Source organism: Evansella halocellulosilytica, assembly GCF_002335745.1.
Lineage (GTDB): Bacteria > Bacillota > Bacilli > Bacillales > Salisediminibacteriaceae > Bacillus_CA > Bacillus_CA halocellulosilytica.
Genome location: NZ_NIST01000001.1, coordinates 3,698,709 through 3,814,051 on the forward strand (window position 1 = coordinate 3,698,709; position 115,343 = coordinate 3,814,051).

103 protein-coding genes, 1 tRNA gene, 3 pseudogenes and 1 riboswitch (1 of these 108 only partly in view) are annotated in these 115,343 nt (G+C 38.2%); of the genes and pseudogenes, 23 read left to right on the plus strand and 84 right to left on the minus strand.

Features of this window, described 5'->3' with window-relative positions; genetic code table 11:
- Positions 1 to 131: 131 nt before the first annotated feature.
- The 5 genes and pseudogenes from CD001_RS17625 to CD001_RS17645 all read right to left on the minus strand — a co-directional run bounded on the left by CD001_RS17625 (position 132) and on the right by CD001_RS17645 (position 6,135).
- Positions 132 to 805: pseudogene (locus CD001_RS17625) on the minus strand (ribonuclease H family protein).
- Positions 806 to 1,016: 211 nt separating this feature from the next.
- Entirely contained in the window at positions 1,017 to 1,826 is an 810-nt protein-coding gene (locus CD001_RS17630) for a carbon-nitrogen family hydrolase (RefSeq protein ID WP_096188922.1), read from the minus strand.
- Positions 1,827 to 1,842: 16 nt separating this feature from the next.
- Positions 1,843 to 3,015 carry a pyridoxal phosphate-dependent aminotransferase gene (locus tag CD001_RS17635; RefSeq protein ID WP_096188923.1) on the minus strand — a complete coding sequence of 391 codons (1,173 nt, stop codon included), beginning with the start codon at positions 3,013 to 3,015 and terminating at the stop codon, positions 1,843 to 1,845.
- 620 nt (positions 3,016 to 3,635) lie between these two features.
- Positions 3,636 to 4,766, minus strand: a complete 1,131-nt coding sequence (ald, locus tag CD001_RS17640; RefSeq protein WP_096188924.1) for an alanine dehydrogenase — start codon at positions 4,764 to 4,766, stop codon at positions 3,636 to 3,638.
- Positions 4,767 to 4,881: 115 nt separating this feature from the next.
- A complete protein-coding gene (locus CD001_RS17645; RefSeq protein WP_096188925.1) occupies positions 4,882 to 6,135 on the minus strand; it encodes a PucR family transcriptional regulator in 1,254 nt (417 codons plus the stop codon).
- A 277-nt stretch (positions 6,136 to 6,412) separates the two neighbouring features.
- Here CD001_RS17645 and CD001_RS17650 point away from each other — a divergent pair, with 277 nt between their 5' ends.
- Positions 6,413 to 7,828, plus strand: coding sequence for an alanine/glycine:cation symporter family protein (locus tag CD001_RS17650; protein ID WP_096188926.1), 1,416 nt, complete (start codon positions 6,413 to 6,415; stop codon positions 7,826 to 7,828).
- 107 nt (positions 7,829 to 7,935) lie between these two features.
- Here the strand turns inward: CD001_RS17650 and CD001_RS17655 are convergent, their stop codons facing one another.
- A complete protein-coding gene (locus CD001_RS17655) occupies positions 7,936 to 9,609 on the minus strand; it encodes a ribonuclease J (protein ID WP_096188927.1) in 1,674 nt (557 codons plus the stop codon).
- A 178-nt stretch (positions 9,610 to 9,787) separates the two neighbouring features.
- Here CD001_RS17655 and CD001_RS17660 point away from each other — a divergent pair, with 178 nt between their 5' ends.
- Positions 9,788 to 11,986, plus strand: a complete 2,199-nt coding sequence (locus CD001_RS17660) for a DNA topoisomerase III (protein WP_096188928.1) — start codon at positions 9,788 to 9,790, stop codon at positions 11,984 to 11,986.
- A 93-nt stretch (positions 11,987 to 12,079) separates the two neighbouring features.
- Here the strand turns inward: CD001_RS17660 and CD001_RS26525 are convergent, their stop codons facing one another.
- From CD001_RS26525 to CD001_RS17670, 3 genes and pseudogenes are all read right to left on the minus strand, one after another.
- Positions 12,080 to 12,238: a hypothetical protein gene (locus CD001_RS26525; protein WP_179298803.1), complete on the minus strand. Its 159-nt coding sequence runs from the start codon at positions 12,236 to 12,238 to the stop codon at positions 12,080 to 12,082.
- Between the two features lie 511 nt (positions 12,239 to 12,749).
- Positions 12,750 to 13,866 (minus strand): annotated as a pseudogene (locus CD001_RS17665) (IS1182 family transposase); the annotation flags it as partial.
- A gap of 636 nt (positions 13,867 to 14,502) precedes the next feature.
- A complete protein-coding gene (locus CD001_RS17670) occupies positions 14,503 to 14,832 on the minus strand; it encodes a toprim domain-containing protein (protein WP_096188929.1) in 330 nt (109 codons plus the stop codon).
- A 358-nt stretch (positions 14,833 to 15,190) separates the two neighbouring features.
- Between CD001_RS17670 and CD001_RS17675 the strand changes: the two genes are divergently transcribed.
- Positions 15,191 to 15,463, plus strand: coding sequence for an HPr family phosphocarrier protein (locus CD001_RS17675; protein WP_096188930.1), 273 nt, complete (start codon positions 15,191 to 15,193; stop codon positions 15,461 to 15,463).
- Between the two features lie 73 nt (positions 15,464 to 15,536).
- Here the strand turns inward: CD001_RS17675 and CD001_RS26980 are convergent, their stop codons facing one another.
- From CD001_RS26980 to CD001_RS17695, 5 genes are all read right to left on the minus strand, one after another.
- Complete coding sequence (locus tag CD001_RS26980) at positions 15,537 to 15,671, minus strand: hypothetical protein (protein ID WP_257009849.1); 135 nt, start codon at positions 15,669 to 15,671, stop codon at positions 15,537 to 15,539.
- A gap of 12 nt (positions 15,672 to 15,683) precedes the next feature.
- The gene (locus CD001_RS17680; RefSeq protein WP_096188931.1) at positions 15,684 to 15,923 is read right to left on the minus strand and encodes a heavy-metal-associated domain-containing protein; all 240 of its coding nucleotides are present in this window, start codon (positions 15,921 to 15,923) and stop codon (positions 15,684 to 15,686) included.
- Positions 15,924 to 15,986: 63 nt separating this feature from the next.
- Positions 15,987 to 16,484, minus strand: a complete 498-nt coding sequence (locus CD001_RS17685; protein WP_179298804.1) for a DUF1641 domain-containing protein — start codon at positions 16,482 to 16,484, stop codon at positions 15,987 to 15,989.
- Positions 16,459 to 19,449, minus strand: coding sequence for a formate dehydrogenase subunit alpha (gene fdhF / locus CD001_RS17690; protein WP_096188933.1), 2,991 nt, complete (start codon positions 19,447 to 19,449; stop codon positions 16,459 to 16,461). Before fdhF ends, CD001_RS17685 begins: the two co-directional genes overlap by 26 nt.
- Before the next feature lie 116 nt (positions 19,450 to 19,565).
- On the minus strand, positions 19,566 to 20,819 hold the full coding sequence (locus CD001_RS17695; RefSeq protein ID WP_096188934.1) for an L-lactate MFS transporter: 1,254 nt from the start codon (positions 20,817 to 20,819) through the stop codon (positions 19,566 to 19,568).
- 275 nt (positions 20,820 to 21,094) lie between these two features.
- On the opposite strand from CD001_RS17695, the gene CD001_RS17700 reads away from it, so the two are divergent.
- A complete protein-coding gene (locus CD001_RS17700; RefSeq protein WP_096188935.1) occupies positions 21,095 to 21,508 on the plus strand; it encodes a universal stress protein in 414 nt (137 codons plus the stop codon).
- A 119-nt stretch (positions 21,509 to 21,627) separates the two neighbouring features.
- Here CD001_RS17700 and CD001_RS17705 read toward each other — a convergent pair whose 3' ends face one another.
- Both CD001_RS17705 and CD001_RS17710 read right to left on the minus strand, forming a co-directional pair.
- Complete coding sequence (locus CD001_RS17705; RefSeq protein WP_096188936.1) at positions 21,628 to 22,596, minus strand: ribose-phosphate diphosphokinase; 969 nt, start codon at positions 22,594 to 22,596, stop codon at positions 21,628 to 21,630.
- A gap of 181 nt (positions 22,597 to 22,777) precedes the next feature.
- Positions 22,778 to 23,497, minus strand: coding sequence for an AAA family ATPase (locus CD001_RS17710; protein ID WP_096188937.1), 720 nt, complete (start codon positions 23,495 to 23,497; stop codon positions 22,778 to 22,780).
- A 244-nt stretch (positions 23,498 to 23,741) separates the two neighbouring features.
- On the opposite strand from CD001_RS17710, the gene CD001_RS17715 reads away from it, so the two are divergent.
- Both CD001_RS17715 and CD001_RS17720 read left to right on the plus strand, forming a co-directional pair.
- Positions 23,742 to 24,605 carry a polysaccharide deacetylase family protein gene (locus tag CD001_RS17715; RefSeq protein ID WP_096188938.1) on the plus strand — a complete coding sequence of 288 codons (864 nt, stop codon included), beginning with the start codon at positions 23,742 to 23,744 and terminating at the stop codon, positions 24,603 to 24,605.
- Positions 24,606 to 24,742: 137 nt separating this feature from the next.
- Positions 24,743 to 25,360: a DUF6944 family repetitive protein gene (locus CD001_RS17720; protein WP_096188939.1), complete on the plus strand. Its 618-nt coding sequence runs from the start codon at positions 24,743 to 24,745 to the stop codon at positions 25,358 to 25,360.
- Here CD001_RS17720 and CD001_RS17725 read toward each other — a convergent pair.
- Together CD001_RS17725 and CD001_RS17730 are read right to left on the minus strand one after the other, a co-directional pair.
- Positions 25,332 to 26,279, minus strand: a complete 948-nt coding sequence (locus CD001_RS17725; RefSeq protein WP_096188940.1) for an alpha/beta fold hydrolase — start codon at positions 26,277 to 26,279, stop codon at positions 25,332 to 25,334. The genes CD001_RS17720 and CD001_RS17725 overlap by 29 nt on opposite strands.
- A gap of 136 nt (positions 26,280 to 26,415) precedes the next feature.
- On the minus strand, positions 26,416 to 26,943 hold the full coding sequence (locus CD001_RS17730) for a type 1 glutamine amidotransferase domain-containing protein (RefSeq protein ID WP_096188941.1): 528 nt from the start codon (positions 26,941 to 26,943) through the stop codon (positions 26,416 to 26,418).
- A gap of 319 nt (positions 26,944 to 27,262) precedes the next feature.
- Here CD001_RS17730 and CD001_RS17735 point away from each other — a divergent pair, with 319 nt between their 5' ends.
- Positions 27,263 to 28,651, plus strand: coding sequence for a C40 family peptidase (locus CD001_RS17735; protein ID WP_096188942.1), 1,389 nt, complete (start codon positions 27,263 to 27,265; stop codon positions 28,649 to 28,651).
- A 173-nt stretch (positions 28,652 to 28,824) separates the two neighbouring features.
- On the opposite strand, the gene CD001_RS17740 is transcribed toward CD001_RS17735, so the two are convergent.
- The 5 genes from CD001_RS17740 to CD001_RS17760 form a co-directional block, all read right to left on the minus strand.
- Complete coding sequence (locus CD001_RS17740; protein WP_096188943.1) at positions 28,825 to 29,466, minus strand: HD domain-containing protein; 642 nt, start codon at positions 29,464 to 29,466, stop codon at positions 28,825 to 28,827.
- Between the two features lie 272 nt (positions 29,467 to 29,738).
- Entirely contained in the window at positions 29,739 to 30,512 is a 774-nt protein-coding gene (locus CD001_RS17745; RefSeq protein ID WP_096188944.1) for a DUF3891 family protein, read from the minus strand.
- A gap of 110 nt (positions 30,513 to 30,622) precedes the next feature.
- Positions 30,623 to 30,931: a hypothetical protein gene (locus CD001_RS17750; protein WP_096188945.1), complete on the minus strand. Its 309-nt coding sequence runs from the start codon at positions 30,929 to 30,931 to the stop codon at positions 30,623 to 30,625.
- A gap of 120 nt (positions 30,932 to 31,051) precedes the next feature.
- Positions 31,052 to 31,267 (minus strand): protein YhfH, encoded by a 216-nt coding sequence (yhfH, locus tag CD001_RS27370; protein WP_407081113.1) that lies wholly within the window; start codon positions 31,265 to 31,267, stop codon positions 31,052 to 31,054.
- Between the two features lie 184 nt (positions 31,268 to 31,451).
- A complete protein-coding gene (locus CD001_RS17760; protein WP_096188947.1) occupies positions 31,452 to 32,348 on the minus strand; it encodes a chemotaxis protein in 897 nt (298 codons plus the stop codon).
- Between the two features lie 427 nt (positions 32,349 to 32,775).
- Between CD001_RS17760 and CD001_RS17765 the strand changes: the two genes are divergently transcribed.
- The gene (locus tag CD001_RS17765; RefSeq protein ID WP_096188948.1) at positions 32,776 to 32,958 is read left to right on the plus strand and encodes a hypothetical protein; all 183 of its coding nucleotides are present in this window, start codon (positions 32,776 to 32,778) and stop codon (positions 32,956 to 32,958) included.
- 111 nt (positions 32,959 to 33,069) lie between these two features.
- Here CD001_RS17765 and CD001_RS17770 read toward each other — a convergent pair whose 3' ends face one another.
- Positions 33,070 to 33,771: a peptidylprolyl isomerase gene (locus CD001_RS17770; protein WP_096188949.1), complete on the minus strand. Its 702-nt coding sequence runs from the start codon at positions 33,769 to 33,771 to the stop codon at positions 33,070 to 33,072.
- Positions 33,772 to 34,307: 536 nt separating this feature from the next.
- Here CD001_RS17770 and CD001_RS17775 point away from each other — a divergent pair.
- A complete protein-coding gene (locus tag CD001_RS17775) occupies positions 34,308 to 34,688 on the plus strand; it encodes a hypothetical protein (protein ID WP_096188950.1) in 381 nt (126 codons plus the stop codon).
- Between the two features lie 44 nt (positions 34,689 to 34,732).
- On the opposite strand, the gene CD001_RS17780 is transcribed toward CD001_RS17775, so the two are convergent.
- From CD001_RS17780 to CD001_RS17790, 3 genes are all read right to left on the minus strand, one after another.
- Entirely contained in the window at positions 34,733 to 35,593 is an 861-nt protein-coding gene (locus CD001_RS17780) for an amidohydrolase family protein (protein WP_096188951.1), read from the minus strand.
- A complete protein-coding gene (locus CD001_RS17785; protein WP_096188952.1) occupies positions 35,580 to 38,720 on the minus strand; it encodes a GNAT family N-acetyltransferase in 3,141 nt (1,046 codons plus the stop codon). The genes CD001_RS17780 and CD001_RS17785 overlap by 14 nt, the downstream gene beginning before the upstream one ends.
- 361 nt (positions 38,721 to 39,081) lie before the next feature.
- The gene (locus CD001_RS17790) at positions 39,082 to 39,591 is read right to left on the minus strand and encodes a YwpF-like family protein (RefSeq protein WP_096188953.1); all 510 of its coding nucleotides are present in this window, start codon (positions 39,589 to 39,591) and stop codon (positions 39,082 to 39,084) included.
- Between the two features lie 252 nt (positions 39,592 to 39,843).
- On the opposite strand from CD001_RS17790, the gene CD001_RS17795 reads away from it, so the two are divergent.
- Complete coding sequence (locus CD001_RS17795) at positions 39,844 to 40,665, plus strand: hypothetical protein (RefSeq protein ID WP_096188954.1); 822 nt, start codon at positions 39,844 to 39,846, stop codon at positions 40,663 to 40,665.
- A gap of 6 nt (positions 40,666 to 40,671) precedes the next feature.
- On the opposite strand, the gene CD001_RS17800 is transcribed toward CD001_RS17795, so the two are convergent.
- The 5 genes from CD001_RS17800 to CD001_RS17820 all read right to left on the minus strand — a co-directional run bounded on the left by CD001_RS17800 (position 40,672) and on the right by CD001_RS17820 (position 46,583).
- Positions 40,672 to 41,670 (minus strand): DUF2207 family protein, encoded by a 999-nt coding sequence (locus CD001_RS17800; RefSeq protein ID WP_179298805.1) that lies wholly within the window; start codon positions 41,668 to 41,670, stop codon positions 40,672 to 40,674.
- Between the two features lie 72 nt (positions 41,671 to 41,742).
- Complete coding sequence (locus CD001_RS17805; RefSeq protein ID WP_096188956.1) at positions 41,743 to 42,417, minus strand: TVP38/TMEM64 family protein; 675 nt, start codon at positions 42,415 to 42,417, stop codon at positions 41,743 to 41,745.
- Positions 42,418 to 42,556: 139 nt separating this feature from the next.
- Positions 42,557 to 43,741 carry an MFS transporter gene (locus CD001_RS17810; protein WP_096188957.1) on the minus strand — a complete coding sequence of 395 codons (1,185 nt, stop codon included), beginning with the start codon at positions 43,739 to 43,741 and terminating at the stop codon, positions 42,557 to 42,559.
- 34 nt (positions 43,742 to 43,775) lie between these two features.
- A complete protein-coding gene (locus CD001_RS17815) occupies positions 43,776 to 44,987 on the minus strand; it encodes an EAL domain-containing protein (protein ID WP_096188958.1) in 1,212 nt (403 codons plus the stop codon).
- A 507-nt stretch (positions 44,988 to 45,494) separates the two neighbouring features.
- Positions 45,495 to 46,583, minus strand: coding sequence for a hypothetical protein (locus CD001_RS17820; protein WP_096188959.1), 1,089 nt, complete (start codon positions 46,581 to 46,583; stop codon positions 45,495 to 45,497).
- Positions 46,584 to 46,827: 244 nt separating this feature from the next.
- On the opposite strand from CD001_RS17820, the gene CD001_RS17825 reads away from it, so the two are divergent.
- On the plus strand, positions 46,828 to 47,283 hold the full coding sequence (locus CD001_RS17825; protein ID WP_096188960.1) for a GNAT family N-acetyltransferase: 456 nt from the start codon (positions 46,828 to 46,830) through the stop codon (positions 47,281 to 47,283).
- Between the two features lie 162 nt (positions 47,284 to 47,445).
- Here the strand turns inward: CD001_RS17825 and CD001_RS17830 are convergent, their stop codons facing one another.
- The 6 genes from CD001_RS17830 to CD001_RS17855 all read right to left on the minus strand — a co-directional run bounded on the left by CD001_RS17830 (position 47,446) and on the right by CD001_RS17855 (position 52,793).
- A complete protein-coding gene (locus CD001_RS17830; RefSeq protein WP_096188961.1) occupies positions 47,446 to 48,309 on the minus strand; it encodes a PHP domain-containing protein in 864 nt (287 codons plus the stop codon).
- A 15-nt stretch (positions 48,310 to 48,324) separates the two neighbouring features.
- Entirely contained in the window at positions 48,325 to 49,152 is an 828-nt protein-coding gene (nadE, locus tag CD001_RS17835) for an ammonia-dependent NAD(+) synthetase (RefSeq protein WP_096188962.1), read from the minus strand.
- Positions 49,153 to 49,165: 13 nt separating this feature from the next.
- Positions 49,166 to 49,468, minus strand: a complete 303-nt coding sequence (locus CD001_RS17840) for a hypothetical protein (RefSeq protein WP_096188963.1) — start codon at positions 49,466 to 49,468, stop codon at positions 49,166 to 49,168.
- A 187-nt stretch (positions 49,469 to 49,655) separates the two neighbouring features.
- A complete protein-coding gene (gene tlp, locus CD001_RS17845; protein WP_096188964.1) occupies positions 49,656 to 49,883 on the minus strand; it encodes a small acid-soluble spore protein Tlp in 228 nt (75 codons plus the stop codon).
- Positions 49,884 to 50,022: 139 nt separating this feature from the next.
- Entirely contained in the window at positions 50,023 to 50,439 is a 417-nt protein-coding gene (locus CD001_RS17850; protein WP_096188965.1) for an acyl-CoA thioesterase, read from the minus strand.
- Positions 50,436 to 52,793: an AAA family ATPase gene (locus CD001_RS17855; protein ID WP_179298806.1), complete on the minus strand. Its 2,358-nt coding sequence runs from the start codon at positions 52,791 to 52,793 to the stop codon at positions 50,436 to 50,438. The genes CD001_RS17850 and CD001_RS17855 overlap by 4 nt, the downstream gene beginning before the upstream one ends.
- A gap of 147 nt (positions 52,794 to 52,940) precedes the next feature.
- On the opposite strand from CD001_RS17855, the gene CD001_RS17860 reads away from it, so the two are divergent.
- A complete protein-coding gene (locus CD001_RS17860) occupies positions 52,941 to 53,138 on the plus strand; it encodes a hypothetical protein (RefSeq protein WP_096188967.1) in 198 nt (65 codons plus the stop codon).
- Positions 53,139 to 53,219: 81 nt separating this feature from the next.
- Here the strand turns inward: CD001_RS17860 and CD001_RS17865 are convergent, their stop codons facing one another.
- Both CD001_RS17865 and CD001_RS17870 read right to left on the minus strand, forming a co-directional pair.
- Entirely contained in the window at positions 53,220 to 53,432 is a 213-nt protein-coding gene (locus CD001_RS17865) for a hypothetical protein (RefSeq protein ID WP_096188968.1), read from the minus strand.
- A gap of 92 nt (positions 53,433 to 53,524) precedes the next feature.
- Positions 53,525 to 54,451, minus strand: coding sequence for a DMT family transporter (locus CD001_RS17870; protein ID WP_306454079.1), 927 nt, complete (start codon positions 54,449 to 54,451; stop codon positions 53,525 to 53,527).
- Positions 54,452 to 54,634: 183 nt separating this feature from the next.
- Between CD001_RS17870 and CD001_RS17875 the strand changes: the two genes are divergently transcribed.
- On the plus strand, positions 54,635 to 55,024 hold the full coding sequence (locus tag CD001_RS17875) for a YidH family protein (protein ID WP_096188969.1): 390 nt from the start codon (positions 54,635 to 54,637) through the stop codon (positions 55,022 to 55,024).
- 242 nt (positions 55,025 to 55,266) lie between these two features.
- Here the strand turns inward: CD001_RS17875 and CD001_RS17880 are convergent, their stop codons facing one another.
- On the minus strand, positions 55,267 to 55,689 hold the full coding sequence (locus tag CD001_RS17880; RefSeq protein WP_096188970.1) for a carboxymuconolactone decarboxylase family protein: 423 nt from the start codon (positions 55,687 to 55,689) through the stop codon (positions 55,267 to 55,269).
- A gap of 121 nt (positions 55,690 to 55,810) precedes the next feature.
- Here CD001_RS17880 and CD001_RS17885 point away from each other — a divergent pair, with 121 nt between their 5' ends.
- Positions 55,811 to 56,251, plus strand: coding sequence for an Lrp/AsnC family transcriptional regulator (locus CD001_RS17885; RefSeq protein ID WP_096188971.1), 441 nt, complete (start codon positions 55,811 to 55,813; stop codon positions 56,249 to 56,251).
- A gap of 111 nt (positions 56,252 to 56,362) precedes the next feature.
- Here the strand turns inward: CD001_RS17885 and CD001_RS17890 are convergent, their stop codons facing one another.
- The 7 genes from CD001_RS17890 to CD001_RS17920 form a co-directional block, all read right to left on the minus strand.
- Positions 56,363 to 56,866, minus strand: coding sequence for a GNAT family N-acetyltransferase (locus CD001_RS17890; RefSeq protein ID WP_096188972.1), 504 nt, complete (start codon positions 56,864 to 56,866; stop codon positions 56,363 to 56,365).
- A 194-nt stretch (positions 56,867 to 57,060) separates the two neighbouring features.
- On the minus strand, positions 57,061 to 57,459 hold the full coding sequence (locus CD001_RS17895; protein ID WP_096188973.1) for a hypothetical protein: 399 nt from the start codon (positions 57,457 to 57,459) through the stop codon (positions 57,061 to 57,063).
- A gap of 22 nt (positions 57,460 to 57,481) precedes the next feature.
- Positions 57,482 to 58,318: a GNAT family N-acetyltransferase gene (locus CD001_RS17900; protein ID WP_096188974.1), complete on the minus strand. Its 837-nt coding sequence runs from the start codon at positions 58,316 to 58,318 to the stop codon at positions 57,482 to 57,484.
- Complete coding sequence (locus CD001_RS17905; RefSeq protein WP_096188975.1) at positions 58,284 to 59,198, minus strand: alpha/beta fold hydrolase; 915 nt, start codon at positions 59,196 to 59,198, stop codon at positions 58,284 to 58,286. The genes CD001_RS17900 and CD001_RS17905 overlap by 35 nt, the downstream gene beginning before the upstream one ends.
- Positions 59,199 to 59,506: 308 nt before the next feature.
- Entirely contained in the window at positions 59,507 to 60,982 is a 1,476-nt protein-coding gene (locus CD001_RS17910; protein WP_096188976.1) for a protein adenylyltransferase SelO, read from the minus strand.
- Positions 60,983 to 61,165: 183 nt separating this feature from the next.
- Complete coding sequence (gene ribB / locus CD001_RS17915) at positions 61,166 to 61,798, minus strand: 3,4-dihydroxy-2-butanone-4-phosphate synthase (RefSeq protein ID WP_096188977.1); 633 nt, start codon at positions 61,796 to 61,798, stop codon at positions 61,166 to 61,168.
- 116 nt (positions 61,799 to 61,914) lie between these two features.
- Positions 61,915 to 62,055, minus strand: a riboswitch (FMN riboswitch).
- Positions 62,056 to 62,224: 169 nt separating this feature from the next.
- Positions 62,225 to 63,517 carry a LysM peptidoglycan-binding domain-containing protein gene (locus tag CD001_RS17920; RefSeq protein ID WP_096188978.1) on the minus strand — a complete coding sequence of 431 codons (1,293 nt, stop codon included), beginning with the start codon at positions 63,515 to 63,517 and terminating at the stop codon, positions 62,225 to 62,227.
- Positions 63,518 to 63,731: 214 nt separating this feature from the next.
- On the opposite strand from CD001_RS17920, the gene CD001_RS17925 reads away from it, so the two are divergent.
- A complete protein-coding gene (locus CD001_RS17925; protein ID WP_306454080.1) occupies positions 63,732 to 64,397 on the plus strand; it encodes a TVP38/TMEM64 family protein in 666 nt (221 codons plus the stop codon).
- A gap of 38 nt (positions 64,398 to 64,435) precedes the next feature.
- Here the strand turns inward: CD001_RS17925 and CD001_RS17930 are convergent, their stop codons facing one another.
- From CD001_RS17930 to acnA, 6 genes are all read right to left on the minus strand, one after another.
- On the minus strand, positions 64,436 to 64,864 hold the full coding sequence (locus CD001_RS17930; protein ID WP_096190667.1) for a VanZ family protein: 429 nt from the start codon (positions 64,862 to 64,864) through the stop codon (positions 64,436 to 64,438).
- Positions 64,865 to 65,105: 241 nt separating this feature from the next.
- Positions 65,106 to 65,249 (minus strand): acid-soluble spore protein N, encoded by a 144-nt coding sequence (locus CD001_RS17935; protein ID WP_096188980.1) that lies wholly within the window; start codon positions 65,247 to 65,249, stop codon positions 65,106 to 65,108.
- Between the two features lie 72 nt (positions 65,250 to 65,321).
- Positions 65,322 to 65,456: an FbpB family small basic protein gene (locus tag CD001_RS17940; protein ID WP_096188981.1), complete on the minus strand. Its 135-nt coding sequence runs from the start codon at positions 65,454 to 65,456 to the stop codon at positions 65,322 to 65,324.
- Between the two features lie 68 nt (positions 65,457 to 65,524).
- Positions 65,525 to 66,253 carry a DUF421 domain-containing protein gene (locus tag CD001_RS17945; protein WP_096188982.1) on the minus strand — a complete coding sequence of 243 codons (729 nt, stop codon included), beginning with the start codon at positions 66,251 to 66,253 and terminating at the stop codon, positions 65,525 to 65,527.
- 28 nt (positions 66,254 to 66,281) lie between these two features.
- The gene (locus CD001_RS26530; RefSeq protein ID WP_179298807.1) at positions 66,282 to 66,422 is read right to left on the minus strand and encodes a hypothetical protein; all 141 of its coding nucleotides are present in this window, start codon (positions 66,420 to 66,422) and stop codon (positions 66,282 to 66,284) included.
- Positions 66,423 to 66,609: 187 nt separating this feature from the next.
- Positions 66,610 to 69,336, minus strand: coding sequence for an aconitate hydratase AcnA (gene acnA, locus CD001_RS17950; protein ID WP_096188983.1), 2,727 nt, complete (start codon positions 69,334 to 69,336; stop codon positions 66,610 to 66,612).
- Between the two features lie 196 nt (positions 69,337 to 69,532).
- On the opposite strand from acnA, the gene sspO reads away from it, so the two are divergent.
- On the plus strand, positions 69,533 to 69,682 hold the full coding sequence (sspO, locus tag CD001_RS17955) for a small acid-soluble spore protein O (RefSeq protein WP_096188984.1): 150 nt from the start codon (positions 69,533 to 69,535) through the stop codon (positions 69,680 to 69,682).
- 90 nt (positions 69,683 to 69,772) lie between these two features.
- On the opposite strand, the gene CD001_RS17960 is transcribed toward sspO, so the two are convergent.
- Entirely contained in the window at positions 69,773 to 70,027 is a 255-nt protein-coding gene (locus CD001_RS17960; RefSeq protein ID WP_096188985.1) for a hypothetical protein, read from the minus strand.
- A 148-nt stretch (positions 70,028 to 70,175) separates the two neighbouring features.
- Here CD001_RS17960 and CD001_RS17965 point away from each other — a divergent pair, with 148 nt between their 5' ends.
- Positions 70,176 to 70,313: a small acid-soluble spore protein P gene (locus tag CD001_RS17965; RefSeq protein ID WP_096188986.1), complete on the plus strand. Its 138-nt coding sequence runs from the start codon at positions 70,176 to 70,178 to the stop codon at positions 70,311 to 70,313.
- Positions 70,314 to 70,430: 117 nt separating this feature from the next.
- Here the strand turns inward: CD001_RS17965 and selA are convergent, their stop codons facing one another.
- Together selA and CD001_RS27375 are read right to left on the minus strand one after the other, a co-directional pair.
- The gene (gene selA, locus CD001_RS17970) at positions 70,431 to 71,852 is read right to left on the minus strand and encodes an L-seryl-tRNA(Sec) selenium transferase (protein WP_096188987.1); all 1,422 of its coding nucleotides are present in this window, start codon (positions 71,850 to 71,852) and stop codon (positions 70,431 to 70,433) included.
- 512 nt (positions 71,853 to 72,364) lie between these two features.
- Positions 72,365 to 72,601 carry an Rdx family protein gene (locus tag CD001_RS27375; protein ID WP_407081114.1) on the minus strand — a complete coding sequence of 79 codons (237 nt, stop codon included), beginning with the start codon at positions 72,599 to 72,601 and terminating at the stop codon, positions 72,365 to 72,367.
- 106 nt (positions 72,602 to 72,707) lie between these two features.
- Between CD001_RS27375 and CD001_RS26705 the strand changes: the two genes are divergently transcribed.
- Together CD001_RS26705 and selD are read left to right on the plus strand one after the other, a co-directional pair.
- Complete coding sequence (locus CD001_RS26705) at positions 72,708 to 72,935, plus strand: hypothetical protein (protein WP_218839279.1); 228 nt, start codon at positions 72,708 to 72,710, stop codon at positions 72,933 to 72,935.
- A complete protein-coding gene (gene selD, locus CD001_RS17985) occupies positions 72,843 to 73,934 on the plus strand; it encodes a selenide, water dikinase SelD (protein ID WP_407081148.1) in 1,092 nt (363 codons plus the stop codon). The genes CD001_RS26705 and selD overlap by 93 nt, the downstream gene beginning before the upstream one ends.
- Positions 73,935 to 74,054: 120 nt before the next feature.
- Here selD and selB read toward each other — a convergent pair whose 3' ends face one another.
- From selB to CD001_RS18015, 6 genes are all read right to left on the minus strand, one after another.
- Entirely contained in the window at positions 74,055 to 76,046 is a 1,992-nt protein-coding gene (selB, locus tag CD001_RS17990; protein WP_306454082.1) for a selenocysteine-specific translation elongation factor, read from the minus strand.
- 223 nt (positions 76,047 to 76,269) lie between these two features.
- Positions 76,270 to 76,890, minus strand: coding sequence for a response regulator transcription factor (locus CD001_RS17995; protein WP_096188991.1), 621 nt, complete (start codon positions 76,888 to 76,890; stop codon positions 76,270 to 76,272).
- The gene (locus CD001_RS18000; protein WP_096188992.1) at positions 76,887 to 77,942 is read right to left on the minus strand and encodes a sensor histidine kinase; all 1,056 of its coding nucleotides are present in this window, start codon (positions 77,940 to 77,942) and stop codon (positions 76,887 to 76,889) included. Before CD001_RS18000 ends, CD001_RS17995 begins: the two co-directional genes overlap by 4 nt.
- Before the next feature lie 124 nt (positions 77,943 to 78,066).
- A complete protein-coding gene (locus CD001_RS18005) occupies positions 78,067 to 78,753 on the minus strand; it encodes an ABC transporter permease (RefSeq protein ID WP_096188993.1) in 687 nt (228 codons plus the stop codon).
- Entirely contained in the window at positions 78,750 to 79,481 is a 732-nt protein-coding gene (locus CD001_RS18010) for an ABC transporter permease (RefSeq protein WP_096188994.1), read from the minus strand. Before CD001_RS18010 ends, CD001_RS18005 begins: the two co-directional genes overlap by 4 nt.
- Positions 79,478 to 80,428, minus strand: coding sequence for an ABC transporter ATP-binding protein (locus CD001_RS18015; RefSeq protein WP_096188995.1), 951 nt, complete (start codon positions 80,426 to 80,428; stop codon positions 79,478 to 79,480). The genes CD001_RS18010 and CD001_RS18015 overlap by 4 nt, the downstream gene beginning before the upstream one ends.
- 474 nt (positions 80,429 to 80,902) lie before the next feature.
- Here CD001_RS18015 and CD001_RS18020 point away from each other — a divergent pair, with 474 nt between their 5' ends.
- Together CD001_RS18020 and CD001_RS26535 are read left to right on the plus strand one after the other, a co-directional pair.
- Entirely contained in the window at positions 80,903 to 81,364 is a 462-nt protein-coding gene (locus tag CD001_RS18020; protein WP_096188996.1) for a hypothetical protein, read from the plus strand.
- 100 nt (positions 81,365 to 81,464) lie between these two features.
- Positions 81,465 to 81,561 (plus strand) — tRNA-Sec (locus CD001_RS26535).
- A gap of 533 nt (positions 81,562 to 82,094) precedes the next feature.
- Here CD001_RS26535 and CD001_RS18025 read toward each other — a convergent pair.
- From CD001_RS18025 to CD001_RS18100, 16 genes and pseudogenes are all read right to left on the minus strand, one after another.
- Positions 82,095 to 83,159 (minus strand): glycoside hydrolase family 3 C-terminal domain-containing protein, encoded by a 1,065-nt coding sequence (locus CD001_RS18025; RefSeq protein WP_096188997.1) that lies wholly within the window; start codon positions 83,157 to 83,159, stop codon positions 82,095 to 82,097.
- A gap of 38 nt (positions 83,160 to 83,197) precedes the next feature.
- Positions 83,198 to 84,223: a Gfo/Idh/MocA family protein gene (locus CD001_RS18030; RefSeq protein ID WP_096188998.1), complete on the minus strand. Its 1,026-nt coding sequence runs from the start codon at positions 84,221 to 84,223 to the stop codon at positions 83,198 to 83,200.
- On the minus strand, positions 84,216 to 84,953 hold the full coding sequence (locus CD001_RS18035; RefSeq protein WP_257009851.1) for a ThuA domain-containing protein: 738 nt from the start codon (positions 84,951 to 84,953) through the stop codon (positions 84,216 to 84,218). The genes CD001_RS18030 and CD001_RS18035 overlap by 8 nt, the downstream gene beginning before the upstream one ends.
- Positions 84,954 to 84,978: 25 nt before the next feature.
- Positions 84,979 to 85,868 (minus strand): annotated as a pseudogene (locus CD001_RS18040) (ROK family protein).
- 113 nt (positions 85,869 to 85,981) lie between these two features.
- On the minus strand, positions 85,982 to 87,472 hold the full coding sequence (locus tag CD001_RS18045) for an ABC transporter substrate-binding protein (RefSeq protein WP_096188999.1): 1,491 nt from the start codon (positions 87,470 to 87,472) through the stop codon (positions 85,982 to 85,984).
- Positions 87,473 to 87,556: 84 nt separating this feature from the next.
- Positions 87,557 to 88,411: a carbohydrate ABC transporter permease gene (locus CD001_RS18050; RefSeq protein ID WP_096190670.1), complete on the minus strand. Its 855-nt coding sequence runs from the start codon at positions 88,409 to 88,411 to the stop codon at positions 87,557 to 87,559.
- A gap of 142 nt (positions 88,412 to 88,553) precedes the next feature.
- Positions 88,554 to 89,492, minus strand: coding sequence for an ABC transporter permease (locus tag CD001_RS18055; RefSeq protein ID WP_096189000.1), 939 nt, complete (start codon positions 89,490 to 89,492; stop codon positions 88,554 to 88,556).
- Positions 89,493 to 89,673: 181 nt separating this feature from the next.
- Positions 89,674 to 91,188, minus strand: a complete 1,515-nt coding sequence (locus CD001_RS18060) for a response regulator transcription factor (RefSeq protein ID WP_096189001.1) — start codon at positions 91,186 to 91,188, stop codon at positions 89,674 to 89,676.
- A 6-nt stretch (positions 91,189 to 91,194) separates the two neighbouring features.
- Positions 91,195 to 92,940 carry a sensor histidine kinase gene (locus CD001_RS18065; RefSeq protein WP_179298808.1) on the minus strand — a complete coding sequence of 582 codons (1,746 nt, stop codon included), beginning with the start codon at positions 92,938 to 92,940 and terminating at the stop codon, positions 91,195 to 91,197.
- Positions 92,941 to 93,017: 77 nt separating this feature from the next.
- Entirely contained in the window at positions 93,018 to 96,155 is a 3,138-nt protein-coding gene (locus tag CD001_RS18070; protein ID WP_096189003.1) for an alpha-mannosidase, read from the minus strand.
- Positions 96,156 to 96,157: 2 nt separating this feature from the next.
- Positions 96,158 to 97,483, minus strand: a complete 1,326-nt coding sequence (locus tag CD001_RS18075) for a glycoside hydrolase family 125 protein (RefSeq protein WP_096189004.1) — start codon at positions 97,481 to 97,483, stop codon at positions 96,158 to 96,160.
- Between the two features lie 44 nt (positions 97,484 to 97,527).
- The gene (locus CD001_RS18080; protein ID WP_096189005.1) at positions 97,528 to 100,227 is read right to left on the minus strand and encodes an alpha-mannosidase; all 2,700 of its coding nucleotides are present in this window, start codon (positions 100,225 to 100,227) and stop codon (positions 97,528 to 97,530) included.
- Positions 100,227 to 100,901 (minus strand): YesL family protein, encoded by a 675-nt coding sequence (locus CD001_RS18085; RefSeq protein WP_257009852.1) that lies wholly within the window; start codon positions 100,899 to 100,901, stop codon positions 100,227 to 100,229. Before CD001_RS18085 ends, CD001_RS18080 begins: the two co-directional genes overlap by 1 nt.
- A complete protein-coding gene (locus CD001_RS18090) occupies positions 100,858 to 101,763 on the minus strand; it encodes an ROK family protein (protein WP_179298810.1) in 906 nt (301 codons plus the stop codon). The genes CD001_RS18085 and CD001_RS18090 overlap by 44 nt, the downstream gene beginning before the upstream one ends.
- A 5-nt stretch (positions 101,764 to 101,768) precedes the next feature.
- Positions 101,769 to 103,148, minus strand: a complete 1,380-nt coding sequence (locus CD001_RS18095; RefSeq protein ID WP_096189008.1) for a glycoside hydrolase family 1 protein — start codon at positions 103,146 to 103,148, stop codon at positions 101,769 to 101,771.
- A gap of 192 nt (positions 103,149 to 103,340) precedes the next feature.
- On the minus strand, positions 103,341 to 106,001 hold the full coding sequence (locus tag CD001_RS18100; protein ID WP_096189009.1) for an endo-beta-N-acetylglucosaminidase: 2,661 nt from the start codon (positions 105,999 to 106,001) through the stop codon (positions 103,341 to 103,343).
- Between the two features lie 500 nt (positions 106,002 to 106,501).
- Here CD001_RS18100 and CD001_RS18105 point away from each other — a divergent pair, with 500 nt between their 5' ends.
- Entirely contained in the window at positions 106,502 to 107,902 is a 1,401-nt protein-coding gene (locus CD001_RS18105) for an NAD-dependent malic enzyme (protein WP_257009853.1), read from the plus strand.
- Between the two features lie 132 nt (positions 107,903 to 108,034).
- Here the strand turns inward: CD001_RS18105 and CD001_RS18110 are convergent, their stop codons facing one another.
- The 3 genes from CD001_RS18110 to tkt are packed head-to-tail and all read right to left on the minus strand — an operon-like array spanning position 108,035 to position 111,820.
- Positions 108,035 to 108,274 carry a DUF6171 family protein gene (locus tag CD001_RS18110; protein ID WP_096189010.1) on the minus strand — a complete coding sequence of 80 codons (240 nt, stop codon included), beginning with the start codon at positions 108,272 to 108,274 and terminating at the stop codon, positions 108,035 to 108,037.
- Positions 108,275 to 108,293: 19 nt separating this feature from the next.
- Positions 108,294 to 109,781, minus strand: a complete 1,488-nt coding sequence (locus CD001_RS18115) for an alpha-N-arabinofuranosidase (protein ID WP_096189011.1) — start codon at positions 109,779 to 109,781, stop codon at positions 108,294 to 108,296.
- 38 nt (positions 109,782 to 109,819) lie between these two features.
- The gene (gene tkt, locus CD001_RS18120) at positions 109,820 to 111,820 is read right to left on the minus strand and encodes a transketolase (protein ID WP_096189012.1); all 2,001 of its coding nucleotides are present in this window, start codon (positions 111,818 to 111,820) and stop codon (positions 109,820 to 109,822) included.
- Positions 111,821 to 112,190: 370 nt separating this feature from the next.
- Between tkt and CD001_RS18125 the strand changes: the two genes are divergently transcribed.
- Positions 112,191 to 112,406 (plus strand): hypothetical protein, encoded by a 216-nt coding sequence (locus tag CD001_RS18125; RefSeq protein ID WP_096189013.1) that lies wholly within the window; start codon positions 112,191 to 112,193, stop codon positions 112,404 to 112,406.
- A gap of 387 nt (positions 112,407 to 112,793) precedes the next feature.
- On the opposite strand, the gene CD001_RS18130 is transcribed toward CD001_RS18125, so the two are convergent.
- On the minus strand, positions 112,794 to 113,912 hold the full coding sequence (locus CD001_RS18130) for a GntR family transcriptional regulator (RefSeq protein WP_096189014.1): 1,119 nt from the start codon (positions 113,910 to 113,912) through the stop codon (positions 112,794 to 112,796).
- Positions 113,913 to 114,097: 185 nt separating this feature from the next.
- Positions 114,098 to 115,343 carry the 3' portion of an L-arabinose isomerase gene (gene araA / locus CD001_RS18135; RefSeq protein WP_096189015.1) on the minus strand. The gene runs 242 nt beyond the window's last position, so 1,246 of the gene's 1,488 nt are visible here — the last part of the coding sequence; the start codon falls outside the window, past its right edge; the stop codon is at positions 114,098 to 114,100.

Genomic DNA, 115,343 nt, shown 5'->3' on the forward strand with positions numbered 1-115,343 from the left:
CTTTATCGACCTAACTATTTGATTAGCCCTCTCCCTACCCGCTCCTTCCTGATAAACAGGCGAGCCAAAACGTTATTTTATATGATTGGACTAAAATCTGTCAACAGATCTAAACTGATCAATAATTGGAATTATGATAATCCTTCTTTATGTGGAAGCTCAACAGTGCTCGTTATTTCTACTTCTCTTAACGCTTGGGAGGCTAATTGATCAGCTTCCTCATTCTTTTTCCGTGAAATCGCTGAATATTCAGGACGAATTCCTAAATGATGAAGCTTATCCTCAATCCGATCCGCCCATCTATTAAGTTGTTGTTCCAGACATGGCCACTCCCCGAGTAGCTGATTAATCACAACTTGAGAGTCACCGGAGAAATGAACTTGTAAATGGTGGACACCTAAAACTCTAATTGTTCGATACTGAAAGATAAAGCAGCATATTCTGCTTCATTGTTCGAGTCAAGTTCCTCCACTACACGATTTTTTCGAAGGCGAAATGATTTTCCATTTTGCTCGTAATAAATCACGCAACCTAATCCGGACCTTTTTGTGTTATGGTCAAAACCGCCATCGAAATAAACAGTAATATTGTGCGGTTCCGTTTCAACCTCCTTCAAATATTTCACGATTTCTTTAAAGCTCCAAGTCGTGTTTTGTTCATCATAGAAAACGATATGTTTAATCCTCCCTGTTTTTTGGAGGTCTTCAGCTACTAGGACCGCTTTTTCGTCACTCATTTCTTCAGTACTCATCGTTGCTTCTGTTCCTTTTTTTGTTTTATAAGTAAAATGAATAGTAACCTTCACGTTAAAACCACCTTAAATGTTCTAAAATAAATGAGTGAGAAGAAGGTAAATAGAGCATTTTAGCTCTTAAAATTGATAATTATGTTCATTGTACCCTTCAATTATATGAATTATTTTCCCTTATAAAAAATCCGCCCAAAGCGGATTTTTACTACAAACTACAGAGTATAGCCTAAAGTCTCCAGTTAATGTCTGAACATTATTTTTCACCTTAACGATGATCCTTTTTGCTCTTTGTATATAATGATGGCACGCGACACTTAAAAACTGGTACGTCTTTCCTCACCGCTTTCACCTTTTCTGTTTCGATGGATGCAAGCAGTGTTTCCTCTTGATCATCACTTCCTTGGATAATGACTTCTCCCCATGGGTCGACTATCATTGAGTTTCCGGCAAATTCAACATTGTTGTATGATCCGATTCGATTAGATGAAATGACATACATTTGATTTTCTATCGCCCTTGCTTTTAGGAGCGTTGTCCAATGATCTTTCCTAGCTGCCGGCCATTCACCTAAGACGAAAAGGACTTCCACTCCTTCAAGTGCCAATTGACGAGTGATTTCTGGAAAACGTAAGTCGAAACAAATAATGACACCCATTTTCACACCATTTAATTCAAAGCTTTGAACTTGTTTTTTTCCACCTGTCAAATAACGTGGTTCGTCAAGCATTGGAACGAGATGAATTTTGTCATAATGATAAATAAGCTTGCCTTTGTCGTTAATGACATAAGCACGATTAAAAATATCGTCATTCACTTTTGTCGCTATTGACCCTGCAACAAGATGAACATCATGTTTTAGTGCTAATGTTTTTAAAAAAGTTAACGTTACTTCTTCTTCATTTTCTGCTAAATGTTCTAACTCGGTAAGAGTGTAAGCAGTCGTCCACATTTCAGGCAAGACAAGGATGTCAGCCTTACCTTTTGCTCTAACATCAGCTATCCATCTCTCTACTTTCTTCCGGTTTTTTGCTGGCTCTCCATTCATAATATCCATCTGATAAGCTGCTATATTCATCTACAGTCCCCCCTCTTTAAAAGAGCTTTAATTTGTCGATACGTTCAACTGCCTCATACAACCTTTCCGATTCTTCTAAAAGCCCTACGCGAACAAAACCTTCACCTTTTTCACCAAAGCCTCTTCCTGGAGCAACAGCTACATGAGCATCATATAGTAGTTTTTCAGCAAATTCATCTGAACTCATCCCTTTTGGACAAGGAAACCATGCAAAAAATGATCCTTTAGGTGCAGTTACTTCCCAGCCAATCGATTGCAAGCCTTCAACTAATAGATCTCGTCGCTCTTCATATAGATTGACAAGGTCTGTAACACATTGTTGTGATTCAAGCAAAGCAGTGGCTGCTGCCTGTTGAACAGCGCCAAATATACTTACATACATATGATCTTGGTATACATTAAGCATTTCGATAACAGACGGATTCCCAACGGCAAAGCCAATACGCCATCCTGCCATATTGTATGTTTTTGATAATGTATTAATTTCAATCCCGACGTCTTTTGCACCATCTGCTTGTAGAAAACTCGTCGGCTTCTGTTGATCGTAGCCAATCGCACCGTAGGCAAAATCATGAACGACACAAATGTTGTGCTCCTTTGCTAAGGTAACCGTTTCTTCAAAGAACTGCTTATTAGCCATCGCACCGGTTGGGTTGTTTGGATAGTTCAAAAACATGAGTTTACTCTCATCTAGTTTCTCTTTTGTTAACATGCGATAATCAGGGAGGAACTCATGTTCTTTATGTAAAGGCATCATGTTCATCTTCGCTTTCGCTAACGCGATCCCAGACCAATAATCTGGATAACCTGGATCTGGTACGAGCGCTGCATCACCTTCATTCAACATACACTGACTTATTTCAACAAGACCTCCTTTACCGCCAAATAATATACACACTTCACTTTCTGGATCTACATTTACTCCATACTCTCTTTCATAATAGGTTGCTATAGCTTCTTTTAAAAAAGAAAAGCCTCGAAAAGGCGGATATTTATGAAATTGAGGATTGTTCGCACCCTCTTTTAATCGATTAACAATATGTTTAGGTGTCGGCTGATCTGGATTGCCCTGCCCTAATAAAATGACATCTTTCCCTTCATCCTTTAATTTACCAATTTTTTTCGTTAGTTCCGCAAAATATTGTTTCGGTAAGTTTTGCATCACGTTTGCCATTTGAAATTTCTGCATCTCTCCATCCCCTTGTTTTCAGTCAGTTGTACAACTCACGCAAATCAGAAAATTCCCTCTTTTATTCGATTATCCCTATGTTATGGGGAGTGGAATCTTTCTGTCAAGTGGGATTAAGACTAAATGAGGCCGGGGAAAACCTAGTTATAAAAATGACTCTCGTTTGTGAGAGACTTTTCTTATTTAACAGGAATGATATATTAAGGTTGGCTGTTCAAAGACATTCGCTGTTACGCAAGGTCGTCCACAGCTAACCGGGGAAAATCGTCCCGGTGGATCTCTTCTCCTGCGGTTACTCGTCGCAAACTCCGTGCTTCTTACCTCTCTTCTATTATACTCGAGCAAGTGAATGCTCCTAGAGAATTAAGTGAAGATTCGCTCGTTGCTCCTGAAATGAAGCCTCGAACAAAATTAAGCTCTTGATTTTTCTATAGGCCTCTTGTGATTTTTGTCAATTTTCAAGGAAAAAACGTCAGACTGTAAATTGTGTACACAAAAAGGATACCTCTGATTCTGGGTATCCTCCTGCTTACGAAACGTTATTCTCAAGAGCATTAGTGCCTCTTATATTTTTTCATAGTCTCGGATTTATGAGTTCTCCTTTTAGAACATGCTCTCTATTAGATCGAAGATGCTGTTTTTTCAAGAGCCTGCTCTACTGAAACATACTCATAGCCTAAGTCTTTCGCTACTGCTTCATATGTGATGCTGCCAGCTGCAACATTAACACCTAGTTTAAGGGCAGCATTGTCAGCAACAGCTTTGTTTACACCTTTATTTGCAATTTGCAGTGCAAAAGGTACTGTTACGTTTGTTAAAGCAATTGTTGACGTTCTCGGTACAGCTCCTGGCATATTTGCAACCGCATAATGTACGACTCCGTGTTTTTCATACGTTGGGTTATCATGAGTTGTAATGCGATCAACTGTTTCGAAAATGCCACCTTGATCAATCGCAACGTCTACGATCACTGACCCTGGAGTCATTGCTGCGATCATGTCATCCTTCACAAGCTTCGGAGCTTTAGCACCAGGAATTAATACTGCACCGATTACTAAATCGGACTCAGCGACAGCATGAGCAATATTTAATGGATTAGACATTAATGTTTGAATGTCATTTCCAAAAATATCATCTAATTCACGTAGTCTTTCTGGATTTAAGTCAATAATCGTAACTTCTGCGCCGAGGCCAATCGCCATTTTGGCGGCGTTTGTACCGACAACTCCTCCACCGATAATCGTTACTTTACCACGCTTTACTCCAGGTACACCCGCTAATAAAACGCCTTTTCCGCCATTATATTTTTGTAAAAATTGTGCTCCAATTTGCGTCGACATACGTCCTGCAACTTCACTCATTGGTGTAAGAAGTGGTAATGTACGATTTTGTTCAACCGTTTCATACGCAATTGCCGTCACACCTTTTTCTGTTAATGCACGCGCAAGCTCAGGCTCAGCCGCAAGGTGTAAATACGTGAATAGGATCAAACCTTCTCTAAAGTAATCATACTCTGAAGCTAATGGTTCTTTTACTTTCATTACCATTTCCGCAGACCAAGCTTCTTTTGCCGTTTCTACGATTGTCGCTCCTTCTTGGACATAATCTTCATCCGCGAAACCGCTTCCAATTCCAGCATTTGTTTCAATGATGACTTCATGACCAGATTTTATTAATGCATCAACCCCTGATGGTGTAATTGCGACTCTGTTTTCGTTATTTTTAATTTCTTTAGGTACTCCAATTAACATAATAAAATGTCCTCCTCATCCTAATTTGTAACTTGTGATACTCAGAGTATAAATTCTCATCTTTCTTTTTTCATTATGAAAAACAGAGAAAAAAAGCACCCGCATTTGTTTAATTTTACAAATGGGGGTGCTTCTTCAATTTATTCAGTTTCATGTCTAGAAATAAAGCAATCTTTTGATTAGGACTTTTTAAGTCTATTCCGCTGATTTCTGATATCCTTTTTAAACGATAATTCAATGTGTTTGTATGAACATGCAAACTTTTTGCAGCTTCATTTACGTTACTATCATGATTTAGAAAAACTTCTAGTGACTCCAAAAGATGGGTGTTATGAGCATTATCGTAGTTTTTAAGTTTTTCAAGAGCTACATTTTCGTAATAATCTTCTTGATTCCTTTGAAGCAAGAACTCAAGATAACGATAAATACCAAGTTCTTGGAACGTATGTGCGTTTCCAACGTCGTCAGGGAATGAATTTTTTAAGCGTAAGATCGTTAAGGCTTGCTGATAACTTGCTTCAATTTTCCCGTAGCTTTCATAACTATTTCCGCATGCTCCTTTTATTTGATTCACTTGAAAACGTTTATTCATTTGAGAAATAAAGTCGTTAATAAATGGTTCTGCCTCTATTTTTTCTCCTTGAGATGAATGAGACGAACACAATAATATGAGATCATTACGGTCTATGACATAAAAAATGACGCGCACCTGTTGAGTCGTCGTAAGCATGTAAGAAATATATGGTTCAATGTTTTCTGTTATTTCTTCATCAAACTGAAAAACGAAAACAGCTATTGGAGATGGAGGGATCATATTAAACTGTTCTAAGTGATGAATAATTTCATCATGGTTTTTTAAATGACCCGTTAATAATTGCCAAAAAAATTCTTTATACCCTTCTTCTTTCTTTTTTTTCCGCACCTTTAATTGTAATAATTGATTTTTGGCCGATTGCGCAGCGTATTTTAACAGAATCATATCTTTCTCTGAGAGCTTATGATCGATTTCAACTACCCATATATAACCTAAAACTTCCTCTTTTGATCGAATCGCTACCGCAACTCGGTTACCAAGTCCAACTCCGGTAATTTCAGAAATCCGCACAGGATCATCACTATAATTAAGCTTCGGAATAATTCCTTCTCTCCATAAACTGTTGATGACTTTTTCAGGTACTCTCCGCCCCATGATTGTTGCAATTCTTGCTGAGTCAGTACGATCATCATGTAAACTGTATGCTAAAAGCCGGTGATTCCCGTCTTCAATCGTAACAGGACATTCCAAAACTTCACTAATTTTATCTACTAAATTTTCTAAACTACCAAATGACCCTTTAAATGGATCGTAATCAAACTGGTTTTTACTCATCATTAAACTCCTCAATATAAGCAAATTAAAACGAATCGTTTCTTATAAAATATACTTAGTCATATTGTAACCTAGATCTATCTATCTTTTCTATCTTCCTCTTAATATTCAGGGCAAAAAATAGGAAGCTATGAATTTACCAATATTTCCGATTGTTATATTAAACAAATAAATGATATGATATTTTAGTAATTCCACAAAACGAATCGTTCACAAAAATGATAAAATTGTAGAACACTTTTTCTGAAAGCGTTAACATCAGTGAGGAGGACATCAAGTGGATTTACTCGCAATTTTAGACAGAATTAATGGCGTTTTATGGGGAACGCCTAGTTTAGTTTTATTATTTGGAACGGGTCTTCTGTTAACATTTATGCTGAGAGGATTACAATTCAGGCGATTATTGTATGCCTTCAAACTTGCGTTTACGAAAGAAGGACAAGCTAGTTCCAAAGATGAAGGAGATGTAAGTAACTTTAAAGCGTTAATGACCGCACTAGCCGGAACGATCGGTAACGGGAATATTGCCGGTGTTGCAACTGCAATCACTCTCGGTGGTCCTGGTGCAATCTTTTGGATGTGGATTGTCGGTCTTTTAGGAATGGCAACAAAATATGCTGAAGCTTTATTAGCGATGAAATATCGTGTAAAAAATGAGAATGGTGAATATTCAAGTGGCCCGATGTATTATGTCGAGAGAGGTTTAGGGAAGAAGTTTAAATGGTTAGCGATTGCCTTTGCATTATTTGGTGCATTTGCTGCTTTAGGTATTGGAAATAGCGTTCAGTCAAACACAATTGCTGATGTGATGGAAACGTCTTTCGGTGTAAGTAATGTCGTAACAGGGTTTTTATTAGCTGGACTTGCTGCTTTAATTATTTTTGGTGGCTTGCAGCGTATAAGTAAAGTTGCAGGATTTTTCGTTCCAATTATGGCAGTCTTTTATATTACGGGTGCAGTGATTATCTTATTATTAAATTTTGATCAAATCATTCCCGCATTTCAAACGATTTTTTACTATGCATTCAATCCAGTTGCCGCAGCTGGCGGATTCGTAGGTGTCGTTGTATCTGAAGCAATTCGAAATGGTGTTGCACGAGGAATTTTCTCAAATGAAGCAGGTCTAGGTACAGCAGCACTTATTGCCGGTAATGCAAAAACAGATCATCCTGTTAAACAGGCCCTCGTTGCTATGACTGGAACGTTTATCGTGACGATTATCGTCTGTACGATGACTGGTTTAGTCCTTGTCATTTCTGGTTTTTGGGATCCAACTGGCGGACAGATTTCAGGTGTTGCTCACGAGGCAGGACTGGATGGCGGTGCCTTGACGAGTGCAGCGTTTGCATCTGTTCTTGGGGCAGTCGGCGAATATATTGTCGCTTTCTCGATCATTTTCTTCGGCTTTTCAACCATTGTCGGCTGGTATGTTTATGGAGAAAAATGTTTTGAATATATTGCGGGTACAAAAGGGATTAGCAGCTATCGTGCTGTATACATTCTCGCTTGTGGTATCGGTGCAGTTGCGAACTTAACAACCGTTTGGGCATTTGCTGATATGGCAAACGCACTCATGATGATTCCGAACTTAATTGCACTTATTTTATTAAGTAAAGTTGTTGTGCGTGAGACGAATGATTACTTTAATAATCACTTTAAAGCTGCATCCACAAATATGAAAAAAGTAAGTTAATTGAATGGGCTGCCCTAGAAGTCTCCACTTTTAGGACAGCCCATTTTTTGGCTAAGTGCCAGTCACTTCCCGAATAATCTTGTTTCACACACACAATGACTACAAAGTTATACTTCAATAATAATTGGAAGGATCATCGGCTTTTTCTTCGTTTGTTTAAATAAATATTGTCCAACCGACTTTTTCACGTGTTGTTTAATCATGCCCCACTCTTTTTTATCCTCATCCTCTAGTTCGTTCACCGTATTTGTAATGAGCTCATTCACATTCTGAATCAATTCTTCAGCTTCCCTAACATAAACGAACCCACGTGAAACCGTGTCTGGATTGGATACGAGCTGCTTTTCGGTTTTACTCATCGTTAAGATGATGACGAGCATGCCATCTTCAGAAAGCTGTTTGCGGTCTCTTAAGACGATTTCGCCGGTATCACCAACACCGATGCCATCAACGAATGTATTCCCTGCTCGTATTTTTCTCGTTTGTCTAGCAACACCGCCATTCACATCGACGACATCACCATTTTTCATAATAAATGTATTACCCTCTTTTACACCGACAGATTCAGCTAACAGCTGATGATGGTGCAGCATTCTATATTCCCCATGAATCGGAATAAAATATCTCGGTTTCATGAGAGTGAGCATCAATTTTAAATCTTCTTGATAGCCATGTCCGGATACGTGCATGCCAGACGAGCTACCTGTTCCATAAATTACTTTCGCACCAAGTGTAAATAAGTTGTCTACAATTCTCGTAACAGCTCGTTCATTTCCCGGTATCGGTCCTGCTGCTAAAATAACCGTATCTCCTGCTAAAACTTCTACACCTCGGAAACTTCCAGTCGAAAGTCTTGACAGAGCAGCTAACGGCTCCCCTTGACTGCCGGTACATAAAATCGCAACCTCTTCGGGAACGAAATCATTAATTTCCTTTTGATCGATTAGCATTTGATCCGGAACGTCTAAGTAGCCCCGCTCCATCGCAACGTTTACGACATTGACCATACTTCGTCCTAGTAATGCAAGCTTTCGATTCGTTTTCCTTGCGGCATCTACCGCTTGCTGTACGCGGCTAACATTTGAAGCAAAAGTTGAGAGAATGACTTTTCCTTCTGCTTTCTTAAAAGCCTCTTCGACATGATCACCGACCATTTGTTCCGACGGTGTTAAACCTGGACGTTCAGCGTTCGTACTTTCTGACAATAAAAGCAATACTCCGCCTTTTCCGATTTCAGCCATTTTATGGATGTCTGAGTGTTCGTTCATTGCAGGTGTTAAATCAAACTTAAAGTCCCCTGTATGAACGATATTTCCTTCAGGTGTTTGAAATACAATCCCTAAGCAGTCTGGGATACTATGAGTCACTTTAAAAAAGCTTACACCTATTTGTTCAAACGACACGTGTGAAAGTGCATCTATTTCAATTAATGTCGTTTCCCTCCTCAACTTATGTTCTTTTAGTTTCAATTCAATTAATCCTAGAGTGAAACGTGTTGCGTACACAGGAACATTCAGTTTTTTCAGGAAAAATGGAATGCCGCCAATATGATCTTCATGCCCGTGAGTTACGATTAACCCTTTAACCTTTTCTTTATTTTCAAGTAAATATGTAATGTCAGGAATAATTAAATCAATGCCTAATAAACTTTCATCCGGAAACTTATTACCACAGTCGATGATGATGATTTCATCATCATATTGTATGGCGTACATATTTTTGCCGATTTCATTTAATCCACCTAATGCAAAAATTGATAAACCGTTCACTTCTGTCTTCATCTATATCCCTCCATCCCTATTATGTGCCTGTCACTTCCCGAATAATCTTGTTTCTCAAAATGTTCCACGGCAAAATAACACAAGTTCACATACTTTATTCTTTTCTCTCGTTCTGCAATTTATGAGATTGTATGCTATATTTAAGCTGATTGTTTTATCTGAAAGGATGTATATATAAATGAAAAAAAGTGTTGTAATCGCAGAAAAACCGTCTGTCGCTCGTGATATTGCCCGAGTCTTGAATTGCCACAAAAAAGGAAATGGTTTTATAGAAGGAGACAAATATATTATTACGTGGGCATTAGGACACCTGGTAACTTTAGCTGATCCTGAGGCCTATGACGATAAGTATAAAGCGTGGAAAATTGAAGATTTACCGATGATCCCAAAGCAGCTAAAGCTTGTCGTCATCAAAAAAACTGGCAAACAATTTCACGCGGTAAAAAGCCAGCTGCATCGTTCTGATGTTGGAGAGATCATCATTGCAACAGATGCTGCTCGTGAAGGTGAGCTTGTTGCACGGTGGATCATCAAAAAAGCGAAGGTGAACAAACCGATTAAACGCCTTTGGATTTCTTCTGTTACAGACAAAGCGATCAAAGAAGGTTTCAAAAACTTAAAGAACGGCAAAGATTATGAAAATCTCTACGATTCAGCAGTTGCCCGCTCTGAGGCAGACTGGTATATTGGTTTGAATGCAACGAGAGCACTGACGTGCAAGTTTAATGCTCAACTCTCATGTGGACGAGTACAAACCCCTACAGTTGCGATGATCGCCAAACGCGAAGAAGAAATACGCAACTTCAAATCAAAACCGTTTTACGGTATCAAGTCAGAAACAGATAACAACTTAACATTCACTTGGCAAGACAAAAATACGAAGGATATCCGAACGTTTTCAAAAGAAAAAGCGGATCAATTATTAACGAAAACGACACAGAAGCAGGCAAAAATCATTTCAATTGATAAGAAGCAGAAAAAAAGCTTTGCACCACAGCTATATGATTTAACCGAGCTCCAACGTGAAGCAAATAAAGCATTTCACTTCTCGGCAAAAGAAACACTATCCATCTTGCAAAAGCTCTATGAACACCATAAAGTCGTCACTTATCCTCGGACAGATTCAAGATATTTATCTACTGATATGATCGATACGTTAAAAGAACGAATTAAAGCATGCAAAAATAATCGCCCGTATACGAAGTTAGCTCATAAACTGTTACAAAAACCGATCAAAACGAACAAATCCTTCGTTGATAATCAAAAAGTGTCTGATCACCATGCCATTATTCCAACAGAAGAAACTGCCATTCTTGCTAAATTATCGGATAAAGAACAAAAAATTTATGATTTAGTTGTGAAACGCTTTTTAGCAGTCATGTTTCCACCATTTGAATATGAACAAACAACGATAAAAGCGGATATTGCAAATGAATCATTTGTTGCTAAAGGAAAAACAGTCGTGTCAATAGGATGGAAAGAAGTATATGAAAATCAATTCGAAGATGAGGGTAGCACAAGTGAAATGAAAGAACAACTACTTCCGCAACTTACTGAAGGAGATACACTGAAGCTCGTATCAGTCAAACAAACATCTGGGGAAACAAAACCTCCTGCACGATTTAACGAAGCAACGTTATTATCAGCAATGGAAGACCCATCTAAATTTATGTCTGAGGAAACGAAGGGTTTAGCGAAAACTTTACAAAAATCCGGCGGACTTGGTACCGTTGCGACTCGAGCCGATATCATTGAAAAACTATTTAACTCATTCCTGATTGAGAAAAAAGAAAAGGATATTCATTTAACGTCTAAAGGAAAACAGCTTCTTGATCTCGTTCCAGTAGACTTACGATCCCCGGCTTTGACAGCTGAGTGGGAGCAAAAGCTTGAGGCGATTGCAAAAGGAAAGTTAAATAAACAGACGTTTATTCATGATATGCAAAATTATGCAAGCACAGTCGTTCATGAAATAAAAAATAGTACAAAGAAATATAAACATACGAACCTGACAGGTACGAAATGTCCGGAATGCGGCAAGAATATGCTTGAAGTAAACAATAAAAAAGGGAAAATGTACGTTTGTCAGGATCACGAATGCGGTCATCGTAAAAACATTTCTAAAGCCACGAACGCGCGTTGCCCAAAATGTAAGAAAAAGTTAGAACTCAGAGGCCAAGGTGAAGGACAAATATTCGTTTGTAAATGCGGCCATAAAGAAAAACTCTCTACGTTTAACGAAAGGAAAAAGAAAGAGAAAAACTCAAAAGTATCGAAACGAGAAGTTTCTAAATATATGAAGCAGCAAAATAAGCAAGATGACGAACCATTTAATCCAGCACTAGCCGATGCATTAGCGAAGCTGAAACTTAAGTAAGACTACTTCATTTCTTAATTAAAAATTGCAAAACGTCATCTATAAAAAAAAGTGCCTGCCAATAGTAAAATGCGGGCACTTTTATAACGATTTTTATTGCTCGTCTTCCGTTATACGGTTTTTAAATGCTTCATTAGTAACCAAGTATTCCTTTTCATTTGAATTGTGTTTCTCTCTTCTCCTTTCACTCTCTTTCGGAAAATCACCTGGATGACTTTTTCTTTTATGGTTTAAGCTTTTCCCGCGCCCCATGACGTTACCTCCTTAAAATTGGCTCATCATTAGTTTTTCAATCATTGTTTTGTATATGCATCCGAAACGTTTTTCTGTCCATTTTGCGTCAGTTAATCTTCCATAAACAGGCGTGCATAATAAAGGGATTCTTCATCCAACTTATTTTCATCTTTCACTTTCTTTACTTCTTTTTGCTGTTTCCCACTTGTCACTTGAAAGCTTCCAGATATGTTTGGTGTCGTGTTTCTACCTTTTTTTTTTTCAACATCTTTTCCTCCCTTCTCTTTAAATTGTTTACCCTTTATTTTACGCTTTTATGTAGGACCTTTCGATAAAGACATATTGCCAATGCCGATCATATAAATAGAAGCTGGGACAAAACCCAGTTAATAAGAGTGGCACTCACCATCGGTGAGTGCCATCAGATTGTCGAGAAACCCACACTTTTTGAGAAGTGCGGGTTTCTCCTTATTATTTTCGTCAGAAGAAATTTGCTCACCCTACGGTGAAAAATCGCCGAAACCACCTCTTAGATCGCTGAGAGGTGGTTTGCGACCTTCTTTATGTTCTGTGCTGCCGCTGTCATCAACGCTTGTTCTGATGCGCCCTTTAAGCTGCGTAACCGGCAGTAGCGAAGCCCGTGGAGCTGTTTGGCATCCGCGAAGCTTCGCTCAATGGTTTCTTTTCTTTTTTTATAGAGGAATTTCCCTGTTGCGGAAAGTCTATGCTCTCTCACTTTTTCCTTACTGTCTTCCCATACATGCCTTGAGAGAACTTTTTTATGATTTTTGGCTTTCGTACATTGGTTAAGCAGGGGACAGTTTACACATTCTGCAGGGTTTGAATGGTATTAACGATAGCCTTCGCGGTTCGTTGTAGCGTAACATAAGGTGCTACCATTAGGGCATGTATAAGTATCTGTCTCTTTGTTATAGGTAAATTTCCACTTTGGCAAATACCCCTTTTTAGGTTTGAAGCGGCCATGTGCGATAACCCCCATAATATGGCGATCTTCTAACCCTTTACATAAGGGAATGGTTAAGTAGCCCGCGTCTAATCCGACAGCTTCCACATTGAAACCAAATGTCTTTATCTGACGGTCCAGTCGATTTAAATACGGCAGGGAATCATGGATATTTCCTGGTGTTAAATGAACATCAGTAATAATATTAAATTTCATGTCTGTTGTCCGATGGTCTAAATAAAAGAACCCTTCGGGCATTCCATCCCTGAACATATAGCCGCTTTCTTTATCTGTCGTACTGACTTTAATCTCTTTTTCTTTTATCTCTTACCGGTAAGGGCTTTTTTCCATGTGCTTTTCGATCCTCCTCAACCGCTTTATTTAGATCTTCTATGTACTCGCGTGTTTCAACTTGTACCGTCTTCTTAGTGAATTTCCGCTTATTTGCGTTGGCTTTAAGGTGGGGAGAATCAGTAAATAAAGCTCTCCCGCCAACCATACGATGCTTCATAGCCAGAAGAACGGTCTCATCAAATATCTCTTGAAAAATGTCTGTTTCTTTAAACCGTTTATGCCGATTGAAGCTTATGGTGGAATGGTGAGGAACCGAATCAGTTAGACTTAATCCTAAAAACCATCGATAAGCAATATTTGTCTCAATTTCTTTTTCTAACTGTCTTTCAAGATGAAAAAATAACCATCATTTCTAAATAGGAAACGATGGATGTTCTAGGTTGATTGAAGAACGAAAGGCGGTGACTCCAATGGGATCAGCGCAGTCTGAAAATCCATTCTGACGATGCTTCGCTGAGTCAGAATTAGTTGAAGACAAGCCCCATGGAAAGCGTCCGCCGGGAGGGATGAGATCGTGAGATATCATACTTTTCTTTTAAAAAAAGGCTGTTGAGAAAACTTTCTCAACAGCCTGGTGGCACTCACCGTCGGTGAGTGCCATTTCTTCTTTTTTCAGTTATTCATAATATATTTTGGGTTGATTGTTTAAAAAAACAATAGTGCGACATCTACTCGTGCTGCACTTCGTTTGCATTCGTAGTGTCTTCTTTGCCGCGGGCAAGGCTTCATCTAATCGGGGTAAAATCGCCCCGATGGATCTTCTGCTCCTACGGTTACTCGTCGCACAAGAGAAAGCTCTTGCTTTTCCCGCAGGCGTCTCGTGATTTTGACAATCAACTTGGATAAGTCCGTCTAGTTTATATTCGTGAAGTGCTTTCGGAACAGAAAACAGGCGAGCCCCTATATTTATTCGCTCCACCTAAACACCACTCATTGTTTTTTGTAAAACATCGAAGAAAATCCATTATTTGATCTCCTTCACATGAAAATAACCTCTTAATATTTGTGTGAGATAATCTAATGGTGTTGTCTCGACCTGGCCATAGCCTTTTTGTGTGTATAGATGAGTTGCATTTGGCAATTCTCGCTTTAGTTGCTTCCTCAAACTTTCACCCGCATGATCAGCATCGACAAGAATATAAACATCATGATCTTCGATTGGTAAAATTAACGTTTCCAGTTTTTCATCACTTAAAGTTCCATACGTACAAATAATATCAACAGGTTCGTCAAGCACAGCTTTCACACGCTTGCGATCACTCGTTCCTTCGACAATTAATACTTTCTCTTCCATTTTCCCCATCCCTTTTCTGAAGTAACTGATCTGCTCTCTAACATGTTGAAGTAGATTTATCTTCCCTTATAATCTTTACTATGCAGTAATTTGTTCTTATGTAAATAAGTTTCAAATTTATTTGTACTTTACTCAAATTCAGATCTTTTGGCAAGAAAATGTGATCATTCGTTTAATATACAATAAGCAGATCATACCAATCATATGAACGGATCCCCTTAATATTTTATACAACCAATTTTCGAACAGCCATAAATGGATTACAAACTAAAAAGCGTTAGATGTTCTCACAGATTTGTAGAGGGACGAGTACTTTTTGCATATCATTGTTCCAAAGAAACGGATAGGAGGGTTTGGCATGGAAAAAAACATTATTTTAAATATGCCAAGTGAGCGGCTAACTTACCAAAAAATAATCGAATTCGTCCAATTAAACAGTATGTTTAAAAGTGATGTTTACCTTATAAATAACAACCAACGCTTTAATGCAAAAAGCATCATTAGTATGGTTGGCGTTTTATTAACAGCTGAAGCAGGTAAACAATTTATTATTAATGTAAAAGGACAAAATGCAGAGAAGGATATTGATGAAATTATCGATTTTTTCGGAAGTTCGCTAACCCATTATTAAACGCACGATCAACCGCGTTTTCGTAAAAAAACTTAGTGGAACGCTCTGTTCCGCTAAGTTTTTTATATACGAATTAAGACTCGATATATGTGTTTGTATGTGCAGTTAACTCATCTGTACAAGTGCCACAAACATCAAGGATGTCATGATCGACAGGTTCTTCAATAACTTCTTCCATTCTGCCGCAAACTTCGCAAATTCTGTGCACACTTGTCACCTCCTACCATTCATTTTGTTTAATAGCTCCCTCTGGATTTTCAATGTGAAATCCACAATCAGCAACTGCTTGTTCAAAATCGATAAATGATGCTGCATCGTCATTAAATGTGAGAACGGCTTCCCCTCTTTTTAAGCTAATATCAACTGACCGAATTCCCCATACGTCTAATAAAATGTTTTTTATTTTCTCAGCATCTGCATCCGTTGCCATATTCGTAATTGTTATTTTTTTTGTTTCCAATTAAACGAATCCTCCTTTCCTATTGAGAAGTGCCGTCCTAAGCTACTCCATTCTTGCTTTTAATTATTGAACTGTTTTTTTATTATTAAACTCTTGTCCCATCCCTTCCATAAATCCTAATATCGTCTTCATTGATGCAGAAACATCCGGATCTCGCATCTTTTTCATCATGCCCCATAAACCAATGGTTTGATCATCACTTGTCATCCGCACTGCTGAGTTATCCATGCCTTGAGATATTCCATTCATTATCGTTTGCAGTTGAGCTGGGTCAATTCCACCTAGAAATTGAAAAGCATTCGTTCCATTTTTTATTACACGGTGCATCATTGGCTGATTTAGCTGTTCTACAGCTAATGCCCCTACTTTATCTCTCGTCCTTAAAAAACCTTTCAACATGTCTAAGACACCTGTTTCTTGCAGCTCTTCAATTATTTCAAGCAATGTCATGATTCCATCGTAGTTATCAGCAGTCATATCTAGTATTTTACTTAACGCTTCCGCTCTTTCTTCTTGTTCGCTCAACGTTTGTTTTTCAATGTCGCTGATCTGTTTGGCCATATGCATCTCCCTCACTTTCAATTAGTTCAGAGATCGGAGTAAAGTCATCCCTCTTCCACTTATCTTCAACATTTACACCGAATTGTGGCTGCCGGTTTCCAAATCGGTAATTTTGTCTAGGCAGAGGCGATTCACCTTCACGTTCAAGAACATCCATTTTGACACTCATTTCTTTATAAGCCGGTGTATGAGTAATTTTGTCGTGGTAGCTGCTCGTCAACGCATTCACGGCTTCTGATTGAACAGTCGTATTCATCGGTAAATAAATTTCTTTCCCTTTTACACGTTCAGTAACGAGTACACGAACCTTCACTTCTCCATACGGTGAGATAAGTTTGACAAGTGCCCCAGTTTTTATTCCACGTTCTTCAGCAAGTTCAGGAGAAACTTCTAGCCAAGTGCCCGGAACTTTATGAGTGATTGCCTCTGAACGATACGTCATATTCCCTTCATGGAAATGCTCCAACAACCGGCCGTTGTTTAAATGAAGGTCATATTCTTCTCCCGGAACAAACGGTTCCCGCCATTCAACCGGGAATAATCTAGCCTTTCCATCAGAGAATGCAAATTTTTCAGTGTATAGCAGTTGTGTACTAGAACCATCTTTCTTTACAGGCCATAGCTGACTTTTCCAGTTTTCTAAACGGTCATAACGGACTCCGGAAAAAATCGGTGCTAAACTGGCCGCTTCATCCATAATTTCACTCGGATGTTCATAACGCCAATTCTCTCCAAGTCGGTTGGCAATCTCTTGGAAAATTTTCCAATCCGGCTTACTTTCTCCTAGTGGTTCCAATACTTGATAAAAACGTTGAATTCTTCGTTCAGTATTTGTAAATGTGCCTTCTTTTTCTAGACTTGGTGAAGCTGGTAAAACGACGTCTGCAAACTGAGCCGTTTTCGAGAAAAAGATATCTTGAACGACGAAAAATTCTAGTTTCTCAAACGCTTCATGAACATAATTGATGTTTGAATCAACAAGTCCCATTTCTTCGCCAAACAAATACATCCCTTTTACCTTGCCATTATGAATCGCTTCAACAATTTGATGATTGTTTAGTCCCGGCTTTTTCGGAATTGTGACGCCCCAGGCCTCTTCATATCTCGCACGAACTTCATCATTTTCAACTGGCTCATAACCCGGAAGCCATGCTGGCATCGTACCGAAATCACAAGCTCCTTGGACATTATTATGTCCTCTTAATGGATAGGCACCTGTTCCAGGTTTTCCATAATTACCAGTAACTAACAGTAAGTTAGAAATAGCTGTACTCGTTTCAGTACCTCCGATATGTTGCGTGACGCCCATTGCCCAGCAAATACACATCGTTTCAGCTTCGTGAATGACATTAGCTAGTTCAATTAGTTCATCTTTGCTTAACCCTGTCTCTTGTTCTGCATATTCAAGTGTATATTTATCAATCGACTTTACATAATCTTCAAAACCGTTGACTCGTTCATGAATAAAGGCTTCATCTGCCCAGCCTTGATCAATCATGTACTTCGTAACCGCTTGAATCCAAATGATATCTGTCGAAGGCTTCGGATGAAGAAATAAGTCTGACATAATGGCTAGCTCATGTTTACGCAAATCTGCAACGACTAATTTTTGTCCGCGTAATTTATGTGCCCGTTTTATACGCGTTGCGAGTACGGGGTGAGATTCGGCCGGGTTTGCACCGATCACAAACACTAAATCTGTTTTTGAAAGGTCGTCAATCGTTCCCGCATCACCGCCAATTCCGACTGTACGCATCAACCCTGCAGTAGCTGGGGATTGACAATAACGTGAACAGTTGTCGACATTGTTTGTTTGCATCACAGCTCTAGACAGTTTTTGGAACAAATAATTTTCTTCATTTGAACATTTAGAAGACGCGATAAACCCTAATGAATCTGGTCCATACGTTTCCTTCGTCTCAGCTAATTTTGTAGCAACAAGACTTAACGCTTCTTCCCATGTCGCTTCAACAAATGTATTCTCTTTACGAATTAATGGTTTCTTCAGACGTTCTTCACTATTGACAAAATCCCAGCCCCACTTCCCTTTTACACAAGTAGAGATGCCATTTACTGGCGCATCAGGTTCAGGTTGTACTTTTAATATGTCACGACCTTTTGTCCACACTTCAAAGCTGCAGCCGACACCACAGTATGTACAGACAGTTTTCGTTTTTTTAATCCGATCCTCACGCATCGTTGCTTCCACATTCGAAATCGCAAAAATTTCTTTATATCCTGGCTCAACTTCCTTCGTTAAATCAATTAATGGTTCAAGGACATTTTTGGACATTCCAGTCATATAACCTGCTTTTCCTAACATTGACTTTTCCATAAGCGCATTACATGGACAAACCGATACGCAATGTCCGCATGACACACACGAGGATTCATTAATTGGCACATCATTATCCCAGATCACTCTTGGCTTTTCACGCTTCCAATCGATGCTTAACACTTCACTTACTTGTAAGTCTTGGCATGCCTCTACACATAATCCGCATAAAATACATTGATCCGGTTCATAGCGATACATCGGATGAGAATTGTCCGGAGGATAAGGTTTCGGCTTAAATTCATATTTCTGGTGTTCAATTCCTAAATATTCTGCTGTATTATGAACAACACAGTTTCCATTATTATTGTCACAAACAGTGCAGTAAAGCTCATGGTTTTTGAGGATCCGCTGCATCCCTTCTTTCTGTGCAGCTTTTGCACGTTCAGATAATGTTTTGACAACCATATCAGGTTCAGCTTCTGTTGAACAAGAACGTTTTAGTTCACCATTCACTTCAACGAAACACGTATCACACGTTTGAACGGTACCAAACCCAAGATCAGGCTGTGAAGAACAAATAGCCGGAATATATAAATCACGATTTTTTGCTACTTCAAAAATCGATTGTCCAGGTTTTGCTTCAAATATTTCACCATTTATTTGGACGGTAAAGCTTCCTTTGTTCAATTCGATTCACCTTCCATTCAAGCTTTATTTTCTACATTTCACGCTGCTCTTTCTGTCATCATATATTCATAAAAATGATTCAATCTGCATCTTCATCGAACTTAGGCTATCTTTTCCTAACGTTGATCAGCTAAAATTAACTTTTCCTTTTGGATACCTTTTATGTCTCGTTTCATTAGTAATGAAGCCCCTAATGCTGAAGCGAGTAATCCAGCAAAAATGTAAAAGGCCGAATCATAAGAGCCCATCGTTTCACGAATCGAAGAGACAATTAATGGTCCTACGACACCCGCAAGTGCCCATGAGGTTAATAAATAACCATGAATCGCACCTAGTTGCTTTGTCCCAAACAAATCACCAATGAATGCTGGCAAAGAAGCAAAACCGCCACCGTACATTGAAACGATTAAATACATTACTATTTGAAAAAGAATCGCATTCGTAATCCACGGTAAAATGAAGAATGCAACTAGCTGGACGATAAAAAATAAGAGATAAATATTTTCCCTGCCGATATAATCAGAGAACGATGCCCATGCAATCCTTCCTCCACCGTTAAAAAGTCCCATTACGCCGACCATTGTAGCTGCAGTAATTGCGGTCATTCCAACTGTTTCCTGTGCCATCGGGGATGCAACAGCAATGAGCATAATCCCGGCAGAAATATTAATAAACATCATCCACCATAAAAGCCAGAATCGCTTCGTTTTGATTGCTTCATTCGCAGTCAATTGTGACAGATCTTCTTTTTCTTCTAATTTCCCATCATCGGTTTCTTCCTTTTGAGATGCAGGCATCCACCCTTCCGGCGGTCTTGTAATATAAACTGCACCTAGTGCCATCAAAATAAAGTATGTCCCTCCTAATAAGTAAAAGGTTGTCGTTAAACCGATTGTTTCAATTAATTGAGCTGCGACCGGACTCGCGATAAGTGAGCCTGCTCCAAAACCGAAAACAGCCATACCTGTTGCTAAACCGCGACGATCTGGGAACCACTTCACAAGTGTTGAAACGGGGGCAATATAACCGATACCAAGTCCAAACCCACCGATAACCCCATATGTTACGTAAAACCCGTATAACGAGCCTGCACCAATCGATAGACCCGTTCCAATTAAACCGCTGCTAAATAATACTGCTGCCACAAATGCTGAGACACGTGGACCTCTTTTTTCAACAAACTTCCCGAAAAAAGCAGCTGATGTTCCTAAAAAAAAGATAGCAATTGTAAATGCGACCGTTACAGTCGTCCCGTCCCACCCTAATTCATCTCTTAAAGGGGTTTGAAAAACACTGTAGGCATATACAGAACCAATTGATAAATGAATAAATATCGCAGAAAGTGCAATTAACCAGCGATTCCTTTTCATTGAGCTTCTCCTTTCAAATCCTACAATTTTTAATAGTAGTAACCAAGATGACCGAAAAAGCCTACAGTTAATTTTTTCCATATATATATTCAGTAAATGTTTCCTTCCACTTTGACAACGTCTTTATCGTTCATCGATTGTATAAAAGGTAATCTATTAGAAGAAAGATACGTAAAAGACGTTTCATTGTCTCTTGATTAGAAAAAACTATGAAGAGGAATCGTGTGAAGAAAAACTGCGGAAATCATTTAACCGTATGAAATAAGGTGGTTGTGATGTTTAAGAAAATATTATTGGCCTCGGACGGATCTGAATACGCACTTCGAGCAACATTAAAAGCGATAGATATTGCGAAATGTGATCCAGAGACTATCGTTCATATCGTCTATGTTGTAGATCGATCCAACACAGAGGAGTTTGATCAATGGAATATAGAGTCTTTCCATGAAAAGCAGATTGATAAACTGAAACCTACTGAGGAAAAAATAAAAGAAGCGAACCTCTGTTATGAAGTGGAGTATTTAAGAGGCGAACCAGGTCCTGCGATCGTTAAACACGCAAATGAAAATAACTTTGATATCGTCGTTCTTGGCAGTCGCGGACGTAATCGACTTCAGGAGCTCGTTCTCGGAAGCGTTAGTCATAAAGTTGCCAAAAGAGCTAACTGTGCTGTCATGATTATTAAATAAAGAGCACGTTTTCCGATGAATTTTACACTTTAATTAATCAAAAAAAGACTACGATCAAAATTCCTATATGAAAGGATATCTTGTACGTAGTCATGGCATATTTTTATCAATACATTGTTCTATTGTTTGCTCTTTGTTTCAAACAAAGGGCTGACTGATTCATTTTTTTGTACTTTTAGAATCATTTCAGCTAAAAGCGGGGCAATCGATAGTGTCGTTAATTTTTCAATTTTCTTTTCCTCAGGTATATCGATCGTGTTCGTTGTAACTAACTCTTTGATCTCCGATTCCTGAATCCACGTAACTGCAGGTTCAGAAAGTACGGGGTGAGTACAGCAAGCATACACTTCTTTCGCACCTTTTGCTATAAGAGCTTTCGAAGCAGATTTTATCGTTCTAGCAGTATCAACCATATCATCAATAATAATAGCTGTTTTCCCTTTGACATCTCCGATAATATCTGTTCCTCGGGAAGCGTTTGGTTGTATACGGTTTCGATCGAGTAAGGCAATAGGTGCATGTAGTACATTCGCTAGCTGTCTTGCTCGGACGACCCCAGTATTTTCTGGGGCAACGATGACGATGTCATCTAAAGACTTATCGATAAAGTATTGTGACAAGATCGGCAACGCGAGTAATTGATCGACAGGGATATTAAAAAATCCTTGTACTTGAGGTGAATGCAGATCAACTGTCATGACTCGTGAGGCACCTGCTTTTTGTAATAAATTCGCAATTAACTTCGCTGTAATCGGCTCTCTGGATCGTGCTTTTCGGTCTTGCCGTGAATAGCCGAAATAAGGAATAACACAATTGATCGTTTCAGCTGATGCCCTCTTCATCGCATCGATCATTATGAGCAGTTCCATTAAGTAATCGTTACCTGGCTGGGAAGTTGATTGAATGAGATAAACATCACAACCTCGAATACTTTCTTCAATATTCATTTGGATCTCGCCATCACTGAACTTTCGGACCGAACTCTTTCCTATATCAACTCCGATATGCTCGGCAATCTCTTCAGCTAAAGCGACATTTGAGTTTAATGTAAATAATTTCATTTTTGACATGTCTTTCTTTTCTCCCATTCAAATCCCTCCACGAAAATGTCCCAGTCACTCATTGTTTATTATAGGAATGATTATATTTCCTTTATCATTCTATCAATGAAATTGTACCATTTTATAAGGGCTATTTTAAACATGAATCAACATTTGCATAAAAGATCTTCTAAAATCGAGGTAGGGAAGTTTCTATCATTTAGTGATATTACTGATCTAAAATCTCTTGCAAAAACTTTTTTCTATGTAGTAAAAAATATTTTGTAATTTGATAATGGTCTGTCGACTCATAATCGACCTCATGGATTTTGCCATTATCAAAACTGAATATGGTCGCATGAGGATAACCTAAAAGGATTGGAGAATGTGTAGCAATAATAAACTGCCTATCACCAGATAAGACGGAATCATGCAAGATTTTTAAAAAAGAGAGTTGTCGTTGCGGTGACAATGCTGCCTCTGGTTCATCTAGCAGATAAATCCCTCTCCCTTGAAATCGGTTTAAAAAAAGAGATAAAAAAGATTCCCCATGTGATTGATCATGTAAAGAGATTCCACCATATACATCTTCAGCTCCAATTTCTTCTATATGAGAAGCAAAGTTGTAAAAGGACTCGGACTCTGCACGAAGAAAGAAGCCATTCGTAACTTTAGGGAGCCAGGAAAGCCTTATGTATTCGCCAAGTGCTGCTTGAGATGCATGAAGATTAAAAGCGTTATTACGACCTCCTCCTGCTGTATTAAATTCGCATTTATCTGCAATTGCTTCCAACAACGTCGATTTACCTGAACCATTTTCCCCAACAAAAAAAGTAACACTGTTATTCAACTCCAATTGATCCAAGTTTTTAATTGAGGGAATTGAAAATGGATACTTATTATTAGAAGGAAGATGTTCATGTAGAAGCTTAATTCTTTTTAAGAACATGTTATCACCTGCGGTCGCTTAGATTTTCGTTATAAAATATTTCGGCATTGATCTGTAATAATTAGAACTTAACCGAATGTTTGTTCTTATATTGATTATACAAAATTGACGTGATAATAGAAAGTGAAGGGCTTTCACACTTTTTGTTCCGCTTCCTATTCTTTCGCTCTGAATCGTATGAAATGAATAAATCGTCATGAACTTCTAAAAATAACATTGAAAAATAGAATAAGGAGATGAAAACATGAACAGAAACATGATAAAGTTTTTCACTGTCGTAGCGTTAATCGTTTGTATCCAAACAATCGCAATGGTTAATGTTTATGCTCATCAAGAAGCTGGAAATAATGCAGAATTTGCTTGGTGGTGGAAAAAAGACAAAGCAAATCCGGAAGGTCCCCCTGATTTTAAAGGTGGACCAGAAGACGAAAACCGGTCACTTGATCCTATCCCATTAACAACTTTGCAGCAAATGTTTCCTGACACGGTATTTTTACATGGACCGACTACAGAGAATCAAATTGCGTTGACATTTGATGATGGTCCAGATCCGCGGTTTACTCCACAAATTTTAGATGTTTTAAACGAGTATGGTGTTCCAGCTACGTTTTTCTTAATGGGAGCAAGAGCGGAAGCATATCCTGATTTAGCAAGAAGAGTCGTCGATGAAGGTCACATTGTCGGAAACCATACATACTGGCATCCTGACCTTGTTGAACAAGGCGAGGTTGCAGTATTAGAAAGAGAAGTTAGCAGAACAGATGATACACTTGCAGCAATTATTAACTACCGAACAACATTATTCCGCCCTCCATATGGGTTCTTATTCCAGGAGCTCGTTGAAAGACTGGCTGAACTGGAATATTCAGTAATCGGATGGTCAGTTGATTCACTTGATTGGCAAGAGCTTACACCTGATGAAATTGCCCAAAATGTGTTTAATGAAATTCATCCAGGTGCAATTGTACTTATGCATGATGGAGCAGATGCAGACGGTGATCAAACAGAAACGATTGAAGCACTTCACCAGATTATACCGGAGTTGCAAGAACAAGGGTACGAATTTGTTACAGTACCTGAAATCTTAAATATCCCTTACGAGAGATAGAAAAAGTGAGTACAAGAAATCCATACAATGGAACTTGTACTCATTTTTTCTTAGTTGTATACCGGCTTACTCCCGAACAACGATCAATTTGTATGAATACGATAAAGAAGATGGTTCGGAAGATTGGTGAGTAAATAATGACGAATTCTGTTTACGAAATAGTAGGCGGGTGGACACAAGCAGTCGGAAACATCATTGCCGCTACGGCAAGTACGGTTCAAGCTAAAAATAAACAAGTAAATATTCGCAATGAGATGATAATAGGACAAAGTTTTCAAGCTATCGGCAACCTTATTCAAGCATCAGGCAAAGCGATTGAAGAGGATCTTGCTAATCGTTTTACACGAGTAAGTATTAGCGGCAATATTATTGGAGCGTCCGGGAACACACTGATTGTATCAGAAGAACTTAAGAACGTGCCCACTAATATACTAGACGAAAATATGTTGTTTTTAGGAAACGCCCTTCAATCACTCGGAGCATATATTGAAATGAATGTGATTAAAGCACAAGAAGCAATAACGTTGTCTGAACGTTTAAATATAAAAGGTAATGCACTTCAGTCTGTCGGTGCTTTATTGCAAGCGATCGTATACATTCGAGACTTTGAAATAAACGATCCCTTCATAGCTGTTCTCGGATCTTGGATCCAAGCATCTGGGGCAGTTCTTTCAGCAATCGCTTCTGGTTTTCCTGTACAATTAGATGAATCGTCACATGAAAATTTCAGTACCTCTCATTTAAAAACGAACTGATTCTTTTATGTACATGTTCGCGAATTTCAATTCGCTCATTCAGCAGCTGGTGCCTGCCTCCTTCAAATAAGGCAGCTTGAAAGTGAGAACACTTTTGTTTATAAAATTTTATATTTCTTCTCCACTCTACTGTTGTATCTTTTGTTCCTTGTAATAAATATGTCGGCACCGTTTCATTCGGACAATCAAGGATCTTTATGCGCCAATCCTCTAGTGCTACAAGCCAGTCTGCTTTTAACATCTGTACTTGTAAAGGATCATTTCGGATAAAATTTTTGTAAAAGAAATCATCCGAATTCTTCTTAAAAGCTCGCTTTTTCTTCGGTAATATTTTGCCTAAGGACAGCAAAAAACCTTTAAATAAATTCCAACGGTAAGGTATATAAAGTGGTGCAACTAAAATGAGCCTGGATAAAGTCACTTTTTTTTCAGTGCTTGCGTGAAATAAAATCGCCGCCCCTGTACTATGTCCTAAACCAATGACTGAATTGACTCGCAGTGTGTCACATATATACGTGTAGCCTTCTTCAATCGCCAGAACATAATCCTCGAAGTCAGAAATGACACCTTCCTCTCCTTCTGAAAACCCGTGTCCGGGTAAATCAAGCATGACTACTTGATAGTTCTCTTCTAATAAATGATTAACTGTTCGGCTTAGTCCGCCGCTGTGATCTAAGTATCCGTGAACAAAAAAGACAGTTCCTTTAGGATTATTTCTTAAAAAGAGTTGTAAAAATTGTTTTTTCCCATTAACTGTAATGCTCCCGCATCGGTATTCCTCAATATGCTGGACAGAAAAACGATAGTAAGATAAATAGTCTTGTAATCCTTCATGATGAAAATGTGGATTTTTTTCATGTAAGAGAAAGGTTGATTCTTTTATTTCGTCTACCCATTGAAACTTGGCTTCTGTATTCATTCCTTTTTCGCCCTCCGACGGCTTTGATGTTCATAGTATATGACAAGCTACAACGAAACAAAGTGCCAGCCACTTTCGAACCTTCTGAGCAGCTTAGCACCATATATTAAGACTGCGTCTTCTACAGCTAACGCAGTTATTTTGATTTTTTCAAGGCATCTGCCAACGCTTTTCCATAAGCAGGTAAATCGGGCGGACGTCTGCTCGAAATGATATGGCCGTCCACAATCACTTCTTCATTGTACCACTCTGCACCTGCGTTCATCATGTCATGTTTAATGCCAGGGGTTGAAGTGACTTTTTTACCCTTCAAAATATCTGCTGAAATTAGTACCCAACCAGCATGGCATATTTGTCCAATGACACGTTTTTGTTCATTCATATAATGAACCATTTCTAACACTTTATCATACCGTCTTAATTTATCAGGTGCCCATCCACCTGGAACGAGTAATCCATCATATTCTTCAATATTCACTTGGTCAAAATGGTAATCAGGTGTTACCGGGACACCATATTTTCCTATATACGTTTCATTTGATTTATTCCCGGCAATATGAGCAATTGCACCTTCTTCTTTTAAACGAAGGTGAGGATACATGAGCTCTAAGTCTTCAAATTCATGGTCAACGATTGTTAATACTTTTTTCTCTTTTAATTGCATTTGTTTCATCCTTTCTTCCGTTCACTTATGTTTTGGCTGTTTTATTAAAGATTGTTGCTTTTGGATAATATAATATGATTGTACGAACCGTTACTGGCGTACTCTTTCACTTCTTCGAATGCTCAATAAAACAACAATCTATGCGAAAAGAGCTTACAACTTTTACGCGAGATTCCTTACTAGGTCATTATTGCTATTTTGTACTCTTCCCTATATTTAACTTGTTCAATCATCTTCTCAATGTTCTACTCAATAAATATTGGTCATAAAATATTTTCAGTACGAGATTTTACTTGGACGAAAAATAGGAGGTTTATGCATGTCTAAACTGAAAAGCCGTAAAGGAAAGGTTGTTTTTACATCTGTTGTCACCAGTGCTGCCTTAGCTCCTATCCTCGTAAATCAGGCATCTGTAGAAGACAAAGAGCAAAGCTCAATCAATGAGTTTGAGCTATTGTTTCCTTCGTCTAAAGTAGAAGCTCATCCTTACCGACAAAGTATGGCATTAGTACCTCCAGTTATTCAACAAACGAACCGCACTGACAAACAAATAAAAACAAGTTCTGAGATTTCCCTCTCATTAGTTCCGAGACAGACGACGCTAAGAAGCAAGGAACTCTCAAGAGAAGATCAAGAAAAGTTCAATCAAGATCGTGACTTAAATCATACATCTCTCGAGTCGCCTTGGCCCAAGGATACTCTTTTATCAGTCGGTGATCAAGGAGAAAAAGTCAAGACGATTCAAAAGAATTTATCTGACAGCGGATACTATGTCACTTCCATTGACGGCGTTTTTGGCGAAAAGACGAAGGATGCCGTTAAACACTACCAACGCGATCATGGCTTAAAAATTGACGGTATTGTTGGAGAAGAAACCGCCAAACACATTCTAGGAATCAAAAAGAAAATCAATTACTCAGCTATTGATGGAAGGCAAAAACTAAACCCTGTTTTTGTTCCTGGTCAGCAAGAGCATATTCCGACTGTGTATACAATGTCTGAGAACACTTCACAGACAGAAGAAGCAGAAGAACGTAACTACTACCAGCACGGAGACAAAGGTGAAGAAATCGAATCACTACAAAAGCAGTTGCAAAAAGCGGGATATTATAACGGCTCGATTGATGGCCACTTCGGCAGTGAAACACAACAGGCGATAAGAATGCTGCAACGCGAACATGGCCTTTCCGTTGATGGCTTAGCAGGAAATGAGGTTAAAGAGTTTTTATCATCAAATAACTTAAAGAAAATTAAAGAAGAAAGAGCAGCACAAGAAAAGGAAAATACCTCATCAGAAAAAAATGAATCAAAAGAAAAAGATGAATCAAACAGCTCTGAAAGTAAAAGCTCTTCTTCAGTTGAAAGTGTTATTTCAAGTGCTAAACAATTAATCGGTTCACCGTATGTTTGGGGTGGCACTTCACCATCCGGCTTTGATTGCAGCGGCTTTCTCGTTTATGTGTATGAAAATAATGGGATATCACTCCCACGTACTGTCAGCGATATTTGGGATGCCAGTACATCTGTCTCTTCACCGCAAAGGGGAGATTTCGTGTTTTTCCAAACGTATACTAACGGACCATCTCATGCTGGCATTTATTTAGGTGATGGAGACTTTATTCATACTGGTACCTCTTCAGGTGTGACAGTGTCAAATTTAAGTGAGGATTATTGGCAGTCCCGCTATTTAGGTGCAAAAAGGTATTAAAATAATGAAGTTGAAAGGTCATCGCTAACGAGCGACTGACCTTTTTATTTGCACGAAGGATTAAGAATTTCTAGGCAATTCGCTTACTGCGAACAACATGAACGACAAGTAAAGTTTTGTTTATGTATATTCTCTTTATTTGACGATGAAAGATAGGCAAAGGTTTCACTTTTTTAACGTTTTCCTTCCCATTCTTCCAAAAACTGCGTAAGGAAATCTTCTAAAAATTGATGTCTTTCTTCTGCCATTTTTTTCCCGGTCGCTGTCTTTATTCCACCTCTCAATTTCAACAGTTTTTCGTAGAAATGATGAATAGCAGAAGAGCGCTGCTGGCGATATTGTTCAACTGTCATCTCATCTCGAACCTCAAGATCTGGTAAATACATCGAGTCTGCATGAGCACCTGCAAACATGAACGTTCTAGCGATTCCGATCGCTCCTATCGCATCTAACCGATCGGCATCTTGGACTACTTCTCCTTCTATATTGACAGGAGACGTATTGTTGCCACCTTTAAAGGATACTGTTTTAATCGATTGAATGATATTGCTCTTCTTGCTTTCGTCAATCTCTAATTCTGTTAACCACGCTTGTACAAGTTGAAGACCTTCCTCTTCACTCGAATGAAATTTATCATCAGCAACATCGTGTAAGAGAGCTGCCATTTCACAAATAAACGGATCTGCTTTTTCCTGTTTTGCAATGTGCAAAGCATTTTTCCGAACACGATCTGTATGAAACCAGTCATGCCCCGTTGAATCATCCTTAAAAAAATCCTTTACCATTTCTTCTGTTTTGACGATATATCCTCTCATCTGTTTCCTCCAATATAGAGTTTTCTCTCTTTTATCTTATCGTCCTATATCAGTTAAGTAAAATCATAACCCTTTTAAATGTGTTAAGTGGACGGCTGGGATAAACCCCATGTAAAAAGAGTGCCCGTGTACGTCATTCTGTTATCATTATTTAGGATAATAAATGACGTAGCACGGACAATGTTGTCAGCAAAAGATAGAAGGTACTGCAAGGAAATTGTAATAAAAAAAGTTGGATCCACATGATACGTTGGAAACACCTTTTTTAACCGCTACGTATGACACCTTATCGTCACGGAATGGTATTGTTTTTTTTCTTGCTGATAATACATTGGAAATTCCTCTTTGTTTATTCGATTTTTCATCAACTCTTTATAAGGAATGTCAATATTAAATTCTTTTTCAAAAGGAAAGGAAGTGAGTTGTACGGTATTCTCTCCATCCCAGTTGGCACAATGCTTGTCATCGTTCAATGGAGCAAAACGTTGTCGAAATCCCTCTTTAAACCATGAAAACTCATTTTCTTTTGACACTCCCCATTCATTCATGCAAAGAAAAAGAGATAAATCATCACAAAACTGTAATAAGTCAAAATGAAATTGTATGGGCTCTGAGACTTCTTGAACATGTAACTGTAATTCTTTTTCAATTCTTTGTTGGCGACATTCTTCAAAATGTTTAAACGTAAGAGCTCGCGGGTCTTTTTTCCCCTCAAAAAAACTTGTATAGTGCAAACTAATTAAATAACCTGCATATAAATTTTCAGCACTTACTTGGTCCACTCCTCGCTTATATGCATGGAGCTTTTTTTCAAGAGGATATTCTGTAAAAGCTGCCGGTCGATCTTCGTCTAACAAATATATCGGATGATCATCAAGCGGCACCCAACTTACATCATGTTGTTGAATGGCGAAGTTTACATCTTTTCTTCGTTCGTGCTGAAGGAAATAAGCGTCTTTCCATAACTGAGCGAACAGTCCAGAAATAAGTGCATGTTCATGCTGCTCAATGAGTATAAACGAATGCTGCCTTTCCCTTACAATCAATGGATTATGTCACCTCCAACTTGATCAATAACTCAAACTTCTTTATAAATCATCATATATTCTAGTTTATGAACGAAACAACCATTTCCTCCACTTTTATACAACTTCTCTTAGGTTTGGCGCAACTTCTCTTGGGTTTGACGCAACTTCTCTCGAGTTTGGCGCAACTTCTCTTGGGTTTGACGCAACTTCTCTTGGGTTTGACGCAGCTTCTCTCGAGTTTGGCGCAACTTCTCTTGGGTTTGACGCAGCTTCTCTCGAGTTTGGCGCAACTTCTCTTGGGTTTGACGCAACTTCTCTCGAGTTTGGCGCAACTTCTCTTGAGTTTGGCGCAACTTCTCTTGGGTTTGACGCAACTTCTCTTGGGTTTGACGCAACTTCTCTCGAGTTTGGCGCAACTTCTCTTGGGTTTGACGCAACTTCTCTTCTTTCTTTTATTTTTAATTAAATATGAACGAAAAAATACCAGACACTCCAATTATCCTTACAGATCATCAATCTGCAACAATTGGATATGCCTGGTACGAATGAATTGTCATTTAATGAATTTCCTTTTCGCAGTTATCACATTTATGAGAATAGCAATCGTGCATTTCATCGATTTTATCCCCACATTTTACACACTCTTTTGGCGGCAGGTTTTTAAAAAACTCAGTACTAGGAATTAACATATTTGTTTTCCCCTCCTTCAAGTCCACGAATTGTCTTATAACAGAATCCAACAAAGACCATAAAAACAGTACAAGAGTAACCATAACCCTGTAAACAGACACGTATATACTAAACTTAACTACTACATACTATGCCTTCCACTCTAATTTTGTTATAAACAGATACCTATTATTTTTTATTATTATATAACAGTAAGGTCAATATGTCACGACATTATTAAATAAATCCCAAAAAAAATTCAAAGGTGCGTCCACCCTTGAATTTTAATTATATATGTAACAACTCATCTAAAGCATTTACTATTTTTTCAATGTCTGGTTTGCTTACTTGGTAATCAGCTCCAACTTTCTCACCTTTATGAAATAAATCACCTGAAATTAATGATGAAAAAATGACTACTGGTAAGTCTTTTAACTGTACGTCTTCTTTGACTCGTTTTGTTAAATGATGTCCATCCATTTGAGGCATTTCTATATCGGTAATGACCCCGTCAAAGAGAGTTTTCCCTTCTTTCATGCTTTCCAACTGTGCCCAAGCTTCTTTTCCATCCTCTGAAAATGTTAATTGCGTATAACCAGCTACATTTAACGTATTTTGCAGCAATTGACGTAATACCGAAGAATCTTCAGCAATTAAAATTTTTCTTTTTCCGCGCTCCGTTTTGTTGGCCACTTTTGAAGAATTCATGGTTAATTTCGCTCCGGGAATAATATCATAAACGATCTTTTCAAAATCTAAAAGCAGAATCATTCTTTCATCCATTTTAACGACCCCGACCGTTAATGCCTGTAGTCCCTCACTAAGCTCTGTTGGTTTTTCTATCTGTTCCCAAGATAAGCGGTGAATTTTTGATACACAGCCTACGTGAAAAGCGACCTTCATTTGATTCAATTCAGAAACAATCAATTTACTTTGCTTTGAATCTGTTGGTTCAGTAAATCCAATTGCTTTGGCTAATTGAATAACAGGAATAATTTCCTCCCTTAATCGAATAACCCCTTCTACATGCGGGTGTGAATGGGGGATTTTTGTTATAGGTAACGGCTGAATAATTTCTCTCACTTTCATCACATTAATCCCAAATAACCCTTCCCCTATTTGAAAATCAATGATTTCTAACTCATTTGTACCACTTTCCAGCAGGATTCCACTGTCTATCGTCATACTTTCTTCCTCCTCAACCCACCCGATTATCACTATAGATTCTTTTTACCCATGAAAATCATACCACTTTTTCCGTGTTTGCGCTATATACAATCGACCTGTTTTGACCTGTGAATATTTTTCTTTTTCAATTGCGAGAATAAGAAAACAACACTATAATTAAAATTGATGTATAGTTGTGTATGTTCAAAAGCTAGAAATATTTTATAGGTACTCATACAGATATGAATTGATAACTGCAAAAAGCAGTTTGTTGAACTTCGTTCCCGATAAGACGTTTAATCTGTTTATAGTATCTGAATTTGCTACATAATTTCCTTTCAACGAACTTCATGACTATCACTAGATCACACTCATAAGTGACGTTGACCTTTATTTCAAACTTTTGAACAACCTTTTATAGTAATAATGTTAGGAGGATATAAGTATGCTTAAACGATTGTTGCCTTGGTCTTTATTAACGATTATGTTTGTATTCACACCATTTGCAACTGCATTAGCAGCAGCAGAAGACGGTGAGAATGGCGGCGGTGCATTAATGGAAGGGCCATTTATCATTTTAGCTTTTGCAACAGTTATCATTATGATCTATTATGCATTTCGTGACTAACCTATAATGGACAAAGAAGAGGGTGTCCCAAAGTCTATGCTTTTGGCGACACCCTCTTCCTCTTTTTTATGGTGATGTATATCTTTTTACAACAAAAAAATGGCTGGCATATTAGTCGATAACCTCAACCGTTTCGATCACCACATCCTCGATAGGCTTATCCTGCATGTCTGTTTCTAATTGTGCAATTTCATCTACGACATCGAGCCCCTCGATGACGTGACCAAAGACAGTATGCCCTGGGTCAAGGTGAGGAGTCCCGCCTAATTCCTTATAATGCTCTTGTTTCTCTTCCGGAATTTCTAAGTTATGCTGATCCATAATCATGTCTAGTACTTCTTGATCGAACGGAGGTGCTTGAACGATATAAAATTGACTTCCGTTCGTGTTTGGTCCACTGTTCGCCATTGCAAGTGCTCCTTTAAAGTGGCCTAATGCATCTGAAAACTCATCTTCAAACGCTTCTCCATATATGCTTTCTCCACCCGTTCCATCCCCATTAGGGTCTCCGCCTTGAATCATAAAGTCTTCAATAACTCGGTGGAAAATGACTCCATCGTAGTATCCTTCTTCACTTAAAGATAAAAAGTTTTCAACTGCTTTTGGTGCGAACTCCGGGAACAGTTTTACGTGGATATCTCCCTTGTTCGTTTTAATAACTGCTTCTCTTTCATCTTCAGCAACTTCATCATTTAATTGCGGATAATCAGTGGAGGAGCCTGCTTGTTCTTCCCCGTTACAAGCTGCAATAATGAGCAGGCAAGTTATACTTAGTAATAGCATTATCATCGTTTGTTTTTTCACGTTGAACATCTCCTATCTTTGCGTAATCCTTCATAATGCGTTCGTACACATATCCCTCTGTCAGACCCTCCTCACCTATAAGACGAGCTTGAGCTTCGTTTTATGTAACCAGCACCTTTATTGATTTTACCTCTACAATAAGGGCTTGTACACATTTTTGAATAACAGATTACATTTTTTAAACAGAGAAATGTGACGAATATTCCTATCATTACCGGATACCCCTTCTTTTTCCAAGATATAAATAGAAAATCTTTACATGGCGAAAAATGGGGAACGTTCTTCCGGATTTTTTCTTGACTATTTTCCGTTCATCCGTACAATAATAAGTAGAACAAACGTTCGCTTCGATGTGGCTCTGTTAAACTTCCTTGTTGATGATGCAAATTGGTCGCTTTCAGCGGACTCACCCGCGAGCCTCATCGCTCGTCCCTCTCTGCGGGGGCCCGCTTGGCTCGTTTTTCCGCAGGAGCATTGCCATTTTTCATCATCCACATAACTTTACCGTTTAACATAGCGCCTATAAATGTAAGGAGGGAGCAGCGATGGCCAAGCTCACTGTTGAAGAAGAGCGCCTAAGTGAATCATACATCCTGTCCGAGTTGGCCCGGAAAGTATTAGAAAAGGATTTAAAAAAATTGGAAGAAGCTCCTTTGAAATTAAAAGATCCTTATTTCCACCTGTTAGAGCATACCCTTCACGAGCTCAGCAAAGAACTGTACAAAACAAAATCGAAAATGAAACAGATGGGAATCAAGGTTCAGCTAAATGACCATGATGAGACATTTTCCGAATATACGATCTTCTTTCGCGGCTATGTTCTTACCGCAAAGTACTTAAACGCTCATTTAAAAAATCAAGTAAGTGACCAAATTGCCCGATTGTTTACCCCTTCCAAAAACGAAGGTCGGCACCCGTTTCATTAATACCATTCCTTCACACTACCGATCGACGATGAGCATTTGTAATATCATGATAAAAAAGGCTTTATTTTTTTGAACACGTTCGTTGCCGTATGATAAAACAAATCATCCCACGCGGAAGACGGGAAATAGCCTTTCATAAATTCAATATATGGCTCGATTTGAACTAAAGGCCAGTCTGTTCCAAACATAAATTTCTCATAGTGGTCGCAAAAAGCAACCGCATGTTTTAAATGATCAAAAAAATGCGGCGTATTCACAATCCGGCTGACCTCGGTACGATCTCCGACGATCAGACCAGACATATCGGCAAACATGTTGCTGTTTTTATAGACGACTTCTGCAGCATCAATCATCCACGGATCGCCGAAGTGAGCCATAACGAACGTGACATCCCGATGACGAACAGCGACTTCATCTAATGTGAGGGGGTGTGCATACTTTAGCAGACCTCGCTCTGAATATGTATCACCAGTATGAAATACAACCGGAACATCAAATCCCTTTGCAATTTCATATACCGGTTCATACACTTTGTCATACGCGTAAAAAGGGTAATAGCCTAAGTAAATTTTAATCCCTACAGCTTCTGGCTGTAATAGCGCTTTTTCAAGCTGAGAAAGTTCACGCTTTCCTAAACGGTACGGATTAACACCTGGACAATAAACGACGTTCGGGGCTGAAGTCGTTAACATATCTACCCCCATAGGAGTGGGGGGAACAGAGTCAGGAAAACCTTCTCCCCCCTCCACTTCCCGAAGGCCCATCCCAATTGCTAACACCACATTATTTTCTTTCATCTCTTTATGCAGACCCTCAACAGAATAATCAATATGTGAAAGACGTCTCGCTGTATGTTGAAAGGACTCTATGTGAGATAAATGAATATGTGCGTCAATAATTTTCATTCTTTGCACCTCTCTGATGATGGAAAAACCTAATTGCTCTCAACGGATTCATTACATCCAATGAATGTAACTGATCGGAGAAAAGAAAGAAATGCGGAGCAATCATATGAGTAGCCTTATTTTTAACATGTAGAGGCTGCTCCATAAAAATACTAACAACGTCACGATTCATATATACTTCTAAATCATTTAAATCATTGTTCGGAATAAAGTGAAGTTTTTCATTCCTGCCATTTTGCTCGAAAACAGCGTAAGATAGCCCGTACAGCTCGGTTTCATGGCGGTGATGTACAAAAGAGTTCGTTTCATCTCCGTCTGCATATACCCGAATATGGCCTTGTTCGTCCCCGGTACACAAATTAAACATGCTCGTTTGTTTCGTTCCATGAAAGTCAAAGCCTGTATTTTGCTCAAATTCCGTAAACGTTGCTAATACAGGAGTTCCAGGACGAGTCGCTACATATTGATGAAAAGTAAGCCCATCATATAATGAATGATCTTTTATTTCGGTTGACATTTTCAGCCCTTCCCATCGCCCACTGAATGAATCATCTAACGACACAAACTGGCAAGTTGAATGAGATTCAAGAATCTTCCGCTGAAGCAGTTGATTGAGTGAGTAGTTCACCCCGCCAACCCAAGGATTCCACCATGATCTTGATGAAGGCGTTGGAAAAGAAGAATCAAGCCATTCCGTTCCATTTGCTTTCAATGAATAAAAACCAGGATAAAAACTAGGTGCTCCTTTCACAGACAAGTAGCCATTATCAAGAATAAACACTTCATGATCATCCTCAACAACGATATCTTTTTTCACATCATCTCCTTGTACAGGATAGAGAAGAACATCTTCATGTATTGTCTGACTTGATAAACGACCTGACAATTGAAAATGACGAACGCGAGCATTTGAATGCGGATCCATTTTTACGACTGTTTCCCATGATTCCCAGCTTTCTGAATCTGGCTTTTGAAACTGTCCGATCCTCTCATTTTGATCTCCAGTTATTTGTAAATTCGTTTCAGATTGCTGAAGAACATTTTGTGAAAAAGTTAAGATCGTTTCGTCTTCAATAAACGGATTGCCATCTTTTGGTCGAAAAACGAATGAAGACTGGGGCAACTGTACTTGAACAACCGGTTTTTTTAGAGCAAATTCCTTAACTTCCTTCGTATTAGAAAAGAGATTTATTCCGAAATGAACGCTTGAAGTGGCTACCGTTTTTCCACATTCAACTTTGTCCCACGTCTCTTCAAAATACATGCGGTGCCAAGTATGAAAATGGAGTTTTTGCCGTTCATCCCAGACTAAAGAAACACAATGATCATCATCCTTTGTAAAAAGCCAATTTTCAGTCAACTTTTTATCGTCCCATGCATCAACTTCATGATAATACGTACCTTGATTAAAAAGTATCTCTCCTCCGTACGGAAGATACGTATTAGCTAATGAAAAAGAGAAAGGAGTATTAAGGGAAATCGATTCTACAGTTTGATCTCCGCGATTCTCTATTTCATAATGCTGACTCATTAAGCCTTCTGAAGTCAATTCAACGATCCTGTTCAACATCACGTCATCAAAATCGCGAGAGAGATAACTTAATTTCATCCCTATAGTAGCCCCACGTTCATAAAAATAAATGCTCTCAGGCTTTTTAATTGAAAATTCCTCAGAAAAAGGCTTTCCGAGCTTAGGATATAAGAAAATATAATCACTTTCGTTTTGCCTTCCACGCTCAAATAATAAATGATTGTTTTCCTTTTTCAATGCCGCGTGTGCGACCCCATTAAATAAATGGTAGTATTCAGGGCACTCTCCATAAATACTGCTGCCGAGTGTATTAAAAGGAAAAGAGATCTGTTGATTAAATGTAATCGATCTGCCCTTTTCTGCTTGAACATGGATCGTGACAACTTCACTGTAAAAAGCGGCAGATAAGATCTCTGCCTTAATAGGAACCGTTTTCTTTTCTCCTGCGGATAAAGCCATTTCAACTATTTCATTATGAAAATGAACGGATTCATCATCCGGAAGCTTAAATAACACATTTGCCGCCGTATCAAATTGATTTTCAAAACTCATGTAAGCCGTTTCCGAAGCTTGCTCGAAGCTCATATTTCCTGCCAAATAACACTGGATCGAAACCGGCTCTTTCGGCAGCACTCCTAGCTTTAATGGAATAACTTCTCCATTTAAAGAGACATTCACTTCTACTGATGGGTGCGTCTTTTTTGAATCTTGCTTCACATCAGTCGGATGGATATAAAAAGAGCCTTCAAGGATCTCATCACCCGTAACCATCCTCTTATCATTAAAATCTGTATCAATAATTGAGTTTTTCTGTCCTTCCACATGAACATTAAGCTGATCTGGCGTTTTATTTGTTACTTTCAAGCGAACGGGATAAGACTTACCGAAAATATTTTTATGCTGGTCTACTTCTAATTGAATCGCATAGTCATTTGTTTCTGCAGCACAAATCCCGCGTCCCGTTCTTTCAAAACGAACCTTTAAACATTGGTGTTCATTTTCCCAATGATAATCGTAATAATCAAATCCATTTTTCTTTTCACCGTCAGGCTCAACGCGGATCTCACGCTGACTATCAATATACCAATCTAATTGAGCGAAGAGTGGCTGAAAGGCAGGAACAGTTAAAACTGAGGGGATAAAATTCATTAAATGTACCGAATCATCCCGCTTTTCCCAGAAAAAGCCGCATTTTTTATAAAGAGGAACAGCTTTTATATTTCCTGGCCACGTGTACAAGTCTAATCTCGGCCACTTTCTTTTCATCGTTTCTTCAAGTGCAGTTAATACAAGTTTTTTACCAATTTTCTTCCCATGAAAATCTGTTCGAACGTTTAGCAGTGGAATGTATAAGGCTCCGTGATCATCACGATATTCAGAAAGACCGCAATAACCAACAGCTTCTTCACCAATCATGGCAATAAACGTGAACAAATTTGTTGAGTTCTCTTCTTCCATTTGCACATCTTCTGCTGTTTTTATATTGGAGTGTCCACCCCATCCTTCGCGGCTTTCATTCCACATATGAGCAACTGCACTCGCAAGTTCAGAATGATATTGTACAACATTCACTTCATCTACTGATTTTACTGTCATTGATACATCCTCCTTTCAGTCAATACGATGTTATTTCTAAAAGGCTGTTTTATTAAAGGATGTTGCTTTTGAATCTATCATATAATTGTTCGACTCCGTTACTAGCGGTAGCTTTCACCTAGGGCAAAAGCAAGGCACCCACCTATTGGCGACTAGCGCTCTCTCTTTCGCTTCTAGCATCGCTCCGTTATATATCCGTCAACCGGGCAAAATGATAGAGAAGGTCTTCGACTAACGCTCCCGAACGCCGAAATCACCACACTCGTGTGGAAGCTCCTGATGAACGCTCATTGGGCTAGACAACGATCGAGAGATTGAAATTATATAAGTTCTTATCTTTGAACAGAAGACGTCCTCGCTCTTACTTTTGCTCTGAATCGTAATAGCCTTTCTCCTTTGCTTGTTCATAAGCATTCGTTAAAATCCCTTGTATAGCCTGACCTCTGTCCTTCTTACGGCGTTTGAATTCTTCGTATAAATCTTCGCCCGAATAGCCTTCGTCAACTAAATTTTTTAACAGCATATCAGAAAGATCATCTTTTTTAGCGACAATGATTCCATCTAGATGTATACTAAGATGATCACGTAATTCATGAATCGCATTCACTTGGCAAACTAAAGTAGCTGGGTCATTTGTCCGTTTAGTAATGGTTACTTCAGCCATAAAGGTCTGATTACTTTGGCTGTATTCCTCGAAGTACTCTTTCCATTCAGGAGTGACAACAGCTTCAATGAGCCAATTTTTCTTCGCTTCTTCTTTATTAATAATTAATCCTTCTACTAACGGAATCTCTTTTCCTTTAATTTCACTTTGTTCATTATGCTCATCATCAAAAAGAATTGCTAAAGAGCAAAGTTTAAACGTTTTCAATATTTCCACCTCCAGCTGTTTCCTGTTATTGTACCTCCTTTTTTTCAATTCGTCACATTTTGCAAAAACCCTTCAACTTTCCTCATTGTCATGTTGAAATTTGCCACATTGTGATTCGTTCGATTATTCGTTTTCAATGAAAAAAGAACATAATATATTTGACAAAAGACGTTTATTAACGGTTCAATTATCATAAATGTGCACAGGCCATTAGCGTATAGATATTCGAGCGATTAAAAAGGAAGAAAAAATATGAAAACGAATGCTGTTATTTTCACCTCATACAACGGAATAACATCAATACTGCCAACCAATTTACGATCGGTTCCTGTTTTTCAAATTGGACTTGATCGTCAATCGATTCCTCTTACATCAGAGCATTTAGCTTTATATTTTAAACAATATGACCATGTGATCCTTTTTAAAACCAATCATACAGGCGATCATTTGATACAAGGTACTCACTCACACGTATCCGGCTTTCTCACTTTATTGTTTTATACTTTTGCACGAAAGTTTAAAAAGAAGCTTTATTATGTAAATGACAGGCAGCAGTTAGTTGAAATCACCAATGGGGACGGAGCACCATTCCGAAAGCTTGCAAGCTTAACCGATAAAAAAAAGATGTATACTCCTCACACCCATACTGTTACTTCCATACAGAAAATAAAAGTCAAAAACGATCTGACAGCAGAGCAAATGAGTAAACAATACTTTTCCTGGCTCGAGCTTTTTACGAAGCTCATATATATCGATGAAAGCGATGGAGAATATTCTTTCAAGGTCAGATTCGCACAAACTGCGCTGCTACAATTAAAAGAGAATAGCGCTTTTCGTCATGACCCTTTGACAGCAGAGTTTATCATTAACGGTGGCGTTCTGAATAAAGATCGCTCATTAACGATGAAAAATGGACGATTTTGGTTTCTCCTTTCTCCGGACAGAAGCAACCTTTATACAGCATTAGTTCATTTTCGCCCATCCCTTCCTTGGCCTGTTTATTTACGAAGTCAAAGTCCGATTCATGCGTTCGTTATGAAACGATTTGCTCAATCCAACAAAACCATCGTGTGATTTTGTTTACGTACTATCTCCGTCAACGACATCACCGTCAGAAAAATAGCCAACCGGAGAGATCACTTTTTCTGTTACAGCTTCTACCTCATCTACAGCTTTGATGCTTTCTGCAGAAAGTGCTGCAGAACCTGGAGCCATTGCAAAATAAAGAGGAAAATGCTCCTGGTTAAGGGAAATTTGTGAGGCATCACGTATCGCAAACTTTTCAATGAACTGATCTTTTATCCCAAACGCCAGTGCAAATATAAAACCGGCTGTCATTTTGTCAGACTCAGAGAAATTCACTGGAGGTGATTCGGTTATCTTATCTTTATAGGCAGTCCAACGATGAAAGGCCGACCACCCTTGATCTGAAATGTTCGGAAAGATAAAGGCAGACGTACTCGTAACAACCGCACTAACTAAATAAAGAAGACTAACAAATGGATAAAAAAATAGTAATGAACTTCCGATTAACAACATAACCGAACCGATTATTAACAGCTGCTTTTTTCGAACAGGAAACGCTACTTCATACCCGATTTCTCGTAACCTTTCTGTCATAACCTTCTCCCATTCATATAGATACTGAATAAACTCTTCTCGTTTCTCATCCTCTTTTGTGTAATGTTCCAAATCACTAGCATAAAAGACGCCGTGATTGCCTATCTCATATAAGAACCATTCATGTAAAAACGACTCTTCTTTTGATAAGCTGACTTCATTATTTTGAAGGTCTGTAAAACAATATTCGTTGACCTGGTCATCGAACGATAATTTCAGCACTCTTTTTTTTACTAAAGCGATCAGCCCGGCTGTAATATGACGTGTAGAAGCTCCTTTTCCATCGATAAATTGCGCAATAAGAGGCGGGAACGTATCGAGATCACCCATACTAACTTCAAGCTCTTCTTTTGTACCTTTCGGGTTTCTTTTCTTCCTGACTAGATTCCATATAATAAAAACTGCTATAGAACTGAGCAAAATAAAGAGAATGAAAGAAACGACCTGGACTATCTCCATTAATCTCCCCTCCTTAACAATTAATACGAACGAAAACAACTCAAGTAGAACCATATTATTTTACTTTTTGTATTATTTCTCTCTCACTTTTTGAACATCTTTTCTAAAGAATTGAATGGCAAGTATTCCTACGAGCAAAGCAGCATAAACCAAATACGCAATTACGTATGTCGAACTGGATTCACCGCCGTACCAGAGAGGTAATGCTAATATACTTAACAACCATACCATTGAAAGATTGCCGAAAATTGTTGACAGGATGTATTGGCGTGAATTAATCGGGCTAAACGCTGCAGCTATCGAAATGAGGTTACTCGGCATAAACGGGAGACTTCGTAAAAAAACGATAATAAAAACACCGTACTGAGAAATCGCGTACATCAGTTTTTGAAGTGTCTTCGTCTTCTTTTTCCACATTCGATTTACATATCGTTCACTCAAAGATCTCGAAAGCCAAAAACAAAATAATGCCCCTAGACTTGTACCTACCATACTAAAGAGAAAACCTTCGACAATACCAAAGACAAAAAAGTGGATGATGATCAAGACGATGACCGGAAAAAAAGTAAGAACTCCTTGTACAGCCATTAAAGGAATAGTAACGAACAACATCCCATATCCCATTTCATCAAACAGTTCATTCGTAAAATAATCAATATTTTCACTTCGAAGCTGCTGAATCCATTCTGAATCTATGAAAATAAATAAAATAACAATCAAAAGAATAAAAAGTAGTGCGCTTTTCACAAAATCACCTTTTTCTTCATGATAACGATTCGAGCAGACGGGTATTAAACGAGGAAAACGAATATTTGACTTTCTTCGACATATACGTAAATTTATCCTTTAATACATAGGAAAAGGCGAGACAGAATTTCTCTCGCCTTTACCCATTTGCTGATATCATTTTTTCTTTCTCTTTCATGCCATCTCCTGTTTTAAAATAGAAATAACGGTACATAAGCGCACCTACAAAACCGATGACAGATAAGAAAAACATAACTATATACAAATCTCTTACAGCGAATACATGAATGACACTTCCTCCTAGTATTGAACCGATAACACCTGAGATTCCGAAGAATACAGAGATGAACAGCAAGTGCCCGGTAGATTCCAATTCTTCCGGAACGAGTTTCGTAACGAATTGAAATGCTGTCAAATAGAACATGGCGAAGGTCATTCCATGTAATACTTGAATAATTAAAACGATTTGAGGGTCTGGAGCAAACGACATGAGCAACCACCTTACAGCATAAAGAAATCCTGCAACTGTTATAAAAGTAAGTGCGTGGAAGCGCCTAAACCAATATACACTGAAAGCAAACACGATTGCTTCAGCAAATACCCCAATAAACCAAGACAATCCAATGTAAGACTCATTTCCACCGAGCTCGATAATGTATAAACCCATGAACGAATCGTTCATACGATGAGTAAGGCTAATTGCCAAAATCATTAATAAAAAGATCGCAAGCTTTCCATTTTTTAAAAGCTTTAAAGCACTCGTTAAAACGACCGGCTTTTTCGACGGAACACTGTCAGGGGCTAAATAACAAAAGACGAGAGCGATACAAATAAATGTCGCATATAAGTAATACATATTGCTTATCCCGATCTGGGTTAAAATATATCCGCTAACTAATGAAGCTGTTCCGAAACCGAGCGATCCCCACATTCTTATACTCCCAAACGATACACCTTGCTGAACGGAAACTTTTTGTGCCAAACTGTCACCTAATGCACCGGAAGGGGACATAAATGAAAAAAATAAATATAATAACGGGATTAAAATCATAAATTCCGCTGCTTGGAAAACGATAAATCCAATCGCCAGTGCACCTGTAAGACAAATAAGCAAAATTCTTTTTACCGTCTTATATTTATCACTCATAAATCCCCAAAACGGCTGAGCAACAATCGCTGCAGCAGGCCCTACAGCTAGTAATATTCCAATCTCTGAACCTGTTAAACCCATTTCCTGAAAATATACTGGTAAATAGCTAATGATAATTGTCATCGAGGAATGAAAGAAAAATAGCATCCCTTTTAATTTCCATATTGAATTCATACATTTTGTTCCCTTCTGCAAACGAAAAAGCCAGCTATCTTAACCAGTCTTTTTCATATAAAAAATCTTGATTCATATCGATGAATAAAAATAGGTCGTGATTAATCTGGAAGGAGTATGTGCGAATTAGTTCATTTGAATCAATATCCCGATAACTGTCAGACAAAATCCCAGTATTCCCATGTTCCATCTTTACTAAGTTTTCTAGAAAGTACGAACGCCAGCTCCAGTTTTTCCCTTTAGACGCTTCATCGATCTGCCACTCTTGATCTCCCTTTAAGTAGTTAGGGCTCTTCTGGTAACCGTTAGAATCACAAATGTATGCACGAAATGCCCATGATGAAATGAATTTCGTCACTTCTTCAAGCAGCAGCTCTTCATTTTCTAATTCTTCTTGTATGTTCGTAATCTTATTATCTAGCATTTGCACGAACTTCCATTGTTCATTCATTCTCTTCTTATCATAATTTACAAAAGATGTTACTTGAGATGCTAGCAATTGTTGGCGGTAATTTCGATCAACAGCATTATTCGTTTTCGTACTAAGCAAATCACCTTGAATAAAGCGTCCGCCATGCTTCCAGGCTGTATATAGATGGTGTGGGTCAGAAATTCCTTCAAAAGTAACAACAGCACCAATTTTACGTGCAAAGAACGTCAAGGCGTCCAAAACGTCTCTAATTGAATGTACAGCTGAAGTTTCCTTCATTTTTTCCATATTTACTTTAAACATATTTGGCTCTAACTGAGAGAATGTGTCTAAATCATTTCCTTCTCTACCTAAATCTGCCAACCCTAATTTTAAGTCATTTGCTTTCAAATAGCGAAAGATATGGCTTAATTCGTCTACTTCTCCGTCAAATTGATGTGCGTTAACGTATAATACGATATTCTTTCTCGGAAATCCGTCTTTTTCAAACTTTTCAATTCTCTGGATAAATAAGTCGTGGTTATTTTCATGATAGAGAGCATTCGGATCGATGTTAAAAAACAAACTAGGCCATTCATCATTCGATTCTAAAAACATCTTAATTGTTTTCTCTTGAATGAGTTCCTCAATTTCCCACTTATATTCTGCCGGTACCGAAGAATCCATAAAAAAAGAACCTAGACTCAGGTTTTTATCGTCAATTTGAATATTTCCTAGCACTTCATATCCAATCACTTCAAACTGCTCTAAATTAAAGACAGGCTGAAAAACTGGGAAAACTGTCGATTTATTCATCATTACTTTTAATGGATCCATATTAATCTCCTTTTAAGTATGTGTACTATTAGTCGTGGCTCTCTCCTGCCTGATTGCTATTTGTTCCAATCTTTTTAAACATCTACCTTATAAATAGGAATCATTTATCATTATATCATTAAACCAACGATTATTACTTGAATCAATAAAATTGTTTGTGTCAACTATTAGTGGGCTACTTTTTTAAAAGGTTAGAATGCCTTTTTTTGTTTTGTTGGATCATTTTCGTAAATTGGTATCTCATGCAGCTCCATCGGACTGCGCTGTTAAGCTCTATTCATAAATTTTAATCACCAACTGGTTCATTTATTACGAATATACTATTATTTATTTTCAGAAAACTCAATTCAGATGTTCCGCCATGAAAAATCCCCCTTTAAATAACAATATCTAAAGGGGGTTCAATGTGCTTCTTTTTTTATACGTCGTGACTTTATTTCAAAGCCACAACTTCTTTTCCTTTCCTTAAGACTTCTACCTTCTAAAAAAGCAAGTGTAAGAATGGTTTTACAACTGTCCGTGTCGCTCTTTGAAACAATGAAAAAGCTGATTGACGACGTTTGCAAGTTTATCTTTTTGCAATTCGTCTTCGAAATATTTGTTAATATGCTTCTCTTTTTCATAAGCGTCAAATAAAGCTGCTGTTCCCTTTGTCATAATTTCCTTGTATTCCGTGGTCAGATCTGCTAATTGTTGTTCATACTCAACTTCAACGGATTGATCCATACACCTCTCAAACATATCTACTACCCGATCACCTTCTCGATCCGGATTGATGACATGAGGGGCAGTACCGTCTACTATGCAAAAAGAGAGTTGAGGTATAATAACCATATCGATGCTGTTAGGGTCTAATGCACATGGAAAGGAAATCGTTGAAAAAGATTGCGCATTGGCCTTTTCTATCACTTTTCTCATCAGAGTTGATTTGCCGCTTCCGGAACGTCCTTTAATGATTACTCGTTCATTCAAGTCTGATGTAAGCTCATCAATGAAGTTGACAGGTCCATAAGCAGACGCTGCTCCGAAAAACCTTTTACAATTTAGTGAGCCGGAGATACTCTCCTCTTGTAAAGAATCACGAAACAATTTTGCCATCAATTCATCAGCAACTTGATCAGCTTGTTGAAAATTCATTGCAGACAAATAAATCTTTTCCTTTTCTTCGTGTACTTTTCGTCCTTCTTTAAAATACGTATAACTTAATTGTAGAGAAGCTGATTTTTCATCACTCAATTTTCTGATTTCAGAACGGTGATGACGAAGTTCAGTTTCATTTAAACAATCGTTTAAATGAAACAGTTTATTTTCCATTGAAGGATAGCGCTTTGATAAGTAAACAGGCTCTTTATCCCCGATTACAAGTAATTGACTCTCAGGAAAATACATTCCTTCTAGCGTCTTTGTGTCTGTAGGGTCTATAAATACTTCAACAGCCTGATTTCCTGCTTTTTCTAAGAATGACTCAAACACCATTGCTTGTATTTTCGAGGAACCACCTGTCACAACCCAAACGTCATTGTCCTCCCAAAATTGGTCTAATAAACTATAATGACCTAAGCTAGTGTGACCATTAATAAAATATTTACGGATCACAATATCCCCCCTCCTTTTTCATGCACTATAGTTTATTCACAACCGCCTATTTCGTGAAATATTTGAAAATGAGGATGAGGGTTTCCGTATAGAATTGAAACTTTATGAAATCAACAATCTCGTAAGACTTGTCATTCAGTTATCGTATCTTAAGAAACAATGATAGATTACCTTACATTTTTGCTTAAAATTAATTCGATTATGAATAGAATTTTATATGATAAATAAATATGGAGGTTTTTTTATGAATATAAAAACTGATGATTTAACTGGAACGAAAGTTGCTGATTTGGTGAAGGAACATCTATTAAGTATGAGATTGAATTCTCCTCCTGAAAGTATACATGCATTAAATCTTGAGGAATTGAGAAGACCAGATATTACATTCTGGAGTGCATGGGAAGGAAACGAATTACTTGGATGCGGGGCACTTAAACAATTAAATAGTCGACATGGAGAAATAAAATCGATGCGAACATCAACATCACACCTGAGAAAAGGTGTCGCAAAACGAATTCTTCAACACATCATTGAAGAATCCATACGGCGTGGGTATTCCCGGCTAAGTTTGGAAACAGGCGCAATGGAAGCTTTTGAACCAGCGAGAAAACTGTATAATAGTTTTGGCTTTCAATACTGCGAGCCTTTTTCCGATTACGAGGATGATCCAAACAGTCTATATATGACAAAGATATTATAAATCAATATATATATTTTTTTGCAATCTCACATGACACTCTTTATCATGAAAGGACATTACATATTCAGTCATTTTAAATTTGTAATGCCCTTTCATTAAAATCTATCTTTATTTGCTTAGTCTTAATAAAACGTTCTGGAAAATCAACAACATTAAGACTATTTATAATATCTTTATTGAAGATAATAGAAACTCGGCTTCATGATACGGAAGCTTTGTCTTGCCTAACAGCTCACCTGGACGGCCATATGATTCGTGATGAAAATCGCTGCCGCCCGTTTTGATTAATTTCCTCCCTGATTCCCGCTCAGCCCGTTCAGCTAACTTTAGAAAACGTTTCACGGCATTCTCATCATGGTCTCGGTGATACACCTCGATTCCATCGAGCTTATAATCTCGAATCCAAGAAATGATTTCTTCATCCAATGAATAAAAGACAGGGTGAGCGACAATAGCTACACCGCCAGCTCCATGGATCAGTTCAATCGCTTCTCTCGGAGTAAGTTCTTCAGGCTTTGGAACAAAGCAAGGCTTATCCTGGCTTAAATATCGTTCAAAGGATTCTTGTACGGATTGGACATAGCCTTTATCAATTAAAGCCTTTGCCAAGTGCGGGCGGGAAAATGTTTCACCTGTCACTTGCTTTTCAACATCATTTAAATTAATATTCAATCCTATATCCTGACATTTAGCAATCATCTGGATCATTCGATTATGCCGCATTTTTCGATGGTGAGATAAGATGTGCTGTAACTGCTCGTCTTCAACATTGATACCATACCCAAGTATATCTACATTCGTCCTCTTTATTCTCGTCGACAATTCAATACCAGGGATCAATGTCATTTGATATTGTATAGCTGCTTCTTTTGCATCTTTTACACCAGCAGTCGAATCATGATCTGTTAAAGCAATGATTTTTAACTTTGCCTCCGCACATTTTTTCATTAATTCCTTCGGGGAATAACCTCCGTCGGACACTGTAGAATGCATATGGACATCGGCTAGCATATCTTGTTGAGACATTTGATCCCTTCCTTTTTACTGCCACCAGTGGTCATAAAGTGTAACTGGAAGCTGCCTTTTATGCTCCGTTTGCAAATATTTTTTCTCAAGGTTCGCTTTCGCATCCTTACTTATTTCTTTACCTTCTAAATAATTGTCGATCTTGTTGTATGTGATGCCTAATGCTTCTTCATCTGGAAGCTGCGGTTGATCATCTTCTAAATCTGCAGTCGGAACTTTTTCTATTAATGAAGAAGGAGCTTGTAAGTGTTGAAGGAGCATTTTCCCTTGTCTTTTATTTAAACCGAATAATGGCGCGATATCACACGCACCATCACCATATTTCGTATAAAAGCCAGTTACAGCTTCTGCGGCATGGTCGGTTCCAGCAACTAAACAGCGATAGTGTGCTGCTAAATCATATTGTACTTTCATACGTTCACGTGCTTTCGTATTCCCTTTCACAAAGTCAGAAAGATTTTCCCCTGTCGCTTCTTCAAATTGACTGTACGACGCATCAACGGCAGGCTTTATATTGACCGCTATTCGGTGGTACGGCTTTATAAAATCTAAAGCTATTTGTGCATCGTCTTCATCTTTTTGTATACCATAAGGAAGACGAACTGCATAAAACGTATACTTATCCGTTCCTTCTTCCTTATTTAATTCTTCCATTGCCATTTGAATGAGCTTTCCAGTTAAGGTAGAATCTTGTCCACCGGAAATACCTAATACATACCCTTTCATTCCTGTCTTTTTTAAATAAGCTTTTAATAAATCAATTCTACTTTTTATCTCTTCTTTAGGTTCGATCGTAGATTTGACTTTTAATTCAGAAATAATTTCGTCTTGCAGTTTTATCATGTGAATCACCCTTTCATTTAAACTTGAAACGTTCTAACTGATGGGCTAAACCTTCTTTATAAAGAATATGCTGTTCATTTTCGCCGATGAGATCGAAATGAGGGTATTCATTCCGTTCATGGATCCATTCCGGCTTTAGCCCATATTTCTTGCCCCAGTCCATTAATTTCTTCCGATTCGCACAGGCTACTTTCGTGACGGTTTTATACTGCGGGAAACGAGGGTCATACCAATAGTGGGTAATCATTGATATTTGACCCATTTTCGCTTTTTGCTTCCATGCTTCTAACTCTTCTTTTGTAATCCCAAATGCCATGTAACATGTAATCCCCTTCCACTATCTATTTAAAATGAATGAAGACAATTTATCAATCCAAACACATACAATTGTGAAATGATCTTACAAAGTATTTTCCCGTTATTCGAAAATTTACACTTCATTTTAAAATACAAAGAAAGAGTGCCAGCAGCTATATCGCTTCAAAGGGCACCCTTTTTTGTATTTAAATTCGGCCATGTTCTCGATCTGATTTTTCATCCTCAATTTCTGATTGAAAGCTATGGATACTTTCTTCTCTTCGTTCATTCTTTTGCTTAATTTCTTGCTTTTCCTGTTCTGATAAATCATCATTTTGCAACGTTTCTTCAGCTGCTTCAATATTTTCTTTCGTATTCTCTGCCATCTCTCTCAGCTTTTCCACATTGTCTGATCGATTATCTTTTTTTGCCATCATGACAACCTCCTTTAAAATTGTACAAAACTAGTTTGTTCAAGGAGGTTATTTCTATACGAATGGATAAGAGGATGTTCAGAAATTCTGGAAAAACATTCATCGACCGTCTATGCCTTCCTTTGCATAAACATGTTGGCTATTTTTTATTATATTCATAAGCTTCATGCCATGCAGGAAACTTCTTTTTTATCGAGATCGGCTTAAATGTTTCTGCATCAACACATACGTGTTCACTCGTTCCAGAAACACATATATCACCTGATTCATTCAAAATTTCATATCCATACGTCACACGAATTCCCGTATATTTTTCGATCCATGTATTCACAGTGATCGTATCAGGGTACCTTGCTGGATGCTTGTAATTTAAGTTAATATTCGTCACCGGCGCAAGAACTCCTTCTTTTTCCATTTGAGCATATTGGAATCCTAGCTCTTCAATCAGTTTTGTTCTGCCGATTTCACACCATACTAAATAGTTTGCGTGGTAAACGACACCCATTTGATCAGTTTCTGCATAACGTACGTTAATTGTAGTTGTGGACACGATCATATTTCATCCTCCTCAACACCTCGAGTAAAAATTTGAAAATCGCCTTCTGTTAATGTTTTTAACGACTCTGTGTTAATTTCCTCCGCATCCGTAGTCGCTATCCGATATGCTTGTTGTTTTATCGCTTCTTCGACAAGGTCTTTCATGGCTCGTGCATTGCCGGAGGGCCTTTTTTTCTCTACCGCATTAGCAAGTTTTTTAATTGTGTTCTCATCAATTGTATAATTATAGTCATAGATATAATATTTTACAATATTTATTAATTCCTCCGTTGTATATTGAGGAAACGGAATCATCTTTTTAAAACGCGACGGCAGCCCCGGATTACTGTGTAACAATTGTTCGATCTTCTCCGTATATCCGGCTAAAATGACAACTAAATGATCTTCATGCTTCGTCATTTCCTCAACGAGCGTATCAATCGCCTCTTTCCCAAAATCTTGTTCGCTTTTAGACAATAATGAATACGCTTCGTCAATGAATAATACACCGCCGAGTGCTTCTTTTATTTTCTGTTTCGTCTTAATTGCTGTCTGGCCAACATAACCGGCAACTAGGTCACTTCTCCCGGCTACAACTAAGTGACCTCTTTTTAATAGCCCGATCTCATGTAGAATTTTTCCGTAAATCTTTGCTACAGTCGTTTTTCCTGTACCAGGTGGTCCAGAGAACACTGCATGCAGTTGAAGCGGAACTTTTGGAAGCTGCTGCTCCTCTCTCATTTTCTGTATTTTCACGAAAGACGTTAACGTTTTAACTTCCTTTTTTACGTCATGCAGACCTATGAGATTTTGTAATTGTTCCTCCCCGCTGATCTCTTCACGTGCAAACTCTTCGTTTTCAACGAAATCATCTTTCGTTAATATCGTAAAGTTTTCTTTTGTATAGTCTTTCGTTTCTCCTGTTTTAGCCCCTTTATTAAAAATTGCATCTAAAACGATGTTTTTTACAGTTCTAGCATTGCCGAAACTTTCGTCTACTTGTTCCTTTTCAATTCTTCTTTTTAATTCAACCATTCCTTCATCTGAAATCGTAAAATCATTATCAAGAGCAATTTGCTCAGCAATTTCTAATAATTCATTTAGCGAAAAATCATGAATGTGTATATGATTACTCTCAGGAAATCGGCTTCTTAGACCAGGATTCGCCCATAAAAAGGTTCTCATTTCTTCTGGATACCCAGCTAATATCACTGAAAACTTCCCTGCATATTCTCCGCTCGTCATCGATGATACGAGTGTATCAATGGCTGTTTGGCCATAATCATTCCCGCTAGCGCCTTCCCTTTTCAAACTGTACGCTTCATCAATAAACAACACTCCACCAATCGCTTGTTTAATGACTTCTGTCGTTTTTTCTTCAGTTTGTCCTAAATAGGCACCGACTAAATGAGACCGGTCAACCTCAACGACTTTTTCCTTCGGCAAGACTCCTAAATCGTGATAGATTTTTGCTAATAAACGTGCAATCGTCGTTTTTCCTGTCCCCGGATTCCCAGTAAAAATCATATTCAGATTTCGTTCATCTTGAAAAAGATAGCCTTGTTTCTTCCGTTCTTGTTCATAACGTAAATAATAATAGTATTGATGGACCTTTAATTTCACTTCTTCAAGTCCAATCATCGAATATAGTTCTGTCAATGGGTTTTTATTTTCAAAGTCCATTTCTTCACGCAACTTGTCCCACTTCTCTTGAACATGATCAAATTCAGCAAATGTTTCATTAAAAGCAGCCTGCTTTTCTTTCGAATAATAAATTCCAGAAATCGTCTCTTTATATTCCTGAGCTGTATGGCATAGTTGTCTAGCAATCGCCTTCATATTGGTGAGTATACGTTTCACCTCGGAAATCTTTTCATATTGTGATTGCTTATCCAATAGATTCGCCGCTTTTTCTAAACGTTCAACATCTATTAACGTTTCATCGATTAAAGAAGAAGTCTCCTCAACTGCTGTCACTATGCGGTCTATTGTATTTTTCTTACCTTGTCCGTGATCGGTTTCCCGAATCCTTGGCAACGTTGTCGGTAACATCGCTTTATTTAGTTGTGGGAAAAAGATATCAACATAAATCCTTGCTAAAAAAGGATGGTCCTTATCCATTTCCCACGCTTCATTTAACCAAGCACGCATTTTTGGATCAGCTGACTGAATTCTTTGATACCTAGAAAATGCAGCAAGGGCAAGCAAATCAATGTAGTCATGATCAGTTATACCTGATTGTTCTACTCCGTTCGCTGTTACGAGTTGAAGCTCTCGAACAATGTCAGCTTCTTTCAGTTTTGAATGAGATGCTCGCTTCCAAGTATCTATTTTATCCTTTAAAAGTATTTCTCTATGATTTTGTCGATTCACGTTCATCACCCATTCTTACGATCTTACCATTATTGTATCATTCCAGAGAAATAAAAGAGAAACAAGACAGGTTCTCTTCCTTAAACTGAGCATATGATGAAGGAAAACATCTGTCATGCTTTGGATAAAAAGAAAAAGGAGCTACTAATGATGGGGAAGAAAAAGAAAGCACAATCTAGAGAAGATAAGTATGAACACACGTTGAAAATCGTCCTTAGTCATAAATGTGAAGTATGCCCGACGCAATGTTCCCGTGGAATTCGATACCTAGAAAAGATGGCAAAGCCAGGTGCGATCGGGAATGGAGTTCCATGCCATTTAACGAAAGGTAAAGCGATGAAATAAACAGTAAATATGCTCAAACGTGAAAGGGGCTAGCTCGAATTGGCTAGCCTCTATCTTCGTATCATATCACTTAACAACAATTTAATAATTCACCTCGTTCATTAGCTGCTTTATTTCATTCAAATATACATCTTTATCACTCGTTGTTACCTTTACTTCAATCGTATTATAAATCATTTGTAATTCATCCTTTAAACCTTCTACTTGAAAGCCCCTTTTAATATAATCTTTCACCCATAAGTAGTAATCAATGAGTTCTTCTTCTGATAACTGCTCATAAATTTGGCTTGGCACCTGAACACCACACCTTATGCTGTATTTTTTATAATGTATTCGTCAAACAAAATGGATGTGAAAATGACTGTCTGATCGAGTGCCATAAAAGATTAACCTGCTTTATTCGTAACCGCAACCGGCTGCATTTTTTTTGCCTTTGTTGTTCCATATGTCACGCCAAGAAGGACAAACACCGCTCCTATGAGATGAATCGGTAAAAGTGGTTCTCCGAGAAAAACAACTGCAAGAATGACAGCTGATAAAGGCATTAAATTAATAAAGATCGACGCTTTGCCAGCACCAATTAGTTTGATTCCTTGGTAATACATGATGAAACTGACGACAGAGACAATAACACTCATATGTAAAATCGATGACCAAGTTACTAAACTTGCTTCCGTTACTTGCGTCCAGCTCATCTCTAATGCAGCGAACGGTAACAGCATGACTGTTCCGATTGAAACCGCATATGTCGTACTTTCAAGGGAACTAAACCTTCGTAAAGCGACTTTTCCTAGCACACTGTATAATGCCCAGCAAATAACAGCTGTAAATAAAATGAAGTCAATTGGTTCAAATCCAGTACGTATAACTTCTGCCCATTGACCTTCAGTAATAATTAAAGAAGCGCCAAATAACGCTAAAATAAGACCAATCACATTCCTTTTCGTAATTGCTTCTTTTAAAAACAGTGCAGATAAAAGAATGATTAACACTGGATTTGAAGCGATAAATAGTGAGCTTTTTACAATAGGTGCCTCTTTTGTCGCAATAAAAAAGCATATGTTATATAACGCAATTCCAGTTAAACCTAATGAACTAAGAAGAAGCCATTCTTTCAAGTTTGGCAGTTTTAAATTTTTCTGTTTTATGACCATAATCGGAATTAAAATGATAGCAGCAAAAAAAAATCGTAAAAAAGCAACTGTAATCGGTTCAAAGTCTCTTGTCGCAAAATTGCCTGCTATAAAAGCACTTCCCCAGCTACTCGTTGCAAATGCAATCATGGCATAAATAAACCAAGGTCGTTTCTCCATCAGCACTCACCTAGTTTTCTCTAATGTTTAAGATTCTTTCGATATACGAAATATACATTAATTATTAGAAATTTTCTAGCCTGTATTTATATTTTTACAATTTTTCATATAACGGAAAATGTATTGGTTACTCGATGAGCGGGTAAAAATAATACAGATAGAAGGCATACGGAGGCGTACTTGATGAACGAAGACAATCGTGTATCGAAGAAAGTAGAACCGGAAAATCGATTTGTGAATGAGCATTTAGCAAATGAAAGAACATTTCTTGCCTGGATACGAACTGCCGGAGCGATTATTGGAATCGGTTTTGTCGCCATCGCTTATTATGCAGAAAATCAAGCTGATATGGGAATCTTCAGCTCAAATATGACGATCTATATAGGCACTGTTTCACTCAGTTTAGGAATGTTTGCATTAGGCTTCTCCTTGTACAGTTATTTAATGAAGAGAAGAGGAATCAATAACCAGACATTCCGTTCTTCTAAGTTTATTGTCATTATTATGAGTACTGCGATGATGCTGATTACTGCTTTTTACGCATTGTACCTATTGATCATTTATATTTATTAAGTGTCAGATGATTAAGTATCCGCGGACACTGGATCCGTTACGACTCGTTAAAAGCCTTAATATAGAAGTTTCACGGACTTTCGTTCCCCTATGATACGAATATCAAAGACTTTCCTCACCTTTTTCAACAAATAACAAATCCCATGTTCGTAAATACAATAATAATAGCTTTTTTCTAAAGATTACATATGCTATATCCTCGAAGAGTTTTTGACAACTATTAATAATAATTCATTAAGTCATTAGCGAGTATCAGCATCTGCATTTAAATTTAACATTGCACCAAAATATTGTTGTGCAGTCATAAAGCAGATGAACGCACATAACTCGCTTATTTCCTCATCTGAAAAAAATTGTTTAAGAATATTAAATGTCGAGTTCGATATTGTGCTTTTTTGTTTTGTAAACAAGTCTGCAAAACCGATTGCGATAGACGTTTTTTCATCGATTTTATTCGGGTCCGGTTTACCTTTCGCTTTACAATATTCACAGCCATTCTCTTGGGCTAATGTTCTCCTCACTTGTTCCTTCAATTCAGCTGAAAGATGCCCACCTTTTTCTAACTCTTCTCCTAAATTTGACCATGCTTCCATTACTTTTAGATGATGCCCTAAAAGGTTTTGAAACGGAGTTTGACCGTGAATTGATTTTTTTATCCTTGCCATTGCTCTTCCCTCCTTGTAACATTAATCATACGATATCCATACGCAATTTGACATTAATTTTCTAAAGTATCCATACGAAAATATTTCGTAAATTAACGTTTTTTGAAGGGATTAATTAAAAATGAAAATAGATGAAATTGATAAAAAAATATTAGCTGAATTAAGAGAAAACAGCCGCTTATCTATGAGTGAACTCGGGCGGAGAGTACAATTATCTTCTCCATCTGTTACTGAAAGAGTGAGACAAATGGAGTCATTTGGTATTATTAAAAAATATACTTTAGACATCTATTACGAAAAAATCGGTCTCCCGATACAATGTATCATCGAAGCTACAGTGAAAAACGGCGATTACGACTCTTTTATGAGGTTCATTCAGAAATTCTCTAATATTGAGTTTTGTTATCGAATAGCAGGTAACGCTTGTTACATGCTAAAGGTTCAATTTGTAAGCTTTTCTGATGCTGAGTCATTTATTAATACAATAAATCCTTATGCATCTACAGTGACTCATTTTATTTTTTCTCAAGTCGATACGAAATTAAGCTTTGAAAGTAATTAGTCTATATCTCATGACATGACTCCATGGAAGATCTCATAATTGCTATGTTCATCCATAAGAATTTATCGTGTACGCTTTTAGATTCAATAAAAAATGTTCCTCCTCAAAATTTTATAAACTTTGAGGAATATGACATACCATAGTCCAAGATGTTCCTGATGTACCACATTGTTTAAATCCTAGTTTACGATAAAGTTGTACAGCCTCAGTATTGTTAGGGTCAACACTCAAAGACAGTGATGTATAGCCATCTTCTAATGCTGTTTCGAATAACTTTTTCAGCAACAAAGTACCTATACCGTTCCCTCTTACATCATCTTTGACAGCTATCCCTATTTCCGGTGTGTTACTGTCTACATATCCATAACCTTTTTGATTTTCTGTAAATAGCCGGTACCAAGCAGCACCTACAAGCATGTTATCCTCACTCAGAGCTATTACTGCTCTGTCTCCTTGCCTTCCCCATCCGTCACTATATTTTTTGATTGATGGTGAATTTAGCAGTTTTTCTTTTGCCGGCTTATTTTCTGGAATATGAATAGATTCATACAACATAACTAATAAAAATTGCAAGTCACGTTCACTATGTTTATCAAGTATTCTTGTGTAAAACAAATGATTCACCTCCATTTTTTTTATAACATCGGCTTCATAACAACATTGAATCTCATGATTTCACACAAATGCAAAAATGATGAGTAAACCGACAACAAGTCGCAGCAAATGTTAAAGCCTTTTTGATGATACCTCTATTAATATCATTACGTAACTGACATACTTTTCACGCCAACTTTGCAATACCTCTAAAATCAATCATTTCTACTGATAGACCTGACAAATAGAATTCCTGCGAACATGACGAGCATCATATTAATGACATTGTTAAACAATAGGTTGTGACTAAAATTAGTTCCGTAATGATACCAAATCAACCAATAGTAAGACGGCACCATACATAACATGAGTAACAGTAAAGAAGGAACTAAAGTCCATCGTACTTGAATATTTCCTCTTAGAATTTGAAAAAGTTTCTCCCATTCAATAAACATTCCAAACAAAAAGCCAAAAAGACTCATCATCAAATAAGGATATGGGGTTTGAATACGTTCATCAATTGCTCTTTGAAGGGCTAAGTACGTTTCACCAATGAAATAAAGCAACACAACCATACTAACAAAAACGAAAATATAATAGACCTTTTTGATCATAGTATCACTCCTTAAACTGTCTTCATTTATCTGATGATAGGAAAGGAAATTCGTCACCGACATAGTTGAATACATTTGTAAAACCGATATTTTCAGCTATTACGATCGACGGTTTATTATCTTCCATACAATCCCAATATGGAGTGGAGCCATGAGCGAAACATTCTGTCACAAAGCAATGTGCCGCTTTTTGTGCTAGCTTTCTCCCTTGATGAGCCTCCAGGGTTTCAATGTCAATACTATGTACATTTTCTGCGACGTACACAGACAAACACATACTTACAATTCTATTTTGATGAACGATACAATAGCCGATTCCTTTTTGAAAAAAACTGTCTAATGAATCCCAAAATGATAATATTTTCGCTTCGACAAAATCAATATTTTGAAACATATTACTCCCATCAAAAACTTTGCTTATTTTCAAAACAGTATAAGCTGAATCTATTTTAAGCTCATTTTCTCTGCTATAGTTTGCTACTGATAATGTGAAAACTTTTTGGTTCCAGCTTGCGACATTCCGGTGTTTGAACATCATTTCAATTTGTCTATTCCATTTTTTATCGTTTCCAATTCCTTCAAACCAGGTTAACCCAGCTTGCTTCGCTTCCGGTTCTATCACTCTATTAATAAAGTCATTCAGTTCATGATTAAATATCTCATTTTGTTCATTACCAATAAAGATAAACCCATCATGACTCCCTAACCAAATAAGCCCTGATTGCGGAGAATCTGTATGATCGACAAAAATACGCCCAGGATTGTTTCCATTTATAATCGCCTTTGTTTCTATCAACGCTTGTCCCACTATTAAGTGATGACATTTATAAAAATCTTTCTTCTTTAATTCGGAAATCACAAAAACCTCTCCTCTCACCACCACTTTCACACACACTCAATTCATTTAAAAAGCTGTCTAATTCCTTATAAAATAGAGTTGGCTCCTCTAAATAAGGATAATGATTGCTTGCATGGAAAATGACTAACTGTGAATTTGGAAGTGATTCATCCATTTCGATCGAATATTCTACAGGACATTGAACATCATATTTCCCGCAAATAATTAATGTTGGTGTAGTGCTCAAACTTAACTTTTTTGTAACATCAAAAACCTTCAACTCCCGGTTAAAAAAATGAAGTCGAGATACGCATATGTTCTTACTAATAGGCAGATTGAATAACTTATGGTACTTTTCTGGTTCATATAATGAGAGCTTTGTTCTTTCAATCGTGTACCACTTTCTTTGTTCTTCCGATAAGGTTGGATTGGATAAAGTATTCATCAGCTCCTGCATCCTACGAAAATCTGGATGATCACGATGGTAAATACAATTAGGTGAAAAAGTCGCATATTCTCTTGCAGCTGCTCCTACAATGATAGAAAAGCTTAACTTATTTGAATAATAAATTCCGTACAAAATGCCTAACATCCCGCCAGTTGAATGGCCTGCGAAGCCCCATTTACGGTATCCTAATGCTTCACGTATTGCTTCTAAATCTAAGATCGTTTCCAGCATACTAAGCTGATATGGTTCAAACGCCTTCTCTGATTGACCCGCTTCACGCAAATTTACTAGAAATACTTTATGTGCTTTTGTAAACGTTTCTGCAAAATAGTCACCTGTGTGATTAAATTCAGAATAATGATGTGTTACACATATTGGTTCTCCTTTACCTTTCATAAACACTTCAAATTGGCCACGATTAGTCTTGACGATTTTTTTGCTCCACAATGCCATCCTGACAGCCCCTTTTATTATGAAAATAAAAGCCTTGATCGTTGAATAATTAACATTGTTAAGTTTCTCTACAATTTTAACATTCTTTTCCTTTTATTTAACTAGTTGAGCGTAAACAAATCTTGGCTTGTCGTTAAAGAAGTTCTCAGTAAGCGAATTGCGCTTTCCTAGAAGCTCTTATGCATTCGTGCAATTTTTAATAATGAAAGCCTTAGTTGCTGTTATATGATCATCAATAGGTTTTATAAATTCGAACAGTGTAAAAAAGCGCTCTGCAAATGCAGAAACGCTTTAAAATATTTATTCATTTATGTCCCACAAAAGGTTCGATAAGGACGATCTGACGGTTCAGGTAATGTCGTGTACTCTTCCTGTTCTTCAGAATGTGCGTAAGGGTCAGACAATACATTCAGAAGGCGTTCCATGACACGATAATCCCCTTGTTCAACAGCAGCATCTAATGCTTCTTCCACTCGATGGTTACGAGGAATAATAGCAGGATTGCTGCTGCGCATTAATTCGTGTGAAGCAGCTTTCGACTCCTGCTGCCTACTTAACCTCTCCTGCCAACGCTTATACCACTGAGCAAATTCATCAGAACCATTTATAGCTGTATCTTCAGTCTTTTCAAACGTTAGCGCACGGAACGTATTCGTAAAATCAGCACTCGATTTTTGCATGACACTTAAGAGGTCGCCAATAAGTGTCTCATCCTCTTGCTCCTCATTGAAAATCCCCAGTTTTGCCTTCATTCCAGCGAGCCAGTGATTATGATGTAATTTTTTATAACCTGTTACTGCCTCTTGCGCTTGATCAACCGCCTCCTTCTGATCATCATGTAATAGCGGCAATAATGTTTCAGCAAACCTCGCAAGATTCCATCCGCCAATAATCGGTTGATTTCCATACGCATACCTTCCGTTCATATCAATCGAACTGAATACCGTTTTCGGATCATAAGTATCCATAAATGCACATGGTCCGTAATCAATCGTTTCTCCACTAATCGTCATATTGTCCGTGTTCATAACCCCATGGATAAACCCAACTAGCTGCCATTTCGCAATTAATTCCGCCTGACGCTTAATGACTTCTTTAAGTAAGAAAAGATAACGGTTCGATTCATCTTCAAAACCTGAAAAGTGTCTTTGTAACGTATAATCTGCCAAAGTCCGGAGATCTTCTTCAGTGCCCCACTTTGATACATATTCAAAGGTTCCTACACGTAGATGGCTTGAAGCGGTTCTCGTTAAGATTGCCCCGGGCAATTCTGTCTCGCGGATCACGGATTCACCTGTAGTCACAACAGCCAAACTTCGATTCGTTGGAATACCGAGTGCATACATCGCTTCACTCATGATATATTCACGCAGCATCGGTCCAAGCGACGCACGACCATCACCTCCACGTGAATAAGGTGTTCGTCCAGACCCTTTTAGCTGAATATCAATCCGTTTATTTTCGGGAGTTATTTGCTCGCCAAGGAGCATTGCCCTCCCATCTCCAAGCATCGTAAAATGCCCGAACTGATGACCGGCATATGCTTGAGCAAGAGGCATAGCCCCTTCAGGAATACCATTTCCTGCAAACACTTGTACGCCATTATTGCTTTTTAATTCTTGAATGTTTAACCCTAATGATGTCGCCAACGATTCATTCAAAAAAATCAATTCCGGCGATTGAACAGGATTTAGCTCCAACGTCTCAAAAAGCATTTCTGGGAGCCGAGCATAACTGTTGTCAAAGTTCCAGCCCAATTCGATCGTTTCATTCTTTTTTGTCATCGTATCCTCCTTCCATTGAAATTCATTATTATGTCAAAATATCATTTACTCATCAAACACTATACGTCATTACTCTAAATTATCTCATAACAACCCTTTTATTGTCTTCTTTTGGTAACGATTTATACTCGTGCTATAACAATTACTCGTTTATTATTTTGTAGTATTCTTCCTAGTAAGTGACTACATGCTAATTAATCCTTTTTCATTTCTATAATCAACTATGTCTTGTACCGTTATCAATGGAAGCTGATGCTTTTCTGCATAGACTGATAAATCCTCGCTTCGCGCCATTGTCCCATCTTCATTCATAATCTCGCAAATCATCGAGGCAGGAAATAGACCTGCAATACGTATTAAATCAATCGAAGCTTCTGTCTGTCCTCTTCTTTCGAATACCCCGTTTGGACGGGCACGCAACGGAAAAATATGTCCTGGCCGGACAAAATCGGATGCTCTTGCTTTTGGATCAATTAATTTTTGAATCGTAATCGCTCGTTCATATGCAGAAATCCCTGTATGTACACCTTCAATAGCATCTACAGAAACCGTAAACGCCGTTCGCATTGACTCTTCGTTTTTCTCCACCATCTGAGGGAGACTTAGCTCATTAAGCCGTTCTTCTAGCATCGGTGTACAAATTAACCCACATCCATAACGGGCAAAAAAGTTAACTTTTTCCCCTGTGACCATCTCTGCTGCCATGACAAGATCCCCTTCGTTTTCACGGCTTTTATCATCCTGGATGATCACAATGCCTCCTTTTTGAACTTGATTGATTGCCTTTTCTACATTCTTTACTGCTGTTTGAGTCATTCAAAAACCCTCCATTAAAGTTTTTGAACTGAATCAACCTAAAAGAAAAGACCCAGATATGATTTCTGGGCTCAAGAAATAAACGTTACGACCTTTCATTTTTTTCGTAACGACTATTTCACCTTCTCCCATCCGGACTATACCGTCGGCCTCAGATTTTCACTGAGTCAGTCGCAGAGGAAACCACTACGAGTCGCGGGCTTAAACAAAAAATTATCACCGCCGGTTGGGACTTTCACCCGACCCCGAAGGTCGTATTCAATTCTACGAATATTCTAACATATAAAACCTTACAATTGCATATTCTATAATTCACAAAATAAACCTTCAATAATCTATATTTAATAAATATTAGTGCAACGTTTGACTGTAACTAAAAAAGAGTGAATGTGATTCATCCACTCTCATAAACGCTTCGTTTCTAATCTACTCATTAAATTTAACAATATCAAATTGGTCTGTTAGGAGCATCCAGTTTTGTGGAAATGGAAGTCCGAGTTTCCAATAACTGATCCCTCTCAAGCCTAATTCTTTCATAAGATCAAATTTTGCTTGAATGCTTCTCGCGTCTTCAAACCAAACAACATGTTCATTGCCTTCATCATCAACATACTCAAAAAATGGAGCCTGTGATTCTTCGTCAAACTGAATCGGAACATTCCTTTCAAAAGCTAACTGAATTGCTCGATTCGGGCTCAATGCTTCAGCAAACTCACCTTCCGGTTCATATGGAAGTGTCCAGTCATAGCCATATAAATTCTGGCCCATCATAATTTTATCTGCTGGCATTTCTGTTAATGCATATTCAAGTACCTCTCTTACCGGGTTAATCGGTGATACGGCCATAGGAGGCCCGCCGCCATATCCCCATTCATACGTCATAATGACAACGAAATCGACAATTTCTCCGTGTGCTGCATAATCATGAGGTTCATACCATTGTCCTTCTTGGTCAGGATCTGTTTTAGGTGCTAAAGCTGTTGAGATTAATAAATCTTCTTCTCTTAACCTAGCAGCTGCTTTTCTTAAAAATTCATTATATCGTTCTCTGTCCTCAACCCTTAAAAACTCAAAATCAAAATGAACATCTCTGTATCCGACTCTGTGTGCTTCTTCAATAATATTTTCAATTAATTGATCTTGAACAGCTTCATCCGTTAAGATCGCAGCCCCTAACTCATCACTGAACGCTCCCTCTTCAAGGTTCGTCACAACGAGCATAAGTCCCGCATCATTCTGTTCAGCGATCGCCGGAAAATCGTTCAAAGGAGGCGGTGTTAACGTTCCATCTCGATTCACTTCATAACTAAATGGAGCAAGATAAGTTAAGTAGGGTGCTCTAGCTCGTGCTGATTCCTCTAGCTCTTCTGACACAGTATCTCCGATTGGTTCAACATAGGCATTGACTTCTGTTTCTACTTTTGGACGTGGTGGTATATAAAGCCTTAACCCTGCCTCCAATGGTTCATCTGGTGATATTTGGTTAATTTCTGCAAGTTCTTGAAACGGGATACCAAACTGTTGACTGATCGAGTATAAACTATCACCAGGCTGTACCCAATAAAAACTTCCGACAATCGGGATTACAATACTTTGACCTGTTACTAAACGATCAGGGTCCGGAAGCTCGTTTGCAGTTACGATATCTTCTACCGATGTATTATAGGCATTTGCAATACTAGTTAAAGACTGACCTTCCTGTACAATATGAATCTGCATCTTCTCATCCCTCCTGCAAATTTCCATCGTTTTATCGTACGCAAGGCAAGAATGTCCGATGATAGAAAATTTACAAATTCGATCATTGATTCTATTGAACGACAATTTATTGTATAATGACGATGGACTCACTTGAGTTTATAGAGGGTTATCTCTCCCTTGCAAATATGACTCATGCGAGGATGATTTCTGACACATATTAGAGGAGAAATAAATGATGATGCGAAAATCTCTCGTTTTACTACTGATGGTTTTTATTGTTAGTTTTATATATATTTATCATGAATCCTTTTTACATTGGATCCAACATAATGAGCGTGATCATTTATTTTTAACGACGGTGATTGCAACATTGATGTCTTTATTTCCTGTTATCCCATACCCAATCGTCGGTGGTGTTATCGGTGCAGCCTACGGTCCGGCACTAGGGGCGTTCGTCATATGGATGGGTTCAACCTTTGCCTCGATGATCTTTTTTGCAATGGTTCGATACGGCGGCTTTCATAAATGGGGAACTAAAATTCTCCTTAAATATTCAGCAACGAAAAAAGTGACCTTATTGTTTGAGAGAAATGCATTCATGTCTATTACCATACTGAGAATGATTCCTGTTATTCCTTCAATATTAATCAACGCATATGCAGCTCTTAGTCGAGTAGGGTTTGTTCGTTACTCTGTCGCTTCAGGATTAGGGAAAGTGCCTGCAATGACATTATTTGCATTAGTCGGACATACGATTGTGACAAATCCAATTGAGCTTCTATACATGATCATTATTTATAGTATTTTCCTAGCGATTGTCTATACAGGGTACCGATTATGGACGAAAAAAATAGAGCAAGAGCATCGAATACAAGAAAAGCAGCCATCTGAAATATAAAATGTGGCTGCTTTTTTATTATACATGCCATTCATCATTTATATAATTCGTATCCAAGTCGTAACCTTATAGATTATTGCACCGATAAACGCACCTAAAGTATTTAAGATAACATCATCAATATTTGCTACACGGTATGTAAAAATAAATTGGTTTACTTCGATGAAAATAGAAATAAACATACCTGTTATCGTAACGAAGACGATTGACACAGCTTTCTTTTTCTTTTTGAAATAATCCAAAAACAACGGAAATAGCAGGCCGAATGGAACGAATAATAAAATGTTTCCGCCTAATATTCTGATAGGATCTTTCATATCCGGACTAAACGTATAAATTCTATATATACTAAAAAATGGTGATAAATTATAATTTCTTCCCCCAGGACCTGCATCTCCAAGTGATGCGCCATAGTTCCAAGCAAATAACGTTACATAAAAGAGCATAAGTAAATAAATAAAAAACATCCAGTTTAAAAATTTTGATCGCTTTTTTTTCGTATTCTTTTCCTCTTGTTTACCCAACGATGTTGACACCCCAAATCTATTAACCCAAATATATAATTCTTATTATCTTATGCCGAATAAAGAATCGCAAGAATATATAATAAAAACATTAATTTTACATTAGGAATTCGAGGGTATTCTAGTATCGATAGCTTTTTTGTCATTCTTCACCATAAAAAAGACATTTACAGAACGTAAATGTCTAGTGTTTCCCTTTAGGTGGAATATAATCAGGATTTTCATTATCCTTCATATTCATTTGTTTTCCTTTGTTTGAATCACTTTTTCTCGGTTGAGTTCCTAAATGATTCGGTCTAAATTTATCAAAGCTATGCTTGCCAGCCATTGTTCCCCCTCCTTCCATACACTTAATATGTCCGATATTGGAGGCACTATACTAAGTATAGGAAGGTTTGAGTTAAGAATATAATCGATCTACATGACGCTTTTCCAGCTTTAATTCAATCTTCTCAATTTCTTTCGGATCTTTTAATAATGCTTGTTTATTTTCTTGGAATAGTTCCTCAAATCTTACTTTTTTCTTTTTTCTCATCTTTTTCACCTCAACACTGTTTGTTACCATCTATTTCCACAATCTGAACCATTCATACATATATAGAACTAATTAGCACCTTCCTCAGACATTTTCTGACTTATATAGATCGTCCCAGCTTCATCAGCTGTCATTAAAAATACGTCCTCAGGTGATTCAAAACCGTGTACCAATAATGTTTCACGTAACCAGTCTAAGTTACCAACTTTCTTCAAATTCGCATGGATAATGTGACCGTCCTGGATAATAACAGAAGGGTAACCTTTAGACATAGGAGTTAAATTGAGGTCATTCGGTGTTGCACTATCATACATAGATTTTTTAATGACACTAACCTGGCCGTTTGATTCTAATATTGCATAATCGACTTCGGTAAGATCGATCGCACTATTGAGCCTTAAATCCATTAACAAAGATTCAACAGTTAATTTTACTTTTGCCATCTCTTTATGATTGATTTTGCCTTTTTCAATTAAAATAATCGGTTCATCCTCAATGACTCGTCGAAACCTAGGTAACTTCAAAGAAATATAGGATAAAAATAGATGAAAGCCACCTATTAGAGACGCGGCTGCTAAAGGGCCGCCAAGAGACATCTCCCCGTCAGACAACGGTTCACCTACAACATCACCAATGATCACCCCGAATATAAAATCTATCGGATTAATCGAAGTCATGGAGCGTTGACCTAATACTTTAATCAGGATAAAAACATAAATATAAACAATCGTTGCTCTGATTATGTATCCATAAACAGGTAAATCTTGAGCACCCTGCCAGAAATCTAAATCAAGCATCCATGTCACCTACTTACCTTTTAAGCCGTTATTGCTGACGGTCATTCCTCATTTTCTTTACTTCATAATCAGCAAACGTCTCTAACTCTGATGCATGATTCCGTTTTCCTTGTGCCTTCTTGTTTTCATTTCTTTGTGCGTTTGCGTTACCTTTCTTTTGTCGGCCCATTTGAAAATCTCCTTTCAATCGTGAAAATGAATATTTTTTAGTATGGCAAGGATTGAAAAAAGTATGTACAAAATCTTCTCTTAATACGTTTCGAATGATGTGATGTAAAATGCTATTTCATCATTTTGTAAATATGAAAAGCCCCTCCTTCACGGTTCCGTGATGGAGGGGCTGCTGTTTGTTTACCTTATTTATTTTCAGCCATTGCGTTACGCAATACCATTTGAAGAATACCACCGTGACGGTAGTAGTCAATTTCAACTTCACTATCAAAACGAGCAAGTACTTCAAATGTTGTTTCTTTGCCTGTTACTTCATCTTTCGCAACAACCGATACATAATCACGCGGCTGAATATCATTTGTTACTTTTACATCAAAATGTTCTTTACCGGTTAATCCTAGTGTTTCAGCGTTCTCTCCTTCTTTAAACTGAAGCGGAAGAACACCCATTAATACGAGGTTACTACGGTGGATTCGCTCGAAGCTTTCGGCAATAACTGTTTTAATGCCTAAAAGGTTCGTACCTTTTGCTGCCCAGTCACGAGAGCTTCCCATCCCATAGTCTTTACCAGCCATTACGAGTAAACCAGTGTTTTCTTCTTTATATTTCATCGCCGCATCGTATATCGCCATCACTTCGCCAGTTGGCCAGTAAGTTGTATAACCGCCTTCTGTACCTGGCGCTAATTGGTTTTTAATACGAATGTTTGCGAATGTTCCACGCATCATGACTTCATGGTTTCCGCGTCGGGAACCGTAAGAGTTAAACTGCGCAGGAGTTAAACCTTTTTCCATTAAATATTTACCTGCAGGACTATCTTTCGCAATCGAGCCAGCTGGAGAAATGTGGTCCGTCGTGACTGAATCGCCTAATTTTGCAACAGCACGAAGACTTGATAGTTCCTTAACATCTTCAGGCTCAGCAGATAAGTTCTCAAAGAATGGAGGATTTTGAATGTAAGTAGACTCCTCATCCCAGTTGTATAAGTCCCCTTCAGTTGTTTCAAGGTTGTTCCATTCTTCGTTACTTTCGAACACGCGCTCATATTCTTTCTTGAATAATTCCGGTGCAACAGCTTTTTCCATTGCAGCTTGAATTTCTTCATTGCTTGGCCAAATATCTTTAAAATAAACGTCATTTCCATCTTTATCTTTGCCAATTGGCTCTGAATGAACGTCAATGTCAACCGTTCCCGCAAGTGCATATGCCACTACTAATGGTGGAGAAGCTAAGTAATTAGCTTTTACGAGCGGATGAATACGACCTTCGAAGTTTCGATTTCCACTTAATACAGAAGCAACTGTTAAGTCATTTTCTGCAATTCCTTTTTCAATTTCATCAGGCAGCGGTCCACTGTTTCCGATACAAGTCGTACAGCCGTACCCAACTAAATTAAAGCCTAACTTATCGAGGTAAGTCATTAATCCTGCACCTTCAAGGTATCCTGTTACAACTTTTGATCCTGGTGCTAAACTTGTTTTTACATACTCAGGTACTTCGAGCCCTTTTTCCACAGCATTTTTAGCAAGCAGCCCTGCACCGATCATGACGTGAGGATTCGAAGTGTTTGTACAGCTTGTAATCGCAGCAATTGTAACTGAACCTGTTTTTAATGTAGACGTTTTTCCATTAGGATGCTGAATGTCTACTTCCTTCTTTATCTCCTCAGGAGCAAGACCGAACCCTTGGTTTCCAACAGGGGCACTTAATGATTTTCTCCACTCATCTTTCATTTTAGATAATGGAATTAAGTCTTGTGGACGTTTCGGTCCGGATAAATTTGGTTCGATAGTAGAAAGATTAATTTCAACAACGTCTGTAAATGTTGGATCTTCTTGTCCTGGAGTATAGAACATGCCGTTTGCTTTACAATACTCTTCAACAAGTGAGACTAATTCTTCGCTTCTGCCTGTGAAACGTAAGTAATTAAGGGTTTCATCATCTACAGGGAAGAATCCACATGTTGCACCGTATTCTGGTGCCATGTTTGAAATTGTTGCTCGATCAGCTAATGTCATATCTGACAAACCTGGTCCGAAATATTCTACAAATTTGCCGACAACATTCTTTTCACGCAATACTTGAGTCACTTTTAGCGCTAAGTCCGTGGCAGTTGCCCCTTCTGGCATTGCACCGACTAGTTTAACACCAATAACTTCTGGAACAGGGAAGTATGATGGCTGTTGAAGCATGCCAGCTTCAGCTTCAATACCGCCAACGCCCCAGCCTAAAACGCCAAGTCCATTAATCATAGTTGTATGTGAATCAGTACCGACAAGTGAGTCAGGGAATGCAACTGTTTCACCTGAATCATTTTCTTCATTTTGGACAACATTTGCTAAGTACTCCAAGTTCACTTGGTGAACGATACCCGTTGCAGGAGGTACTGCACGATAATTATTAAATGAATTTTGTGCCCAGCTTAAAAATTTATAACGCTCTTCATTACGTTCAAATTCTAATTCCATGTTGCGAAGGAGTGAGTTTGCACCACCGAAGTCGTCGACTTGTACCGAGTGGTCAACGACAAGGTCAACTGGAATTGCCGGATTAATACGCTTAGGGTCTCCACCGAAATCTGCCATCGCTTTACGCAATGAAGCTAAGTCCACTACAGCTGGTACCCCAGTGAAGTCTTGCAAAATTACACGTGAAGGTTTAAATGGAACATCAATATTTTTTACGTCTTCAGTTCCCCATTTTGCTAGATTTTCCACGTGTTCCTCTTTAATTACTTTTCCGTCATATTGACGTAAAACAGACTCTAAAAGCACTTTAATTGAATAAGGAAGGTTGGTAACGTTTCCAACTCCAGCCTCTTCAATAGCCTTTAAATCATAGTAATGATACGTTTTTCCACTTGCTTCAAACGTACGTTTGGAATTGTACAATGTATTGTTTTCTTTTGACATATGTATTCCCTCCTTCAACTACTATCATATACTAGATTTTTTAAATTGTCTAAAACCTTTATTCGAAAATTTGTCATAAAATCATTTTTTTAAAATAACGAAATTTTCAAACAATAACCCCTTTCATCAATTTTACAACTTCGATTTTCATAAAATATTCTTCGATGTAAAACCTAGATTTAGGAGGTGGGTATAAATGACTAAGAAAAAAGCAAATCATATTCGTCCAAGCATGAATGATGCGGCTGCTCAAGGCAGAGGGGCAGGGTATGAGGAAGGACATGAAAACGACGAGTTAACGTCAAAAGAAAGACAATTTAATAAAAAGACGAAGAAAAGACAGTAAAATGTATCATCAATATAATTAGGGCTGTCATAAAGCGTTTAGACTTTTGGACAGCCCTTTTATTAGGTATTTAAAGGATAAATATAGCATCTATTCCATTAGTTGCTGCTTATACTTCTCGAGTTCATCTGTGTATTGATAAAGCTGTTTTCGTTGATGTTCAGAAGCATTTAGATGTGCTTTTTCAATCACCTGTGCTGCTTCATCGAGTTCTTGTGCTGCAATTTTATAATGGTGGCCGTAATCGGCATCTTCAGGATGCAAGTCCTCCATCGCTTCCTGTAATTGGACAAATGCTTGCTGAGCAGCTTCAAATGACTGTCGTTTATTCTTATGATACGGCATGAAGAAGTCCCCCTTTGAATTTGCTTCCTCATTATTTTTTTCCATAAATAAGAGAATATACGAGGAAGGTTTTTCTGTTATTGATGCATTGTAATTCTGGATGAAAAGCCCAATGTTTGTTCATGATAACAGGAAAGGAGGGATTTTTATGGAGAAAAACACATATAAAAGTCAGAGAAAAAATTCACCTAAAAATGAGCGGAGTAATAGTCAACCTGAACCGATGTCAGGTTCGCATAAAGTAAAAAAGAAAAATCATGTGTCTCAAACGGACGGTGAAGGATAAAAGAGCCTTCTACAAATATAAACAGTTGAACCAAACATATTAGAGATGAAGAATATGTTTGGTTCTTTATACGTTTATTAACTGACAAAACCTTTGTTTTTTACTCATTTACAGTTCTTAATACTTTTCAAGTTCTTGCATACTTTGGAAAAGCAAATCGATTTCTTCATACGCAATTGTCCGAAAATCGATAAAGACTTCTCCGTCAACAATCCTCGTTATGATCGGGGTAGTCAAAGACCTTAACTTTTCTTCTAATTGCATTGCGGACAATGACTTGTGTATCAATTTTACCCCAATCGAAGGAATCTCCACACCTGGCATCGTCCCCCCTCCTACATGTGAAGTCACTTCTTTTTGTTCGAACGTGACGTTCAAGGAAAGAGGATCTATACCTTTAAGGAAAACCTCAACCTTTGCCCGGATAACATCTATTGTTTGAAGAATATCTCTATTTGTTGGAAGCTTTTCGAGTTCAGTACGTTCATATAAATACTGTTGTAAAGTTGCTTCTAAAGCAGCTAACGTCATTTTATCAACACGCAGTACACGCGCTAAAGAATGTTTTTTTAAAATATCTATATATTCCTTTTTACCGGTAATGACACCAGCTTGCGGTCCTCCGAGCAGTTTATCGCCGCTGAAAGAGACGATGTCCGCACCTTTTTTTATTGCCTCTTTGACAACTGGCTCATCACCGATGCCATCATGCTTAAATGGATATAAGGAACCGCTGCCTAAATCCTCATAAACAATAATAGGCTGTTCACGTTCGTTTGATAATTCTTTTAGTTGACTTGTCAACACTTCTTTCGTAAAACCGATTGTTTTGAAATTACTCGTATGTACTTTCATGAACATGGCTGTATTAGGTGTCACGGCATGTTCGTAATCGTATAGATGTGTTTTATTTGTTGTCCCAACTTCCACTAATTTTGCATCACTTTCTTCCATAATTGTCGATATTCTAAATGACCCGCCAATCTCGACTAGTTCACCTCTGGAGACGATGACTTCTTTTCCTTTCGTCAAAGCACGTAACACAAGATATACCGCCGCAGCATTGTTATTTACGACCATCGCAGCTTCTGCTCCGGTTACTTTTTTTATTAATTGATCGACGATCGCGTGTCTTGACCCGCGCTCCCCTTTTTCAACATCATATTCAAGATTGCTGTAATGTCTTGATGTTTCAACGACTCGTTCAATCGCTTTTTCACTTAGGCGAGCTCTTCCTAAATTCGTATGTAAAACAGTTCCTGTTCCATTTAAAACCCGTCTCAGCTTATATGGCTGAGTACTTGCAGCTTTTGTTTCAATTGAAGAGATTATATAGTTAATAAAGTCTTTCCGGGAATACTCATTAAAAGCAATGCCATCAGTCAACATGTCGTTTCGAATTTCATTCGTTAATTCTTGGACAGATTCCTTTAAGTATGCATCAGGCAAGTTCCATTTCTGTTTTATTTCCTCGTAACGCTTTAAATGCTGTATCTCATGCACAGCCGGTATCATCCTTAATTTTTCTTTGTTGCTCATCGTTATCACTCCGCTAGAACATTCAATATATTTCCATTCATATCAAGTAGGCTTGCTGGTCATCATAATGGATGAAGAAGAGGTTATCCACTTCTTCTTCAAAAAGGAGATACAGGATATTAGGGTTTTCGACGTCCATTGTTCCCTTGGAGGGGTGGTTAGCTTGTACAAGTAACAAGCGAACGTATACACGTTCAAGGATTCTTATTGACGAAAAAATGAGGTGTTTACGAAAGACACACATCGACTTTACCCCAGACAAAGCCAGTATCTCTAATAAAAAGGTGGTCAACCCGGACCACCTTTTTTTCTATGTTCTGATGACTTGAGTACTACATTCATTTCTTGCACTATTTATTTTTATTATACAAAAGTTATTAATCTTTGAACAATGTTCGTGCTATTCTTCTTTGGAGAATGATGATGTGAATGTATGTAGATCAAATTGCTTCAATGTCCCTGTATTCAAAAAAGGCTGAACCTGCTTTATATGGTTGGTTCAGCCTTACGTATTATTTGTTTTCTAATTTCTTAATGACTTCATCAGTATCTGGAAATTCTTTCGTTTCCAGTTTTGAGTACATTTTCTCACCATTAACTGTTACTTCAAAAGCCCCTCCTGATGATGGAATCAGTTCCATTGACGTAATGTCAGACTTGAAATGGTTAAACAATTCTTCTGCGAAACTCGCAGCTTTTGGTGCGTAGTTTCACTGCATGCAAAACTCTACAGTTACTTTCATGCTCATAAAATGCATCTCCTTTTGTGAAAATTTTGTGAACGAGCCTATAGCTATTTTATCTTATTATTTGTCATAGATCAAAATGGAAGCTTATACTATAAATAATTGGAGGATGTTCAACCCTCTTGGAATATTAGCTGGCGATTCTCATCAATACCCTATTACGATATTCATTTTTATTCGTATCGTTCAACGTTTCGCACCTAATTATGCATCCAAGTATACGTCATATTGCTTATCCTCCTCTATGTACACGAATAAGGAGGTGTTTATCTTGTCATCAAACAACGAAAGAGACCAAATCATCCGGTTAACAGAACAAACAAAAAAAGGTGGTTGAGGCTGTAAACTTGGTCCTGGAGACCTGGCGCAAGTTTTGCGTCATTTACCTGAAAAAAAGAAGGATGAACGATTACTCGTCGGTCATGAAACATCTGATGATGGAGGAGTATATAAAATAACGGATGAGATCGCCTTAATTCAAACAGTCGATTACTTCACGCCAATCGTTGATGATCCGTATATGTTCGGTCAAATAGCCGCTGCCAATGCGTTAAGTGATGTTTATGCAATGGGAGGTACCCCAGCGACAGTATTAAATATAGTCGGTTTCCCGATTAAAAAGCTTCCGCACCATATGTTAACCGATATATTAAAAGGGGCAGCAGATAAAGTGGATGAAGCTGGCGCTGTAACAGTTGGAGGGCATTCTATCGATGATATTGAGCCTAAATTCGGCTTAAGTGTAACAGGTACTGTACATCCTGATAACGTGATGAAAAATATCGGTGCTCAGCCTGGAGACTGTTTAATTTTAACGAAACCAATTGGAGTTGGTATTTTAACGACGGCAATTAAAGGGAAAAAAACGACTGATTCTGAAGAGAAATCGGTCATCGAAACGATGGCAGAGTTGAATCGAATTGCTTGTGAGTGCCTTTCTTCCTTCGATGTTCATGCAGTCACTGACGTTACAGGCTTCGGCTTGATTGGTCATGCTTACGAAATGGCTAGTGGCAGCAATGTTTCCTTCGAATTTGATTATGACAGTATCCCTGTTTTAGAAGGGGCATTAACCCATGCTAAAAACAACGTTGTTCCAGGAGGCACAAAAGCAAACCATCAATGGTTACTGAATGAAGTAGACTATCGATACGATTTGACTGAAGCTGAACAACTGTTACTTTGTGATACGATTACATCTGGAGGATTACTCATAAGTCTTCCGGAGAACGATGCAAAAGCATACATGGAGAAAGTTAATCAATTAAGAGCAACAAAAGCTGTTGCAATAGGAACAGTTACAGAAAAAAAATCAAAATCGATCTACGTAAAATAGGGGGCTATAGCGGCCCCCCTCACACTGTTGAGAAAGTTTCAACAGTTTCTTTTATATTATCTTTATTTAATTTCGTTTTAAGAGGATGCTTTCAACCAGGGCTCGTGATGAATCATCAATTTATAATCCTTTTGAATTAGCAGGGTTAGATATCCAAACTCGCTCATTTTCACTTCGCTTCGTCAGTTGTAAATGATCGAGCTTCTCTATAAATGGAACTAAATGCTTTCTCGTTAATCCGAGTATACTTTTAGCATCTTGTAAAGAAAATTGATCTCCTGTATTTTCATATAAATATATCGCAGATTCATAGAATTGATCATTGGGCACTAGATGTTTTTCATCTAATGTCAACATCTTTTCTGTCCGTAGTAAATAATGAAACAGTTCATTTTTCATGTCATCTGGCAATCCTGCTTCCACTGAAACTTTATCAAAAGGATCAACTTTTAATCCTTGCTCAGAAAGCGACTGCACAACTTGTGTCATCCTTTTCGCCCATTGAACTGGGAATGACGGCGTAAATGCTGCCTCTGACACGTACTGTCCTTGTTTTCTTAAACGGTGAAGACGAGCAGCTTCCTCAATGACTTCTTCTAATAAACCTTTACCATAAAGGCTGAATTCATTTATGATTTCTGCTTTGTTCTTCCCTTCTCTTAGCGGAAATTTCTCATGAAAATGTCGAAGTTCTTCAATTACTAGTTCGATGATTTCTTCTACAATTGATTGAAGCGTGACGAGACTACCGAGTTGAACAAGCAAACCTTTCTCTAACAGGTCGTAAATATGCTCTTCCCCAGCTTGATTTTCCAGACCAACTTCTTTAAATAGCTCCGTTTTTGTCATCGCCTTCTTACTTTTCAAAACATCGATCATTCGTTCTTCTGGAGTCCCTTCATTTTTTAACGCTAGCATCGCAATTGTTTCTGGTCCGAATTTATATTTTGCACCATTCGCATCGACGACGGTACCGCCGCCGATCGTTTCTGCAGGCGTAGGTCTCCTAAGGATAAAACGATCTCCTCTTTTCGTCACAATCGGTTTGTCTAAACGAAGTTGGCATAATATATTTTCCCCTTCAACTAATTCATTACGATCAAAGAACACGATTTTGCCATATACTTCTGCTGTACCGATATGAAGCTTTATATATCCCCGCTGTTTTAAAGGGAATTTCAGTTTATGAGCAGTATGTAAAAGGATGTCAATCGTTTTTGTAGTTGAATAATACTGTGTTGATACGAGCACATTCCCACGCTGAACATCATTTTTCGTTACTCCTGCAATGTTAATCGCAACTCGTTGACCAGCTCTTCCTTTAAATTGTGGCTCATTATGAACTTGAAGCTGTCTCGCTCTCACTTTTTTTCTTTGCGGCAATAATTCTAACGTTTCTCCTTCACGTACCTCCCCTTCATAAACTGTTCCTCTAACGACAGTACCTTGTCCATGAACAGTAAACGCTTGATCGATTGGAAGTCTAAACGCTCCAGAAGCATCTCTTATCGGTACATCGTGTAAAACATTCTCGATTTTTTGCTTTAATTCGTCAATCCCCTTCTTTGTCACACTGTCCACAAATAAAATGTCAGTATCTTCAAAAAAAGTTCCTTTCACCTGATCGTGAATGTCGGCTTCAACAAGTTCAACCATTTCTTCATCAATGAAATCTGATTTCGTAACGACAACAAGCCCTTTATGTATTCCAAGTAAATGCAAGATTTCAAGATGCTCCACTGTTTGTGGCATAACCCCTTCATCTGCTGCAACGACTAGTAAGACAAGATCTATACCAGCAACTCCTGCAATCATTTGCCTAATAAACTTTTCATGTCCAGGTACATCGATAATAGAAGCGTGCATGTCTTCTGTTAGCTTTAATGGAGCATACCCAAGTTCTATTGATATCGCACGTTCTTTTTCTTCCTTTAAACGATCTGTGTCTATATTCGTTAACGCTTTTGTTAATGTTGTCTTCCCATGATCGATATGTCCTGCCATTCCTAGCGTATAGTAACGGTCTGTTGGCATAACTTCACCTTCATTCCTATATAATATATTTCTAATTAAGAAAATGTCGATCTCTTTCAATGATAGGCAGAAAATCATTGAAACGCAATTCCTTGTAATAAAAATAAAAATGAAGTTAATAGTCAGAGGTTGTCAATGTTGAATAACTGGGATAGAGAGTTAATAGTGTAATTTATCAAGAGGAAAACTCGAGGTTAGCGGACATAATTCAATCGTATATATGAAAGAGGTCGTACACTTTTTAGTCTTAAACTTTTTCTAAAAAAAACGACCCATGACGAGCGATCATATATCATTCTCGTCACGATTTGTTTTTCCGCTGCCAATAATAGATTGCGAGTTGGGTTCGATCACGAAGTTCGAGCTTATCAAGAATGACAGACAATGTGTTACGAACAGTACCGACACTTAAATATAGTGAATCAGCAATTTCTTTATTTGATAATCCTTGGGCAATTGCAGAGGCAATGTCATTTTCACGGTCAGTCAATCCTGTGAGGTCTCCGTTTCCTTGCTCGGGATTCATAATTTCATGCAGCACTTCTGAATCAAGCACAGATCCTCCTGCCATTAAAGCGCGCACTTGCTGTGCCATATTTTCAACAGCTGTCGATTTAAGCAAATAACCTTCTGCTCCTGCCCGTAGTGCTAAACGGATATTTTGCTCATCCTTAAACGTAGTCAGCATCATGATTCGAACTTCTGGCCATCTTTGATTAATTTGTTTCGTACTTTCGATTCCGTCCATATTTGGCATCCGGATGTCCATCAGCACAATTTCCGGCAAAGCTTTTTCACATTGTTCAATTGCCTCTTGACCGTCTGCAGCTACACCGATCACTTCAATATCAGACTCTTTCTCAAGTAATAGCTTCAAGCTTTGGCGAACGAGTGGATCATCATCAACGATTACAATTTTCATACGGTTCCCTCCTCTATCGGTAGTACACAAACAACAAGATAACCTGATTTCGAATTCACAGATAAACTTCCACCATTTGCACGAGCCCGCTGTTTTAAATTACGGATTCCGCTCCCCTCTGAAAGATCATTTGCACTTTTGCCATTGTCCTGCACGCTAAGTCTTACGATTTTGTTCGTGACATCCAATTGTACATCAACTTTCGTTGCATCACTATGACGAGCAACATTCGTAAGTGCTTCCTTTAAACACGGCTCTAGTAAACTCCAATAATGAACTGGTACAAGATCCATATTACCTGATTTTTGAAAAGACGTCTCTGAATGCGTAAACCCTTGAACGATGTACTCCAAAACATCAGCACCCATTCTTGTTACAGGGGTCATGTCATGAACAGTATCTCGAAGCATGGCTGTACTTCTCGAAATACGAAGCTTTACTTCTTGGAGCATTTCCTTCGCTTCGTCACCTTCGAGGTGTTCATAAGCTTCCAAAGCAAGGTTTGCACCGGTCAAGTCGTGGCCGACATGATCATGAAGGTCTCGGGCAATCCTGTTTCTTTCTGTGATTTCCGCGAGTTGAGCTGTTTTATGATTCGCTTTTAACAGCTCATCTTTCATGTTCTCAAGTGAGTAACGAGCATGACGTTCACGATCTGCTTCAGATATGTATGATTCGCGTTGTTTATGCCATTGAACCGTTAACGCACCTAAAATTCCGGCTTGAAAAAGAAGCCAGAACAACATGAAAGACATCACTTGATAAACAGCGATAACAATCAGTACGAGAATGACCATCCTATACCTTCTGTGAGCAAATATTTCGTAAACAGGAAAGATAAGTCCAAATACACTGCCGCCCCAAACTGGAATAAACATCGCACAAAGAAGAAGATCGATAAGAATTGTCCATGAAGGAACCTCATAACGCCAACGCATACAGGCAAGCGTTGCAAGGGATACGACGAAAAGAAAACTTACAGAGCTTCCATCATGTAACGTCCATAAGATTAGAAGAAATAAGATATTTACAAAGCGCCATACGTTCACCATCACCGTTCACCTCTATGCTCATATTATAAGTGCACAAAACCTCCAGCTCAAGGCTGAAGGCAATGATGCAAGTGATTTGAAATTTATCTTATGGTGAGGCTGTCCCGAAAACGTGAAATGTTCCTTAGTTAATTCTCCGAATGCTGCCGACTATTAAGAAAAGGAACGTATAGAGAAGAAGCACTCCATTAATGAGTAGAAAACCTGTTATACTCTCACCACGAACGACCCATTCAATGCCTTCTGACAGCCAGTATGTCGGGAAAACCACAGCAATCTTCTCAAGAGATTCTGGTAATATTTCGCTAGGTACAATCATTCCTCCGAGTAAGGCCATAAGGACAATGACAGACATGAAGACGAGAAAAGATGACTCTTTGCTTCTGTACAATGAGTTCCACGCAAGACAAAGGGCAATTGCGGAAAAACTAAAGACGATGTACAAGATAAGCAAGCTCAGTGGCTTGTAGAGTTCGTGTCCGTATAAGACACCACCAAAGATAAAGATTGAGCTTTGAGCAATCGTAATAACTGCAAAAGCGAGCAAATTCTGCGATAAATAGTGAAAATGGGTAATCGGTGCAGCAGCTAGCCGTTTTACAACACCTTTTTGATGGTCTTCAATCATAATTCCAGTAAGACGGATACTAACAAATAATAAAAGTATACCGAAGTATTGGTAGCCTAGCGGTACTAGCGGCCAATATTCTTGTAATGGTAAAAAAATTGCTGCCACCGGGAACATTGTCAAGAAAATTAAATTTGTCTTGTTTCTGAAACTTCGTTTTAGGGCAAAATTAAATATCGTCATGGCATTCTTCTCCTGCCTGTAGCAAGCATGATAACGAAGAAAACAATAATGAACCCGGCAAGAATACCAGCATTTATCCACGCCTCTAAAAAGTTTGCCGCTTTAAAATGATCGATTGCAGTAGCAGCAAGAGTAAGTGGGTTTACATAATCGTTTATCCAATGGATGACAGCAACATCAGGCATCGGAAAAAATAAGCCAGCTAATATGACAGCACCTATTCCATAAACTTCACTTAACCGTTCAGCAATCTTAAAGTTTTTCACAGAAAAAGTGAACACGAGACAGATTACACTAGATAGTATTGCCATTAGCCCGATGACGAGTAATGACCACGCAATGTTTCCCCAATTGACATCCCAGATAACAATTGTATAAACCATTAAAAGGAGCCCTAGAATGATCGAATACAATGTTCCTGCAAGCATGATCATAAATCCGTATAAACTCGTGTTAATTGGTAGCGATTGAATTCGATAGCGTCTTTCTGAGAAGAAATCTACGTGGATCAAGGACATGACGATTGCCCCGCCAAACAATTGAAATACTAACACCATTGTGATCGTCATCTCATCCATAGCTGGAACACCAGCCTGTTGTTCGGAATCTCCAAGGATGAATAAGAAAAACGTGATGAGTACGACTGGCACGATGAATAATAATAACATTGTAATGTAATCTCTCATCATCCTTAGTGCCGTAAACCTTATTGTATATAGCTCTCTCATACTTCACCATCCTCCCCGTCTCGCAGCTGTTTGCCTGTAAGCGTAAGAAAGACATCTTCAAGGTTTGGTTTATCTGCTTGAATACCGACAACCCCACTCGTTTCTTTTACAATCGACAATGCTCGATCAAGATTACCTGAGCCGAAATTTGAAATGATTTGAATAGAAGAACCATTTACGTGAACATTTTTGACACCTTCCAAGTTTTTTAGGCGCGATACTGGAAGGTTAGTTGGATCATTTACTTCAATCTGAACCTTTTCTTCGTGCTGAATGTTTTTAATTAGCTCATCAACAGTTCCTTCTGTAATTACTTGGCCTTGATCTACGATAACGACTCGAGAAGCAATCGATTGGACCTCTTCCATGTAATGGGTCGTATAAAGGATTGTCGTCCCTTGTTTTTGCAGCTTCTTAACCGTTTCTAAAATGTGATTTCTCGATTGTGGGTCGATACCGACCGTTGGCTCATCCATAATAAGCAGCTTCGGTCGATGAGTGAGCGCACAAGCGATGTTTAGTCTCCGCTTCATTCCGCCAGAAAATTTACTCGGTGGCTTATTTGCATTTGATGAAAGACCGACAAATTCTAGTGCTTCTTGGACACGTTGTTTACGTTCCTTTCCCTTTAATCCATATACACCTGCAAAAAATTCTAAGTTTTCTTTTGCTGTCAATTCTTCAAATATGGTCAATTCTTGTGTGACAAGCCCCATTTTTTGCTTATTTTCATTGCTGAACGCTTTTTTCTCACTTCCAAAAATTTGAATACTCCCTTTATCAAATGGGATCATTCCCATTAATGTATGGATAAGTGTCGTTTTTCCTGCCCCGTTCGGCCCGAGCAACCCGACAATCTCTCCTTCATGGATCTCAAGGGTTACGTGATCAAGCGCAAGCGCATTTCCGTACCTTTTTACGATTCCTTCCATTTTTGCTATTGCCATCTTCCTTCACCTCTCCGTAAGTTGTTATCATTAGTATGACTTTTAAGATGAAACATTTGTAGTGACATTTGTCATTAGATGTGCGTCATGAGTCATTCGCGGATACATATCGAGGATGTTTAAAAAGGCCGGGAAAAGATGCTTTCGTATCTCTGCATTGACTAGTTTCTCCGCAGATAACGTATGAACACTATACACACCGCTACTCGAAACTTCGTCGCCTTGACCCTCCTTTTTGAACACGCACACATAGCGTCAAAGATGTATTTTGAAAGGGGATTACTATCTTGCTCTAAAGGGTTTTTTATAACACATGTAAAAATCATATGATACACTAAAATTGTAAGAATACGGAAAATCATAAGTAAGGTAAGCACTATTTAAAAGATATATGTCATGATTAAATATGGTCGTTTTTTGATCAGACGATGAAAATACATTTTTTTTAATAGTCAAAAAGGCAGGTATCGAAAAGTGGAAAAATACGAGGCAAATAACAATTTAACGGTGGAACAAAACGATTTTGGGTTCATGATCACGCTGATGTGTCTGTTCACCCCATTCGGAGCTATGGCTCTTCCAATCATTCAAGGGTCATACAATAGTGGTTCTCAATTAGCTTTCATTCTCAAGTTGTTGGTTGGAAGTATCTTATTATTTTGGTACTTCAAAAGCAGAATGAATAAAAAAAGGTTAAAGATCGTCCAGTCCATTCGAAAAATACTTATTCTCATTTTAGTACTGCCGTTAGGATTTTATTTTTACGTAATGATTATTCATGGTGAAAACCTTAGTTTCTCAACCCTTTATCTTAGCCTCTACCTCCTTGTATGGGCGATTTATTACATTGCTCTAACGACCCTTTACAAAAAAGGAAGTTATGTAGAAAAAAGATCACGTCAGAATCATGAACTGACCGATCTTTTTTGTGATTAATGTAGTTCCCATCTATTCAAAAATCGTATTTTTTCATTTTACTGATTATCATTGAAACTCGGACAAGAACTGTTTATAATGGAATTTGTGATTTATCGATGGGGTCGGATAGGGTACTGGTGTCCCTCGAGGTCTTCAAAACCTTCAGGGAGGCGCGTGACGTCTCCGGTGGGTTCGATTCCCACACGGTCCCGCCAAATCCACTCCATACTCTCGTAAGGGATTGCGCTGATATTCCGATGATTTGGACGAGATTTTTGGAATAATAACTTCCAGAGCATCGCTTGTTGCTTCTTTTTCCCCACTTTTCTTATTAAATTTAAAAGATGTATATTTGAAAATAGATATAATTCTCCTTTATTAAAAGAAACAAATGCTATTTATCTTTAGGATAGTCATTATCAATTGACTAAACCACAAATGTCCATTTAATATCAACTCCAACATTATGATCGATCATTAACTTCGCCAGCTCCATACCCTCTATCAGAATAAATTTCTTCGCTTCTAATCCTTCAGCGTAACTTCTCGCACTTCTCTTCTGTAGAAATAATTAACATGCAACTGCCACTAAAAATACTTTATATACAGAAAATCATTTATTGAAAAAAATTGACCAGTTAAAAGGTCCATGGCAATCAAAGCAATGCCATGAACCAATCTTTCTAGGAATTGTCTTAGCCCACTCAGTAGAGTACAGTACAAAACTGTAAACCTAAACCGCACGATGTTATTCGATAAGAGTAGTAGAAACTTTATAGGTTGCTGTAGAGTCATTTCCAATATACCAATAAATTGTTTTTGGCTCTAAGCAATCGCCCATCTCCTTATTCCAAATACACATATCTTCTTTACCAATGGAAAATGTGATCGTTTTCTTTTCACCTGGTTCCAAGTATATCTTCTTAAACTTTTTCAGTTCTCTTACTCGTTTCGTTATACTAGATTCCTTATCATATCGATATAGCTGAATCACTTCAGCACCGGGATACTCACCATTATTTTCAACAGTGACATCGATAGATACTTTCTCCCCATTTTCAAGGTCAGCTATAGAGATAAATTCTTTTGATAGGTTTATATTGCTAAAGTTAAAAGTTGTATAACTAAGTCCAAATCCGAAAGGGTATAAAGGAGATGAATCTAAGTCTTGATAATCCAGTTTCTGCCCCATATCTTTTTTATTATAATATACAGGTAATTGATTTGAAGATCTTGGGATGGAAACCGGTAACTTTCCACTAGGATTTATTTTTCCAAATAAAACATCTGCAATTGCTTTCCCTCCTTCTTCCCCTGGGTACCAGCAACATAATACGCTTTGACATGCATCTACAAGGTTTCTGATCGCATACGGTCTTCCTTGTACTACAACCCCAATCATAGGCTTTCCAAGTGTCGCAATCTCATTAATAAGCTCATTCTGAACACCACCAAGTTTTAAATCAGCAACATCGACACCTTCACCACAATCCATATCTACAGGTTGATCTCCAAGTATTGCTGCACCATTATGATCAAATTGTATATTAAAGTTTCGAGAGCTACTTCCTCCAAGTACTAAAAGTACTGCATCCGAATGATTTGCAAGTTCTAATGCTTCGGAAAATCCATCTTTACTTTCATCTAAAATTCCACATCCTTTAGTATAAGCGATGGTCATTTCTTTTGGAGCTTGTTGTTGTATAGCATGAAGTACCGTAGTTACCTTGCCGTCTTTCTGAGTAGCAGTATAATCCCCTAATAAGTTATAAACCGAATTTGCATTAGGTCCAATTACCGCTAATTTCTTTATCGATTTCTGCTCCCTTTAAAAAATCTTTTAAAATTTAGTTATAGCGGATCTATTTCATCTATAAACTTCTCTAAATTGCTTGACTCAAATGCATTAATAATTACTTGTAAAGATTTAAATGCATCATCACCTGAAGTCGGCGGAACTTCATCCTTTAATATTGATATGATAAACTGCCTTACCACTTCAGTATTTGCAATGTTATACGCCATGTTATCGAAAGAGTGCCTTACAATTTCACCACTATTATAAAGTGCGATAAGTGGATGATTAGGATCTTCTTCAATTCTAAGAGTTCCCTTCTCACCATAGATAACTGTTGCATTCTCCTCACCATTATAATAAGACCAGCTAGCTGCTAACGTTCCAACAACCCCTCTATCAGTCTCTAGAATACATACAGCATTATCATCGACTGCACTTTGCTTTTTAGCTAAAGTCTTTATGAACGCTGCAACTTTTGTTATTTCTTGTCCCAACATATAGCGAAGCAAATCTACTTTATGAACCCCTAAGTCACCCATAACCCCTAGACCTGCTTCCCCTTTATTAAAAAACCAAGTATTTTCTCCTTCCCTAGCTCCAGCATCCGGGCCAGCATGTCCAAAGGTCGTGCGAAAACTGACTACTTTTCCAATAGCCCCTGATTCAATTAATTGTTTTGCTTTTTGATGAGAAGGTATAAACCTTTGATTGTGGGCAATCATTAACTTTTTCCCAGTTCTTTGACTTACCTCAACCATCTCCTTCGCTTCATCTAGAGTAGTTGCCATAGGTTTTTCACATAAAACATGTTTTCCTTCTGACATAGCTTCAATTGAATAAGACGCATGCATGGCATTTGGTGTACAAATACTAACAGCATCTATATCTTTATCCGTCAACAACTCTTTGTAGTTACTATAAGCACGAGCCCCGTAGACTTCAGCTATTTCCTTTGCTCTTTCGTAGTTCATATCACTAACTGCACTAATTTTTACATCATTATTCTGTTGATATCCTGGCAAGTGACGGTGTATTGCGATATTTCCACAGCCAATAACCCCTATTCTAATCTTATGCATCTACATTCTCCTTTGTTTGACCTATGTTCTGTAGTGGATTTGTATAACCATATTTTATTTCCTTACCAAAGTCTGGTTGTGCCCATTTAATAGCATTTATGATGACCTGCTGTATGTCTTTTTGATGAAAAGTTGGAAAAGTCTCATGCCCCGGCTGAAAGTAAAAAATCTTGCCCTTTCCTCTTTGATAGGTAACACCACTTCGAAAGACTTCACCACCTTCAAACCATCCGACAAAAATAACTTCATCTGGAGAAGGGATGTCAAAATGCTCTCCATACATCTCTTCTTGAGATAATATAATTTTTTCATCAATTCCTTCTGCTATTGGATGTGTTGGGTCGACCACCCAGAGGTATTCTTTCTCTCCAATGTCCCTCCACTTCAATTCACAACTCGTTCCCATCAACCGTTTAAATATTTTGGAAAAATGTCCAGAATGTAGTACAATTATGCCCATTCCATCGAGTACACGTTGATGTATTTTTTCTACAATGCTGTCCTCTACTTGTTCATGGGCTACATGCCCCCACCAAAGTAATACATCCGTTTCTTCAAGTAGCTTATCGCTTAAACCGTGAGATGGCTCTTCTAACGTTGCCGTCTTCACATCAAACCCGTTATCCGCTATCACTTGTGCCAAGAGTCCGTGAATGCCTTTTGGATAAATTTCCTTAACAGTTTGATTCGTTTGTTCATGAATATTTTCATTCCAAACTGTCACCTTCACTTTGAACCGCCTCTCCTTTGGACCTTTACTTATATACAGGCCCTCCATTATTTTTCTTAACATATCCACCCACTACCAAAGCTAATGCCCCCATAATCCCTTGATTATCGTTGAGGGAAGGGGAGGTGATGTATTCCTCCATTTTCGGGGTGGTGATATAATCATTAAGCATCTGCGGTAGTTCACCTCTAATGATTGAATAGAGTGACTGTTGTTTCATGACACCGCCACCTAGAATGATTTTTTCCGGACCGAGTATTAATGCATAATTCATAATTGCTTGTGCTAAATAATAACCTTCTAGTTGCCAAACCTCCCTTCGCTCCCCTAATTCATTTCCTTTATGGTTATACCTAGCTTCAATAGCACTCCCCGACGCAAGACCTTCTAAGCAATCTTTATGGTAGGGACAGCTCCCCTCGAAATAGTCATTTTGATGGCGAGGTACTTGAATATGTCCCATTTCAGGATGAGTCCACGCGTTTAAAATCTCTCCATTATTTACAAACCCTGCTCCTATCCCTGTACCAACTGTAATGTATAAACAGCTATGCGCCTTCTTAGCAGCCCCCAGCGATATTCCCCTAGTGCTGCTGCATTGACATCAGTACTAAGAAATGTTGGAACCTTATATCGCTTTGCAAATGCTTCAAAAATATTAAAGTTCTTCCATGGCAACTTCGGTGTATTCAAGATTTCCCCATAATTTTCTTTCTTTTCATTTAATTCAACTGGTCCAAAACTGCCGATTCCAATGGCTGTTAATCGATAGTTATCAAAAAAAGGATATATCTCAGACAACGTAGTTTTTGGTTCTTTTGTGAGAAGAGTGATTTTTTCAATAATCTCTCCATCTTGATTTCCCACTGCACAAACAAACTTTGTCCCCCCTGCCTCAATCGCTCCAAACGTCATGTTTACCCCTCCGTATAATTAGAAAGGTACCCATATATGAATTTTGGGTACCCCTCTTCTAACTAACAAAATATAGTAGCTTAACTAAACAGGAAATATTGACTAGTTGGTAACTATTGGTTTTCCTTCCACTCATCGTATTGACTTTGAATTTCCTCTAATACTTTTTCCATTCCTGCCTCATATAATTTCTCATTGAATGCTGGAATGTATTCTTCCGGATCTACCGCACCTTTTAACAGCGCTGGTGAAAATTCACTTGTAACGTTACTGATTGCCGCAATTTCTGTACGAACCGGGCTAGAGTCAAAGTAGAACCCTAATACGGGAGAAGGAATGGAGTTTTCGTTAAACTCTTCAAAAGCATCCCATTTATCTGCTGGCTCATCTTCATACAGCTTCAAAAGTAATTGGTTTCCAATTGCGAAGCTCGGCATGTTAAACCTTTCAACACGTGCAGGTAAGTCATTGATGGTCCCATCTTCATTTTCTTCGTAGTGAACACCTTCGATCCCTTTGTCGATTAAGTTTCTTAAATAAGGATCAGAGTTAAGTAAATTTAAGAACATCATAGCTCGTTCTGGATTCTGAGAAGTGGTTGAAATCGCTTGCATCGAACCAGTTACTGAGTTATTAAACACATATGGCTCATGAAGAGGACGTGTTGCAATTTCATACCCCGCTGATCTAGACCATACAAGTTCTGCATAAGGCTGATAGAGCTCTTTACGTACAAACCAGTTTGGAGTTTCTAACGGCCATGAGTCTGTGCTTGTTGCAGCGTCTGGACGAATGTAACCTTTTTTATAGTAATCATGCATAACTTTTAGTGTTTCCATCGTCACATCTTCTTCATATTTATTAACTACTTCATCCGTATTCCCATCTAATCTGAAAGCAAAAGGCATTTCCTCCTGAAGAATTGAATCAAAAGGAAGGTATGCATCAAATGTTGCAATCGGTGTTACATCCGATTCCTCTTCTTTAATTACAGCTAGAAGTGGCTCTATATCTGCCAATGAGTTAACTGTTGAAATGTCTAAGTTGTGTTTTTCAACTAATTCATTATTAAATGAAAGGACAGCTTGCTGACCTACTTCTTTATTCGTTGGGACAGCATAGAGTTCTCCGTCAATTTGAGCTCCTTCTAAAAATGAAGGATCAATTAACTCTTTCATTTCTTGTCCATATTCATCCATTAAATCATTTAATCCAACAAACGCACCACGACGTGCATTCAGGGAATAGTTATTTGCCCATGAACTTGTAAATGCAATATCATACTCTTCACCGGAAGTGGTGATCACTTGCATCCTCTCATCAAATTCTCCCCAGTCGAGTAATCTAAGATCAATAGTTGCATTAATTTTTTCTTCAGTATACTCATTAACTTCCTCCATAACTACATCAAGGTCTTGTTGTGGAGTTCCAATTAAGTACCAAGTTAGTGTAACTGGGTCTAACTCATCGTCTGCCTCACCTGTTTCTGGAGTGCCTTCTTCACTTTCACCAGAGTTACTTTCTGCCTCTTCTTCACCACTACAAGCTACCAACAAACCAACAAAACCGACTAACATTACTAGTAGTAAAAGTATTTTTTTCATTTCTTTCCCCCACTTAGTTTTTTTATCAAAGGAAGAAACATAGGAAAAAACTATAGTAACTTCCTTTAATGAGCAGTTCAAGAACTATTCTTTGACACTTCCAATTGTCAATCCCTTTACAAAATACTTTTGGAAGAAGGGATAAGACAAAGCGATTGGTAAAGTTGCAATTACAACCATCGCCATCCTTGCAGAGTCTTGTGGTATAGATGCTAATATACTACCATTCTGAGTAGATAACATGGCATTTTGCCGTATAAAATCTAAGTTATTTTCAATCCTCATTAATAAAGACTGTAATGGCACCAAACTCGGGTCATCTATGAAAAGCAAAGCATTAAACCAATCATTCCAGTATGCAAGTGTATTAAATAAAGCGATTGTTGCAATACCTGGAATAGCCAGAGGCAATACAATCGTTAAGAAAATTCGAAATTCTCCTGCCCCATCAATACGTGCCGATTCGAGAATTGCCTCAGGAACTGATCGCTGGAAAAATGTCCTCATTATAATGACGTAAAAGGCATTAACAGTCATCGGCAATATTAATGCCCATACGGAGTTTTTTAACCCTAAAAATTGTGTCATCACAATATAGAAAGGTACCATACCACCACTGAATAGCATGGTGAAAAAAGCGATAAACGTAAACTGCTTTCTATACAAAAACTGTTTCCTTGATATTGCGTAAGCGTAAAGTGCTATCACGGATACACTCAGGATCGTACCAACAATCGTAACAAAAAGTGTCACGCCATAAGCACGAAAAATCTGTGACCTCACTTGCCATAAATACTTATAAGCTTCTAAGCTCCATTCCTCCGGTATAAGTCGATATCCGTGCAAGGACAATGACTGTTCACTCGACAGGGAGATGATGATGACATAAATGAATGGAAATATACAGAGGAATGCAAACGAACCTAGTAAAATATGCATCACTACACTCGTCTTGCCCGAAAAGCCATATGGATTAAATTTTTTCTTTTTCCTTGGAGGAAGGGTTTTTTTATGTTCAGTTGACTCGGCTGATTTTGGTGGGATATCCAACTTTATCACTCTCCTTCCACCTAATTATTCTTCAAAATAGTGCATTTTCTTCGTCTATTTTTCTAACAACGTAATTCGTCAGTAATATTAAGATGAAACCTACTGTCGCCTGATATAAACCAGCTGCAGTACTCATTCCAATATCCCCCATTGACATAAGTCCACGATAAACATACGTATCGATTACGTTCGTCACAGAATATAATGGCCCTGAATCCCGCGGAACCTGATAGAACAATCCAAAGTCTGCACTAAAAATACTTCCTATATTTAAAATAGTTAAAATGATAATTAAAGGCATAATCATCGGAATGGTAATACGCCAAATCTGTTGCCACTTGCTAGCCCCATCGATCATTGCCGCTTCGTAATACGTTCTATCAATCCCTACAATAGCTGCCAGGTATACAATGCTTCCAAACCCTACACCCTTCCATTGGCTGATTGCGACAAGAAAATAAGGCCAATAGGCGGATTCGTTATACCATGATACTGGATCCATATTGAACATTTCCAATACACTGTTAAACAATCCTCGATCAACACTCAGGAAAGCGAATACAAAATAACTAACAACTACCCAGGATAAAAAGTGTGGAAACAACATTCCAGTTTGATAAATTTTAGCAAGCTTTTGTTTCGTTAATTCACTTAAAATGATAGCGACACCAACTGCCAAAAAAAGTCCTAAAATGATAAAAACTAAGTTATAAAAAACTGTGTTCCTTGTGATGATATAAGCATCATTTGTACTGAATAAAAACCTGAAGTTTTCAAATCCTACCCATTCACTGTGATAAACACTGGCGAAAAACCCATCCGGATGGAATCTGAAATCTTTAAACGCCATCACCTGACCAAACATCGGTAAGTACTTCATGATGATGAGCCAGATAAATCCAGGCATTATCATTAAAAGCCAGATTCGATTGTCGTATAAGTTTTTTCCAAATTTCCTTAAGCGCTGCATCTTCATCCCCCTTCCAGATCTGACTTTCTTTAACCTAATTCAATTATATGAAAACCCTTTCAACACCTAAAGTTGATATATCTTAGATTTACTGGCTAAAATAAATACAAATGAAAATATCAAAGTTAACAAAAGAGAGCGACTCAAAGGTTAATTTTGTACCTTGTGAACCACTCTCTGATCATCTTCTTTCTTTTCTCCATTTAGATGGGGTAACACCTTCCAGCTTTTTAAACTGTTTATAAAAATAGGCTGAATCCGTATACCCCACTTTTTTCCCAATCGCACCTGCCTTTTCATGTGAATAGAGAAGTAATTTTTTCGCCTTATCAACTCTTAGTTTATTTAAATATTTCGTAAAGGAGTAATTCACCTCTTTTTGAAACAATTGCCCTAAATAGATTGGATTAATATGAAAGCTGTTACCTAATGTTTTAAGAGACATCTCTTCTGACAAATTCTGATGGATAAAATTCAACACGGTTTGAATAATAGGGCTATACTCCTGATCTTTCTGTGTATAATTCATTTCCATCATTTCGAGACATTTATCCAATAATTTCAGGGCATCCGTCAGTCCTTCAATATATAATATCTTTTGTAACATCTCCACATAAAGCTCATAATCAATATGGAGGGAGAAGCTGTTTTTCACTTGAAAAAAGAACTCCAATAAAACACTTTTCATAAGTAATGGTCGATCTTGTTCAAACTTAGATAATGTTTGTTTCATTGATGTTTTCACTGCTTCATAATCCTGATTAGCAAGTTGCTCCATGATTACGTGAGACACATAGTTACTCGTATACTTTTTCGATTGCTCATATCCTTCTGATACAATGTTTAATTGCTCGGCAAGATTATGTTCCTTTTCCGGAAGAAGCAACCTTAATTCACTTACCATTTCTAATTCTCGATAAACATCCTGAATTTGACTTAGATCATCAATTTTTTTACTGTGAACAAAAACATAATCTTCAATTATTTGTACTTTACCAATTAGATGATGTATTTTATCCATTTTCCCTTCACAATCTACTTCATCAACCTTTGACCATAAGAAAAGGCAATCTCCAGATGGAGTAATAACGGTAACAACATTCTCTTCACGTTCGAAGGCCTTTCTCCACGTTTGCCAATTCTTATCATTCTGCTCGTCCTCATCTACTTTCAATAACCCCATCCATAATGGGGCTCCTATCTGTAACTCTGGATAAAAAGATATCCTTTGTCTTAACGCTTCATAACTCATTTTTCCAACAACCCAGCGCCAGATGGAATGATCCCTTAACACTAGTACTGACTCCTCTTCCAACACCATTTGATTTAGTTTCTCCTTTACAAGTTCAAGGGAAGAAATTAATTCTTCTTCATTAATGGGTTTCAAAAGGTAGTTTTCGATTCCTAATTGTAGCCCTTCCTTAACTAATCCGAACTCCTGGAAACCTGATAATACGATCACCTTCATATTTTTCTGTTGGTCTCGCAAGCGACGAGTCAGCTGAAGACCTGTCATCTCCGGCATCTTAATATCTGTAATTAACACATCAAGTGGTTCTTTCTGAGACTTTTCTAACGCCTCCAAACCATTTTTCGCGGTTGCAACCACTTGAAATCCAAGTGATTCCCATTCAATGATGTTTCTTAAGCCCTCCAGAATTAACGGTTCATCATCAACAAGCATTACTCTTATCATGATTCGTCACCTCTCTATCCCGGGCAATCTCACAGATACAACTGTTTTAACTTCTGGAATACTCTGAACCATAACACCATAATTCGCCCCATATTTTAGTCTGATCCGCTCATTTACATTAATTAAACCGATAGAGTTAGTTGAGCTCTCCCCCTTGTCCAGTTTACATTTTATCTGCTCTAATTTATCTTTACTAATCCCCTTTCCATTATCTTCTATTTCAATCCATAATGTTTCATTCTTTTCACACATTTTAATTTCGATTATATTATCATTGCTGTTCTGTTTAAATCCATGGAGTAAAAAATTTTCGATAAGAGGCTGTAAAATAAAAGGTGGAATTAAATAACGGTTCAGACTTTCATTCCCAACAAAATGACAGCTAAGTTGTCCTGGAAATCTGACTTTAAACAATTCGATATATTGACGGGCATGATTCTGTTCCTCCTCCAATGTAACTAATTCTGCTGTTCTTAAAGAATAACGAAATAATTCAGATAACTGAACTATCATCTTTGCAGTCGTTCGACTACCTTCAGTTAATGATTTCATTCTGATTGCCTCTAACGTATTGTATAAGAAGTGGGGATTTATCTGTGCCTGAAGGCTAGCGAGCTCAGCCTCCTTCTGTTTTATTTTCGATGTATACACTTTATTAATGTAATTATTCAATTCATCCAACGTCTCATTAAACGTCACAGAAATAACACTTAAGTCATCATTTACTTTCCCGGTATCGATCTTTAAATCTAAATTACCATCTTGAACCTCACGCATTTTTGTGACAATTTGATCTACACGCTTTGAGTGCCTCCTAAGAGAAAAATAAGGTAGTATGATAGCGATTACTGTTAAAGCCATTATGATTAATAATATAGTAATTTTATAGGTGAATAATGATGCTAATTCCTTTCTTGGAATAATCGACATAATCATTAGATTGCTTACTGGTTCCACAGACGTTTGAATATAATATAGATCATCTAACTTTACCTCCTTCTGTACAGTTCCAAAAACTATCTCTTCCAAGATACCATCCGCTAAATCCCCATAAGAAAAATACACATTCATATCTTCATCAGTAACGAGAAAGGTTCCTTGAATGGAACCCTCTTGAAGAGAGAGGATCCGTTCAACATTCTCGTAGGTAAAATGAATGGAGAGTGTACCTAATCTCTCTAAATAAATAGGATCATTAATTATTTCATTCACTGTATAGAAGGTCGAATTTCCCTTTTCATTAAAATTCAGATCCTTTTTCTCAGATCCTTTTTGTGTATTTTCATACCAACGTAAGTGATTAAACATATAAAAATATTCTGTACCAAGAGTATCATTCTTAATATCAAGAGCAACAACCGTGTCATCTCTAGAAAAATAGTTTTTCACATAAATATCAAAGTTGTACGGAACAAACGAGTCACTATTTGCAAATTTATCGAGCCTGTAACCTATATACTCCTCATAATCATGCTGGAGGGCAAATGCCAAATCTTGTATTAAATCTTTCTCAAGATATAAATTACGGACTCCCTGGGATACAAATTGATGCTTCTCAAGAAAATCTGATTTTATTTCATCTATTATCGCACCATGCTTATCTACCTCTCTCTGAACAATAAAATCCGAATAATAATTGGAGAGAAACAAAAATAAGCTGGCCATCGTCAGGAATATGATTGTAGAATAGGTAAAAAACACTCTGTGAAATAGTTTGCCGCTTATTTTCCGAAAAAAACGTAATGTTTTCATACTTACTTCTCCTAACATCCGAATGAAAGGGAAAAGAGACTAGATGCTAGCCTCTGTTTCATTTCCCTATCAGAATATCAAATTACAATTTCCAGCGTTTTTATTTCATATGGGGTAAAATTCAGTTCTATTATTGTGTCAGTGAATTTCCCCTGTGGAGTCGACGAATACTCCTCCTCCATTAACGTTACTTCACGCCATTGTTTCACTTTATAATAACTATCAAGCTGAATCTGTACCTGAGCTCCTTCTATCTCATGAAGCCTTACTATTAAGTGATTACTGTCTTCTGATTTTTTTACTGCATCAATAAACACTTGGTCACTTGAAATCTTTAAAAGAGACTCTGTAAACGGTGTCTTAACCGTTCCAGGCTTAGCTACAAGATTATTGTTTAAATAAATGGCTTCCCGTTCCACGTCTTGCTTATGAGCAACACCTGAGAAGGGATATAAAGAGTAAGTAAACTGGTGAATCCCTTTATCAGCTTCAGGGTCTGGATGTATCGCACCTTTTAATAAGGAAAGTGCCATGACATTATCTTTAATAGAGTACCCGTACTTGCTGTCATTCATTAAGCTTACACCGTAATTCGGCTCAGCAAGGGCCGCCCATTTATGGCCTACTGTTTCAAACCTCGCCATGTCCCAAGATGTATTCCAATGAGTTGGACGCTTCACATTTCCAAACTGAATGTCGTAGATAGCTTCCGTCGTACGTACTGCAATTGGAAATTCCACTTTTAATAAACTTTGGCGTAAAGACCAATCCACTTCCGTTTCAAAATCAATCCTTCTCGTATGATGATAGCAATGGATATGTTGTTTTACTTCTAAGTCCCCTTGTTTCCAAGTAAAACGAAGTGTTGTTCTTAATGGCCCATTATCTATTATTTTACACTCTTTTAGTTCCTCTATAGTAGAGAATTTTTCATAGTAATATAAATCAATATCCCAAGCATCATGTGCCATAGGCTTATCTTCATATAATTTTAGGTGATTTCCTACTTTTCCAGCCTCAATTAATTCCCGGTTGGAATTCCTATCAAAAATACTAGTAATCTGACCGTTTACATTCCACTGGATCTTGTAATAAGTTGTATCCCATGTACGTGCTTCAAGGGAAACTTCGCTAAGTGCTGAATTCGTCTGTTCCTTTTCCGTTTTCTTTAGACGAATCTCTTGTAAAGAGAAAGGCTTACTCTCTTCAATTAACAGAAGAGATTCTCCATTATCTGTCGCCTGACTTACTAGATTCTTTCCCCCCACTTCAAATCCATGATTCTCGTAGCCATTCGGTACCGTCACAAGAATTGAGCTATTATACTGATGAAGGTGAGCGAAAACTAAGCTATCCTCCGCCTCTTGAACCATTTCTAGTTGTTGGGTCTCAACGATTTCCTTATTCGCTCTAACAACCTCGTTATATTCCACATGGGACTCTTCATACACCTCAGTAATGGAGGATCCAGGAATAATATCGTGGAATTGGTTCAAGAGTAACGTTTTCCAGGCCTTTTCCAAGGCAGCGCTTGGATAGTTTCTCCAACCATTTTCAAGGCTGTTCCACGCGGATAAGATTTCTGTTTTTCTTAGGGCTATTTCTAACTTCCGGTTCATTTCTTTCATTTTTGCTTGGCTTGTATATGTTCCACGGTGATACTCCAAGTATAGCTCACCGTCCCATGTATGAATATACAGATCAGTGCTCATTACATTATCATGCAGTTTCTCAAAGTAATCTCCCACTTTCGTCGAGGTAACCTTTGGCAGACTAGGGATGTCATTATACTGGCGCTTCAACTCCAGCATCTCCCGATTAACTCCACCTCCTCCATCACCATAACCATAGGCTAGAAGCAAATCTTGGTTGATTTCCTTATCACGGTAGTTATTCCAGATCCCCTTTACTGTTTCGGCACTGATGAGACCATTGTATGTATAAAACCAAGATTTCTCCTCTCTTCCCGGTTCTGGTGTTGTAATAAAATGGGTTAATATTTCCGTCCCATCGATCCCACGCCAATAAAAGGTGTCATGGGGCATCCTGTTATACTGATTCCAGCTGATCTTTGTTGTCATAAACGTATCAATTCCAGATTTCTTCAAAATTTGAGGTAACGACCAGCTATAGCCAAACACATCTGGCAGCCAAAGGACTTTATTTATTTTTCCAAACTCCTTCTTAAAGAAATTCTTACCATAGAGCAGCTGGCGGACGAGGGATTCTCCTGATGGAATATTACAATCAGATTCTACCCACATACCGCCTTCTACTTCCCATTGACCTTCCTTCACTTTTTCCTTTATCGCTTCAAACAGCTCCGGCTCTTCTTCCTTGATCCAGTCGTACAATTGCGGCTGGCTTTGTAAATACGTATAATCTGGATACAGCTCCATCAATCGTAATACAGTTGAAAAAGTTCGTTTTGCCTTTTCTTTTGTGTGCTTTGTCCGCCACAGCCAGGCAAGATCAATATGGGAGTGACCGATCGTATGAACTGTAACAACATCGTGTTTTTCGATTTCCCCCATATTTTTGTTGAGTAAGATCAACGCTTGCTCAAGGGAGGAATAGAATTGTTCGCTTCCAGGGTACAACCAATCCACTTCTTTGAAAGCAGTGTCCAGGCTTGCAAGTACAGAAGCATATGCCGGGTCGTTCGTATCTTGTCTCCCGAGAGTATCAACGATGGCTTTGGACTTATAGTACAGTTCATCTACCTTATCATCCAAAAAACCATACCACGCTTCTTTCAAACGGTAAAACTGCTTTTGCGGGTGGCCCCCACCTTCCAAGCCAGACCACATCATAATGTCGAGTTCTACTGTTGTTCCAGCAACATCAGCTGGTAAAATCACTTCTTGGTGATTGGAATCTACTCCTTGGAATGGTTCTTTATTGACATAAAGAAGGGATTCAAACCCAGAGTTATTCCCTCCTCCTGTCCGTCCTAAATCAAGATATGCGACGACCTTTTTCCCTGACCACTCTTTCGGTATCTCCAATGTTCTATTTAGCCAAATATACGTATCCCTTCCACGCCAGCAGTCGTTCGCCTTCATTTTTTTATCTGTGTAGGATTCAGGAAGGATCGTCTCCTTCCCTGCCTCTGGCTCATACAGGTGGAAAAAGTCAATGGTTTTTGAATCACGGTAGCGGTATCGATCCAATTCATTTACACGATTCTGCAGTTTTTCGATCTTATAAAACACGGTTATTCTACCTCCATACCTTTTTGACGTTCTAAAGGACTTCCTGGTACATAGACACCAATTTCGCTTAAAATAAATTCACTGAACATGGAATTAGCCCAGGCAAACCAAGAGCGAGTATAGTTCTCCGGTCTATCCGCATCAAATCCCTCATGCATATAATAAGTAGACCCATGAGTGTTTTTAAATGTATCTATAATACAATCCTTCTCTTCTCTTTCAACGGCAGTCATTCCTTGAATGGCTAAAGCGATATGCCATATATAATGATCTGGGGTATGAGGGCTACCGATTCCAGATGCCTTTTCACCCTCATAATAATAAGGATTATGTCGGCTTAAAATAAACTCTCTCGTATTTAAGTAGGTTTGATCCATCGATGTAGTAAATCCAAGATAAGGGATCGACAGTAAGCTTGGAACATTTGCATCATCCATCAGATTTACATTTCCGTCGCCATCTGTTTCATACGCATAGATTTCCCCAAATACAGGGTGGTCAACTTTTCCATATGTTTCAATGCCTTCTTTTATTTCATGGGAAAGTTCCATAACTTTTTCAGCTAGTTCTGTCTCATCCATTACAGTTAACATCTCTCTTGCGTATTCTAATACTACCACCGCAAACATATTGGCGGGGATTATGTAACCGTACAGACAGGCATCATCACTTGGACGGAATCCAGACCATGTCATCCCCGTTTTAACAGAGTATCCACCCTTGCCATTTCGAAGCAAGGTATCTGAAACGCGGCAATCATCTCGTTCAAACAAATAAGGGGAATTCTCCTCGTGATTCTGTTCCACCTTCCATACCTCATAAATTACTTCCAAAACTTTCATCAAGGTTGGATTTAAAATCGTGTTGTCTCCCGTTGCCTTCCAATACAAATACGTTAATTGAATCGGATAGCATAAGGAATCCACTTCATATTTTCGCTCCCATATCCACGGGCTCATTTCTGTTTTGTCCTGTTGATGTCCCTTATTATCTTCCGTCCGATTAAACGCATTGGCGTAAGGGTCATGAAGGATATACTTCCATTGTCGCTCAATTACTTGCTTGAGTATCGAAGCAATTTCCTGATCCTTAGATGCTACTGTTAAATAGGGACGTACTTGTGCAGAGGAATCCCTTAACCACATTGCTGGGATATCACCAGTAATGACAAATGTCCCCGCTTCGTCTTGCTTTAAAGTAGTTTCATATGTGTTAATAAAGCAATTTTCAAACAGTTTTTGTATTTCTTTGTCGTTTGGGTACATATCCTTTACTTGATCTATGATCCTTTGTAAGGATGCTGGAATTTTCTTTTGTTCTATTGTCATCTCACATTTCCCCTTGCTGTTTTATTTTCAGTAATATTAGTCCATTACTCTTCTATTAATAGCGTTACTATTTCATATGGTTTCACATTAATTTCCGCCGTGCCTTCCCCTACTGAATCCAACTTTTCTTCTAATATTGTAGATCGATAAATATGATTGCCAGCTTCCGCTTTTAGAAAAAGCTGTTTTGATTCACAACCAGGGTTAAACCAGCGGATGATCATTCCTGTTCCTTCAAGGGATGGCTTGCAAGCTGCAATAACTAGTTTTTCTCCTTCCCACTCGAACAGCTCTTTTTCTTTGGGAGCGCTCCCTTGCTTTTGCTTCGTTTGTATGACAGTTGATGCTAATGGATAATGATAGGCAGTTAAGTAAGCTCCAGATGAGAGAATGTCCTTTTGATGAGGAATCAACATAAATTCAGCCTCATTCTCTCCTAGACATTGTGCTTCTGGGGTGTCAAATACTCCCCAGTCTCCCAGTTCGCCAACTGACCTTAATAATGTTACCGAAATCGTGTTACCGTCTTTAATTTCGTATTCATGAAGCCCCTTTGTAGCAACAGTTAACCCTTTTTCCGAATTATTTAAACTCACAAACCGCTGCATATGATGGTCGAAAGATGGGTTTATCCACTGACTTTCAGGATTATTTGGACGCTCCACCAGTTCATAAATGCTATCAGCATAGTGATGGGAGTTCCCCTCACCAATTGGGAATAAAACGCGAACACGATGATCTTTCGCATGATTATTCATGGTAACTTTTAGTTTTAACCCTTTGCCTTCCCTCTCTAGAGTCATAACAGTTTTAATCATTAGTTGTTCCACTTCATCGCTTCTGCCAGCTTTCCGTTCTGGATGCCAAACAAGGTTTTCTCTTTCATCTTTTAAACGTTCGTCAGCCTCCTTCGGAACAAAAAGATAAGATGTTACCTCAATAGAAGCGATATCTCTAGTATTCTCAAGTACTTTTATCGTTATATCGCTGTTCTCAGTTGTAATGATTTTACTATCATCAGAAGCTTTAAACATGTACTCATTACCAATATCTCCGATATCCTCCAAGATACCAAGTGGTTTATACTCCATGCCAGACCCTTTATCTACTAGGGTATAAGAGCCATTGTCATGAAACTGAACAATAATGTTTTCATTCTCAAGTTTATTTTCTTCTTCATTCCAAATAAAAGCTGCCTCTTCTTCCTTATTTCCTTGCTCGGCTGGAACGAGGAAGCATCTTTCATACCCTACCGTATTGGATGAACGGTACAAGAATGTAACTTCCACTTCGCGGGCGTAATAAGGTCTTCTGAATCCATCTTGAGGAAGTTCATATCCAAACTTTACACCTAAATCTTTTATCTTAACCGGGAAAAAGGATTGATCCGCACGTTCCAAATTATATGAAGATAGTCGATCCTTTTTGAGTTGTTCAGGTATTTCTTGAAAAGGCATTTCATCAAAGTATATTTTCTTAACCTCGATCTTTTTCTTGATCACTTCCGTCATCGGTATTCCCGCCGTTTGGAAGATTACTAACGGAATCGCGTCCTCCCTTTCATGGACCGTGTCAATGTCATTGGAAATTTCCCTAGCCTGCTCCTCCACGAACTTTAAAGCTCCCTTTTCCACCTTCTCAAACCTAGTAGTCATTTCACGATGCACAGAGTCAACACTACAACCACAAATGCTGTCATGTGGATGATTCTCCATCAACAGTTTCCAGTAAAACTCTGCGAAGTCCCGATGAAATTGCTTATCGGAAACGAGCAATCCTAATGGCTCCAGCACCCGTTCCAATAACGTTTGACAGCGGTCATTAGCCTGCTTTAAGTAAATTCTTGATGATGCTGTATTCACAAGGGTAGACCATCCATCTGTTTTTTGATTGCGTAATTCTCCCCGTATAGTTTGCAGGTTTTCCGGAAGTTCCTGCTTTACTTCCTCGATATATTGCTGAAAACTGGAATGTTTAAATTCCACCTCTGGAAAAAGTTCATTTGCCACTTTGATCGCATTTGTGACATTTTTCTGTAAAGGTTGGTGGTCACATCCATTCATATAAAGGAGTTTTGAAGTTGAAGCAAATTTTTCCGACTCCTTTAGTTTTTTATCCCAATATTCTTTCGCCTTTTCCCGATCCTCGGGTATCTCATTTCCATTGGAATACCAATTTGCAAATAATATTCCCAGTACAGATGACCCATCTGGAGATTCCCAGTTTAATTCAGAATACGGAGAAGAATAACCATCATGATGAAATACCTGGTTATTAAAACCTGTCGGTGTCACTCCTCTCCCAAATGCGGCCACATCAATTTTTGCCTGTTTTAATAACTGAGGTGCTTGGCCGTAAATTCCAAACGTGTCAGGATAGTAACCAAGATTTCCACTTTGTCCAAATTCCTTGGTTGTTTTCATCCCATATAGAAGGTTTCTCACATTTGCTTCTGAACTTGTTAAAAATGCGTCCTGCAAAATATACCAAGGCCCAATAATTAATCTTCCTTCCAAGATATATTTTTTCACTTCCTCTTCTTTCTCAGGTCGGACTTCAAGATAATCGTCAATCATGATCGTCTGACCATCTAAATGAAAGCTATGAAAGTTAGTGTCTTCCCTAAGTTTTTCTAGCAAGTCATCAATTAATTTTACTAAATAGTACCTGTGTTCTTCTAATGACATATACCATTCCCGGTCCCAATGGGAGTGGGATATAATATGCGCTGTTTTCTTTTGCATTATGACGTCCCTCCAATAATAGATTCCGATTGTTCCTGTAATTCTCGAAAACGATTTAAGGAGACCTTCATCACCCAATAGGATGGCATGACTCCAAGAGTAAACAGGATTAACCCTGGTATTTGATAGATTAAATAGCCTACTAAAGTTAATCCGATTGCAATAAGTAGGTTTTGTTTAAAGCTTAAAAGTGTAAGAATAAATGGTTGTATTAAATAGTTTTTAAATGTTTGGTTAAAATGAACGTAATAAGAAAACAGGTAAAAGAAAGAGAATAAATAAATCAGTGACATAACTATTAGTAACATACTGCTCAACAAGGCAATCATACCGTTAATTTGAGTCACCAGATAAAGGTCAAATGCAAGGAATGCTCCTGTCGCTAAATAAATCCATCCCAACCCATTGACCTTCCAGAAATTTTGTCGATAATAACGGTGGTATTCTCGAAATAAAGGTCGGTCTAGACCTCCCTGAAGCCACTTCCTTGTAATGGCAAACATAGCCACGGTTGCCGGGAACATCCCCAGCACTACAGCACCTAGTAATATATGACTCAACCACAACCAATTCAATTGCATCATTCTCCAAATCCAAAAACTGGCTTCGGTAAAGAAACTTCCTATATGATTAAACAACTTGATCACCTCTTTTGTACTTCTCCATCCAGACATACGCAGCCCCGAATAGCTGTGCTTTATCCAAGTGATGACAGACTGACACTTTTGGTCGAATTTTCGCAAACGGCTTCGCATCAAACAAAATATCTAGATGGGCAGTTAATTTCTCCATAAAACTTGCTTGGCGGGTAATTCCGCCACCGATGATTATTTCTTCCGGATCAATCATGTACTGAATCGCAAAAACTCCAGTGGCCAAAGTTCGAAAAAAGATATTGATTGATTCCTTCGCCTGTTCGTGGTCTCCAGCGTGTTCAAATACAAGTGGTCCTGTCCAATTCTCATAGAAAGGAGCTGTCTGCCTTAGTCTTCTCGTAAGAGCGGAAGATGAGCCGATCTCACTCCAAGTGTGAAATTCCTCATTTGTGGTGTTCGAAAGAGGAACATATCCAAATTCTCCGCCATGTAAATTTGCTCCTTTATGAAGTTGCCTATTTATGACGATGCTCCCTCCAATTCCCGTACCACAAACGATACATGCAAAGGTACTCAACCCTTTTGCCGCCCCGTTCCACATCTCCCCAAGGGCAACACAATTGGCATCATTTTCTATTGTAGTAGGGAGCTGAAAATAATGCTCCACTCTCTCCCGGAAATTCCCCTCATGCAAGAAAGGAACGGCACTGTATCCGTGTACCTCTCCTGATTCTGATGCACTTCCCGGGTGGCTGATAGCGATACCCTGAATCGTTAAACGGTTTCTTTGTTGTTGGAAATAAGCATCTACTATGGAAAGAAATTGTCTAGATGTATCAGGAGTTGGGTGCTCCTGCCTTTCCGTAAGCACCCCTTCCGTTGAAACTAGTCCAAATTTTGTAAACGTACCGCCAATGTCAATTGTCAATAAACAAACCACTATACTCACCACTTTTCGGGAAGTCTATTTTTTACTGCTACTTGTTTAAACCAATAAGCGCTCTTTTTCTTCCTTCGAGTTTGCGTCTTTAAATCGAGCCGTATCAAACCATATCTGTTTTTATATTCATTCAGCCAGGACCAATTATCAATGAAGGTCCATACATGATATCCAAAACAGTTGGAGCCTTCCACCATCCCCTTTTGAAGCCAGCGAAGGTGGTCTTCCATGAAGGTGATACGGTAGTCATCCTGGACTTCCCCTTCCTCGTCTAAAAATGCCTCTTCGCCTTCAACTCCGATGCCATTTTCAGCGACATACCACGGAATATTCCTATAATTATCTCGAATGTTCAAGGAAATCTCATACAACCCTTTCTCATAAATCTCCCAGCCCCGATAAGGGTTTATCTTTGCCTCCGGCCACTGATATGGCTTAAAATACTTATCTAAGCCAACCCCTATTCCTTTATCCCCCGCCTGTACTCTCCTTGGCTGGTAATAATTCACTCCCAAAAAGTCAATGGTATTGTCCTTAATCAAATCTAATTCCGTGTTTTTGTAGGGAACATCGATTGCTTCCAGCTCTAAAAACTCCGCCATTTCCAATGGATACCGGCCTAACACCACCGGATCCAGGAAGCTTCGATTAAAGAGAAGGTCGGCCCACTTCGCAGCTTCCTTGTCCTCGGGAAAGTCACTCCTCGGATAACTTGGTGTTAAATTTAAAATGATTCCTATCTCACCACAATGGCCTGACTCCCGAAAAACACTTATTGCCTTCACATGGGCTAGCAAGGTGAAATATGCCGCATGAGCTGCCCGCTTCAAATCATAAACACCAGGGAGATGCTTATCATTTAAGTAACCCATCTCAACCGGTACAATTGGTTCATTAAATGTTGTCCATGTATTAACGAGGTCCCCGAAAGTTTCGAATGCTATTTTCGCGTAATGTGTAAATTCCTCTACTGTTTCCCGATTTTCCCAGCCACCTTTCAAATGAAGGCGATACGGCATGTCAAAGTGGTATAAATTAACGATAGACTTGACCCCGTGATCTCTTAATCTACTAAATACCTCTCGGTAAAAAGTAACCGCTTCTGGATTGATTGTCGTACCATCCGGTAGTAATCTCGCCCACGAGATTGACGTACGAAATGAATTGAAACCGATTTCATTCATCGATAAGATATCTTCTTTATATTGGTTGTAAAAGTTTGAAGTCGTTTCTGGACCAATCTGTTGGTAGAACTTTCCAGGATCCGCCTCAAACCAGTAATCCCAAACTGTTTTCCCTTTTCCATGCTTACTTCCTGCACCTTCTAATTGTGGCCCCGATGCAGCTGCACCCCACAAAAAGCCCTCTGGGAATCTATTGTTCACATCATTACCCCCTTTTCGTTAGGAAATCGCTTACATATCCATACACTCATCATATAAAGAAAAAAAAGGACTTTGAATATATTTCATCTAAGTCCTTTAATAAACACAGAAAAACTTTAATATTGACATTAAATTTTTTTCTGAAACTTATATTATTTGTTTACTTTTTATTAAACAATTTTAAGATCTTAACTAAAAACCATATGTTTCAAATTCATATATTCTTGCCGCCTGGTCCCCACCTTGTGTCGGTTGATGAACCGTCAAACGGACATACCTTGCTTCCGTTAATGGAATCGAATGTTCACTCCCCCCTAAAGTATTGTTAGTTACTGATACTGTATCTTCCCAAACCTCTCCATCCATACTCGTTTCAATAGTAAATGCTCTAGTATTAAATGCTGCAGGTTCCCCTCCGGCTTCAGCATGTTTAATTACAAATTGTGATATCCGATAGACATCACCGAGATCCACCATGATCCAGTGGTCCAGCCCTATTGCACACCATTTGCTGTTGTCCGATACTTTTCCATCTACTGCATAACTTGGACCCTCACTTGGAGTACATTGTCCACTTGCTGTGGCCTCCTTATTCAAAGCAAGATTTCTAATTTCACTGGCATCTTCTGAAATAGTAATAAAGTCTTCTCTTAATATTATATCTTCTCCTTGACTATTACTTGCAATTAATTGAACACTGTATGTCCCTTCCTCTTCATAGACGACCGTTGGATTCAGTTCCTTACTTATGGAAGGTGTTGCTCCTTCAAAGAACCACTCTACATCCTCTGTAGCTTCTGAGGAATGGTTAAAGAACTGTATTTCATCGCCTGGTGCAGCAAAAGTTTGATTCACCGCAAAATCTGCCTTTGGTTTTGGGTATGGCGGCCATTCATATGACTTGGTTACTCCTGCACCTCTAATGAAATCCTTGCTAACAGCGACTACTTCAATGACAGTGGAATTTTCATATCCGTCTCTTCTTAAGTCCGGTACAAATAACACATTATTAGGTGTTGCCCCTAGAAACTCTTTGTCACCATTCTCAGAGTAACGGTAAACTTCATAATGACGTGAGTCTCCGGTACCTTCCCAAGACAAGGAAATGTCTGCATATAAACCTTCAGTAAACGTTGTACCTATATCAAGATTTTCTGGAGTTGCAGGGACCACCTTATCTTGATTTTTACTAGTAACCTTCAATTCCCCAACATTTAGGTGATAGTTATGAATTACTTCGTCGCTATCGAAAAATAAGGATATGGCTGCAATCGTTTCCCCATCATATTTTTTCAACTTAATCCGTTCTGTTACCCAATCATTATGACTTTGCCTACGAAGATTGAAGAATTCAAACTCATCCTCGTCTCCCTCAAAGCTTACCCCTACTTTCATATTCGGTTTCTTCGTTGATGCTTTATAAGTTATAAAAATCTCAGTATCTCTATCAACTTCTAAATTCGTTTTATATAATTTAATATGAGTTGCATTTTCTGGTGATAACTCTCCATACACCTTTAAGGAACTTCCCCCGAAATAGGCTTCTTCCCAATCAAAATCGACAGAAAGTGCTTCACCATCACTCTCCCGAATCCAACGCCATGTAGGAAGTACATCCTGTAAGCTTCGATTACTCCACGAGTGTTCTGATTTCACATCCCCTTCTACGGAAAAGAATTGACCACTCCCTGTATTAAAGTGTGTCACAAACGGCTTTTCGTTGATAACCGTCGTTTCAGTGAAATAATGGGCCATCCCTTTCCAACTGTCTGGATTGTGCTCTGTTTTCGTAGGATCCCCAGATTGTCCTACCCAAAACTCCTGTTCCTTTGCATAAAATTCTTGCATATTATCTGCTTCTTTAAATGCCCAGTCTGGTCTATAGATTCCTAAAGACGTATAGGCTGACCCACCTTCTGGAAACAAGTTAGCCCAGTTTACATACGTATCCGTACCATTAGCCTCTACATCAATACCTGAGTACAGGTCATATGGACTTCTTCCCAGTTCCAATGCCTTATCATGAGAGCTCTTTTGACTATTATTCCACCACCAGAAATTCAGGAACATACTATCAGTAACTCTAGTGTCTGCCTCTTGTAAAAACATTTTGTTATTGTCGTTTAAATAGTTTTGCCAACGAATTTCTCCAGAGGAAATCATCGAGTCATACCACATAATATGCATATCCTCTGGCTTATTATTTTGTAAATAAATGAGAAACTCTTGCATCTTCAATGCTGTCTCCAAAGTTCCTCCCTCAGTTTCCTGATTGATAAACCATCCATCAAATCCGTAGTACTCCGCTACTTCCAACAATTTGTCTGCAGCTGGGAATGACCCATCCACCCGTTTAGCCAACATTTGGTCTACCCATTCCTCTTGACCACCGTATACTTGTGGCGGGAAAAAGACGTTTCCCAAAATTGGCACACCATTTCGATGAGAGGCATCAATAACATCCGCACTCGGTGGAGTAATAATTCCCTCCCCTGCAGAACCTGCCCAATAGACCATTAAATCAACATAATGCCAGTAACTGAACGTATTGGCAAAGAAATCATTATTTCCTTGCGAAGGAACTCCACTCGTATTGGAATTCAGTGCAGACAGGGCTACTAACTTTGCATCTGTTTGCTGTGTTTCATTAACTGGAAATAACACTTCCCTCTCAGCCAGCGGGACTGTACTACGGTTGTATTTTGCGTGGGGATCTGTCTCCGGGCTCCAATCCAATAACTGATCAGGGTACCAGTAAGATGATTCTGGTTGACTAGCTAATGTGGCTCCTGGAAGTAAGAAAAAAGACAAAACAATTAGTGAAGTTAATAAAAAATAATCTCTCTGTCTCATAAAATCCCTCCTAGATTAGGTTAAAGAATAAGTTTGTCATAGCTGGTCTCCCAGCTATTATCCACCCCCTTAGGAAAACATAAAAACGCTTACATTAAAGCGCACTCCAAAACGATAAAGCTCTTCATACTAATAATTATCAGAATAAAAGTACAAGTCAATTCTTTAAAGATATTGATATGATTTTTACATTAAATCTATATTATTTACATTTAAATCAGTTGGTTGTAAGTGCTTTGTCAGAGGTGGTACATTTTTCTATAAAGGGGACCAACCAGAAGTAATTCAAGTGCATTCACTATAATTACTTATATAACACTATCTATCATTGATTTTTAACATTATTACATGCACCCACTTTGAGTGCATGCACTTCAAGTTAAACCTCGCTCATAGGTAACCGAAAAAAACACGGTCACCATTTATAAAATCAAATTGTTTAAGAGATACTACCTTTGACTTTTTATTTTTTAAATTTTGTTAAAAAAGGATTGAGTGGAATGGTACGTACGAATATGACGATCATTTTAAGGTTGGAAATACATAAAAAGAAAATTTCATTTGGTGAGATTGCTACCGTTATTAGTAGATCTGGTGGGGATATGGTTGCGATTGATGTGATAAAAGAAAGTCCAGAAATGACAGTTCGTGACATTAGTATAAATATCATAAGTGAAGAAAAACAACAATCGATTATTGAATCAATCCATCAATTACCTGGAGTTAGTATCAGGCATGTATCAGATCGAACATTCTTACTTCATTTAGGCGGAAAAATTGAAGTAAGATCAAAAAATACGATTGATAATCGAGAAGAACTATCTCATGTTTATACACCCGAAGTCGCTAGAATATGTATGGCAATTGATGAAGAACCTTCACTTGCATACAATTTAACGATAAAGAAAAATGCAGTAGCTGTTATATCAAATGCAACAGCGGTCTTAGGATTAGGTAAAATTAAACCAGAGGCAGCGATGCCGGTGATGGAAGGAAAAGCGATGTTATTTAAACAACTAGCTGGTATTGACGCATATCCTCTTTGTCTTGAATCCAAAAATACGGAGGAAATCATTCAGATTATTAAAGCACTCAGTCCTTCTTTTGGTGGAATCAACCTAGAGGATATTGCATCTCCTCAATGTTTTGATATTGAAGAACGATTAAAGAAAGAAATCGATATCCCTGTGTTTCATGATGACCAGCATGGAACAGCCATCGTTACACTCGCAGGACTATTAAATGCTCTTAAAGTAACAAACAAAGAATTAAAAGATTGTAAAATTATCGTTTGCGGTATTGGTGCTGCAGGAATCGCAATCACAAAAATGCTCCTGACAGCTGGAGCAAAAAACGTGATTGGAGTTGATCGCAATGGGGCTTTATCACGTGACGAGAACTATGAGAACGAAGCCTGGAATTGGTATGCCAATAACACGAACCCTCATAATGAAAAAGGGGCATTGCCTTCTGTTATGGACGGAGCAGATGTATTTATTGGCGTATCTGCCCCGAATGTTCTTAACGTAGAAGACGTTAAAAGAATGGCCGCTCAGCCAATCGTTTTTGCTCTTGCTAATCCAAACCCTGAAATTGACCCTGAACTCGCAAAACCGTATGTCAAAGTCATGGCGACTGGCAGATCAGATTACCCAAACCAAGTAAATAATGTTTTATGTTTCCCTGGTATTTTTCGAGGTGCTCTTGACTGCAGAGCTTCAGATATTAATGAAGAGATGAAACTCGCAGCTGCAAAAGCAATCGCCTCTACAATCAATGAAAATGAATTAAATGAAGATTACATTATCCCAGGTGTATTTAACGACCAAGTAGTTCCAAACATTCGAGAAGCCGTCATGAAATCCGGATATGCAACAAAAGCAGCTAAAAAGAAAGAATAGCGTGTAGTTTATTTGTTTTGATTTATCATAATTGAAGATTAAAATTCCAACCTATCTATATTAGAAGGTGTTTGACACAAAAAACCTGCCTCACGCAGTAAGTCATCACTACGATGAGACAGGAATATTTTATCACCATTTAGGAGCTGCCGGGTATGGGCAGCTTTTTTCTTTAAAGAGTGCTCGATATGAGACGATTTCACCAGAATGCTGACAAGTCGTTCCGTATTGTAACGATGGACACTCCATACAGATGGCGAGTCGTTGTTCGTATGTGTCATCACTAACAGACTTTTCCTTATCAATAAGTAAGCTGTCCATATCGACATTTACATGTATTCCACAGCTTTTACATTCGTTCGTTCTACTCATTTATTGATCCTTGCTTTCATTATCCAATTGTTACGATCGCAACAGACATCGCTGGTAACGTTACTGTCAATACATTGTTTTCGACCGTAACACTTTCTAAATGTACAGGTTTTACGTTTTCTGGCTCATCGAACGTATTATGTGCATTCGTTTCACCGGCAGTTAATAATCTTCCGGAAACTTTACCAACTTGATCAGCTAAACCACGAAGCTCAACCGTAATAGTAGACTCTTCTTTATGGTTTAAGTTACATAAACTTATGTGAATATTACCATCCTTATCTTTTGAAGCAGAAGTGCTGACTGAAGGTAATTGTTCACCATTTAATTCATATGTATCACTCTTGATATCCATGTCTAGATTTTCTGCGTCCTGGTGCACTTTAAACATCTCGAATACGTGATACGTCGGAGTAAGAATCATCTTCTCACCTTCAGTTAAGATCATCGCTTGAAGGACGTTAATCGTTTGAGCAATGTTTGCCATTTGAACACGATCACAATGATCATGGAAAATGTGAAAGTGTAACGCTGCAACGAGTGCATCGCGAATCGTGTTTTGTTGATAGAGGAATCCAGGGTTTGTTCCAGGTTCCACGTCAAACCACGTTCCCCATTCATCAATAATCATGCCAATTCGCTTCTCAGGGTCATATTTATCCATGATCGTGGAATGTTTCGTAATTAATTCATCAATATGAAGAGCTTTCTTCAGTGTAATGAACCATTCTTCCTCTCTCGGATCTAAAGCAGAACCTTTCCCTTTCCAGAAATCACCAGGTATCGTATAGTAATGGAGACTTAAACCATCCATTAACCAGTGAGCTTCTCGCATAAGCACTTCTGTCCAACGATAGTCATCAACATTTGCACCACCAGCAATTTTGTAAATTTTATTATCCCCGTAATTTCTTACATACGTCTGATAACGGCGATACAAGTCGGCATAATATTCTGGACGCATATTTCCTCCGCATCCCCAATTTTCATTTCCGACACCAAAATACGTTAATGCCCATGGCTTTTCTCTTCCATTTTCCTTTCGCCAGTTCGCCATGGGAGATTCTCCATCAAATGTCATATACTCGACCCATTCAGACATTTCTTGAACCGTTCCGCTGCCTACGTTCCCGCAGATGTACGGTTCCGTTTCCAGCATCTCACAAAGCATCATAAATTCATGAGTTCCAAAATGGTTATTTTCGACAACGCCGCCCCAGTGCGTATTCACCATTCTTTTTCTATTTTCGCGCGGACCTACACCGTCCTTCCAGTGATATTCATCCGCAAAACATCCACCTGGCCAACGTAATACAGGAATATTAATATTTTTCAGTGCTTCAACCGTATCATTACGGATCCCGTTTGTGTTAGGGATCGGTGAATCTTCCCCAACCCAGAATCCTTCATAAATACATCTTCCTAAATGCTCAGAGAAGTGACCATATATATTTTTGTTAATTTTCCCTTTTTCAATATCTGTATTAACAACGACTTTATTTGTCATAACATTCCCTCCTAGTTTTGTAGCTTTACATGACCGATTTACTTAACAGATTCTAATAATCTTTCAATATGACTGACTACATTTTCAGCATGAAAACCATATTTTCGAACGACAACATTTCCTTTTCCAGACGCACCGAATGTGTTCATTCCGATAATAGAACCGTGCTCTCCTACATAGCGCTCCCAGCCAAGTGGTGAGGCCATTTCAATAGCTACTCTCACTTTCTTTGAATCTGGTAAAATAGATTCTTTATACTCGTCTGATTGTTGTTCAAATAATTCCCAGCTCGGCATACTTACGATTCTTACTCCTATGCCTTGTCTTTCTAATTGTTCTTTTGCCTCCACAGCAAGACTCACTTCTGAACCTGTCGCGATTACTATCACATCTGCCCCTTTTTCAGATTCCGATAAAACGTAAGCCCCTTTCTTAATGCCTTCTCTTGCGAGGTCTTCTGTCCCTTGTAAAACTGGTAACGCTTGGCGAGTTAATACCATTGCTACAGGTCCTTCCTTTTGATCGAAGGCATATCGATACGCTTCAGTCGTTTCGTTTGCATCAGCTGGACGGATCACGGTTAAACCAGGAATCACACGCAAGGCTGGAAGCTGTTCAACTGGTTCATGTGTTGGTCCATCTTCACCTACAGCAATACTGTCATGTGTGAAAACGTAGATGACAGGCTGGTTCATCATGGAAGCTAACCGAATAGACGGGCGAAGATAATCAGAAAATACGAGGAATGTCCCACCATATGGCCTTATTCCCCCATGAAGAGCGAGTCCATTTAACGCAGCTCCCATTGCATGCTCACGTACTCCAAACCATACGTTTTTTCCAGCATAATCATCTTTATGAAAAATCGAATAATCCTTTAAAGTTGTATTATTTGATCCTGCTAAATCTGCAGATCCTCCGAATACAGCTGGTACACTTCGAGCAATCGCATTCAATGCCTCACCTGATGACTGCCTTGTTGCAACATTTGAAGAGTCTGTAAAATACACCGGTAAATCTCGATCCCAACCCGAAGGAAGTTCATGGTTTATCGCTTGCTCAAATTGGTGTGCAAGCTCTGGATATTCCTTTTTGTAAGCGTCAAAACGTTTATTCCACTCCCCCTCAATGGTCGTTCCTTTTTCCTTTACACAGTAAAAATGGTTTATCACTTCTTCTGGAATTTCGAACGGTTCATGCTTCCAGCCATAACTGTGTTTAGTTAAGCGCGCTTCTTCGCTCCCTAGCGGAGATCCATGTGAGGACGATGAACCAGACTTGTTCGGACTTCCATGACCAATCGTCGTTTTTATTTCTATTAAAGTCGGTCTACTTAACTCCGACTTGCCTTTTTTAATTGCTTCACCAATCTCCTTAATATTCGTGCCATCTTCAACTTTTACATATTGCCATCCATACGATATAAACCTTTGTTCAACGTTTTCAGAAAAGGATAGATGAAGGTCACCATCTAATGAAATATCGTTAGAGTCATAAAGAACGATTAATTTTCCTAGACCCATATGTCCCGCCATTGATGCAGCTTCTGACGATACTCCTTCCATTAAGTCACCATCGCCACATATTGCATATGTAAAGTGGTCGATAAGGTTAAAGCCTTTTTGATTATAGGTGGCTGCTAAATGAGCTTCAGCCATTGCCATCCCGACAGCCGATGAAATCCCTTGACCGAGTGGTCCTGTCGTTGCTTCTACTCCTACTGTATGCCCATATTCCGGATGTCCCGGCGTTTTACTTCCTAGTTGACGAAAGTTCTTTAATTCTTCTATCGGTAAATCATAATGAGTTAAATGAAGGAGACTGTAAAGCAATGCCGATCCATGGCCAGCTGATAATACAAAGCGATCCCTGTCAAAGAAGTGTGGATTTGCTGGATTATGTTTCAGATGATTGACCCAAAGCTCATATGCCATAGGAGCAGCACCCATCGGCATACCAGGGTGACCTGAATTTGCTTTTTCAACCATGTCAATCGCTAACGTTCGGATACTATTAATTGCCGTTTGCTCAATACTCATCTACCATTCCCCTTATTAGTAGTTTATCAACGAACACGAATTACGTATTTCCAAAAGCTGCACAAATTGTATGTACATATTACATATAAAAAAATAAAAATACCTCTACTTGTACGTACATTTATTATTGTATACTTTGTCTTTATGTTTGACAAGATCTTTCACAAAATTCTAAAAAGAAAATCGCAAGTCATTTTATTGAAAACTAATTTGTATCGAATTCTCTGAATATATGGTTAATTTCTCTTTAAAATGCATGATAGAGATTGTTAATTTTTGTACTTAATCTGACAAAGGGGGTTATCGAAAGAAATGAAACCTAGTTTTAATAAAAACGTAAAGTTAGTATATAAGTATTGGAGGGTGAAAGATGGATTGGTTTATCCGACTTATTTTAATATTGCTTTTCTTGCCTTTTATATTTTACTTCATGGCATTAGGGAAGAATGTACGAGAAACAGAAAAAAAACATAACCGAGATATGACATATGAATTAAATCCGTTTACTGGAACAAAGATGCCTGTAGAAAGCCATGACGAGGGTAGAAAAAATAGTAGTCGGTGTGGAAAAAGTCTGGGAAAATAGCTTTTCTCTTTTTCTCACGTAATATCACCATACGTCCGCGACTCAAAACTTCGTCGCCTTGATCTACTTTGCTCAGTTGTCCTCCATTTTGAACACTCACTAATAATAATGGTCATAATGAACTAAACTCCTCTACGGTTGGCTCATTGTTGATCATTGAAAAGCGAAGGTGACGAAGCCTAAGGGAACAGCGCGAGCCGAAAATCCCGCAGGAAGCGAAGAGTGAGCTACCGAGGAAGTTTCGGCCATGCCCGCGGCAAGCATTCACCGAAAGCGACGCCACAAGAACAACAAATTAAAAACTGAAAAACGCTTGGCTACTATTTAAACCAAGCGTTTTTTGACAGGGTATCTGAAGTATCGAAACTCCTTATTATAAATCGTCCATCAAGACTTTTCATTACGTTTTGCCGTGGACTGGCGGACAATTAATTTCGGTTGATATACGACCGACTCTACTTTCTTACTCTCTTTATTATTCGATACTTTTTGATTTTCAACTAAATCTACAATCATTTTAGCTGCTCTTTCTCCCATCTCCATTTTAGGATGTGAAACCGTCGTAAATTTGATTTCTGAAGCTTGAGCTAAAAAGGAGTCATCAAAACCTACAAAAGACAAATTTTTCGGTACAGATATTTTATATTGCCTTAAAATATCTAGAAGCATTAGGGCTAGTTCATCGTTATAACAAACTAATGCAGTTGGAACATCTGTTTGTGAATGTAATAACTTCTTTAATTCTTCTACCGGCTTCGTAAATTTTTCTTCAGAGGAATAGTTAATAATATTTTTTGGATTAATCGGAATTTGATTATGCCGGTGTGCTTTTATATAGCCTTTCATTCGTTTGACCCCTTGTAGATCATCTGTTTTAAAAAATCCAGCAATGTTCGTATGACCATTTTGAATTAAATGTTCCGTTTGAAGGTAGCCACCTTTTTCATCGTCTACAATGAGACAAAGTGGCTCTAATTCATCATAAAAGGCATTGATCATAATATAAGGGATATTTAAACGTTCTAAATTAAAGTAGTAATTGATATTAGGGTTTGAGAAGGCACTTTTAGTTGGCTCAATAATAATCCCATCAACATTTTGAGTCAAAATATTTTCTAAAATACGTTTCTCAGTAGCTAAATCATTGTTTGTGCTGTATAGGCTAACTTGGTAACCCATCTCACTTAAATAAGACTCTGCACCGCGAATGATAGACGGAAAAATATAATCGGAAATATACGTTGTAATAATCGCAATGTTTTTTTTATTCGACTGTTTTATTTCATTCGCATCGGAACGATCTGCACAAAATGTCCCTGCCCCTTGTTCACGATACAGCCAGCCTTCATTTACTAGCTCGCCAATTGCTGTTCTGATCGTATGACGACTAACATCAAATTCCTTCATCATTTCATTTTCTGAACTTATTTTTTGATGAGCTACATAACTCCCATCTAAAATCCGTGATTTAATCACTTGCTTCACTTTGCTGTATTTTGTTTGCATGTTCTATACCCCAATTCACTATTAGCTCATATCTACTTAATGTGTATAGATTAACACATTTAACGAGTATTTAAAAAATGCTTGTTTTTCCATTTTTTAAAAGAGAATTTACTTTCGAATTTATAAAATACGGAGCTTTCATGAAATCAAAGCTCCGTATTAATTATTAATTTTATCATTCTATTTTAAAACCTTCGGGCAATATCATTCCACTTTAATTCATTTTGGAATTGCATGACATTTGTAGATTCATTAATAAAAACACATTCAATATCTGTCATTGTTGCCCAATCATATAGTTGCTCAGGTGTTACTTCAAATGAGAACACAGTATGGTGCGCCCCGCCTGCGTGAATCCATGCCTCAGCTGACTCACTAAGAGATGGTTGCGGCTTCCAAAGAATTTGTGCAACTGGCAGTTTCGGCATTTCCTTCACAGGTTTTACTGCTTCTACTTCATTCACGACAAGCCGGAAACGGTGTCCTAGATCAATAATCGATGCGTTTAAAGCACGACCTTCAGCCCCATTAAATACCATACGTGCTGGGTCCTCTTTACCACCAATCCCTAAAGGATGAACTTCAATTTGCGGCTTCGTTGCAGCAATAGTAGGACAAACTTCAAGCATATGTGACCCTAATACGAGCTCGTTTCCTTTTTCCAAGTGGTACGTATAATCTTCCATAAAGGACGTTCCTTTACCATCTGCAATAATCTTCATCATACGAGTTAAGGCTGCCGTTTTCCAATCGCCTTCTCCACCAAACCCATATCCTTGAGCCATTAATCGTTGTACAGCAAGACCAGGTAATTGCTTCATACCGTGTAGATCTTCAAAGTTTGTCGTGAAGGCTGTAAAACCGCCTTCTTCTAAAAAGGACTTCATTCCTAATTCAATACGAGCTTGGTATAAAATTGAGTCACGATAAGCTTCTGAAGTCTCTGCTTCACGGTTTATATCGTATAATTCTTTATATTCTTTATAGAGTGCTTGAACATCCTCTTCAGAAATTTCATTCATTCGTTGGACAAGATCACCAATACCAAAAGCAGTTGTCGTCCAACCGAATTTTATTTGCGCTTCTACTTTATCTCCTTCTGTAACGGCTACATTACGCATATTGTCACCGAAGCGAGCTACCTTCAAGTTTAGACCATCCGTTACAGCTATTGCCGTTCTCATCCAATTTACTAAACGCTCCCTCACTTCTTCATTTTCCCAATGACCAACAACAACTTTACGAGCAATGTTCATACGAGCACCGATAAACCCATATTCACGATCACCGTGTGCAGATTGATTCGTATTCATGAAGTCCATGTCTATATGATCCCATGGGATTTCACGATTAAATTGCGTATGTAAATGTAGCAGCGGCTTATTTAATTGTGAAAGCCCTGCGATCCACATTTTTGCTGGTGAAAATGTG

What these genes read in the sequence shown, in the direction of transcription:
- CD001_RS17630 (WP_096188922.1), bottom strand. Translation starts at nt 1,826, where the DNA reads ATGAATATAGCAGCTTATCAGATGGATATTATGAATGGAGAGCCAGCA.
- CD001_RS17635 (WP_096188923.1), bottom strand. Translation starts at nt 3,015, where the DNA reads ATGCAGAAATTTCAAATGGCAAACGTGATGCAAAACTTACCGAAACAA.
- ald (WP_096188924.1), bottom strand. Translation starts at nt 4,766, where the DNA reads ATGTTAATTGGAGTACCTAAAGAAATTAAAAATAACGAAAACAGAGTC.
- CD001_RS17645 (WP_096188925.1), bottom strand. Translation starts at nt 6,135, where the DNA reads ATGAGTAAAAACCAGTTTGATTACGATCCATTTAAAGGGTCATTTGGT.
- CD001_RS17655 (WP_096188927.1), bottom strand. Translation starts at nt 9,609, where the DNA reads ATGAAGACAGAAGTGAACGGTTTATCAATTTTTGCATTAGGTGGATTA.
- CD001_RS17660 (WP_096188928.1), top strand. Translation starts at nt 9,788, where the DNA reads ATGAAAAAAAGTGTTGTAATCGCAGAAAAACCGTCTGTCGCTCGTGAT.
- CD001_RS26525 (WP_179298803.1), bottom strand. Translation starts at nt 12,238, where the DNA reads ATGGGGCGCGGGAAAAGCTTAAACCATAAAAGAAAAAGTCATCCAGGT.
- CD001_RS17670 (WP_096188929.1), bottom strand. Translation starts at nt 14,832, where the DNA reads ATGGAAGAGAAAGTATTAATTGTCGAAGGAACGAGTGATCGCAAGCGT.
- CD001_RS17675 (WP_096188930.1), top strand. Translation starts at nt 15,191, where the DNA reads ATGGAAAAAAACATTATTTTAAATATGCCAAGTGAGCGGCTAACTTAC.
- CD001_RS17685 (WP_179298804.1), bottom strand. Translation starts at nt 16,484, where the DNA reads ATGGCCAAACAGATCAGCGACATTGAAAAACAAACGTTGAGCGAACAA.
- CD001_RS17695 (WP_096188934.1), bottom strand. Translation starts at nt 20,819, where the DNA reads ATGAAAAGGAATCGCTGGTTAATTGCACTTTCTGCGATATTTATTCAT.
- CD001_RS17700 (WP_096188935.1), top strand. Translation starts at nt 21,095, where the DNA reads ATGTTTAAGAAAATATTATTGGCCTCGGACGGATCTGAATACGCACTT.
- CD001_RS17705 (WP_096188936.1), bottom strand. Translation starts at nt 22,596, where the DNA reads ATGGGAGAAAAGAAAGACATGTCAAAAATGAAATTATTTACATTAAAC.
- CD001_RS17710 (WP_096188937.1), bottom strand. Translation starts at nt 23,497, where the DNA reads ATGTTCTTAAAAAGAATTAAGCTTCTACATGAACATCTTCCTTCTAAT.
- CD001_RS17715 (WP_096188938.1), top strand. Translation starts at nt 23,742, where the DNA reads ATGAACAGAAACATGATAAAGTTTTTCACTGTCGTAGCGTTAATCGTT.
- CD001_RS17720 (WP_096188939.1), top strand. Translation starts at nt 24,743, where the DNA reads ATGACGAATTCTGTTTACGAAATAGTAGGCGGGTGGACACAAGCAGTC.
- CD001_RS17725 (WP_096188940.1), bottom strand. Translation starts at nt 26,279, where the DNA reads ATGAATACAGAAGCCAAGTTTCAATGGGTAGACGAAATAAAAGAATCA.
- CD001_RS17730 (WP_096188941.1), bottom strand. Translation starts at nt 26,943, where the DNA reads ATGCAATTAAAAGAGAAAAAAGTATTAACAATCGTTGACCATGAATTT.
- CD001_RS17735 (WP_096188942.1), top strand. Translation starts at nt 27,263, where the DNA reads ATGTCTAAACTGAAAAGCCGTAAAGGAAAGGTTGTTTTTACATCTGTT.
- CD001_RS17740 (WP_096188943.1), bottom strand. Translation starts at nt 29,466, where the DNA reads ATGAGAGGATATATCGTCAAAACAGAAGAAATGGTAAAGGATTTTTTT.
- yhfH (WP_407081113.1), bottom strand. Translation starts at nt 31,267, where the DNA reads ATGGTTACTCTTGTACTGTTTTTATGGTCTTTGTTGGATTCTGTTATA.
- CD001_RS17760 (WP_096188947.1), bottom strand. Translation starts at nt 32,348, where the DNA reads ATGACGATAGACAGTGGAATCCTGCTGGAAAGTGGTACAAATGAGTTA.
- CD001_RS17765 (WP_096188948.1), top strand. Translation starts at nt 32,776, where the DNA reads ATGCTTAAACGATTGTTGCCTTGGTCTTTATTAACGATTATGTTTGTA.
- CD001_RS17770 (WP_096188949.1), bottom strand. Translation starts at nt 33,771, where the DNA reads ATGTTCAACGTGAAAAAACAAACGATGATAATGCTATTACTAAGTATA.
- CD001_RS17775 (WP_096188950.1), top strand. Translation starts at nt 34,308, where the DNA reads ATGGCCAAGCTCACTGTTGAAGAAGAGCGCCTAAGTGAATCATACATC.
- CD001_RS17780 (WP_096188951.1), bottom strand. Translation starts at nt 35,593, where the DNA reads ATGAAAATTATTGACGCACATATTCATTTATCTCACATAGAGTCCTTT.
- CD001_RS17785 (WP_096188952.1), bottom strand. Translation starts at nt 38,720, where the DNA reads ATGACAGTAAAATCAGTAGATGAAGTGAATGTTGTACAATATCATTCT.
- CD001_RS17795 (WP_096188954.1), top strand. Translation starts at nt 39,844, where the DNA reads ATGAAAACGAATGCTGTTATTTTCACCTCATACAACGGAATAACATCA.
- CD001_RS17800 (WP_179298805.1), bottom strand. Translation starts at nt 41,670, where the DNA reads ATGGAGATAGTCCAGGTCGTTTCTTTCATTCTCTTTATTTTGCTCAGT.
- CD001_RS17810 (WP_096188957.1), bottom strand. Translation starts at nt 43,741, where the DNA reads ATGAATTCAATATGGAAATTAAAAGGGATGCTATTTTTCTTTCATTCC.
- CD001_RS17815 (WP_096188958.1), bottom strand. Translation starts at nt 44,987, where the DNA reads ATGGATCCATTAAAAGTAATGATGAATAAATCGACAGTTTTCCCAGTT.
- CD001_RS17825 (WP_096188960.1), top strand. Translation starts at nt 46,828, where the DNA reads ATGAATATAAAAACTGATGATTTAACTGGAACGAAAGTTGCTGATTTG.
- CD001_RS17830 (WP_096188961.1), bottom strand. Translation starts at nt 48,309, where the DNA reads ATGTCTCAACAAGATATGCTAGCCGATGTCCATATGCATTCTACAGTG.
- nadE (WP_096188962.1), bottom strand. Translation starts at nt 49,152, where the DNA reads ATGATAAAACTGCAAGACGAAATTATTTCTGAATTAAAAGTCAAATCT.
- CD001_RS17840 (WP_096188963.1), bottom strand. Translation starts at nt 49,468, where the DNA reads ATGGCATTTGGGATTACAAAAGAAGAGTTAGAAGCATGGAAGCAAAAA.
- tlp (WP_096188964.1), bottom strand. Translation starts at nt 49,883, where the DNA reads ATGGCAAAAAAAGATAATCGATCAGACAATGTGGAAAAGCTGAGAGAG.
- CD001_RS17850 (WP_096188965.1), bottom strand. Translation starts at nt 50,439, where the DNA reads ATGATCGTGTCCACAACTACAATTAACGTACGTTATGCAGAAACTGAT.
- CD001_RS17860 (WP_096188967.1), top strand. Translation starts at nt 52,941, where the DNA reads ATGATGGGGAAGAAAAAGAAAGCACAATCTAGAGAAGATAAGTATGAA.
- CD001_RS17870 (WP_306454079.1), bottom strand. Translation starts at nt 54,451, where the DNA reads ATGGAGAAACGACCTTGGTTTATTTATGCCATGATTGCATTTGCAACG.
- CD001_RS17875 (WP_096188969.1), top strand. Translation starts at nt 54,635, where the DNA reads ATGAACGAAGACAATCGTGTATCGAAGAAAGTAGAACCGGAAAATCGA.
- CD001_RS17880 (WP_096188970.1), bottom strand. Translation starts at nt 55,689, where the DNA reads ATGGCAAGGATAAAAAAATCAATTCACGGTCAAACTCCGTTTCAAAAC.
- CD001_RS17885 (WP_096188971.1), top strand. Translation starts at nt 55,811, where the DNA reads ATGAAAATAGATGAAATTGATAAAAAAATATTAGCTGAATTAAGAGAA.
- CD001_RS17895 (WP_096188973.1), bottom strand. Translation starts at nt 57,459, where the DNA reads ATGATCAAAAAGGTCTATTATATTTTCGTTTTTGTTAGTATGGTTGTG.
- CD001_RS17905 (WP_096188975.1), bottom strand. Translation starts at nt 59,198, where the DNA reads ATGGCATTGTGGAGCAAAAAAATCGTCAAGACTAATCGTGGCCAATTT.
- CD001_RS17910 (WP_096188976.1), bottom strand. Translation starts at nt 60,982, where the DNA reads ATGACAAAAAAGAATGAAACGATCGAATTGGGCTGGAACTTTGACAAC.
- ribB (WP_096188977.1), bottom strand. Translation starts at nt 61,798, where the DNA reads ATGACTCAAACAGCAGTAAAGAATGTAGAAAAGGCAATCAATCAAGTT.
- CD001_RS17920 (WP_096188978.1), bottom strand. Translation starts at nt 63,517, where the DNA reads ATGCAGATTCATATTGTACAGGAAGGTCAGTCTTTAACTAGTATTGCA.
- CD001_RS17925 (WP_306454080.1), top strand. Translation starts at nt 63,732, where the DNA reads ATGATGATGCGAAAATCTCTCGTTTTACTACTGATGGTTTTTATTGTT.
- CD001_RS17930 (WP_096190667.1), bottom strand. Translation starts at nt 64,864, where the DNA reads ATGTTTTTTATTTATTTACTTATGCTCTTTTATGTAACGTTATTTGCT.
- CD001_RS17935 (WP_096188980.1), bottom strand. Translation starts at nt 65,249, where the DNA reads ATGGCTGGCAAGCATAGCTTTGATAAATTTAGACCGAATCATTTAGGA.
- CD001_RS17940 (WP_096188981.1), bottom strand. Translation starts at nt 65,456, where the DNA reads ATGAGAAAAAAGAAAAAAGTAAGATTTGAGGAACTATTCCAAGAAAAT.
- CD001_RS17945 (WP_096188982.1), bottom strand. Translation starts at nt 66,253, where the DNA reads ATGCTTGATTTAGATTTCTGGCAGGGTGCTCAAGATTTACCTGTTTAT.
- CD001_RS26530 (WP_179298807.1), bottom strand. Translation starts at nt 66,422, where the DNA reads ATGGGCCGACAAAAGAAAGGTAACGCAAACGCACAAAGAAATGAAAAC.
- acnA (WP_096188983.1), bottom strand. Translation starts at nt 69,336, where the DNA reads ATGTCAAAAGAAAACAATACATTGTACAATTCCAAACGTACGTTTGAA.
- sspO (WP_096188984.1), top strand. Translation starts at nt 69,533, where the DNA reads ATGACTAAGAAAAAAGCAAATCATATTCGTCCAAGCATGAATGATGCG.
- CD001_RS17960 (WP_096188985.1), bottom strand. Translation starts at nt 70,027, where the DNA reads ATGCCGTATCATAAGAATAAACGACAGTCATTTGAAGCTGCTCAGCAA.
- CD001_RS17965 (WP_096188986.1), top strand. Translation starts at nt 70,176, where the DNA reads ATGGAGAAAAACACATATAAAAGTCAGAGAAAAAATTCACCTAAAAAT.
- selA (WP_096188987.1), bottom strand. Translation starts at nt 71,852, where the DNA reads ATGAGCAACAAAGAAAAATTAAGGATGATACCGGCTGTGCATGAGATA.
- CD001_RS26705 (WP_218839279.1), top strand. Translation starts at nt 72,708, where the DNA reads ATGTTCAACCCTCTTGGAATATTAGCTGGCGATTCTCATCAATACCCT.
- selB (WP_306454082.1), bottom strand. Translation starts at nt 76,046, where the DNA reads ATGATTTTCTGCCTATCATTGAAAGAGATCGACATTTTCTTAATTAGA.
- CD001_RS17995 (WP_096188991.1), bottom strand. Translation starts at nt 76,890, where the DNA reads ATGAAAATTGTAATCGTTGATGATGATCCACTCGTTCGCCAAAGCTTG.
- CD001_RS18000 (WP_096188992.1), bottom strand. Translation starts at nt 77,942, where the DNA reads ATGGTGAACGTATGGCGCTTTGTAAATATCTTATTTCTTCTAATCTTA.
- CD001_RS18005 (WP_096188993.1), bottom strand. Translation starts at nt 78,753, where the DNA reads ATGACGATATTTAATTTTGCCCTAAAACGAAGTTTCAGAAACAAGACA.
- CD001_RS18010 (WP_096188994.1), bottom strand. Translation starts at nt 79,481, where the DNA reads ATGAGAGAGCTATATACAATAAGGTTTACGGCACTAAGGATGATGAGA.
- CD001_RS18015 (WP_096188995.1), bottom strand. Translation starts at nt 80,428, where the DNA reads ATGGCAATAGCAAAAATGGAAGGAATCGTAAAAAGGTACGGAAATGCG.
- CD001_RS18030 (WP_096188998.1), bottom strand. Translation starts at nt 84,223, where the DNA reads ATGCATAAGATTAGAATAGGGGTTATTGGCTGTGGAAATATCGCAATA.
- CD001_RS18045 (WP_096188999.1), bottom strand. Translation starts at nt 87,472, where the DNA reads ATGAAAAAAATACTTTTACTACTAGTAATGTTAGTCGGTTTTGTTGGT.
- CD001_RS18050 (WP_096190670.1), bottom strand. Translation starts at nt 88,411, where the DNA reads ATGCATATTTTACTAGGTTCGTTTGCATTCCTCTGTATATTTCCATTC.
- CD001_RS18055 (WP_096189000.1), bottom strand. Translation starts at nt 89,492, where the DNA reads ATGCAGCGCTTAAGGAAATTTGGAAAAAACTTATACGACAATCGAATC.
- CD001_RS18060 (WP_096189001.1), bottom strand. Translation starts at nt 91,188, where the DNA reads ATGATAAGAGTAATGCTTGTTGATGATGAACCGTTAATTCTGGAGGGC.
- CD001_RS18065 (WP_179298808.1), bottom strand. Translation starts at nt 92,940, where the DNA reads ATGAAAACATTACGTTTTTTTCGGAAAATAAGCGGCAAACTATTTCAC.
- CD001_RS18075 (WP_096189004.1), bottom strand. Translation starts at nt 97,483, where the DNA reads ATGACAATAGAACAAAAGAAAATTCCAGCATCCTTACAAAGGATCATA.
- CD001_RS18080 (WP_096189005.1), bottom strand. Translation starts at nt 100,227, where the DNA reads ATGCAAAAGAAAACAGCGCATATTATATCCCACTCCCATTGGGACCGG.
- CD001_RS18085 (WP_257009852.1), bottom strand. Translation starts at nt 100,901, where the DNA reads ATGTCTGGATGGAGAAGTACAAAAGAGGTGATCAAGTTGTTTAATCAT.
- CD001_RS18100 (WP_096189009.1), bottom strand. Translation starts at nt 106,001, where the DNA reads ATGAGACAGAGAGATTATTTTTTATTAACTTCACTAATTGTTTTGTCT.
- CD001_RS18105 (WP_257009853.1), top strand. Translation starts at nt 106,502, where the DNA reads ATGGTACGTACGAATATGACGATCATTTTAAGGTTGGAAATACATAAA.
- CD001_RS18110 (WP_096189010.1), bottom strand. Translation starts at nt 108,274, where the DNA reads ATGAGTAGAACGAACGAATGTAAAAGCTGTGGAATACATGTAAATGTC.
- CD001_RS18115 (WP_096189011.1), bottom strand. Translation starts at nt 109,781, where the DNA reads ATGACAAATAAAGTCGTTGTTAATACAGATATTGAAAAAGGGAAAATT.
- tkt (WP_096189012.1), bottom strand. Translation starts at nt 111,820, where the DNA reads ATGAGTATTGAGCAAACGGCAATTAATAGTATCCGAACGTTAGCGATT.
- CD001_RS18125 (WP_096189013.1), top strand. Translation starts at nt 112,191, where the DNA reads ATGGATTGGTTTATCCGACTTATTTTAATATTGCTTTTCTTGCCTTTT.
- CD001_RS18130 (WP_096189014.1), bottom strand. Translation starts at nt 113,912, where the DNA reads ATGCAAACAAAATACAGCAAAGTGAAGCAAGTGATTAAATCACGGATT.